Source organism: Gilliamella sp. App6-5, assembly GCF_001690525.1.
Classification (GTDB): Bacteria; Pseudomonadota; Gammaproteobacteria; order Enterobacterales; family Orbaceae; genus Gilliamella; species Gilliamella apicola_H.
Genome location: NZ_LZGT01000074.1, coordinates 1 through 100,661 on the forward strand (window position 1 = coordinate 1; position 100,661 = coordinate 100,661).

Below are 100,661 nucleotides of genomic sequence, written 5' to 3' on the forward strand. Positions count from 1 at the left end.
ATTTAATTTACTACTTAAAAATCATGTTAATAGTAACTATATATATGGCAGTGAATAAATAATTCAAGATACTGTGAAATATGTTTTAAATTAATTAATAAAATTTTAATACAATGTAAATCATTTATGTAGCATTGTAAAATCGGTAATACAAATTGTATCAATTTAATTAGGAGATACTATTTTATCAATCACCACAATATAAAATACGCCACTCAACTATCAGTCTAAATATATCAATAATGATTGCATATCTAATAATTACAACAAAGAGACGCAATGATTTTTACTCTATTTCTATTTTTTTACACTGATTTTTATTGAATCAAAAATTTTATACTGTATATTTATACATTCACCCGTATTTTATCACGAATCTTGTGATGTGGTGTAAATTTATACGTTGGTTTTTAGGAGAATTTTCTTGAGTAAATATTGTCTTGTAATTGGTACCGCTGATGCTACTATCAAAAATCACTTATCTTTGGTCGATATCCCAGTCAGAGCAGGATTCCCCTCACCAGCCGATGTTTATTTAGAAACGAAACTTGATTTAACAAAATATTCAGTAAAACACCCTAGCGCAACATATTATATTAAAGTAGCAGGCGACGCTATGATTGGCTATGGTATTTTTAATGGTGAATTGATGATATTGTGATCGCAGCTGTTGATGGTGAACTTACTTGTAAATGTTTGGGAACAATTGATGATCAACCTTATTTATTGTCGGGTAATGAGCTTTTTCAGCCTATATATTTGACTGGAAAAGAGGTACATATTTGGGGTATTGTAATACACACCATTCATTACGAAAACGAGCGCTGTATGATTGGGTTGATTGATTGTAATAATTTTTATGTTTCATGCGAACGCGTCTTTAATCCTAAATTAGAAGGAAAACCAATCGGTATCTTATCAACTAATAATAGCTGATTTACTTTACCGTAAATCCAGTTCAACAAAATTATCAGCTTGAGCAACGAATATTGCATATATTTAAAAGTACAATAAATAGTAACTGTGACTAAAAATATAATAGTACCAATTTTGCAATAAAATATGGGATATTATGATCCCATATTCACAATTGAGCTACGAAACCGCCTTAAAGCAATTAAAAAGAAAACGGTACCAATTGCCAATAACCATGCAAACGAAGTCCAAACCACACTTAAGCCAGCACCTCGATACAATATTGCCTGCCCTAATTCAACAAAATGCGTAGTCGGAGTAAACATCATAATATTTTGCACAATTTCTGGCATACTTTCTCGCGGAGTACTACCCCCTGATAGCATTTGTAGTGGTAACAAAATTAAAATAAGTAACATTGCAAATTGCGCAGTGGATTTGGCTACTGTTGCCATAAAGATACCAAGTGACGTTGTCACAAAAAGATGTAATGCTGCACCTATCAAAAATAAGGTTACCGAACCTGCAATTGGTACATTTAGCCAACTATGAACAACAAGTAACAACGCTACCCAGGTTGATATTAATACCACAAGCCCCATTGACCATACTTTGGATATCATAATTTCAAAGGGAGTAACAGGCATAGCAAGAAGATGGTCAATCGTACCATGTTCGCGTTCTTTCATTAAAGCGGCACCAGTTAAGATAATAGATAGTGTTGTCACAATATTGATAATTTCCATGACCGAACCAAACCAAGATCGCGTTAAATTAGGGTTAAAAGCGGTATGTACTTGTATATTAACGGGTAAATTTGTTACCTTATTGTAACGGTTGACATATTCAGTCACTTCACCAGTAATAATTTGTGTTATATAACCATTTCCGACAAACGCTTGCCCCATTCGGGTTGCATCAATATTGAGTTGAATTTCTGGACTTTGATTATTTAGCACATCACGCTGAAAATTAGGCGGAATATTTAAAGCAAACGTATAATTATCCGTATCCATACCACGATCGACATCATCCATTGAATATAATTTAACAGGAGTATTAAACATTGGCGGATAAAAGGCTGTAATAATTTGTCTTGATAAGGGGGAGTTATCTTCGTCCACAACGGCAATCGAGGCATGATGTAACGAGTCAGAAGTAGCTGTTGCGGCAATGTAAATATCAAAGGTAAAGCAATAGGCAATTAATAGCAACATGATAGGATCACGCAATAACCCCCATAACTCTTTAATTCCTAAGCGATAAATATTAATTAAACTCTGCATAATATCTATCCTTCTTGTTTTTTAAGAAGAAAAATACTGGCACCCAACACAATAGGGATTGTGACCAATAAAGCAAATATTGAATTATGTAGATCGATAAAACCAAGCGCTTTATTAAACACACCACGAGCAATAATTAGCATATGCGTTGTTGGATATACTTCTCCAATATAACGACCGCCACCTTCTAAGGATGCGACAGGGTTGAGCAATCCCGAAAATTGAATTGCTGGTAGCATTGTACCAACACAAGTTAAAAAGATAACGGCAATTTGGCTACGGGTGACCGTCGAAGCCAACAGACCAAAACCCGTTGAAATAATACAATAAGCAAATGCAGCTAAGCACAAAGTAAACAAGCTTCCTTTTACAGGCACACCAAAAATGGTGATTGCCATAAATAACAATAATAAAAAGCTAAACATAGAAATAATGATATAAGGTACTTGTTTGCCTAGCAAAAATTCAGCTTTAGATACTGGTGTTACATATAAATTGATAATCGATCCCATCTCTTTTTCACGCACCACCGATAAAGCCGCTAACATTGATGGAATCATTAATAATAAAATAGGTATTACCGCCGGCACCATGGAAGGTAAGCTTTTGATATCAGGATTATAGCGGTATCTTGTTTCTATATTTGCCAAGCTAGTTGAGGATTTTCCGGTTACTTCTTTTACTTTTTCACTTAACCAAGCAAGATGCATGCCTTGCACATAGCCTTTGATTGTTTCGGCACGTAGTGGCATTGCCCCATCAATCCAAATGGCAATATCAACGGGATCGCCTCGTTGTATGTCACGACCAAAATTTGGCGGGATTTCAATCGCTAAAGCAATGTCATTACTGCGTAACCGCGCATCCATATCGTTATAATCAGTGATAGGTATCCTTTCAATAAAATAACGTTTAGATCCTGACAAATTTAGAGTATAATTTTGGCTGATCACACTTTGATCGCGATCAAGCACAGCAAAACGCAGATCTTCAACATCCATCGTAATGCCATATCCCATAACCAACATTAAAATTGCTGAACCTAATAACGCTAATAATGCTCGCAAAGGATCGCGAGATAATTCAAGAGTCTCACGCCATAGACAACCTATCATACGGGTAAGGCTAAATCCTTGACGGTGATGATTTGGTATTGTTTTTGTTGCTTGATTGAGGATTTCTTTTGGTGATTCAACAGAGTGTTCTTCTGTATTGCTATCATCAGCCCCTGCATCAACAAGATAGTTAATAAAGGCTTCTTCTAGTGTTTTAGCATTTTTGGAGCTGATAATGTTATCTGGTGTATCGCTTGCTAATACTTTACCTGCATGCATTAATGAAATTCTATCGCATCTTGCGGCCTCATTCATAAAGTGAGTTGTGATGAACACCGTTACTTTATCTTTTCTAGAAAGTTCGATAATTAAACGCCAAAAATCATCGCGAGCAATGGGATCAACGCCTGATGTTGGTTCATCAAGGATAAGAATTTGCGGATTATGCACAACGGCAACTGACAATGAAAGCCGTTGCTTTACCCCTAAAGGTAAACTATCGGGCAGATTTTCTGCGTCTTGTTCTAAACCAAAACGTTTCAGTAATTCTTCAACGCGAGCAGGTATTTTACTTTCTTCAATACCAAACAGACGCGCATGTAGAACTAAATTTTGTTTGACTGTTAACTCACTATATAAAGAAAATGCTTGAGACATATATCCTAAATGACGCCTAACATTAATATCACTGGCATCAACAGGTTTACCAAATAGCCATGCCTCACCTGATGAAATCGGTAATAAACCGGTTAACATTTTCATGGTGGTTGATTTACCACAGCCATTTGAGCCTAAAAAGCCAAATATTTCACCTTGTTTAATTGAAAAATTAACATGATCAACGGCAATAAAATTACCAAATTGTTTTGTTAAATCTTTTGCTTCTATAGCTATTTGCAAATCTTTATTAAGATCTAAGGTTGGAATTTGGACAGTTTGATAACCTTGTCTGGCGCTTTCTGGCATGAGCTGAATAAATGCATCATCTAAATTATCTTTTCCTGTCTTAGCTAGTAAGGATTTTGGTGTACCAGTTTCAAGAATTTTACCGCCATACATCGCAACCAACCAATCAAAATTTTGGGCTTCATCCATATAGGCGGTTGCCACAATCACACTCATTTGCGGTCTTTGTTTACGAATTTTGTTAATTAACAGCCAAAATTGGGCTCTGGAAAGTGGATCGACTCCCGTTGTGGGTTCATCAAGAATTAACAAGTCCGGATCATGAATTAACGCAGAACATAAGCTAACCTTTTGCTTCATACCACCAGATAACCGCCCTGCTGGTCTTGATAAAAAGGGATATAATCCAGTACTACGCGTTAATTCATCAATACGGCGACGACGCTCAGCCGCATCATTACCAAACAAACGAGCAAAAAATTGCAAATTTTCTTCAACGGATAAAGTAGGATAAAGGTTTTTACCTAACCCTTGCGGCATATAAGCAATACGTGTGCAAACATTTTTACGGTGTGTTTTATCTTTCATATCACCGTCAAGTACATATACTAACCCATCTTGAATAACATGCGCACCAGCAATTAATGATAATAAACTTGATTTTCCAACACCGTCTGGTCCTATCAATCCAACCATACATCTTGGCGGTATAGCTAAAGTGATATTATCAAGAGCAAGGTTCTTTTTATAATGCAGTGATACATCACTAATTTTTACCACTGCATCATCGAACGATTTAGCTTCGGTTGATAAAGCTAAATCTTTATTGTCGGATTCTGACATATGCTATCCCCAATTATTTTGTTGGACATTTTGCAACATCAGCTAAGCCTGACGGCCAAGAAGCTTTTGGATCAAGTTTTACCCAAGCCACGCCTGGTAAACCTGTTTTAACTTGATTAATAAAGCATTTTAATAATTCAGGGCTTAATTGCGCTTTTACTCTAAACATCAATTTTTGACGCTCATCTTTAGTTTCAACTGTTTTAGGCGTAAACTGCGCAACGCTTGATACAAACGATATTTTTGCAGAAATTGCTTTATCTGGTAGTGCATCTAAAATCAATCTCACTTCATCACCAATACCCACCTTACCCGCAACAGTTTCAGGTAAAAAGAAAGTTAAATAAACATCATACAAATTAACTAAATTTAGTACTTTACCGCCCGACGGTAAAACTTCGCCTAACTGAGCAATGCGATATTGAATACGACCATCAACAGGAGCTATTAAAGTACTATCATCAATATCAGCTTGAATTCTTCTAATATTAGCGCTGGCAACATTAATTGCCGATGCGGCGCTATCAACACCCGCTTCAGCTACAGCAATCGCCGCATCAGCGGCAGTAACTTGTGATTTGGCAGAATCTAGTGCTGCTTTAGCATTGTTTACTTTAGCAGTATCATCATCAAATTGTTGAATAGATATTGCACCTTTTTGATATAGGGCAGTAGTTCGTTGTAGATGTTTTGAGGCGATATCTAAGTCACTTTCCTTTTGACTTACACCTGCTTGCGCTGCGACTTTATCACTCATTTTTAATGCCACTTGCGCTTTAGCACTTGCTTCATTACTAACCGCTTGGCGATATTGTGCTTGGGCTTCATTAAGTTGTGCTTGTAAGGTATCAGTTTGCATGACGACTAAAGCTTGACCTGCTTTAACAAAATCGCCCTCATCAACATTAATTTTTTCTATTCTACCAGCTAATTTAGCTGAAATATTGATTTCAGTCGCTTCAATACGTCCGTTGCCACTAATAAAATCTGAACCATACCCATCAGTTTTTAATTGCTGCCATAAAATAAAAATAATAGCAATAATAACAACTGCAATAACAATCCATTTCCTGCTTATATTTTTCATATAACACCTTATTTTTTAAAACGATTCATAATAAATTTTAACGAGATAACAAATCGTTATGGCCTAATTAATTGCATTGATTAAATAGTATCAAATGTTTATGTCAAATAAAATCTGTTCATAAAACAATCGCAATAAAAGCTAAAAATTCTAATTTAAGCAGTGTAGTTTTATTTATAGATTTGGAATTAATAACATCACTATATTACGCAATAAAGCTGATATGCCCATTGCAAATTGATAAACTCTTTATAATAACAGACTTATTATTTTATATTTTCAAATAATTTATTAACAATATAGGGATGCAAAATAGCAACAGGTAACATATATAATTTTCCCCAGATATTGTGATTTTTAACTGATGCAATTAAATATACTGTATTTTTATTTATGTCATTGCCGTTACCTATAATCCGAATACAAACACAAACATCTAAATGGCTATCTTTTACAACTAATGTGAGTTTATCGTTGGTTTTCTCTGTTATGGTAAAGAAATGTGCCATATTGCTTTCATCTCGTTGATGCTCATTTTCCGCATAACTATCGAATCCATTAATCGCTTTGACGCCGATTAATTTCACTAAACAATCCCTTATTTTAAAGAGTATTTTTAGCCATCTAGGTTGATAAGATGTCATCATTTTATAAGCTTCATAGGCTGTCAATTTTTTAGAAATATCTTTTTTTTGACAATCTAAATAATCGATTTTTTCTGCAATAAAGCTTACATTATTAGGTAATGTTTGCCGTACTTTTATGATATTGTTTTGTTTATTTTTCATATAATTATTCCCCTTCCTCCTATTATATAAAATGCTTATCTAAAACATGAATAAAAATCATAAAAAAACACCACATTCAACAAATTTAGCAGTCAATTTAAATCATAATCAGCTAACTATGCATTAGTTAATGTACATATTGAATACTATCAAAACATAAAACATTAATTGAAACAACATGGTTAGTTATATGCAAAAAATAATGTAAATGGTATGCTTATAACATTATTAAAAGTATATTTTCGATTTGTCATTTAAAGGTGAATTTATGACACTACCATCTTTTTTAACACTGTATAATGAATTAATTTCAACACCTACAATTAGTAACGTTACTAATGAGGAATTAGATTATTCTAACAAACCACTCATCGACAAGTTAGCCAGTTGGTTTGAAGATTTAGGTTTTGTTATTGATATCCAACCCGTTCCTAATACTCGCCATAAATATAATATGTTAGCTACTTATTCAAACAGCGAAAATAAAACACAAGGTGGGTTATTGTTAAGTGGACACAGTGACACTGTTCCGTTTGACGATGGGCAGTGGACTAAAGATCCCTTTAAATTAACAGAAGAAAATAATAAGTTATATGGACTTGGCACCGCTGATATGAAAGGCTTTTTTGCCTTTATTTTAGAGGCTCTGCGTGATATTGATCTTAAAAAGTTAACTAAACCCATTTATATCCTTGCCACTGCCGATGAAGAAACATCAATGGCTGGTGCGGCATTTTTTGCCAAGAATACCAAACTACAACCTGACTGCACTATCATTGGTGAACCAACATCGTTAATCCCAATTCGCGCACATAAAGGGTTTATCTCTAATTCCATTAAAGTGATTGGTAAATCAGGACATTCGAGCGATCCCGATAAAGGCATTAACGCTATCGAAGTGATGAATTTAGTCATTGAACGCTTGTTAGTGCTAAAACAAAAATTTAAAGAACAATATCATAATGACGGGTTCAGTGTACCTTACCCTACCCTAAATTTAGGTGTTATTCATGGTGGCGATGCGGCCAACCGTATTTGTGGTTGTTGTGAGCTTGTGATTGATATTCGTGCATTGCCCGATAACGATGTTAATTCACTTTATCATGCACTTTGCGATGCACTACAACCTGTTATGGATAAATACCCAAATCGAATCGAGATACAATACGAGGTTACGCCAATTCCGGGCTACGAATGTAAAAAAGATCATCCAGCATTACAACATATTGAAAAATTAGTCGGTCATAGTGCGCAAACTGTCAACTACAGCACAGAAGCACCCTACCTAAACCAAATTTCACCAACGATTGTATTAGGCCCTGGTTCAATTGAACAAGCACACCAGCCCGATGAGTTTATTTCAATGGACTTTTTAAAACCAACTAAAATAACAATAGAACAACTAATTAAGGATTTTTGTCTTTAATCTGTTTTTTTATTCGCCGATAAAATAACATCGGCGAAATTTTATAAAATAAATTTAACTAAATGAAAAAAGTTGCAAAATCGGTAGCGATTTCAGTATTTGCAAAAACACTTTTTGCTTCATTAACTAACTTTTTATTGTTATTCAAATTATATCTTGGGCTTATATGAGTCATAATAAGTCTTTTGACATTAGCTTTTTGGGCAATCATTGCCGCATGTATAGTGGTGGAATGACCACGTTCAATAGCCTTATCAACTAAAGCATGTTCTTGGGTTGCTTCATGAACAAGCAAATCAACATCATTAGCAAGATCAATTGAGGTTTGGCAAGGAATAGTATCACCTAAAATTGCTAACTTTCGGCCTTTTTTAATTTGACCTAAGTAATCTGTACCATTAATTATTCGCCCATCATCAAGTGTAATTGTTTTACCATTTTTAAGATCGTTATAAAAAGGACCAGCCTGAATATTATCTTGCTTTAATTTATCGATATTAAGCTGAGCTGGTAGATCTTTTTCGATAATACGATAACCAAAACACGGTACACGATGTTGTAATAATTTTGCTTCTACTTGAAACTGATTATCTTCAAAAACGGTACAATTTTCTTCAAGCTCAATGATGTTAAGAGGATAGGTTAACCAAGAATAACTAATTTCAATAACAGTTTCGATAAGAATTTTAATTCCTTTCGGAGCAATCAATGTTAAAGGCGATTGATTCTGCATCAAGGAACGGGAAGTTAAAACACCTGGTAGTCCAAACAGATGATCGCCATGCAGATGTGTTAAAAAAATGATCTCAAGTTTAGCAAGACTAAACTTGGCTTTTTGCATTTGCATCTGAGTTGCCTCACCACAATCAAAAAGCCAGAACTTACCCCGCTCTTGCCTAAGATCCAATAAAATACTGCTCACATTGCGTTGTAATGTTGGGGAACCAGCACTTGTCCCTAAAAAAGTCAAATTCATAAAGATTTAAACATTTTTACGTTCAATAGTCTGCTCACCCCAGAACAACTTATCGGCTTTGGTTTTAGAAAACGCAATTTTCAACACTTCATCACTACCTTCTGACCAAATTTGTTCGGCAAGTTTTTCATCATGGTTAGCTAGCTCAAAAATAGCCTCAGCAATTTCAATCGAGGTTTCACGAACAGAAGCCCAAGATTTAATATCATGTATTTCTTTTTTATCGATGTTCATTTTGCTACTCCTTTGAGTTGAATTAGAGGTAAAATAAACCTATTTAATGCAAAACACAATAGGCCAAATACGTATGATAACAATTATTTCTCCGGCGAAAACTTTGGATTACCAATCTCCATTATTAACCCAAAATTACACACTTCCTCAATTTATTGACTCAACTAAAAAACTTATTCAAGATTGCAAAAAACTAAGTGTTGAGAATTTAGCTAACTTAATGTCTATTAGCAAAAAATTAGCCGAACTTAATTATGAGCGATTTAAAGATTGGCATAGTGATTTTAATCTTGAAAATGCAAGACAAGCTATACTTGCTTTTAAAGGTGATGTTTATGAAGGATTACATGTTGAAGATTTTACTGATAAAAATCTAAAGTTTGCACAATCCCATTTAAGAATATTATCAGGTCTTTACGGTATTTTAAGACCACTTGACCTAATTCAACCTTATCGGTTAGAAATGGGGATCCGCTTAAAAAATGGTAGTAACACTAATCTTTATCAATTTTGGGGCGATAAATTAACAGAACACCTTAATAGTGAACTAGCCAAAACATCACATCGCACATTAATCAATTTAGCCTCAAACGAATATTTCAAAGCGATCAAACCAAAACAATTAAATGCAACTATAATTCAGCCTATTTTTTTAGATCAAAGCAAAGATACCTATAAAGTTATCAGTTTTTATGCAAAAAAAGCACGCGGACTAATGAGCCGATACATTATAAAAAATTGCATTGAAAAGAGTGACGATATTAAAAGTTTTAATCTAGAGGGCTATCAATTTGATTCAAAACGCTCAACTGACTTAGAATGGTACTTCATACGCAATCATCAATAAAATAATAACGATGGAATTTCTGACTACATTATGGGCGCAGTTTTTATCTACCCTGCCCCTTTTTATGCTAATTTTATTAGGTTTTTTAGCAGTTAAACTAGGCCGTTGGCAAAAAACAGTCACCGATAGCTTAACCAAATTTACCTTTTATATTGCATTTCCCATCATGCTATTTCAGATCATGAGCCATTTTTCTGAACATTCGCAAATCGATATAAAACTGTTATTCGTCTTTTTTGGAGGATCCTTTATTGTCTTTGCGATTGGTTGCCTAATTGCATCTAAATTATTTAAGTTAAATGGTTCAGAAAGTACAATGTTTGCTATGGGTAGTATTTACACCAATACCGTGTTTGTTGGTATTCCTATTATTAAAATGTTATTAGGCGATAATGCTATTCCCATTGTTGCCATTATCGTTATCTTTAATGCGTTAATTTTATGGACGCTTGCGACGGTTTCTATTGAATTTGTGCACATGGGAAAATGTTCAACTAAAGGGCTTGTTAAAGCCTTTAAAAATGTTTCAAAAAATCCCATTATTATTGGAATTTTTACAGGCATTGTAGTGAATTTTATTGGTTTACCATTACCTAACTTTATCGATAAATCAACCAAAATGGTGAGTGAGATGACCGCTCCTCTTTCATTAATTGTTTTAGGAATGGGACTGGCTGAATATAAAATTCGCGATAAACTTTTAATTACAACAGCTATCTGCACATTAAAATTGACTGTGTTACCTATTGTTACTTATATTTTAAGTAAACTCATTGGACTACCAACTTTAGAATTGCAAGTGGTGGTATTACTCAGTTCGGTTTCAATTGCGATAAATTGTTATATGATGGCAAGGCAGTTTGAAGTGTTGCAAGGCCCTATTGCTTCAAGCTTATTAATATCAACGACGCTATCTTCTATTACAACGCCGTTAATTTTATCAATTATGACACATTTACCTTAAACGCTTATTTGTATCAAAACAGCAGATTGCTTACACTTCATGATTCAAATAATCCACTAACAATGCATAAAGTGTTTTACTTAAAATCACCTTATGTGGTTTAACCATATTATAAAAGTGAATAAATTACTTTCTATCTTTTTAACCTAATAAATAAGATACTGCAGAGTCTTAATTAATCACCAAACGGTATAGAATCCTGAATATTTTTTACAAAACATATAACCTGAAAAATGAATATTTAACTTGCCATCTTAATTTGTCTTCAATCGATTCTTCATTTTTAATCAGATAATTAATTCCATAATTAATGGTTTTATAGCGTTTATTGCTACTGGTTAAGAAGACAAATAGCTTCAATCAGTTTTTTTAGCAGGTTACAAATGGTCGGGCGACTCACCAAAACGCTTAGCCAAATCAGTGACGGTTATTTTTCTTTATAATTAAGCCCATATTGCCAATCTTTGATTTGGCGTTAGTTCTGTTTTTTTATGTCTATTTATGACGGCCGTTTCTCAAATTACTGTCAATAACGCGAATAATTCCTACAGATTATTGTTCTTAACTTAATGAGCAATTTTAACTTTGTTGTGTAGCAATAGTGCCAACATAATGACTACACTACCTAATATAAAGCGTACCCAGTCTATTGATTGATGCCAAATCACCACATTCACCAAAATCCCTGTTGGAATAACCACATTATTCATAATAGCCAAAGTGCCCGAATTCACTTTTGTCGCACCAAAATTCCATAAAAAGTAACATATGCCAGAAGCCACTACGCCAAGCCAGATAATAATGCTCCATTGTAAAATAGTTGTAGGTAATTTTGATGCATCGCCAAAAAGCAACCAACCTACTGTTGCCACAATTACCGCCCCAAAGTAAACCCAAGCAAAAGCCTGATGTTGAGGCATTGGATATATCTCCATAATTCTTTTATAACCAACCTGCCCTAAGGCAAAAACAATATTAGCCCCTTGAATTAATAAAAAGCCAATAATAAAGTTTGCACTAATATGATCATAACGAATAATAGCGGCACCAATAACTGCTATTATTGCCGTAAAAAGGTAACTCAATCTTAATGGATGACGTTGCAGTAAATCATAAATAACCGTGACATAAATAGGTGTAAAAATGGTAAACAACAGTACTTCAGGTACTGAAATATATTGGAAGGAATTATAATAAAAAAAGTACATAATCCCTAATTGACAAGCCCCAACACCCATTAAAAGAAATAGGGTTTTAAGCTTAATATTTCTAAAGCATAAAAAAGGTAAAAAGGTAATAAATGCTAACAAAACACGCATAACTACAGCAAACCAAGTATCAACCTGTCCACTGATATAAACACCAATAAAACTAAACGAAAACGACCAAATAATTGTTACAAAAATAAGATAAGCCATAATTAATATAAAGAATGATAAATGGATTGCATCGTATCAATTCACTTAATATTTGTAAACTTTATGTTATAAAAATTGATTACAACAATAAGGTATATGTAAAAAAATGCCGAATTATTTACACTTCATGATTAAAATAACCCTATAAAAATGCATAAGGCGTTATATCTAAAATCGTTTCGCATTAAACATGCGTAATATGCTTTTTACTTTTTCATATGTTTGTGGGCTAGGATTGGTAAATTTTTGATTGATACAATGGTTGTCACACATATTACCTAAACAAAAAAACAGCCCAATTCTTATCAAAAAGTTTCAGGAAATCATAGTGTTTAAGTAAAAAACCAGCAAGCGCCTGAATAACTTCTATAACTTATTTTTTTAATTATTACTTCATTATTAATAAACAAGATAAACTGTATCGTTAAGTTGGTATTCTTGTTCAATTTGGGCTAGCTCTTCTTTGGAGCCGGCTTTCGAGGCTTTGTCTAATCCTTCAATTTGCTTTGAGGTGACTGTAATGCGTGGTTCAACATCCATAAAACTTTTGGCTTCGTCTCGGCTGTAATCTATATATCTTAAACCCGCTTTATTTAATGGCCTGTCCGTTCCATACTCCATAAAGTGGCTGATCCAGTTCCAAGCATAAGCAAATTGGTTGGTTTCACCAATATAGATATACTCAATCAGTTCATGACTGTTTGGCTTACAAGCTACACCTAGTAATATATGGTGTTCAATTGTACCACCACTAGCAAAGGCACCTGTTGAACTTTGTAATACCGCATGAAAGTCAGCCCAGTCATAAACTTTGATTTGGTATTTTTTTAAATCCTTGAATGCGTTAAGTGGTGTCCAGAGTTTAAACATCCATTTCATTGCCACTGCTTCGTAAAGATAGACTTTACCTGTTTTGCGATTAAAGCGAATAGGATTGCTAAAGGGGGCAAAATAGGCAAAAAGAAAATTGAATAGAGTGTGATAACAAATAATGCTAAGCACAATGATCATAAAAAAAGAAATAAAAGTAATCCACCATATAAATTCGACTCCTAACCAAAAATGAAAAAACAACATAAAAAAAGCTAAATTAAAATATAATATTAAGAAAAATGTAGCACTTGTCGCACCAATTTTTCTATAACGATAAATTTCCAGATAGTTATCATTAGCACAAGCTATATAGTTTGCTTCGCTGATAATGCCCAAACCACTAGTTTTACTTAGGTCTTTTTTCCAGCCTGATAGTTGCGGTTGATAGCGTGATGGCATATTTTTGTTCCTTTATAATCTATTTGTGGTTTAAAAGCATGATCCCATAACCGTCAAATTCATAAAATTGATGAAGCGGTTGTGACTCTTCTATTTGGTCGCCATTTATGATATCGGGTTTTTTATAGTTAAGTTCAACGGTATAGAGTAATGATGTAATGGCTTTATAATTTACCTCGGCCAGCTTAAAGCGAATAACCAGATTGGTTTTAGTGCCTTTTACTGGTTTTAATGTGTAATCACTATTATCGTTCTCAACCTCTTCTGATTGATATTTAAACATCCTACCTTTATCGTGGGTGAATATAATATAGGGACGACCATATAATAGGATATTCAAACTATCTTCAAGGAGTTTTGGCTCCAGCTTTTTACTTATATTATTATGGTTAAGTTGTATTTTCACCTTTAAGTCTGGGTTTCTTTTATCCATAATAGTGACGATAAATGCTAATTTATCGTTTTCCATATCGAAGTCATGAATGGTCATATCAAGATAAAGCGAGCGATATATAAATTCAGCTAGTAAAATTTCTTGATTTTTATCGGGCTGTGCAAAGCGCAATTGCGGTGATATGCCTGATATCAATACCGAAAAATCATTGAGCGCTTGTTTGCATCCAGCAATTGTCATTGGGTAACGCCCATTATCAATACCAAAACCGCAGCGGGCAAACCAGCGCTCTAGCAATGTGGAAATATAAATAATAATAACACCTGCAACAGTAACAATAACCCCCATTACTGGTACCATCGCTACTGGAAGTGTTAAAGTTACCAATTTTAATGCCATTGCTGAACCAACAATTATGGCTAAACCTCCCACAATTTTGGAAACACCCGCAATACCATCTTCCTCATTAAAAAATAAATTAGCCCCTTTTAAAACCTCTATCGCACCGTCAACTATTGCTAACATAGTAAGTCCCTTACCAACAAAATTGACAAATTTATCTGCAATATAAAAAACTTGCTTCATGCCATAAGCGAGTTTCAATTTTGGTGGTGTTAGTCGACTTTCGCCATAAGGATGACGTGTTAAAAAGTTAGTCATCTTAAGTGCGTTCATAGCTGTTGCCATTTTGATAATATGTCCGCCAACTTCGGCCGCCATGCCTGCAATAGCGATTAAACTCGAGGTTAAATCATAAAGTAGAAAAGCTTTTTGTATTGGATCGGTCTCGGTTTTGATTTCTTCCAGATTATTTTTAAATGCATTTAGCGTAAAGTGAATCATTACCACATTTAAAAAGCATTTTGCTAAACCGCTGACAACAATTTTTTGGTTTTCAGTTTGAACATGATATATTTTATACGATGCTAGATAGCAAAAAGTTACCAACAGACGACCCCATGACATCCAGATCCTAACTATTTAAACCAACTTAAAATTTATGAATGTTTGTTTTGTAATTAATAACGATAATCAATTTAAGCAGACAAATTACGTTGTTTTACTCATTTCTGCACCTATTTTTTTACTTTTTTTATCAAGAATTTCAATTTAAATTATAAGGATAAGTAATTATATCAACTGACTTGTAGGAATTATTCGCGATATTTACTGTAATCTAAAGAGAGGACACGGACCACCGTAATTTATCACGCCAAAATTATTACGTACTAATTCCTTTAGGCAATAAATTGGGATTATTTCCTGCTGATTGTTTAATAAACGAGGTTTGTACAGGAATATTAACAATCACCCAATGCCACCAACCAGAACCCGTTGGTGCATCAGGATCATACATAGTTAATACTAAACTTTTTGTCGCTTTGGGTAGATTTTGACATAAAATTTGCGGGGATATATTTTCACCTTAGCAACCAAATTGATTGGATATAAACCAAGCAGTAAACCCGTTATCGATAAGATCAGTGCTAGTTAATTGTAATTGTGTCGCATAACTGCAACTTGTGCTCAATAATAATGTACTATAAATAATGGCTTTCGCTTTGTACAAAATACGTATGTTAGCCTCTTTTGACTATTAAATAAAAGCCATCATAAGGAATTTTCAATCTATAATCGGCACAAATTAGCTTAAATCTGACACAAATTCGATTAATATTATCATTCTCTTGCTGCTAATACTCGTTCAACCGTATCAACAATGGCTTGAGTTTGTGAGTCAATTTCTATGTTGACTTTATCTCCGACTTTTTTAGCGTCTAATGTGGTAATTGCAAGTGTTTCAGGGATTAAATGGATATGGAAGTAATTATCGTTAACTTCACCAACGGTCAAACTAGCGCCGTCGATTCCAATAAAGCCTTTATATAATATATATTTGATAAACTGTGGTGGCAACTTTAACGCCATATGGCAGTTGGTTGCGGTTTTTTGAATATCAATAATGGTTGCGGTGCAAGAGATATGCCCAGACATCACATGTCCACCAATTTCGTCACCATATTTAGCGCTACGCTCGATATTGACATAATCATTGATTTTTTTATCACCTAATGTGGTCAATGCTAGGGTTTCTTCCATAATATCAAAAGACACGACATCTTTATCAAAACCTGTCACAGTTAAACAACAGCCATCATTGGCAATTGAAGCACCAATTTCAATTTTATCGGTTAATTGATGCGGTAATTTGACTTTATATGTTCTTAATTTATCTTGGTCTTTAATATCAATAATTTGACCCACGCCTTGTACAATTCCCGTAAACACAATATTCCCCTTTGCTATATCAATTTTTAATGGCTATTTTAGCCTAATCAAATCATAATTTCCTAATGATTAAATTAATTGTGTAGGCAAATAATATTAAGTTCTGCCTTTATTTATTATTATTCAATAAAAAAACAAAAATAAAACTTGGATAAAATGATATTCGTTTCTATCTTCTATCGTTATAATAATGACTAAATTTTTTGTTAATTAATGTGATGTTTACCTTAAAGTGTTAATTATTGTATGTAAAAAGTTGCATTTTATCTTAATGCGGTTAGATTTCGCTTTTGCTAATTAAGGATTATCTATGTTGAAACTTATTTTAGCCATTTCACTCGGATCTGTGGCGGGTGGTTTATTGCGTTGGTTTTTATCGCTTAAATTGAATATTATTGCTTTTGTAATTCCGCTAGGCACACTACTGTCTAATTTAGTTGCAGGTTATATTATTGGCTTTGCTATTGCTTTCTTTAATCACTCTAATCTTTCAGCCGAATGGCGATTACTTGTAATAACGGGTTTTTGTGGTGGTCTGTCAACCTTTTCAACCTTTTCAGCCGAAATTGTCAACTTTTTACAAGAAGGTCGAATATCTTGGGGATTGGCAACCCTATTTATACATGTAATTGGTTCTGTTTTAATGACTTTTTTAGGGATATTGTCATACCAATGGTTACGTTCTTAAAGTTGAATAGTTGTAAATAATATAAAAACCAATCAAAATAAAGTTTACAAGCGGGAAATACTGTACTAACATACACTGTATATAAAAACAGTATCGAGATTATTATGCTTATTGAACATTCAACACAACAACTTATAGCGATTAATTTTGAATCACCTTTTCAACAAGTATTACAACAACAACGTCCTTTATTAAAATCACTTAACAAAGCTAAAAAATGGCAATTGTGGCTTTCTAACCGACCAATGTTAAAGCGTTCATGGATTAATATCGCAGGTTTAGATAAAAACAAAGTTGTTCATCTAGCAAATTTAAATAACGCAAACTTAATATCAACTATTGAAAAAGCGTTACAAAACAAAACTTGCAGTTATGTGGTTGCTTGTATCAATAATCTTAATGAGCAAGACAAATCCCGCTTACAACAGGCGGTATCATCAAGCGACACCTGTCTACTTTTAGTACATGATGTACAAAGTGAATACCCTATTCAATATCACTAACTATAAGCATATTACTAGCCAAACAAATGTGCATTTTCAAATTTAGCAAGTAAAGTTAAAATGTTTAATAGCTATTAAAAATCAGAGCTGAGCACATTAAAAATGCTCAGCTTTTTATGATAGTCAAGTCATTAATAATAGTAATTTATAACAACAAGTTGGCTAATTTTTTTCGATCTACTTTTCCACTTCCAGTCATAGGCAGCAGATCAATTATTATCATTTTCGAGGCATGTTATGGCGAACTTTTTCTACACATAACTTTTAACAAGGCCCCATAATACAACTAATCATCATTAATGGAATAAAAACTGGCAATATAATTAAGCCTGCTACGTCACCTGTGATGTCCTCACTAGCTTTTATTTCATTTCTAGGTTTGACTAACACGGTAATGGGGGTTGGTAATAAATATTGATCAGATAGCGTATTTGCTTGCTTATAGGCATTTCCTTTTGTGCTAAATGACACTTGATAATAACCATCTTTTAACACCCATTCTGATTTATACTTCATTGATAAATTGTTATTGTTTAAAATTGTTTTTTCTGGGATAAGATTACTATACCTAGCAATAATTCCATCGTTTGCATTTTCTCGGAAAAAAGTGATAGATACTTTTTCAATATCATTTTTATATTCTGCTAAAAAATTACGGTAGCTTTTGAGCTTGTCTATCGCATCGGCACTTGTAAATTGATATGAGTATGTTTGTGATTCAGCAATAATACCTATTTTTTCATCACTCTTTAATTTGATAATGGTGTCACTACTGGATAAAATTTGCGTTTGCTTATGCACACAGCCACAAAGACAAAAAATCAGAATAAAAACAAGCTTTTTCATTATCGTTTTCCTACTTTAAACACGTGAATAAGGATTAATTTTCACAAAATCATTTATTTTTATAATAGCGTTAGCGATCAGCAAAATTAGGCTAACTAGCTATCATAGCACATCAATCAAATTTTCGACGCATCTTGTTTGGCTTGATTAATGATTGCTTTAGCTATCCATTGCGATAGTGATATTATAGACTGGTCATCAAGCTTCCAGATATCTTTGAGTACCATAAATATTTCAGAGCCATAAATGATTGAAATAGCATAAATTACTTTATCATAAAGTTCTTCAGGAAGTTCAGTTTTGAGTGGTAACAATATTGTTGAAAGGATTTCTTTGCGATTACCTCGCACCAATTTTTCGGTTTGTGGAGATAATGACGCTCGTTCCGTTGCCCATTGTTGTAATGAAACCCTTAGTGCTGCGCGTAATGCCCCTTCATGTTTTAACATTTGTGGAAAAGCAAAAGCTAAAAAATCATTAATACGTTCGTCTGCATTTTGTTTTTTTGATCGCCAACTAAAAATGGGTTCTAATGAACTTTCAACCACTGCTGTAATTAGAGCACTTTGTGTTGGAAAATAGCGGTATGCTGTTGCTCGGGATATACCAGATTTATCAGCTAGTTCAGTTATAGTGAGTTCACAGCCCTGTTCTAATGCTTCTAATGCAGTATTAATTAAACGTTCATAAGTTCGTTTTTTTACACCAGTATATATTGAGGAAGGTACTAAAGTCTTTTGGATCATTGAATATATATTTAATTTGTAGTAATCGTGAGCATGATACCGCATTTTATAAATTAGTTAAAATTTATCTTTTCACACAAAAAAATGAGACTTAAATCTCATTTTTGATATATAATGTATGACAATTTGTCATCCTTTTGTTACAAGTATTTACCTAATTAGCTTATTTGGGAGTAATAAATGGCATCATCTCGTACAATTTATTTAGTTACAACATTAGACACTAAAAGGGAAGAAATTGCTTATATCAAAAATCTTCTCGATCTGAAAAATCTTAACTGTAAAATTGTCGATATTTCTACACAACCTCATCAATTTAATCATTTAGCGGCTATTGCAGCAGAAACCGTTGCTAGTTACCATCCAAATGGTAAGCAAGCTGTTTTTTGCGGCGATAGAGGCAAAGCAATTGTTGCAATGGCTGATGCGTTCAAATTATTTTTGATGGCTCAAAATGATGTAGAAGCCATACTAGGTTTAGGTGGTTCTGGTGGTACAGCATTAATTACTCCTGCTATGCAATCACTTGCTGTTGGAATTCCTAAACTTATGGTATCAACAATGGCATCTGGCAATATTTCGGGTTATATCGGTGCAAGTGATATTGCAATGATGTATTCGGTTACCGATATTGCTGGAATTAATGTTATATCAAGAAAAGTTTTAACCAATGCGGCTAACTTTATTGCTGGCTCGGTTCTATTTAAAACCCAAGATACGATTGAAGATAAACCCGCAATTGGATTGACTATGTTTGGTGTCACAACGACATGTGTTCAATCCGTATCAGCTAAATTACACGATCAATATGATTGCTTGGTTTTCCATGCTACAGGTAGTGGTGGCAAAGCGATGGAAAAACTCGCTGATAGCCATTTATTGCATGGTGTGCTTGATATTACAACAACTGAAGTAGGTGATTATTTATTCGATGGTGTTTTAGCTTGTGATGAAGATCGCTTTGGCGCCATTGCCAGAAGCAAAATACCTTATATTGGATCGTGCGGGGCACTTGATATGGTAAATTTTGCTAGCCCAGATACTATCTCGCAAAAGTATCAAGATCGTTTGTTTTATTCACATAATCCACAAGTAACATTAATGCGAACAACGCCAGAAGAAAATAAAAAAATGGCCAATTGGATCGCAAATAAACTTAACCAATGCCAAGGTTATGTCACTTTTATTATTCCTGAAGGTGGATTTTCGGCTTTAGATATTGAAGGAGGTGCTTTTTGGTTACCAAAAGCTAATCAAGCATTTATTGATGAATTTGAAAAAATTTTTATCCAAACCGAAAAAAGAAAGTTAATAAAAACCCCCTATCATATAAATTCACCGCAGTTTTGTGATCTGATCATCAACGAATTTACAAAGGTAATGAAATAAATATTTGGAGAATATAATGAGTAGTCAACGAACTCAATTGTTAAAAAAATTCCACGATATGATTGCTAAAGGCCAACCAATTATCGGTGGTGGTGCGGGTACAGGATTATCAGCAAAATGTGAAGAAGCTGGCGGTATCGATCTTATTGTTATTTATAATTCTGGACGTTACCGTATGGCTGGTAGAGGTTCATTAGCTGGATTGCTTGCTTATGGCAATGCTAACGAAATTGTAATGGATATGGCTAAAGAAGTATTGCCAGTAGTCAAAAATACGCCAGTGCTAGCGGGCGTAAATGGCACGGATCCATTTTGTCAATTTGACCAATTCTTAGATCAATTAAAAGAAACGGGATTTGCTGGCGTACAAAACTTTCCAACTGTTGGGCTTATTGATGGTAATTTCAGAGCAAATCTAGAAGAAACAGGGATGGGATACGCTTTAGAAGTTGAAATGATTCGCAAAGCACATGCAAAAGATCTGCTTACAACACCTTATGTATTTAGCGAACAAAATGCTATCGATATGGCTAAAGCGGGCGCAGATATTTTAGTGCCTCATATGGGATTAACGACAGGAGGAAGCATTGGTGCAGAAACGGCATTGAAACTAACTGACTGTGTGCCGTTAATCAATCAATGGGCAAAAGCGGCTAAAGCAATTCGTCCAGACATTATTATTTTATGTCATGGTGGCCCTATTGCTACTCCAGAAGATGCTGAATATATCTTAAAAAATTGCCCTGATTGTAATGGATTTTATGGCGCAAGCTCGATGGAGCGTTTACCAACAGAAATTGCATTAAAACAAACGACAGAAAAATTTAAATCGATTCAACGACACTAACAATAATATAAGCAATAACGGTGCGACTTACACGTCGCACTGCTATTTTTTTAATAGTTGCGCGATTAATTAAATGCTAATTTGAGAAAATGTTATAATATCAATATCCACTCATATTTGTTATATAGTGACTTAGATTTAACAGAAACAAAAATCCTAACCATGGTAATCTATGCATAGATAGCGTTAACAAATTAGTAAATAGCAAAACTATCAATCAACTTTCAGTGCTATCTTCAATTTAAAATAATCGTTTAATAAAATTATTTAGATAATAAAAAATAAGATTAGCCTAACAATTCATCCCCAAAAAGATTAAAATTGATAAATATTATTGGCAAACTGGCGAATATTTTTACCGGTTCAGCCTTAAATTAATCACAAAGTAATAGTGCTAAGCAGGAACAGATGAATACTCCCCCAAAATGGTTAAGATTGTTAATTGATGAGAATTGCTCATTTGAACAGCTATTAGCCAAGCTTACGAAAGCCTTTAACTGTACATTCACTTATAAAAATGATAGTGGTATTGCTAAAGCTAAGTTAGGTGATTTTGCTATAATGATTCATGACAAAATTGATCGTATTTTTGACATCATTCTTAATCCATCTTATATTGTTACTTTTATGATTACAGAGGGTAAATATCCTAATTACCACGTTGAAAAGCATATTCAAACAACCTTAACCAATCATGGTATCACTTATCAACGCTCACAAGCCAAAGATCATGCCTATCCCATTGAACTTCCTTTTTGGCAAGCCCCCAACGATGATATTGTCATAAAATCCAAAGGCGATACATTAACCGCCTATTGCAAAATATGGTATAAACCTGCAAAGTATTCTAAATTTACGGGTATATTCGAGTTTTCTAATGTTTGGGCAATGCGTTTTGAACGAAACAAACAGTGCGCTTACTACAGTCATTGTGATAGCGATGATTTTAATTCTTGTTATTGGGTTATCCCTGAATCATCATGGCTTGAGCAATTAGTCAATGAACGACAATCTCATTTCCCTAATTGGCAACAATATGATCGCGGTGACTATTGGCATTATATTATTCAAAGCGATTCATTCTATGTAGAAGTCATTGCTAAACAGATCAAAATATCAAAAAAACAATTAAAAGGTATTTTTTAAGATAAAATGGCAATATATAAAGGTCAAATCATAACTTGATATTCAATATACTATGAATCATCTTAATTTTTTTATAAACAACTTTATAAAGAAAGATAAAAAACAACGATACCACTTTCTAATTAATGGAAAATGGCCGAAATTTGCCAATAACATCAAATATCTTGATAAACATTTGAATCACCATTGTGTAAGAATTGATAACAATGCTTTTGAAAAATTTACTCAAATTATAAAGCACTATACCATTAAATCAGGATATTATTATGATGCCTATACCAATGGGATGGAAATATCAACCCACTGTCTAAATAATATTCATGATGATAGTCTACTTATCTGCCCTGATAACAATATTGCATTCTATTTTCATCATGATAATTGGATATGGTTTTGCCAGATAAAACCTTGAGCAACATCATAGATAAAACAGGTAACCCAAAATATGCACTCATTTAATGATATAAATCAGTTTTTAACCGACTGCATTAATCTACAGGATAATTTATTAAATAAACTCTATTTATTAGCTAATCAGCCTAAAGCCGTTGAATTAATTAAAACACATTTAACCCAAAAGTTTGATCCCTTGTTATTACACTTGATCAAACAATTTCCAGAAGCAATCAAAATAAGCTTATTACCTGAAATTATCAACATTATGCAATATTTAGATGGCAATACAAAATTATGCCAAGAGATTATTTTAAGTATCAATACACAGTGGCTAGAAAAACATATTTGGAATTATATTACACCTATTTTAGGGCAACAGGATTATCAAACATTTGGTATATTGATGTATTTATTCAATTCATTTAGCCAGAAGTTATCAAAAAAATTGGCGATTTTAGCTTTACAAAGTGACGATAAAGATGTACAAGAAATCGGTGAGTTCTATTTATCAAATAATAGATGCCTTTTAGATGATGTTTGAAGTAGCTAATGATGCTAGTTGAGTGTGACAACATTTACATACGATAACTTTGATTATTTAGAGCAACTGCATGTCAGTATTCAAATATTTAAACGATAAGATAAGAAAACAAAACCCAATCACCGCCACGATTGGGAGCGCTGTACGTGGGGTTTGAGGCTTTGGCAGAAGCAGCCCATAGATGCTTAAACAAGTATAGGTGAAAAAATGGATGGCGTAAATGTTGATTTTAATATAAAAAACTTTCTTGATATGCTGATTACAACAGAATCGTTTTTTGAGTTAATTGTACAAAGTAAAAAAAGAGTTAATCATGCAGGGATTTTTTGATAGATTAATGCTTGGTGAACTAAAGGATGTAATGATCGCCGGCTATGTTGATTATGCTACTCTACCGATTTTTCACCCGCTTTATGATAGATTATATTTTATTATTGATGAAGTTATTTTTGAGTTATATCTCAGTGAAGCAGGTATTATACAATATAATGAATTAACAGAAATTAAAGCATGGTTTACTTTAGATGATGATGACCATTTTTCATTAATGTCAATTTATTCGCAATTATTCAAAACCGAGCAAACTGTAACTATCACCAAGATAACATACTCATCAATACCCTTTTCCTCAATGAGTATAAGTTACTTCAATGGCCAAGGCTGTGGTAATTTACTTTTTGACCCAAATCATTTTTTTGGTTTTACATTTTTATAAAGGTTATAAATGTTAGATATTATTGATTTTATTGAATCATCATATAAAGATAATCCAGAGTTAAAACACAAACTAGCATTAGTCAAAAAATTAATTACCTACTTGTCTGAACATGATATTGAAAGATCTGTTGGTGAGATTATACCTATCTTGGGCAGTAATACAGGTTATAGTGAATATCGAATCATTAATGACTGTGAATCGGATAACCCTTCCCTGTGGTCTGAGTACCAATATAATGGCGAAAAGGTAAGGCTGAATTCTGGCGATATTGTACTCACAATGAAAAAATAAATTTTTGATAATGGGTTAGCACTATCGATAAGTAAATTAAGCAATAAATTAAGTGATAAAATGAACATAAAAAATAAACACTCTATTGAAAAATAGACGTTTATTTTATTAGATTAATTTTGCTGGCAAGTTATGCAGTTGCATTATTGCTATTTATTTCAACCACCAAAACATGACCTTGATCTTTCAAAAAGTATTCATTATTTTCTGGAGCGCGTAATGACATCATTTTATTATCGCCTACCTCCATAGTATCACCTGGCATCATTGTTGCACCGCTATCACGTAGATACTCTAGGATATTACCAAACATTTCAAAATAATATTCCCCCTCATCATGGCTATTGGCTAATACAGCAAAATCAGGTAAGCCAAAAACATCCGCACCATAAGTACGCATCCATACCCCTTTAACACCTTCTACTTCATATTTCACAAATCCGCAAAAGAACGAAGGTAAGCAATGGCGTAAACTATCAATTCCACCTTTATCAGTAACCAATCCACGAATAGTACTTATTGGTAACGAAGAATGCCCATTTCCGTTAATCACGGCTAAAGCATTAAACTCCTCCAAACCAGCGGCTAAACGGGTTAAAGCTAGGTATTGCTCAAGTACATCTTGCTCATACCCAATATAATATAAAATTAAATGGCTATCATTATTTCGAATTTGCGCTTTGATATCCTGATTATAATGTGCAGGTGCAACACAAGTTTCTAAAGCCTCAGCAGGATATGGGGCATTGATTCCAAATAGCTTAATCACATGTTTTCCCCAACCAATTAAGAGATAACATCCATCATCTAACTGTCCAAATGGCTGTTGACATTGAATGTCTTTCATTGATGAATCTATATTGCGTAATTTATTTAATAAATTATCTTTCTCAAAACAAAATTGCCCTTTAAACACAACACCTAATGTTAATGGTTCCTTAATATCTGGATTTTCAACTAGTGCCCCATTAGTTTGTTGTGGCTGTGACTTTTTACCAAATAGACGTGAAAAAATATTCATTTATTCTTCCTTAATATTAAATTTTTCTAAAATCGATGATTATCAAGAGGATGTTAATCGTTATATCAATAAATCTGATTTATTACTGAAGATTACTCAACAAGGTATTCCATCACCAACACCATTCCACCATTTTGTAAAAAAGATTCTTGTGCTGATGGGCTACGTAATAACATTTTTTTGCCTTCGGTATCTTCTGTAGTGTGACCTGCTTGTATCGATGCCCCACTATCCCGCAAATAAAGCAATAAATTATTGAACATGTTCATATACTTTTCGCTATCTTCATGACTATTGGCTAATATAGCCAAATCGGGCAAACCAAAAGCATCTGCACCATAAGTACGCATCCATACGCCATCAAAATGGTCAACATTAAATTTCACAAATCCAATAAAAAATAGTGGTAAACAATTACGTAACAAATAGACTCCTTGTTGTTCATTTGCCAGTGCACTAGCAACATGTGTTGCTAAAATTTGATGAGCCTTTGCATTAATAAGCGCGCTCATATCGCAATGTTCAAATCCAACAGCAAACTGTGTTAAAGCAACATATTGCTCAACTAAATCATCTTCAAATCCAACATAGTATAAAATTACATGGCTTTGGTGATGAGAAACTTGTTGCTTAAATTCTTGCGTGTTTTGACTATTTTCAATACATGGCTGTAAAATTTCGGAAGGACAAGGGGCATTAAAACCAACAATTTTTATAATATGCTGCCCCCATGCCACAAGGGCATCAGCGCCATCAGTTATTTGTTCAATGGATGATGGTAAACGAATGTTTTTCATTGACGAATCGACTTTGCGTAATGTTTTTAATAATTTATGTCGATTAAAAGAGAGATTGTCATTGAATAGCACTACCAAAGATAGAGGATTTTCAATAGAAGAATTTGCAACTAAAATGTCATCCGATGGCCGACTTTTATTATCCCAACGACTAAATAGACGGGAAAATAGACTCATTTTATATTCCTTATTAAATTTATTTTTTTAAATTTATTGCCCCAATTTATTACCAAAATAATAAAAGGCTATTTAATGCATTTTTTGATATATTATATGTATATTACAAAGTATTTCAAACAATATGTAACCCATTTCTCAACAAACTAATCTTCGGTAATATTTAAGCTCACCGATTAAAAAATCGATTAAACAACGTGTTCGAAGTGGTAACAATTTACGGCTTGGGTAAATAGCATAAATATTCAAATCCTCGACATTATAATCTAGCAAAACACGAACCAACCTCTTCATTTTAATATCTTGACCAATAATAAAATCGGGTTGTAGTGAAATACCGCCATTTTGTAACATAATTTGGCGACAAGTATCGCCATTATTACAATAAATATTCGCTTTTAAATTAACTGAGTCATAAGTATTATCTTTGTAAAAATGCCATTGTTCTTTTTTAGCCCATTGGCTATACATAATAATTTTATGATTTAATAATTCATCAGGATGATTGGGCATGCCATATTTAGCAACATAATCTGGTGAAGCTGCTGCGATAATTTGTGTGGTTGCCAGTTTTCGACTAATTAGTGATGAGTTTTCTAATCGACTAATTCGAACAGCAAGATCATACCCCTCTTCAAGTAAGTCAACCACACGATCAGACAGTGTAATATCCAACTCTATATTGGGGTATTTATCGATAAATTTTTGCCATAAAGGCGCTAAATATAAAATACCAAAACTAACAGGTACATTAATGCGAAGCATACCTTGGGGACTTACTTTATTCATGCTTATTGCGTTTTCTGCCTCTATGGTTGCATTAATAATAGCTTTTGCTTGCAAGTAAAACGTTTGTCCTTCGTAAGTAATGACCATTTTCCGCGTAGTTCGTTGCAACAATCGCACTTGCAAACGATCTTCTAACGATTGAATACAACGCGACACAGCCTGCTTAGACATATTCAATTTATTTGCAGCCTCAACAAAGCTATTACAATCAACAACGGTTACAAATACTGTCATTTCTAATAATTTATTTGACCTATTCATCTAACTCCACCCTATTATTCCATTTTATGAGACAATAATTCACATATTACATTATTTATACATAAATAAATAACCATTAATATAAATACATAACTATCGAACAACGTTAATTTATTTACTTATAGGAACAATAATATGAAACCATATCAAACTGATATTGCATCACTTTTATTACGTATAGCGTTAGGCGCTATGTTTTTGGCGCATGGATTAACTAAACTCCTTGTTTTTACCCCTAATGGCACAGCTCAATATTTTGAATCACTGGGCTTGCCGGGATTTGTCGGTTATTTAACAATTGTTTTTGAAATTGGTGGTGGTGTGTTATTACTCTTAGGGGTTATAACTCGAATTATCAGTTCACTCGCTGTTATTCAAATGATTGTCATTAGTTTCATTCATTCAGTAAATGGCTGGTCATTTAGTAATGCCGGTGGCGGTTGGGAGTATCCTGCTTTTATGGCACTGAGTGCCTTTAGTTTGGCGTTGTTGGGGAGTGGTCGGTTTAGTTTATTATTTAAAGATACAAAGTATTAGTGGGATAAGATGAAAGTTATTTTTTGTTAGTACTATTTGTATTGGGATGTCGTGCAATTGTTTTTCTTTGTACTATGGTAGATACAAGTCAGTCGGTTGTCTTGGTGTGACTAAATCAAAAGCCATTCGCACCCAGTTAAAAACTAACAATCTAAAATGCGCATGTCACTGATTTAGCCATATTCCCTTAATTTCGTCCCTTTTGTTAGCAAGTTGGCATGACAATTTTAAATTGAAAACCTTAGGTGATGAAGTAAAAAGCAGTATTAACGTTTAATCTTACTATTTTGCATATTATGCCAAGCATTTAAACTGTAATAAATCAAATTAACACTGAAGTATTAAAGTGCACAGCAAACAGTTACAACATCGTTACACCAATTGCTTGGTTATTCTTATGAATAACTGTATAACATTTAGCTAAATCGGTGATGGTTATTTCTTCTTTATGATAGAGGCGCCATATCTCTTGTTTATGATAAGAAGTTAGTTTTGTTGTTTTATGTATCTTCATTACCGTAGTTTTTCTTAATTACTGTAAACAACGGGAATAATTCCTACACATAGTATATAAATTATTTTTCTAAACCGCCTATACGGCGGTGAACGGATCTAATAGATAACAGCATTACCGAACCATTTTCTAAACCGCCTATACGGCGGTGAACAAAATGCAAAATAATAGCTATGGCAGAACGCAATTTCTAAACCGCCTATACGGCGGTGAACATAAATAATGTCGAGGTGCTGATAGATGAATATTTCTAAACCGCCTATACGGCGGTGAACAACGAACTGATGAGTGGTTTAAGGCTAGATTATTTCTAAACCGCCTATACGGCGGTGAACTCATCAATGTATAAATCGAATGTCACAATCCATTTCTAAACCGCCTATACGGCGGTGAACTAGAAGCCAATATACTATAAAGCTTGTTTGGCAAAAGACAAATAAGATTTTTATTTTTAAAAACCCTTTTTTATCATCAACACTTAATTCTTTGTTTTTATTTACTTTTATTTATTGATAAAAAAAAGGGTTAGATGAATTTTTCATTTTTTGACAATGAGCAAATATTATTGTAAAAATAACAGTTAGGTAGAAAATTGATTTTATTTGTTTTTTATTTTCCCATAAACTATTGATACGTTGTATTTTCCTCACGATAAAAATATCCCTTATTGCCTACAATCAATAATAAAATTACAATAATTTTTCTTTAAACCACTTACAGCAAAAAAATATGATCACTTACCACGATGCTACATTAGAAGATTTACCATTTATTGTCGATGTTTATAATTCAACAATTGCTGGTCGCCAAGTGACTGCCGATACAGTGCCTGTTTCTGTTGAAAGTCGGTTGGAATGGTTTCACCAGCATAACCCTAAAAATCGTCCACTTTGGTTAATTAAATATCAAGATAGATCTTGTGGTTGGATTAGTTTATCTTCGTTTTATGGTCGCCCCGCTTTTTATAAAACCGTCGAGATTAGCTTATATCTTCATCAAGATTTTCGTGGTAAAAAAATTGGTCAATTTATGGTGAATAAAATCGAACAATTTGCCAAACAAGCTGGAATTGAGGCAATTTTTAGCTATGTGTTTCGACATAATTTACCTAGTGTTAATTTATTTAAAAAAATGCAATATCAACAATGGGGGCTTCTTCCAAAAATTGCAGAATTAGATAATGTTCAGCGTGATTTAATGATATGGGGTAAACGGTTAGATTAACCCACCTATTATCAATAAAATTCAACTATTCAAAAGGATTTTTAATGAGTACCTTAAATGATATTAAATATTACGCTAGTCAATCTAAAATCACCTCGACTTTAGTGCTGATAAATATCCTTTGCTTTTTTGTCTTCCGATTACTTGATAGTCGTGGTTTTTCGACGCTTTATGAAAATCACTTTCTGATTGATTGGGGTGCCGATGTTGCAATATTGACCTTTTCTGGCCAATATTGGCGTATGTTCACCAATTTATTTATGCATGTCGGTTTTACCCATTTAGCTATGAATATGCTGGCATTATGGAGCATTGGGCCAATTTTAGAAAAGCGTATCCCCCGCATAGCTTTTTTGGGTATTTATCTTTTTTCAGGTCTAGTGGGAAGCTTATCAAGTGATATAGCTACCATTAATCAAAATATAATCAGTTGTGGTGCTTCGGGTGCTATTTTAGGCATTATTACCGCCTTACTAGCTTATTGCTTAGTGTTTAAGGCTAATATACAAGAAATGCCAGTCAAAGCGATGCTGATCAGTTTAATTTTGACGGCAGGATTAGGCTTATTACCTTCGATCGACAATATGGCACATATCGGTGGCGCTTGCGCTGGGTTTGTGCTTGGTGGGCTGATTTCGTTATGCATTAAAACGTTCAAATATCCAAGCAAGTTAACCTTACTTATTATTAGTTTACTATTTATTGTTACGGCATTAGGGTTATATATAGTCTATATGCACTATGCTTTACCCAGTGATTATGATATTTACAATTAAAAACAAAAAGGCACTGATGATAAACAATCAAACAGTGCCTTTTTATGCAGCTCAATTCTAGAAACTATTTAAGATTCGAGCTGGTTCGACTTTACAAGCTCGCCTAGCGGGATAATAGCTGGCAATTAAGCTAAGTAACATGGAAGTTATAAACACTACCAACACATCAAATAGATGAATTTCCGAGGGTAAAAAATCGATAAAATAGATATTACTATTTAAAATTTTGTGCCCCATTAATGACTCAACAATTCCCATAATATTAGACAGTTGCCAAGACAATACCACGCCTAAAATTACCCCGATTAAGCTACCAATTAATCCAGAAATCACCCCATACCAAATAAAAATATATTTAATTAGTTGGTTGGTTGCACCTAGCGTTTTTAATATAGCAATATCGCGCTGTTTATCTTTTACGGCAATAACTAAAGTTGATACAATATTAAAACAAGCAACGCCAATAACCACAATCATGGCCAGATACATGATTTGCCTGATCATTTGAATATCACGATACATAAAGCCAAATGAGTTTTCCCAACTATTAAATGATAGGTTTTCTTCTAGATTCAACGAGGCTTGTCCAATAATCTGATTAGCTTGGTAAACATTATTTACATTAATCATGATCCCTGTGACACTGTCACTTATATCAAGTAACTTTTGTGCATCGGTTAAGGGTAGTAAGGCGACATTATTGCTTAAACTACCGCTTAACTCTAATATACCTACCACCTGCAAACGAACCCTTTTCGGTGGCTTAAGTTGGTTTGGAGTACTCGAAGCAGGAATTAATAAAGAAACCCATCCTCCTTCGCTCACCGACAAGCTTTTGGCAATTCCCGCACCAATAATGATGCGTTGGCTATCAGGTTTGAAATCTTGCCATTTATTATTCAGCACATAATTAGGCAGTGCACTGATTTGCTTTTCTTGTTCAGGATCAATCCCTTGTACTTCAACAGCACCGAGTTTACTACCATTTTCAATAAGCCCAGTAAAACTTACAAAGGGTACTGCCGATACAATATTGTTACTGTTTGTAAGCTCTTGTTGCACATGACGCCAATTATCTAAATTGCCATATTCTGGATATAATTGACCATGCGGTACGACCGATAAAACACGATTATGTAGCTCCCGCTCAAAGCCATTCATAGCACTTAACCCAATAATTAATGCAGCAATACCAATAGCAATACTGAGTGTTGAAATAATCGAAATTAACGACACCATACCACTTTTGCGACGTCCTTTCCGAAATTTGAGAGCGGTAATTAAAGATAAATTCATATTAATTATCCATTAATTGATTATCTGATAATGCGCTATCAGAAAGTTGCCCATCTCTCATTACCCATTGTTTATCAAGTTTATTGGCTAATTCAAGATCATGTGTAACAACCAAAAACGCGGTACCGTGTTCACGGTTTAATTTAATCAACAGTTCAAAAATAGAATCTGCCGTTGATTTGTCAAGGTTACCCGTTGGCTCATCAGCCATCACTAAGGCTGGGTTATTAATTAATGCACGCCCTATTGCCACGCGTTGACGTTCCCCTCCCGAAAGTTCAGAAGGTCGATGATGAGCTCGTTTGACTAAGTTAACTGACTCTAGCATTGCCATAGCCCGCTTTTTAGCTTCATTTGGCGACACACCGCCAATTAACAATGGCATCGTCACATTTTCAAGTGCCGTAAAATCAGGCAATAAATGGTGAAATTGATAAACGAAACCGATTTCTTGATTGCGTAGACGTGCCTTTTCTTGTTCAGATAATTGACTTAGCTGATGAGAATTAAAGATAATCTCGCCTGAGGTTGGTTTATCAAGTCCACCAAGTAAATGCAATAAGGTACTTTTACCTGAACCGGAACTCCCAATAATGGCGAGTAATGATTTTGGATAAATATCAAACGAGACATTTTTTAATACCTCGGTCACCATTTTGCCTTCTTTATAAGTTTTATAAAGATTTTTAGCTGAAAGCAATTTTTCTGTATTATTCATAACGTAAAGCCTCGGCAGGTTGGATATTGGCGGCGCGATATGCAGGATAAAGAGTTGAAATTAAAGATAACATAAGCAATCCGATAATAATAAAAATAATTTGCGTTGGTTCAACCAGTGACGGTAGCAAAATACCCGCTAAAGATAAACCTAACACTTGCATGATTTCATTTAAGTTAACAGCAAGTAGCAATCCTACGGCACTACCTAATAGTGTACCGATTACGCCCGAACTTGCGCCTTGAATAATAAAAATTAACATAATTTTAAATCGTGATAGCCCTTGAGTTTTTAAAATAGCCACTTCACCTTGCTTCTCCATCACCAGTAAGCTTAACGAGGTAATAATATTAAAAGCGGCTACAATTACAATCAGGCTAATGAGTAATCCCATGACGTTTTTTTCCATTTTAATGGCTTGGAATAATTCACCACGTTTTGCTCGCCAATCGTTAAACACTAAGCCTTCAGGTAATTGAGTATTTGTTACTGATGCAATATCAAGTGGTTTGTCTAGAAACAGACGCCAACTGCTAATCATATTGGCTGGATAACGTAATAGATTTTTAGCGTCAGATCGATTGACATAAATAAGCGCTTGATTGATGTCATGGTTAACAGAAAACAACCCTACAATGTTAAATAAACGTTGCGACGGAATACGACCAACTGGAGTGATTTGACTGGCATCTGTCACCATTAAGCGAATTTTATCACCAACGGTTACGCCTAATTGATTGGCTAATGTTTGTCCAATAATGACATTGTACTGCCCCGCTTGTAGATCAAATACCGATCCGCTATAGATATAATCATTGATAGGATCATTATCTTCTGATGTAATCCCCATCAACGTACTCACAGTAATACTTTGTTCACTTTGTAATACCACATCGCTAGTGACTAAAGGCGTGATACGATTAACGCCTTTAATCTTTTCAAATGATGAACTAGGATTAGCATTTGGATCAAGTCTACCTTTAATAGAAGTGATTTGCGCCTGTGGAAAGAATCTTAGAATACTGTTTTGCATCTGGTCTTCTAATCCATTCATCACAGATAACACAACAATTAGACCAATAGAACCCAGCATAATACCAATCATCGACAACCATGATACGAAGCGACCAAAGCCATCCGTTTTTTGGCCATAGACATAACGCAAACCAATATAAAATACTAATGGACGAAATATTTTTGACATAAACGTATATATTACCTGAAACTTTTTGACAAAGTTTTGCTAGTTAAATGCAAGGTGCTTATCATACAGGATTAAACAGTTATAGAAAACAACCACGTACTTACGTTATAATCTGGTGATAATTTTTCAACGATATCAACAAATTCATCATGCCTAAAACAGTTAATATTTCAAACATAATTCCCCAAAAGTCAGGTGAAGTAAAGCAAATTGGGCAGCTTGTTGGCTCATCCTTATCACAATTTTGTGCCCAAGCAATAGACGCGCATGAAGGTTTAGTTGTGATTGTGACCGATGATATGCAACAAACCTCGCGTATTCACGAAGAACTTAAACAATTTTCACCATTTCCTTCTATTATCTTTCCTGACTGGGAAACATTGCCTTATGATAGCTTCTCGCCCCATCAAGATATCGTATCAGAACGCCTGTCTTGCCTTTATCATCTTGGACATTTAACCAAAGGGGCATTAATTTTGCCCATTAATACCTTAATGCAAAAAGTTTGCCCACAAAGCTATTTGGGTGGACACGTGTTTATGATGAAAAAAGGCTTACAAATTAGTCGTGAACATTTACGTCTTCAACTTGAAAATGCTGGTTATCGCTCAGTCAGCCAAGTAATGGAGCATGGCGAATATGCCACTCGTGGTGCTTTGTTTGATATCTACCCTATGGGCAGTGATAAACCCTATCGTATCGATTTTTTTGATGATGAGATCGACAGCATTCGCACTTTTGATGTTGAAACGCAGCGCACCTTTGATGAAATCGCTGAAATACAATTGCTACCAGCGCACGAATTTCCTTTTGATAAAACGGCTATCGAACTGTTTCGTAGTCAATGGCGAGAACAATTTGAAGTCAGATTAGATGCAGAAAGTATCTATCAACAAGTGAGCAAAAATATTTTGCCAACGGGTATTGAATATTGGCAAGCACTGTTTTTTAACGAACCATTAACACCACTATTTTCTTATTTTTTAGCTAATACCTTAATTATCAATACTGTTAATATTGAGCAATATGCTAATAAGTATTGGCAAGACATTACTCAGCGTTATGAAAGTCGCAAAGTCGATCCTATGCGACCATTACTTGCACCAAGTGTTATTTGGTCTAAAACTGACGAAATTTTTGCCAATTTTAAAAACTATCCAAGAATGGTTGTATCGCATGTGGCAACAACTGAATCAAGTAAAAATATTAATTTACCTTATGCAACATTGCCTAACATTGCTATTGAGATCCAACAAAAAGATCCTTATTTGCAATTTCAAAAATTTGTTGATGATTTTTCAGGAAAAATCATCTTTTCGGTTGAATCAGAAGGACGCAAAGAAGCTTTACAAGAAATTCTTGGCAGAATTCGTATTCATCCAACTACCATCAAGCAGCTCGATGAACCCAACAATGCGAATAGCCGATTTTATTTAATTGTTGGTGCTAGCGAGCAAGGTTTTATTAATCAGCAAGATAATTTTGCGTTTATTACCGAAAATGAGTTACTAGGTCGACGTGTTATTCGTCGTAAAAAAGAAAGTAAACTAGCCATCAATACCGATTCACTTATTCGAAGTTTAGCTGAACTCACACCAGGTAAACCCGTTGTTCATTTAGAACATGGTGTCGGTCGCTATGCAGGGCTCACCACATTAGAAACAGGCGGAATTACGGCAGAATATCTCATTTTGTTATATGCTAATGAAACCAAACTTTATGTGCCAGTTTCGTCATTAAACTTAATAAGTCGTTACTCAGGTGGCGATGAAGAAAACGCCCCACTGAATAAATTAGGCACTGATGCTTGGAGTAAGGCTCGGCAAAAAGCGGCCGAAAAAGTGCGTGATGTCGCAGCGGAGTTACTCGATATCTATGCTGAACGTGAAAGCAAACCTGGATTTCAATTTCAACAAGACCGTGAGCAATATGAACTATTTTGCCAAGGATTCCCTTATCAAGAAACTGATGATCAACAAAATGCTATTGGTGCAGTCATTGGCGACATGTGCTCGCCTTATGCCATGGACCGATTAGTCTGCGGTGATGTGGGTTTTGGTAAAACCGAAGTTGCTATTCGTGCTGCGTTTTTAGCCGTGATTAATCATAAACAAACAGCTGTTTTAGTGCCAACAACCCTGCTTGCTGAACAACACTACGAAAGCTTTTGCGACCGTTTCGCCAATTGGCCTATCCGTATAGAGAGTCTGTCTCGCTTCAAAACAGCCAAACAACAAAAAGCCATTATAGAAGCTCTTGGCGAAGGCAAAATTGATATTGTGATTGGTACGCATAAATTGCTACAAGAAGATATCAAATGGAAAGATTTAGGTTTACTAATTGTTGATGAAGAACACCGCTTTGGCGTTCGTCAAAAAGAACGCATTAAAGCAATGCGAGCAAATATCGATATTTTAACGCTAACAGCAACCCCAATTCCACGAACGCTAAACATGGCAATGAGTGGTATGCGAGATCTTTCGATTATCGCAACGCCACCTGCTCGACGACTGGCGGTAAAAACCTTTGTTCGAGAATATGATGATCTTGTGATTAGAGAAGCCATTTTACGTGAAATTTTACGTGGTGGTCAGATTTATTATTTACACAATGACATCTCTGATATCGAAAAAGTCAGCGAAAAACTGGCAGAACTGGTGCCCGAAGCACGCATTACCATTGGACATGGGCAAATGCATGAACGCGACTTAGAACGTGTGATGAATGACTTTCATCATCAACGCTTTAACATACTTGTTTGTACTACCATTGTTGAAACCGGTATCGACATCCCTAACGCCAATACTATTATTATTGATCGTGCCGATAAATTCGGTTTAGCTCAGTTGCATCAACTCAGGGGGCGAGTTGGACGTTCTTACCATCAAGCCTATGCTTATTTATTAACGCCACACCCTAAATTACTCACTAAAGATGCTAAAAAGCGCTTAGATGCGATCGCCTCCCTAGAAGATTTAGGTGCAGGTTTTGCCTTAGCTACGCACGATCTTGAAATTCGGGGTGCAGGCGAGCTATTAGGTAGTGATCAAAGTGGACAAATTGAAACTATTGGCTTTAACCTTTATATTGAACTGCTTGATGATGCGGTCAAATCACTAAAAGAAGGCAAAGAACCCACACTGGAATCATTACTTAATAGCCAACAAACCGAAGTAGAATTAAGATTGCCAACATTAATCCCTGATGACTTTATTCCCGATGTCAATACACGCTTATCACTATATAAACGTATTGCAAGCATCACCGATCTTGCCGAACTCACTGACATTCAAGTCGAAATGCGTGATCGCTTTGGTCAATTACCCGATGCCGTGCTGTTTTTATTAGAAACCACCAAAATCCGTTATCATGCAAGCCAATTGGGCATTACCAAAATCGAATTTGGTGAAAAAGGCGGTTATATTGAATTTGGGAGTGACAACAAGGTATCGGTCGATTATTTAATTGAAATAATTCAAAAAGAACCAAAAAATTATCGCCTAGAAAATTCAAATCGATTAAAATTACAAAAATCAGAATTACAACGCATCGATCGCATTGAATATATTAAAAATTTATTGGTTGATTTTGCAAAACATCAAGAATAATATTTTGAAATATCATGAATAATTAAGAGAATCATAATGAAAAAAAGCACGCTTGCTATAGGAATCATTGCTGTATTGGGTATCGTTTATGTAGGTACATCATGGTACACTGGTAACATGATTGAAGATCATATCGACAACCAATTAGCCCAAGTCACAAACAAAGTTAATCAGATTCAAGACCTTTTCACATTTTCCGTTACGAAAAGTCATTATGAAAAGGGTACCTTTTCAACTAAAGTACACCTAACTGTGACAGTGTCACCAAATGAATCTACTATCCAAGATGCTACCCCAAAAACCTTATTTGATGACGATGTCACTATCCATCATGGCCCCTTCCCTATTGCTGCGCTTGCCAAAGGGACTTTTTCCCCACAAATGGCTTGGTTAGAATATGAAATGAGCCAACAAGCTAATCCAACGCTTTGGAAACTAGCCGGCAATCGGCCGTTTATTAGTGGGCATACAGGTATGAGTTATGGCGAATATATCACCGTTAAACTTGCAAGCAAAGCGATTAAAGCCTCGCAAAACGAAATCCCAACCATTCATGATAGTATCTTAGATATCAGTAACGGCAGTTATACATTTAGTAGCTATACCAATGGTTCTGATATCAAGGCGGAAATCAAACTGGATAAATTAGTTTTTCTTTCTGACGATACCCATTTTAACTTTGATGACTTTAATCTGTCATTAAAGCCACTCAGTACAACAGAAGACATCGATTATGAATTGAATATTGGCAATATTAAATACAGTTTTGATAGTTTTATCTCAAAAGGGAATTTTGATGTCAACAATTTCAAATCCAAAGGTCGCGTTAACTACAAAAATCAAAATATTGATGAGCAAAGCAGTATTGATAAAATTACATTAAATATGAAATCATCCACCCCAAAAATCGAGTCGGTAATTATTAATAAAATCGTGATGAGTCAAAAAAATGTCTTAAATGACACCAACAATACGATTGAGGGTTCGCTTGTAAGTAGTATTGGTTCGATTATTTATGGTCAACAAAATCTGGGCAATGGATCGCTTGATATTAACTTCAAGGGGGTTGATAAACAATTTTTCAATTATCAATTTAAAACACATGCTCCTGACATAAGTGAAAACGACAAACATAATATCGAATTTTCGTTAAATAAATTCAATTGGCACAATGCTGGTGGCGATATCAATGTTAACTTTTTGTTTAATATATCAGATATTAATAACGCAGGTATTAATGAAAAAGATTACGACAAAATCAACACATTTAAATTCAAGCTTGAAGCACCATTTGACGTGTTAGCTCGTTTGTCAGCACAAATCGAAAACCCTAACGCTAGCCATGTTACAGCAGAACAAATTGCAAAAGAAAACTTTGTAATCAAAACCAAATCAAAAAAGCTTTTTAGTCAATCCCCATTTTTTACCTTTAATAAAGATCAAACAGAAGGTTTCTATTCTGATGTGCAGTACACAAAAGGCAGTCAAAACGTAAATGTAAATGGGCAATTACTAGATAAAAAGGATTTTTTTAAAAATTTATAATTTGTTTTTGTAACACTCATATAGTTGTTATTTTGGTTAACTTGGCGATTACTTTAAACTCAAGCTTAATGGTTAATAATGTATTCACTATAATACAGTAAGGTATCAATTTAAACTTGTGTTAAATGCGTTTTACAAAAAGTCAAAAAACTATCGCCTAAAAAGCTCAAATCGATTAGAATTATAAAAATCAGAATTACTATAAATCTATCGTATTGAATATATTAAAAATTTGTTGGCTGATTTTACAACTTATCAAAAATGATAATTTAAAATATAATGAATAACTAAGAGAACTATAATGAAAAAAAACACACTTGCTATAGGAATAATTGCTGTATTAGGGATTGCTTACGTAGGCACTGCATGGTACACCGGTAACATGCTCGAAAATCATATCGACAATCAATTGGCACAAATCACAAACAAATTTAACCATAGTCAAGACGATTTTGTGGTGTCCGTGATAAAAAGTAATTATGAAAAGCATATCTTTTCAACTAAATTACATTTAACCGTTACAGCATCATTGCAAAATGCTACAGGAGAAAATGCTCAACCGGAAACCCTATTTGATGATGATGTCACTATCCATCACGGTCCCTTCCCTGTTGCAGCTCTAGCCAAAGGAACCTTTGCCCCTCAGATGGCTTGGTTAGAATACGAAATGACCGAACAAGCCAATCCAACACTTTGGAAACTATCGGGTAATCAGCCGTTTATTACTGGGCATGCAGGTATGAGTTATGGTGAATATATCACCGTTAAATTAGCAAGCAAAGCGATTAAGGTCACTCAAAACGAAATCCCATTCATTGATGGTGCATTTGAAATTGGAAAAGGTAATTACACCATTAGTAGCTATACCTCGGGCTCTGACATTTCAACTAAAGTTGAAATCGATAAAATTTCATTAACCTATCCTATATCATTAAGATCAAATCCTGTCTCGATTGTTATCAATAAATTTGTTATGGACCAAAAAAATGTCTTAAATAACGCCACCAACACCGTTGATGGTTCGTTTTTTAGTCGTGTTGATTCAATTATTTTTGGTCAACAAAATCTGGGTAATGGTTCATTAGATTTTGACTTTAAAGGTCTTGATAAACAACTTTTTAGCAATCAATTAGGAATGGATTATCCTGACTCCGGCAATACTAACAAAAAACACAATATCCAATTTTCGTTGAATAAATTCAATTGGCATAATGCTGCCGGCGATCTTAATGCTAACCTAAAGTTTGATATTTCTGAAGTTGATAGCTCAGCCATTGATAAAGCTGATTACGAAAAAATCAATTCTCTTAAATTAAAGCTGGAAGCGCCATTTGATGTGTTAGCTCATTTGTCAGCGCAAATTGAAAACGCTAATGCTAACGAAGTAACACCAGCACAAGTTGCTAAAGCAAAACAAAATCTACAATTTATGTCGGCATTTTTAGTCAGTAACGCTAAATTTTTAACTTTAAGCAATGACAAAACTCAAGGTATCTATTCTGATGTTAGCCTAACCAAAGATAGTAACGAAGTTAGCGTAAATGGAAAAACAATGACAAAAGAAGAATTCTTTGATCACTTATAGCTCGCCAATTGCTTTATCAAACTAACCTATTCCGCCTATTATTCAGGCGGATTTTTATTTTTATAACTAAAACAAAAAGTATACTTATGAATATAAGTTCATCATCTATAACCGAAAACCAATTCAAACGCACCATGAAAACTCGACATCTTATTATGCTATCACTTGGTGGCGTTATTGGTACGGGTCTTTTTTTAACACTGGCTACATTATTGCTACCGCAGATGCAATTGGCACAATTATCGCATATTTAATTGGTGCATTAGTGGTCTACCTAGTCATGTTATGCCTTGATCATTTTTTCTAGTACGATGCCCTTCGCGGCTAAGAAAATAGCTAATGGAAATTGGATTGTTTTATTGGTGGTTTTATATACCACCAATAATAGGTTTTATATGTCTTTTTATGGCGTAACACAGACAGCGCGATAAGTTGAGAAAGAAAAATCCCCGAAAACACGGGGTGCGCCAACATTCGATATTACCCACAATGCTTTTCCGTTATAACCACCACTTGATGACACATTTGCGCTCCAATACATATAGCTATCCCAATCGGTGCCAGTATAACCATTGCATTTGGATGCGCCACCAAAGCCTGCAGCATTCCAATCATTGACTATACATCCCCATTCATTCAATATTCCCCCTATCCATCTTCCTCCAGTTTGGTAACTCAATTGACGAAGAGCAGCCCATTTCTCCCGTCCAGGTATCCCACCTAACCAACCAATGTCACTCCTATTAGTGTTCGTATAATCATTCATATCAGGTATTCGGTAACCACTACCTAAACTACGACAATAATTCCTGACAGCCGTTTGAGCATCTGTACCATTTCCTGTTCCATTATATACAATCTTAGGCTGTGCTATATACCAGCGCATTAGCCTGAATTCATATAATAATTTGCTTTTACTGCTATCTGCATACAGTCTAAAGGTTACAGGGTTAAAGCTTTTATCATTTGAGTTATAACGTGGTCCTTTTAACGTTATCTTCAAACCTGGTTCGCTATACCCATATGGTTTAGGTCCATAATACGAATGCCCCCATCTTGGCGTATTTTCGGTGCTTAGTATTAAACTGACATTCCCCCCTTCTTCTGCACTTACTATACTGCCATTGGCTGCTAATACTTCTGCTGGGGTTACACCTTCAAATAACAAATAAAAATACAACCCATGCGATCCTGTACTTGGAAAGTTATTTCTTTTTATGCTTGAATAATTTTCATAATTTCCACTATTTGATATGCTCAATACTTTGTATCCCTTCCAAGCAACCCATGTCTCACCATTTGCATCTTCATCATGAGGACCGCCATAAGCAGTGTTATCATGAGCCAAATTTGGCTGTGCATATAATACTGAACAAGGGGTCATATTATTTCTATGCGGTTTAATATAATAAGTGTGCTCTATTGCATCAAAAGTACTTTTATTAGGTGAACCATACCGTGTTAATAATTCACCGGAGGTTGCTTTTATCGTTAATTGATAATTTGCAGCACATGACGTACTTAATAATTTGGTTGGATTTGCTTTTACGTTTGCTGTTATATCGTTACCCATATTATCTTGCCACTTTACAGTTATACTTCCTGTAGCACTTATATCACCATCGCCATCATCATCGCCCCAATAATTGTATGAAGTACCAATTAAACTATTTAAATCAATACTTGGGTAATAGCTATTTCCTGATGTTGGTAGTGGCACCACTGTTTTTATATCACTAAACTTTTTTATACTTTGTGGTAGCTCTATCGGTTTTATAAGGCTTGATAAATCTTCATTTGCTTTTATCTCCATTTCATCTGCTAAGGTTATTGCAAGTAATGCTTCGGTGTTTTCTGCCTTAGTTAATCCACCATCAAAGGTTAGATATGGTGCATTACCATTGATTACATTACTGGTTGTCGCACTTAAGGCATTTGCTATGTTGATATTGGCAGTTAAAAATAGGCTTATAACAATAAATAATAGTGTGATAGGAAAATAAGATAATAAAAACCTTGCAGGTTTTATAAGTAAATTTAAATTCGAATTTAATACTAAATGAAAAGATATTAGCGAATTAATAATGCTCACCACCAATAAATTACGTCTCATTTTCAATCCGAAAAATAAACCCAAATGATGGCTAGCTATTAAACAACATTTTAACATGCTTCCGATTCCTTTTTCATGATATATATTTGTTTTAATTTTAATTTTAATTTTAATTTTATATATTCAATATAAAGTATAAATAGATTAAACGGGTTTTGCAAATTTGAAATTAGGGAATTTGTTAAGGAGTGTAAAAAGATAATTATTGATTCACTAGGGCGCTTTTTGTCTGTGATGAAAATCCTGAGAATTTTGTCAAAAAGTTTCAGGTAACTATGTGTTTAAGTATAAAAAGTGATTGAGTATAAAATTTAAATTTTGTCAGGATTGCATTGTCGATACTTTTCAACAACAAATCAATAATCTTCAGATGTTGTAAAAGATTAGTGCATGTTACAATAAAAATTATTTATGTAGCGCATTGATTTTATTTAAATAATCTTAATCGCAATCAATGGGTTATACGGTATATCAAGTGATTATATTTTTCCCCAATAAACCTGCAATCAAAGGTAAAATATATTTTAGGAATGCTTCACGTTTTTGACAGTAATTTGAGAAACGACTAACGTCTTGTAAATTTTAGGGAATTATTTTAATCATAAAATGTAAACATCACGAAATTTTATTATATTTTACAATATGTTAAGAATTAAATTAAATATACCCTTTCTAAATGCCGTTATCTAAAACAAAGATCCTCAAAAATGATTAATTATGGCATAATGTGCGCCAATTTATATTTTCGCGACGTCATGCAAAGGCTAATTATTGCTTTTGAGCAAAACGCATTTTAAAGAGAGTCAATTTTCGTGTTAAGTACAAATAACATCACAATGCAATTTGGCAGTAAGCCATTATTTGAAAACATCTCGGTTAAATTTGGCAACGGTAATCGTTATGGTCTAATCGGCGCTAATGGCAGTGGTAAATCTACCTTTATGAAAATTATTGGTGGCGATCTCGTGCCTACATCAGGTAATGTGGCTTTAGATCCACATGAAAGACTCGGTAAATTACGCCAAGATCAGTTTGCTTTTGAAGAATTTACTGTCCTTGATACCGTAATTATGGGACATACCGAATTATGGCAGATCAAACAAGAACGGGATCGCATCTATGCACTCCCTGAAATGAGTGAAGAAGATGGCTTTAAAGTTGCTGATTTAGAAACCCAATATGCTGAAATGGATGGTTACAGTGCCGAATCTCGGGCTGGCGAATTATTATTAGGTGTTGGTATTCCAATTGAGCAACATTACGGATTAATGAGCGAAATCGCACCAGGTTGGAAGTTACGGGTATTATTAGCCCAAGCCCTATTTTCAAATCCAGATATCTTATTACTCGATGAACCAACCAATAACTTAGATATTGATACAATCCGCTGGCTTGAAGATACCTTAAATCAACGCGAAAGTACTATGATTATTATTTCGCATGACCGCCATTTTTTGAATATGGTCTGTACCCATATGGCAGATTTAGATTATGGTGAATTGCGCATCTATCCGGGTAACTACGACGATTACATGACCGCATCAACGCAAGCGAGAGAGCGTTTGTTAGCCGAAAATGCCAAAAAGAAAGCACAAATTAGTGAACTGCAATCGTTTGTTAGTCGCTTTAGTGCCAATGCATCAAAATCAAAACAAGCAACATCACGCGCAAGGCAAATTGAAAAAATCAAACTTGAAGAAGTCAAAGCTTCTAGTCGACAAAATCCATTTATTCGTTTTGAGCAAGATAAAAAGCTATTTCGTAATGCGCTTGTTGTTGAAGACCTTACCAAAGGATTTGACAATGGCCCTCTTTTTAAAAATCTTAAGCTCATGGTTGAAGTGGGCGAAAAAGTTGCTATTTTAGGGACTAATGGTATTGGTAAAACCACATTATTAAAAACGCTAATGGGCGAACTAACTCCTGAGCAAGGCGATATAAAATGGTCTGAAAACGCAAATATTGGTTATTATGCGCAGGATCATGAATACGAATTTGAAGGCGATTTAACGGTATTTGACTGGATGAGCCAATGGAAACAACCAAACGACGATGAACAAGCCGTGCGTAGTATTCTAGGTCGATTATTATTTTCACAAGACGATATTAAAAAACAAGTTAAGGTCTTATCTGGTGGTGAAAAAGGACGTATGTTATTTGGTAAATTGATGATGCAACGTCCTAATATTATTGTTATGGACGAACCAACTAACCATTTAGATATGGAATCTATCGAATCACTCAATATGGCATTAGAGCTTTATCAAGGTACGCTATTTTTTGTTTCGCACGACCGTGAATTTGTTAGCTCACTGGCAACACGCATTGTTGAAATCACCCCAGAAAAAGTAATTGATTATACGGGTAATTATGAAGATTACTTGCGTAGTCAAGGAATTGAATAATCATTCATTAATAAAAATAGCCACAAATACCAATGTGGCTATTTTTTTGGTTACCAATAATTTTTATTGTTTCACTCTACGATAAAATATTATTTATCATTACTATTTTCGACAAACTGGAGTGCAACCATCATATTTAAGCAAATTATAACCTACATAACCGCTTTCCCTATCAATACCAAATATAAGCGCATTTGTATATACCTGACTACTCCACGTACATCCAACAGATGCTCCAAAACCACTATTAGGGTATCCTTTATATAAATTTCCCCATTCTCCGTAAAATGTACCGTCAATATCTCGCGATAATCTTGCTTCTCGATTATGATACCATTCAGGAAATAGACCTATGCCATGCCCGGTTACGGCAGTTGCTGCGCTAGGTGCATTGGTTAATTCACTTGGCGAATAAAAATAACTTGCCGCTTCTTCTGCACTAATCATCCCTAAATCACGTCCAGCACAAGCATTAGCTGCAGGGAAAATACCATTTCCAGTATCTAAATACTGCTCTGTTTTATATGGTGTTGGAGGAAGTGCGCGTATCCATTTATTAATGGTAAAAGAATAAATAGACGTTTTTGAAGGCGTTATTATATTGGGTTTTGTCCTTGCTGTTAAGATTACATTAAAAGGTAAATTGGGATGAACAGATGAATTAAAGGTAACAACACCTTCACTTCCTGCTACATTACTTATCGAAACTAAATTCGGATTACTTGATGTATAAATATAATCACTCTGTTCGTTACTCATTCTTAAAGTAAATTTTGCTTGATCAAAAGCCGTTGTCGGAAACTTAGTAGAAGCCAAAGCAGAAAACCCTTCATTAGGGAAGAAAACTTTAGGGTTATAACCGCCAATAAATTTGCAATTTGTCGTATTGGTACAAGTATTTTTGTCAATGCCAGAAGCATCATAAATTTGTAAACTAGCAGGCTTTATATAACAAATTTTGAAATCATCAACTTTTATTGTATATGTTTTGCTAAGACTGCCATAAGCATGTTCAAATGGTATGCCATATTGAGATTGCGCTTTAATATTATCAGCGCTAATCGTCAATTGATATGGGCTTTTACATGAATCTAAATTGTTTTTTAATTCATCAGCAGATAACGTTCTTATCGTACCATCTGGCTGTCGATAACGCCAAGTAGCAGTTAATGTACCAGTTATTCCCATAGTTAAATGAGCGAAATCACCATCATCATCACCATAACTTACCCCCACAACATTTGATAAGTGATTTGGTTGTCCATCAGCAACAACTTTCGTAATAAATTGATTAAATTTGTCCCCATCATGCGCATAAATTACTTTGTTCATCGAGGGATCAATGACTACGGAACCAGAGGAACTATCGGATTTTTGAAAACTTAATAAATCAGCTAACTCATTAATAGCAGAACCATTTAATTTGATATAAGGAGCAGAACCTTCAATTGTTTTTATTGTCTTTGTAGATAAAGCAGCATGACTATTAGTAATAGCTAATAATGTCATAAAAACTAAAAAGATGAAATTTATCACCTCAATTTTTTGTACTTTTATCAATTTAAGATCATAAATAATGTATTTATGGTGATTTTTATAAACAAATAATAAATTTTCGAGGGACTTGCTTGGTAATATTCTTTTACAAAAAGAATAAATTAATGTTGTGTTGTGTTGTGTTGTGTTGTGTTGTGTTGTGTTGTGTTGTGTTGTGTTGTGTTGTGTTGTGTTGTGTTGTGTTGTGTTGCTCTACTCTGTTCATTCTACCATAACCTATTTAATTTATCAAGTCCTTGTTTAATATAATTTTTTATATGATGTATCGATTAATTTTTATAGAACGGTTTTGTTTTAGATAAAAAAGAAACATAATAACTCACTAAAACAAGCTTATATTGTAAATAAAAAATGATATCATTCAAATATAAAACACTGACCTTTTTGTTAAGTTTTGTAAGGACTGGCTCGCATATCTTTTTTATATTAACGACTTGCATAAATGGAAATAACATCGCCAGAATCAATATCTATATCAACATTTATATCATCTATGACTATTCCGCCAGCCCCAACGTCCATCCAATTATCTTGTGTTATCTCTCTCGAATAAAACCTTATTGTATAACAACTAACCCCATTATTTATGCTTATATAATTATCAAATGATATATAAAAATGATCAATATCGTATTTATATTTGGTCACAAATTCGCTTTTCTTTGCTGCTTCTATCGCTTTGAATAAAAAAGGCGTATATTTTTTATCAAGCTCAAAAATAGTGTCTTCGCTCAATATGTAAGCCCCCTTACCGAAATAGTGGACTGTAATTGTTTAGATAATAGAATTAGGCTAATTGATTTACACCAACTTATATTAGCATATTTGATCATTTTAAGAAAACATAAGTACAATAGATTATAAATAATAAAAGCAAATTACTCCCGTCTTAATCGGTAGCACCACCGTTAATAAAGAAAAGATAAATGCAACTGTATTGATATCAGCTTTAAAACATTGTGCAATCGGTTTTATTAACATACCAAATTGGCTGGCAAAACCAGCCATAATAAAATTAGCCAGAAAACTAATTAATGTGAGTGATCGCTTATTTTTCATAATATTATCCTGAAAAATGATTTAGCATGATAATTTAAGATTGAATGGCAACCTGTAAGGCTAGTTTAATCATATTGTTAAATGTTAGTTATCTCTCTTCAGCAGAGGTTTCTTCACCAGTTAGGCAGTGGTCAGAAACCGTTAAAATGACTAAAGACTCAATATTAAATTGTTGAGCAATACCATATAAACCAGCCACCTCCATATCGAAGCCTAAAACACCTGATTTTTCTAAAGAACTAATTAACGATTCATCAGGATCATAATAAAGATCATCACTAAAGACATTGCCAGCTTTAATAGGAATATTCATAATTTTAGCAGTTTCATAAGCATTGTGTAATAAAGAAAAAGTAGCAGGAGTAGCAATATTATAACCACTTGCTCTTTTTTGATTAGTCATTGAATCAGTACCAACAGCAACCGCTAAAATAACATCACGCATTTTTCCGCTATGCTGTGTTACACCTAAACTACCGATACGAATAATACGCTTTACATGAAAGTCATTGATTAATTCATGCACATAAAGCGTAATTGACCAAATCCCCATTCCGTGTTCCATGACTGAAACTGGAATACCGTTATATATTCCAGTATAACCTAACATGTTACGTACATTACAAATTTGCTTTGCATCTATTTCTGCAACGTTAAAATCTAAAATATGGAGGTACATGTTATAAGGAAAAAAGAGGTTTCTTCAGTATTCGTATATAAACTATGACGGACACAGTTTCCAACTATCTTTGATACCTCTAAATCAATTAATGATGATCGATATTTATACGGAAATACTAACCATTTATTATTCAGATAAGGTTCTAAAAGTTCAAATTCATTTTCGGTTAATTTTCTTATTGATATGCGATCATTAATGACATCCATTAAATTTTTCTTATTTATATGTCTTTTTTAGCTATAACTAACCCAAGAAAATATAGCAAGGCCTATCAAAAAAATCTTAATTAACCAATAAAACTCCATTTTACTATTTTCCTTATATTATTTTTTTCTAATATTTTAAATAACATTAAGGCGCTTTATGCGCCTTAATGTTATTTAAAATGCTAATAATGGATATCACTATTTAACTGTTTTTTCACTACGTGATAAACCAATAATCCCTGAGCGTACAGTTTCGACAATATTACAAGTTTCGCGAATTGAAGCTAAAAATGAGTCTAGTTTTTCACTCGTACCTGATAATTGTACGATGTAATGTGTTGCGGTCACATCGACAATCGATCCCCTAAAAATATCGGCACAACGTTTTACTTCGTCACGCGCATCAGAACCTTTTGCTGCAACTTTTACTAGCATGATTTCACGCTCTACATGTGGCCCTTCGGTTAAATCATGCACACGATAAACATTAACCAATTTATGCAACTGTTTTTGGATCTGTTCAAGCACATGCTCATCACCCGTTGTTTGTATTGTCATACGATGCATAGTTGGGTCTTCAGTTTGCGCGGTGGTAATTGTTTCAATATTAAAACCACGTTGTGAAAATAAGCCAATTATTCTTGATAATGCGCCGGGTTCGTTCTCAGTTAAAATTGATAATATATAACGCATTAGGTTCTCTCCGTTTTACTAAGCCACATTTCGTTCATTGCGCCACCTCGCACTTGCATTGGGTACACATGTTCAGTTGCATCGGTCATGACATCAACAAAAACCAAACGATTTTTAATGGCTAATGCTTGTTTTAGTTTTGGTTCAAGTTCTTCACGCTTGGTTATAACCATTCCAACATGGCCATAAGCTTCTGCAATTTTGGCAAAATCAGGTAAAGATTCCATATAAGAACTGGAGTGCCGACCAGCATAAATCATATCTTGCCACTGCTTAACCATGCCTAAAAAACGGTTGTTTAAATTTAACACCAGTACGGGCAAACCATATTGCAATGCGGTTGATAGCTCTTGAATATTCATCTGAATACTACCATCACCTGTTATGCACACAACGGTTTTTTTAGGGAATGCTAATTTAACCCCAAGCGCTGCTGGCAAACCGAATCCCATAGTGCCAAGTCCACCCGAGGTAATAAAGTGACGCGGTTTGTCAAATGGGTAATAAAGTGCCGTGAACATTTGATGTTGCCCCACATCAGTTGCCACAAAGGCATCCCCTTTGGTCAATTTGTATAATACTTCGATTGCTTCTTGCGGTTTGATGCTTTCACCGTCATGACGATAAGCCAAACAGTGACGAGCTCGCCAATGTTCGATCTTCTTCCACCAATCGATCAACGCATCAAGATCACGTTCGGCAGAGGACTCATCTAACATTGATAACATGGTTTCAAGAACAACCCTGGCATCACCCACCACCGGAATTGAAACCAAAATAGTTTTAGAAATTGAAGTTGGATCAATATCAACATGAATAATTTTGGCTTTTGGGCAATATTTTTCAACATTGTTGGTGGTTCGATCATCAAAGCGCGCACCGATTGCAAAAATCACATCAGCATTATGCATAGCCATATTGGCTTCATAAACCCCATGCATACCAATCATGCCAAGGTAATGTTTGTCGGTCCCCGGAAAGGCGCTAATGCCCATCAACGTTGAAGCAACTGGTAGATTGAGTTTTTCTGCAAGTGTTTTAATTTCGCTACTTGCGTCGGCAGCAATTACACCACCACCAATAAACAATACTGGCTTTTTAGCAGATAATAATGTGGTTAGGGCTTTTTTGATCTGTTTTTTATGGCCTTGAATAGTTGGATTATAAGATCGCATGAAAACAGAATTTGGGTAGTGATAATTATATTTGTTCGCAGGATTAACAATATCTTTTGGCAAATCAATCACCACTGGCCCTGGCCTACCAGTCGAGGCGATATAAAACGCTTTTTTGATGGTTTCTGGAATATCTTTACTGTTTTTAACTAAAAAACTGTGTTTAACAATTGGGCGAGAAATGCCTATCATGTCACATTCTTGGAATGCATCGTTACCAATGAGATTACTGGCAACTTGTCCAGACAATATAACCAGCGGTACCGAATCCATATAAGCTGTTGCAATGCCGGTAATCGTGTTGGTCGCCCCAGGGCCTGATGTTACTAAAACTACACCAACATCGCCTGTTGCTCTGGCGTAACCATCGGCCATATGTACGGCAGCCTGTTCATGACGAACTAAAATATGCTCAATACCACCTAATGTGTGAATGGCATCATAAATATCAAGAACACTACCACCGGGATAACCAAATATCTGTTTTACTCCTTGGTCAATCAAAGATTGAATAACCATCTCTGCGCCTGACAGTTTTGCCATGGTTGTTGCCTCCAATGAAACTAATTAGTCATTTAGTGATTCATTTTGCATCAACTTGTAAGCAAAATCAATAAAGTCAATTAGCTAAGTTCATTACAAATAAAATTGAGCACTCACAATATTAATTTTTGATAGATTATGAATAATATCCATAATCTATCAATTTTATTTAAATATTTCTGATTGATTTTATTGTTATTTTTTTATTTTTTATATACACTCAGCACCTAAGTACTTCTAGTCATAACAGTACTAGAATTCTTCATTACCCAAAGGTACCAATATGAGCAATATTTCATCTAAACCAACCTCACTTGCGGACTGGCAATTAGTTAAAGTTACTGGCGAGGATAACCGTATTTTTCTGCAAGGGCAAATAACCAACGACATTAACCGACTTTCCGAACAATCCACGCTCTATGCCGCTCATTGCGACAATAAAGGCAGAGTGTTGAGTACTTTATTATTATTTCAACGCGGTAACGATATTTACTATATTGAGCGTAAAAGCGTTGTAAAAAAACAGATTGCCGAACTTGCAAAATACGCCGTTTTTTCTAAAGTGGCTATCGAACCAGTCCAAGATTTAAATATTATCGGTTTGGTCGGTGATGCAATTCCTCCAGCAATTACTGCAAAATTAAGTGATACAAGCTGTTTTACTGAAAATAACATCACCTATATCAAAGTACCTTTACCAGAAATGCGCGTTATTATGGTCACGCCAGAACCTATTGCGGATGATTTAAATCCATGCTGTGAGTGGTTAAAACTTGATTTGCAAGCGGGTTATCCTATTATTGATGATAGCAATATGGCAATTTTATTACCACAAGCCTGTAACTTACAATCTTATGACGCAATTAGCTTTGAAAAAGGCTGCTACTGTGGTCAAGAAATGGTCGCTAGAGCACAGTTTCGCGGTGCTAACACTCGTGGAATGTATGTAATAAAAGGCACTAGTGACGTTCTTCCTAAAATTGGCAGTACACTCGAATATAAACTTGCTGGTGGTTGGCGAGAAGGTGGACTAGTATTAGCCGCGGCAAAACTTGATGACAAAGACGGCGTTTGTGTCCAAGTCGTACTTAATAATGGAATTGATTTAAATACGCCATTTAGAGTTTGTGGAAACGATAATAGCCGAATGACGTTTTAATTATTTTTTGACCAACCGGCTGGACTAACATCACGTTTATTCCAGCCGTCCTTGTGCCTACCGTTTTAGCTTAGTTCGCAAGTTCTTGGTTAACAATTTCAATAAAATAGCTTACGCCAGTTGTTAGCACTTCATCATTGAAGTTAAAGGCTGGATTATGTAAGTTGGCACCTTTACCTGCGCCTAGCCAAACGTACACACCCGGTATTTTTTGCAGCATAAAAGCAAAATCTTCTGATCCCATTGAAGGAAGAGGATCAATAATTACGTTATCTTGCCCAACGATTTTTTTAGCCGCAGTGATAGCGATATCGGCTTGTTTAGCGTAATTAATCGTCGCTGGGTAACGGCGTTGATAATCAACTTCAGCCTTGGCTTCAAATGTTGTAGCAATACCTGTTGCTATTTGTTTAATGCGACTTTCAGCCATATCTTGCACTTGGGCGCTAAATGTTCTAACCGTGCCTCGAATCACCGCTTCTTGCGGTAACACATTCCAAGTATCACCGCTGTGAATTTGCGTTACGCTAACGACCAACGAACTTAAAGGATCGGCATTACGACTAACAATGCTTTGTAAACCATTAACGATTTGTGTGGCAGTTAGTATCGTATCTTTGCCCAAATGAGGAGCTGCTGCATGAGCACCAACACCCGTTATTTTAATTTCAAAAACATCATACGAAGCCATCATAGGTCCATGGTTAATATAAAAGTGATTTAATTCCATATTAGGCTGATTATGAATGCCATACACCGCTTCAATTGGAAATCGTTCAAATAAACCATTTTCAACCATAACACGTGCCCCGCCCTCGTTTTCTTCAGCAGGTTGAAAAACGACCACAACAGTGCCCGCAAAATCACGGTTTTCACTCAAATACTTAGCCGTGCCGAGCAACATAGCAGTATGTCCATCATGACCACACGCATGCATTTTGCCATGCGTGGTTGAGCAATAATCGATAGTATTTTCTTCAATAATATCTAATGCATCAATATCAGCTCGAAGTGCAATCCACCGCCCTTCTTGATTACCTTTAATAATGCCAACAACGCCCGTTGGTGCAAAATCAGTATATAACTCAGTAATACCAAACGATTGCAGTTTGTCGATAATAAATTTGGTGGTGTTAACTTCTTCGAAAGCGGTTTCGGGATGAGCATGAATATGATGGCGCCACGCGATCATTTCGCTTTTTAGTTGATTAATACTATTTGATATCATGAATGATTCCTTAATTAGTGACTAAATTACAGCATAACACGCTGATTTAGCTAGCACTATAACGCGATTTTCACTTTTATAAAAATAACTAATTTTACTATGGATATCAATTTTGGTTATATGTTGCATATTTTGAACAAAATAATAACTTTATGCACTTTTAACACAATATTGATTAACAAAGATTGACTGAAACGTAAGGTTTTCTGAAACTTTTTAACAACAATTTCAAGTAACAATCATATGCTGGAATTACTCGTGTTATTTACAGTAATTCAAGAAACGGCTGTAATAAATAGGCATCACACCGCTTCTCAGACAAGGAATATAGTCTTTATATCCATAAAGTAAAATCACCGTCACCAATTGGGCTAACGGTTTTATGTTGGTCGTCCATTTATAACGCTGAAAGATCTCATAGACATTAAATAGCCTGACGCCATTGCATATCAAACACGAAAGCAGACTACGTAATTTTCTACATCAGTAGTGTGCTCGCTATAGGATATTTACACAACTATTTACATTTTAGGCTCTATTTTTTGTAAAAAATATTCAGGATTCTATACCGTTTGGTGATTAATTGAGACTCCACTATATTTATTTGTTGAATAACGTATGATGACTATTGTATCAATCAAACATTCACGAAAACTGCCAGCTCTCAAATGAATGGGTAAGCTGAAAGCGTGATATGTGCTTTAAATGGCGATATAGCATAATCAGCACATAGTTAGCGATTCAAAAGACAAAAGGTTAAGCGATTTTCGACAAAGCGCCTTATAAGTTTTTAGTAGGTTATTGTAATCATAAAATGTAAACCAGCCGATGTTTCCCTACAAATAATAATAGTTCACATAACCCGATATTAATAAAAAAGGACCAAATGGAATAATCTTTGTAAGATTTTGATTGAGTGCATATCGCAAAAAAAGATAATACACAACCCCCAATAATGAAGCAAAAAATAACAGCAGGGGTAATAAAGTATAAGGTAACCAAGCTCCCAATGCGGCAAGTAGTTTGATATCCCCACCACCTAATCCCTCTTTTTTAGAGATTAAATAAAATAATGTAGCAGGTATTTTTAATAATAAATACCCCCAAAAAATGCCCAGTAAAGCATCGGCTAACTCAAGGTTTGTGATGTTAAAATAGGCAAGCATAACACCTACCCACATCAACGGTTGTGTAAACATATCAGGTAATAAATAATATTTAAAATCAATCAACGCCAACAGTAAAAAATAGCAGCCAAGAAGCATTAAGATGTAACTTTGAAAATGCATACCTTTATCGACATAGATTATAGTAAATAAACCAGCGACAAATAATTCGACACTAACATAGCGTAACGAAATCTTGGCATTGCAGTTATAACAACGACTTCTTAAGATAAACCAAGAAACAACTGGCAACAATTGCCAAAACTCGAGTTTATTATGACAATGTGGACAAGCGGATCGCTGAACGCTAATACAACATAAATACTGAAATGTGGACATTGATGGCAAATAACGACAATAAGCAACATAAACAAAACTACCCATGCAAAGCCCCAAACAGATGATCATAAACATTAGCATTAGTGAATCACCTCGCCCATTTGAAAAATAGGCAAATACATCGCCACAATTAAACTGCCAATAATCAAGGCTAACACTAGCATTAATAATGGTTCAAAAGCTTGCGATAAGTTATCAGTTAAGGTCTGATTTTGCTCTTGATAATAGGTTGCTAGCTTATCAAGCATTAAATCTAACGTGCCCGACTGTTCACCCACATGAATTAATTGTGAGCATAAATTAGGAAAGTGTAATTGTTGATGCAGTACATGACTAAATGAATGGCCTTGCTCAATACCAGCAATAATTTGTGAAATACTATCACGATAAAGACTATAATAAGTAGTATTACCGGCTGCGACTAAACCTGTTAATAACGGTATTCCTGCTTTTTGGGTAATTGCAATGGTTTGAAAAATTTGGGTTAAGCAACTGGTTTGAATCACTTTACCCATAAAGGGGCATTTGATTACTATCGCTTCAATTTCACGACGATAGCGCACTTTAAAATAGTGTTGATAGCCAAAATAACCGATAAAAAATACCGTGCACCAAATTAACCAATTTTGTTGTAAATAATTAGAAAAATCGATAACCAATTGTGTGAAAGCTGGCAACTTGGCATCGAAATCCTGATAAATATCCGAAAATTTTGGCAAAACAAATAACAACATCACCAAACTAACGATCATCGCTACAGATAATAAAAACAGTGGGTAACGCATCGCCTTTTTTAGACTTTTTTGTAAGTTAATTGATTTTTCAAGTAATAACGCTAACTGGGCAAAACTTTCATCAAGTTGTCCTGTTAGCTCTCCAGTTGCAATAATCTCGCAATACAGCGCAGAAAATACCGAGTGATGTTGCTGTAATACTTGAGATAAAAACTCACCTTTAGCAATTTGCTGTTTAATATCAAGTAACAGATATTGCCAGTGCGGTTTAGTTTGTTCTTGGGCAAGCAACTGTAATGTATCAATGATGGATAACCCCGCCTTTAACATGGTCGCTAATTGTTTAGTAATAATCAGCAGATCGGCACGATTAAAACTGTGTGCGGTAATAATATTGCCTGCTTTAATTTTAATGGCAATTTTACCTTGCAACAATAACTGCCGTTTAACAGCTTGTGACGATTTAGCGATGATTTTGTGCTGGTTAAAATCTAAATCATACCAATAATAAAGCCTTTTCATTATGTATCACCTAATACACGGTTTAATTCAGCTAGTGTTGTCATTCCCTGTTTAACTAATTTTTGCCCAGCCGTTTTTAACGAAGTCATATTCGCCGGCAAAACAACTTGATTAGCTAATATTTGCTTTTGCATGTCAGGCGTAATGACTAAAAGTTCGTATAATCCAACCCGTCCTTTATATCCACCAATACACCTTAGACAGCCCGAAGCTACATAATGTGGCACTTGTTCGTTGTCTAACTTAATTAGTTCTCTTGCCACCACCTTGCAGTGAGGACACAATTTCCGTACTAGCCGCTGGGCGATGACTAATTTTAAACTTGATGAAAGTAGATAATTTTCAATACCCATTTGATTTAAGCGAGTTATTGCCTCGACACTTGAATTAGTATGCAAAGTTGATAGAACTAAATGCCCTGTCTGCGCAGCTTGAATAGCAATTTCGGCAGTTTCACGATCGCGAATTTCACCTATCATCATCACATCGGGATCTTGTCGTAATAAGGCTCGTAATACAATAGCAAACGTCAAACCGGCCTTAAGGTTGATAGCGGTTTGATTAATGCCCTCAAGGGGAATTTCAATAGGGTCTTCAACACTACAAATATTACGTTCGGTTTTATTTAACCGTTTTAATCCGCTATATAATGTGACTGTCTTACCACTACCAGTGGGTCCGGTAACTAAAATCAATCCTTGAGGATAGTGCAAAATTTGCTTGAATGTTAAAAGGTCAGCGTCAGTTAAACCCAAATCATTTATTGTTAGTTCTGATTCATGATTATCCATTACTCTTAAGACAATTTTTTCACCATTCATTACGGGTAAAGTTGCCATACGCATTGTGTAACGGTCAATAACCAATTGCCCATCTTGTGGCAATCGATGCTCAGCAATATTTAACTTGGACATAATTTTTAATCGGGCTGTTATCTGTTTGGCCAGTGCAAGCGGTGGCGATAACATATCATGCAAAACTCCATCAATGCGCATGCGAATACGGTAACTGTGTTGATAAGGTTCAAAATGAATATCTGAAGCGCGCTTATCTAATGCTTCAAGCAGCAATTTATCAATACTTTCAATTAACTGTTCTTCTTGCATAATAACGCTTCCTTATCCATTAACGATTAAATGATGAATTTTAAAATTTGAAAATATCTTCACAAGCACTGGTTAAACTGGCATCGACTGGCGATGTGGTGCAAACGCGATTCCAATCTAAATTACCATGCGTAGCATTAATTGTTGGTGTCAGTGTGGTGGTTAACCCTGCTAAAGCACTGGTTCCAACTAAGGTAATCACGCCGTTATTGACCGTAATTGATGTTACATAGTTAGATGTTCGGCTTGCTGGTACCCCATTATTACCATTGCTACAATTGGCTAAACTACCTTGCTCAACAGCACAAATTTCGACAGCTGTTTTATACGTTGTCATGGTTTGCAGCATATCAGTCAGTGCGGCTTTTTTAACATATCCTTGATATGCAGGCACACCAATAGCCGTTAAGATAGCAATCACAATAATGGCAATCATAAGTTCAAATAATGTAAAACCCGATTGATTAGACATAAATACCTCGATAGTTTCTGTCAATGATTTAACACAAGAGCTTTATAGCAAAACAAAAAAATGGAATAATAGCGAAATAGTAAATTTGGAAATAAAAATCCATTACGCAATTCATTATTACGTTGTATGCTCAATTTTCGCGAAGCAGATCGCAAAACAAACAAATCCATACATCGGTTTATTAGATAAGTTGGAGTCAATATGTCCCTAAAAATTGTTAACGGTTGGTTACAAGGTATAAAACAAGTCGTTTCACCGTTTTATAATGAACGGCCAGCCAATAAACCGATTTCGTTACTTGTTATCCATAATATAAGCTTACCGCCCAATCAATATGGAGGACCTTATGTTGAACAATTATTTACTGGTCAACTCAATCCTAACAAGCATCCGTACTTTGCTTCAATTTATCAACTTGAAGTCTCAAGCCATCTGTTTATTCGGCGTGATGGCGAGATCATTCAATTTGTGCCATTTGATAAACGCGCTTGGCATGCGGGAAAATCCGTATTTGCAGGACAAGAAAATTGTAACGATTTTTCAATTGGTATTGAAATGGAAGGATGCGATAGTGACAACTTTACCGAACAACAATATCAGCAATTAGCGAACGTGACGTTATTATTACAACAAACTTATGCGATCCAAAACATCACTGGCCACAGCGATATTGCCCCAGATCGTAAAACTGACCCAGGCCCTTGTTTTGATTGGCAATATTATCGAAGTTTGTTAGCGCAAAAATCACAAGAACAAAAGCTACTCAATCAAATTGAGCAAATTATTGTAGAGTTACAAAAAATCAATTTATGGCAAATCACACCGCCAAAACCTGATGCCTTTTTAAGTCAACAACCCTTTGCGCTTGACACCATGCAAGCACACGAATGGTTGCAATGGATTTTTATTCCTCGAATGCAAGCTATCATTGATGCTAAAGGAAATCTCCCCAAATTTGCTCTGCATCCTTATTTTGAGGAAGCGCTAAAAGCGCAAGAGCAAGATGTTAATCATCTACTACATCTTATTAAGCAACTTGATGAATTAGCGTAATTTAATCACAAACAATTACCACATAACTATGCGGTAATTGTTGATTTTACTTTATTTTTAAGCCTAATTTCCATTGCTGGTTATTCGGCGATACTCACTTACTGCTTGCTGATGGTTGCCATAAGTGCTTGAGAATGTGTGTCCACCTGTGCCATTCGCGACAAAAAACAGATAATTGGTTTTAGCTGGGTGCGCTGCCGCCTCTAATGAAGCAAGACTAGGCATTGCAATTGGTGTTGGCGGTAATCCATCAATAACATAGGTATTATAGGGATTTTCAGTATCGGTTAAATCAACGCGTCTAATCGTGCCTTTATAGTTATCACCTAAACCATAAATAATTGTTGGATCAGTTTGCAACTTCATTTTGGCATTTAAGCGATTAACAAATACCGAAGCGACATTAGCACGCTCAGAACTAACTCCAGTTTCTTTTTCAATGATTGATGCAATAATTAGTAATTCATAAGGTGATTGATAAGGGAGATTACTATCGCGATTATCCCAAATTTTTTGTAGATTACTTTTCATCGTCATATGTGCACGCTTTAAGATATTAATATCTAAAGTGTCTGCGGTATAAAGGTAAGTATCTGGCGATAACCACCCTTCAAGCGATCCTTCAATACCTAATAACTTAGCAATCTCTTCATCTGTTTTGCCTGATAAAGTTTGCTGAATATAGGGTGTATTTTGAATTACTTTCAACCAATCTTTAGCTCGCTTACCTTCAACAAATTGAATTGAAAAATTGCTCTCTTTACCTGACACCAACAATTGCAAAAATTCTTCAACTGTCATATGCGGATGTAATTGGTAAGTTCCTGCTTTAATGGATCTTAATGATGGATTTAGCTTACACAAATAAGGCAGTAAATAAGCACTTTGCATTAATTGACTTTCTTTAATTTGCGCAACTAACTGGTACATGGATGTCCCTTTTTTCAAAACAAACATCTGGTTTTCGGTGGTGACTTGCATTTGCTGTTTCGAAAACTGTTGTAAAAAATAATAACCAATACTGATCGAACCACCCACAATGAATATCAGGGTAAGTAAAGTGTATAAAAATATTTTTTTAATCATAATTTATTTATCTACTATAGTGGATTTTTGCGCGTGAAGTTAAGCGCGTGATTAACTCGTAAGCACTAATGCCCGTGTGCTTAGCGATTTCTTCAACGGGGAGTTCTGGTCCCCAAAATATGACTTCGTCTCCAGGTTTTTCAAAGCTGTTGATGCCCAAATCAACCACAATCATATCCATTGAAACTCGGCCAACAATGGGCACTTTACGGCCATTAATCAAAACGGGGGTATTTTGCGGAATGTTGCGTGGATAGCCGTCACCATAACCCATCGCAACAACACCTAGTTTAGTTTCTTGCAAACTACACCAAGTCTGACCATAACCAACCGATTCGCCTTGTTTATGCTTTCGCACTGCGATTAATTCAGATTTAAATGTCATGGCTGGCTGTAGCCCGGCAATTGGTGAATCAAAAGGCGAAACGCCATATAAAGCAATGCCCTGACGCACAACATCACGCTGAGTATTTGGCCACGCCAATGTACCACCCGATGCGGCAATTGAACATTTGCCAATGAGTGACTTGTCATCAATTGACGCAATAAACTGATCAAACAGTTCAAGTTGCTTTAACGTTTGAGCAGAAGTAAGATCATCAGCCGAACTAAAATGGCTCATAATATTGATGGGCTTTCGAACCACAGAGCAACTGGCTAAGCGATAAAATTCATCTTTGGCTTCATCAAGACAAAAGCCGAGCCGATGCATACCGGTATCAAGTTTAAACCATGTAGTAATTTGATTTTCAAGGGGAAATGATAGCAATGTATCAATTTGCCATTTGCTGTGAATGGCGGGCTGAATATTAAAATCAATCAAATTATCTATATTATCATGCGGAAAAAATCCTTCCAAAGCTATAATTGGGGTATTAATACCCTTATTCCGTACTAATATTGCCTCAGATAGTCGCGATACACCAAAATAATCTACTTTATCACTTAACAACTGCGCAATCCCCTCGATACCATGCGAATAAGCGTTGGCTTTAATAATTGCAACTAGCTGACTATCAGGGGCTATTGTTTTGAGGTATTCAAGATTATGAATAACTGCTTGACGATTGACTTCAACAACTGCGATAGACATTTCTTGGATCCAAACTCTTATCAAATGATTATTGTAAATTTTGTTTTCAATAATAACAAATTTTTCTTAGTATACAAATCGGTTGAAATTCGATGCAATTTTAAGCATGAATATTGTTAATTAAATAACTTGACTAAATTCTAATATCAACTTTATGATAATTGACCATACATTTTGTGTTTTGCCACATAAAAATCGTTAACAATAAGTTATTTGTTCACCAAATTCTTATAAATATGCCTAAAGGCCATAATGGGGTGGTAAATCATCATTCTAGGACCAGCATAACGCATAACTTGTTTGATTTTTTGTTTATAATCTTTGCGATAACAATGTTTAGGACAACGCTCACACGTTGTTTTGGCTTCACCAAAACGACACATTGTTAAACGTTGCATAGCATATTGCAATAGATCATTGCATTCATTACATAACTGGTGGCGTGAAGTATGATGCTTTTGATGACAATATAAAAAAATCATTGCGCTCACTGTCGATTTTTCTTGCTGAATTTTAGGACCGGTATTGTTTGTAACCATAATGACATACACATTAATGAAGAAAGTGGTAAAATAAAATCATCAAACTATGATTACAAGGATTTATTGTAATGGCAAGAATTATCAATAAAGATACGATTGTTTGCATGTCCCTTTCAGCCAGACCAAGCAATTTCGGTACTCGCTTTCATAATTATTTGTATGAAAAACTCGATCTTAATTACTTATATAAAGCCTTTACTACCAATAATTTAAAAGATGCAATTTATGGCATTAAAGCCTTAGCGATTCGGGGTTGCGCCATTTCAATGCCTTATAAAGAAGCTTGCATTGAGTTTATTGATGAATTAGATGGTTCAGTAAAATCTATTCAATCAGTCAATACCATTGTTAACACCAATCATCATTTAAAAGCCTATAATACTGATTATATTGCGGTTGCCAAGCTCATTACAGAAAATAAAATCGATAATACAACGCCATTTGTGTTAAAAGGCAGTGGCGGTATGGCTAATGCAGTGATTGGTGCTTTTTATGATGCAGGATTTAAAAATGGCATGATTGCCGCACGTAATCAAACAAAAGGCGAAGCGTTAGCCAAACGCTACGGTTATAAATGGGTCAAAGATGAACAAGACATATTGCCAAAGCAAGCCAAACTAATTATTAATGTGACCCCAATTGGTATGCTTGGAGGCATTGAAGCAGAAGAGCTCGCATTCCCCTCAACCATGATAGAAAATGCTGATATTGTGTTTGATGTGGTTGCGTTACCCGTTGAAACACCAATGATAAAATATGCCCAAAAACTAAACAAAACGATTATTTCAGGTGCCGATGTCGCGGTGATTCAGGCGCTTGAACAATTTGTGTTATATACTGGCGTAACCCCCAGCAAAGAATTGGTAAAACAAGCAGGTGAATTTGCAAGGCAAGGTTAAATAGTGTTATTCATTCCACCGAGTATATCGGTGGAATTTAAACAAATAGGTTCACATCACCTGATGTAATTTGTTATACACAGCTAATAATTTCTGATGCATAGCAAATTGTTCTAAATTATCATTAGTTGTTTTATCGGCTGTAGCAGAATCTGCCAAGCCAAAAAATGTTTTTTCGCCATTAGCATATTGCCACATATCGTCAACACAAGCTTGACCATACATTTTATTAAATGCTGTTTGATAATTGTTAAACTGTTTTTTGTCACGTTGCAAAATAAAGTTAATCAGCGTTTGCAAGCAACGATAAGCGTGATTACGTGCTGGAGTAAATATAGACTCATTCATTTCAACCGTCCAATCAATCCATTGTTGTGCTTGCACTAAGTCTTTACCTGCCAATGCCAACATTGCTTTTAATTCACCAACACGCAATGTAAACCAAGCATTATCGTTACCGGTTGCAATGCCAAGCAGTTCACGAACGCGTGCATAATCATCAAGACCTTCGTCATCAAGTTGTTCAATAATGGCTAGGTACTGTTTAGCAGTGCGTTTTTGATAAGGTAACGACAAAATAAGATCACGCAGGCCAATTGCCATATTACTATTGGCAATTAAAAGATCTTCAGGGGGATAAATTTCAGACATGCCAACAGCCAAAATTCGGCAAGCATAAACACCAAGATGCTCATAGTCCATAATTAACACTTCAGTATTGTGACGAGTAAAAATAGCCATTAAATTAGCAAATTCTTGCTCAGTTGTCCCCGAAAAGTCCCAATCGACAAATTCATAATCAGCTTGCTCATTAAATAGATCCCATGAAATCAAACCGCTTGAATCAATAAAGTGCGTTTCTAAATTGCTAAGATCAGCAATCTCATCATTATCAAAACTTGGCGGTGAAAACACATCCAGATCTTTTAAACTGCGCCCTTGTAATAGCTCAGTCACAGTTCGTTCAAGTGCAACGCCAAAATTTGGATGTGCACCAAACGAGGCATAACATGTTACATTTTGCGGATTAAACAACACCACACAAATAACCGGAAACTCACCACCTAATGAAGCATCAAAACAATAAAGTGGAAAGCCTTCACTTTCAAGCGCATCAATGGCTGCCAAAACCGCTGGATAACGGTGAATAACTTCGGTTGGAATAATCGGTAAGCTAATGGCCTCGGCAATAATTTTGTTTTTTGTATAACGTTCAAAAATTTCCGATAACCCTTGCACTCGCGCTTCATTACGCGTATTACCGGCTGACATACCATTAGATGCATATAAATTAGCAATTAAATTAACAGGCACATAGACCGTTTGCTTGTCAGACTGTTGCTCAAACGGTAATGCACAAATGCCACGCTTGCCATTACTTGATTGTAAATCAATTAAATCTGTTGCCCTTAACTCATGATCGGGATCATAAAACTTAAGGAGTTTTTGAGATAGTAATCCTTTAGGGAGGGAATTATCTTCAGGAATAGAAAACCATTTTTCGGACGGATAATGCACAAAATCAGCATTTGCAGCCTTTTTACCTAAATAAAAATCTGAAAAAAAGTAATTGGTTGATAATCGCTCAAAATACTCTCCCAAGGCCGATGCTAACGCCGCTTTTTTGCTTGCACCTTTACCATTAGCAAAACAGAGTGGGCACTTTGTATTTTGAATATGTACTGACCACACATTGGGCACAGGATTGAGCCAAGAAGCTTCTTTCACTTCTAAATCATATTTTGCTAATTGTTGCTGAAAATAGTTAATGGAATCTTCAAGGGCAGCATCTTTGCCCGGAATATAAGTTTTCATAAGTTAATCTCAAAATAATTTTATGTTATAATTGTTGCGCTTTACCGCTTTCAAGAATTTATCACTTTATACGCAAATATAAAAAAATAGAAGTAATAAAATTAATCCACCTAAATAAGGAAATAAAATGAACAAAAAAATAGATTTTAAAGATCTTACCATTAAAGATTTTTTCTTCTTTAATAAAATGTTAACACCTTCTTTTATCACTATCGTGTATTGGATCGCATTAGTTCTTATTGGCATTAGTGCGCTCACTATGATATTAGGTAGTTTTGCTGCGTTTGCTTATAGTTTCACTATGGGTTTAGTTGCTTTTTTTACTGGCATTATTACCTTGATTGTAGGCTTTATTTCAACTCGTATTGGTTTTGAATTGATTTGTGTACTATTTAATATTAATCACAATATTCAAAAATTAGCTAACGAAAACACGGATTCCGAAAAACAAGAAGAATCGTCTAGCTCCAATACTGTTAATTAATATCATTGATTTAACTATATAGGCAAAAAAAGCGGGAACTGATCCCCGCTTTTTTTGCTTTTGTTTTAATCAACATGTTTTTAAATCAAAATAATCGGTTAACCAGCATTAAGCTCGCTAAGTGGCCATCTTGGTCTAACATTGATCGCTAAATCTGAATACTGCCTCGCTTTTAAATGAATCATACCCGCATAGGCAATCATGGCCCCATTATCGGTACAAAATTCGAGTCGTGGATAATAAACTTGTCCTTTACGCTGACGCATCAGCTCAGTTAACCTATTACGCAGTGTTTGATTGGCGCTTACTCCACCAGCTATCACTAAATTTTTAAATCCAGTTTGATCAAGAGCTCGCCGCGATTTAATCACTAACGTATCAACCAAAGCATCTTCAAAGGCTCTAGCAATATCGGCTTGAGTTTGCGTATCAATCATATGATTATCACTATGTTGATGAATGATATTGGCAGCGGCAGTTTTAAGACCTGAAAAACTAAAATCCAGCCCAGGTCGATCGGTCATTGGCCGAGGAAAATGGAACCGATTCCCATTACCCTGCTCAGCTAATTTCGACAATTTGGCTCCTCCGGGATAATCTAAACCAAGCAATTTTGCTGTTTTATCAAAAGCTTCCCCTGCTGCATCGTCAATGGATTCACCAATAAGTTCATATTGACCAATACCCGTTACATTAATAAGCTGTGTATGTCCGCCCGAAACTAATAATGCCACAAAGGGAAATTCTGGTGGATTATCTTCAAGCATAGGAGCTAACAAATGCCCCTCCATATGATGGACTGCAACTGCGGGAACATCCCAAGCATAAGCCAGCGAACGCCCAATCGATGCACCAACCATTAAAGCACCAATTAAGCCTGGGCCTGCTGTATAAGCCACTCCATCAATATCTGCTGGCAGCAAATTTGCTTCTTTTAATGCTGCTTGAATTAAGGGTACGGTTTTACGAATATGATCGCGTGATGCAAGCTCAGGCACTACACCACCATAATCAGCATGTAACTTAATTTGCGAATAAAGCTGGTTTGCAAGCAAACCATTGGCATCATCATAAATGGCAATACCAGTTTCATCGCACGAGGTTTCAATACCTAAAATCTTCATCAATGTTTACCTGCAAAATCGGTAAGATCTTCTTCACTCCAAAGATCTTGTTCGGTGATGTCTTTATCGGCAATACGATGTTCTTCGGTTGCCCAATCGCCTAAATCAATAAGCTGGCAACGTTTGCTGCAAAATGGACGATAAGGACTCTCTTTGCTCCATTCAACTTTTTTTTGACAAGTTGGACAATTAACAAATGTGACTGTATTTTTATTCATTTCAACTCTTTTTTTCAATAATCAGCATTTAACGTTATTAGCAACAAGCTAACTCAAATTCAATGCCATCGCTATTAACGTTATCACTAGCATCAAGCGGTAAAAACCGAATACTATAGCGCGACATATGACCAGACACTTGGGGATAGACATTTTTATCTAACGAAACCCGAATACGAATCAAATTAACATCACCACTCGTTTCTTGAAAAAAGTTATTAGAACAAATAAATGGCTTAAACTCACCCATTTGTCTAATTAACTGCATATAACATGTTAGGGATTGTTCAAGAATTGACAGGTGTTGTAACCAATTTCTAACTTGAATATCGCGTCTTTCTTGCGGGATTTTCAGCCATAAATGGAACAAAGGCAAATCAAAACTACAACACCCTCCAGGGATCGTTAAACGTTGACGAATAGCAGTGATAAAACGGTCTTCTTTCAATGGCTGCCCTAAGCGCGTTGTCACATAAAATTGAGCTAAAAACTCATCAAACTGGTGAATCAAACTGTTAAGCAAATCATAGTCAACTCCATTAAACGTTAGCCACAAGGTTAACTTTTGTTTTTGTGATTCAAGCTCTTTCATCAGATCGCTTTTAACATCGTTACGTTCAATAATTTCTAACAACTCGGACAGTGCATGAAAAAAAATCAACGCATTATTTTGATCTAAATGGCAATGCGTATTTAATTGATTTAATAAAAATTCAATACGAAGCCAAGTGCGCATTTTTTCGTTTAATGGATGTTCAAAAATAATATTACTCATCTATCTAAATCTTACCATTAAAGTTATCTAAATATTGTTGATGCAATAAATTAACTTGTGCAGTTAGCGACACCAAATTGTCATCATTGACAATAATATCATCCGCATAAGATAAACGTTTTTTTAAAGACACTTGCGACAATATCATCTTTTTCGCTAATGACTCACTAATATTATCTCTTTTTACTAATCGCGCCAATTGTAACGACTCTGGAGCATCGATGATCAGCACCCGATCGGCCAAAGTATGCAAATTGTTTTCAATCAATAGCGGCACAACCCAAATCACATAGATTGAGCTTTGCATTGCAATTTGTTTTTGAGTTTCTTGTTGAATAATAGGATGCAACAAATGATTAAGCCAAAGTCGTTCATGGTCATTATTAAATATAATTTCACGTAGCTGACTGCGATCAAGTTCGCCATTAGCAAGCAAAATTTCTTGACTAAAATGCTTAACAATTTGATTAAACGCATCACTACCAACTTGCACAACTTGCCTTGCTATAAGGTCGGCATCAATAACTGGCACACCTAATTGGGCAAATAAATCGGCAATGGTGCTTTTACCGCTGGCAATCCCGCCACTGAGCGCAACAACATAAGGCATAAGGCAAATTCCAATCCAATAAAAAATTAGATTATTATAGCATATAAGTATATTGATTAAATAATGCAAAATACTGGCAGTAGTTTAGTTATTAATTCGCATCAAATGGGGGAAATTACTCACCTGATTACCCCACAATAATCACAATGCAAAAAATTTATCGCCAAATCAAAAATAAATTAAATAAAATAGTTGTTTTATATCATTAGCTGTATATAATTACATATATCTGTATATAAAAACAGGAATAAGTAATGAGACCGTTAACCGAACGTCAACAACAAATTTATAATTTAATAAAAGACAACATCCAAACCACCGGCATGCCACCCACTCGAGCCGAAATTGCTCAGAAATTAGGATTTCGCTCCGCTAACGCAGCTGAAGAACATCTTAAAGCGCTTGCCAAAAAAGGCGCGATCGAAATGATCGCAGGCTCATCACGCGGAATTCGCCTTTTGCTTGAAAGCCCAGTTGAGCAAAATGAACTAGCGGGATTACCGCTTATTGGGCAAGTCGCAGCGGGTTCGCCAATATTAGCGCAAGAACATATCGAAAGTCATTACCAAGTCGATCCATCACTGTTTAAACCCCATGCTGACTTTTTATTAAGAGTGCACGGTATGTCAATGAAAGACATCGGCATATTAGATGGTGACTTATTGGCTGTACATAAAACCCAAGATGTTAAAAACGGTCAAGTTGTGGTTGCTCGCATTGATGACGAAGTTACCGTTAAACGACTGTCACGCAAAGGCAAGCATGTTCACCTAATTGCCGAAAACAAAGAGTTCTCACCTATCGAAGTTGATTTAGAACAACAAAATTTTGCCATTGAAGGACTCGCTGTTGGTGTTATTCGTAACGGTTCTTGGATATAAATTTATGGTGTAAATATACACAATTGCAAGCATATAGAAGTATAGGTAAAGTTAGTATAAAATATCAGTTAACTAACGTGTGGGAGATGACTATGTGGCTATTTTGGTTATACGAATGTTTAGGACTTATTGCAGTTATAGTGCTCATTTGTGGATACTGCCGTTTTAGAGGGATAGGATTTTGGTCCTTTATTTGGAAGTATTTAAAATGGGTCACTTTAGCCGTACTCATTGTTTGGTTAGCTATTGCATTGCTTTGCCGAGGGGATTTATACAATGCGGCTCATTGCTATTTTAGAGGTGAAAGTATGCATGCAAACACCAAATATTCTATCTTTTTAGGCGAATGCCAAGTTGAAACACCTAGTGGCAGTTATGTTCCTATTGAACGAGCTAGAGCGTTACCCGGCTCAAATCACCATGATAGCGATAACAACAGCGACTCAACAAGCGAGTTTTATCCTGTTAATTAACACATTAGGAAATCAATAGAACAACTAAAAATCCAGCAAATGTTATCGCAACTGCTGGATTTTTTATTTTGATCGATTGAACAATACCATGATGAATGAATAGATAGAAGAATGTGTAAATCATCAGATAAATTAATTGCTTTGCCCATTAACCTGCCGAAAAAACAACGCTGTTTTAACTTTTTAAAACCAAAAATCAACGTAAAGCTCACACATTTATTGATAACATTGCCGGAAAACCGCCATACACAATGATTTGGTCAAGTTTTTTAACGTGCTTGATTATGGGCTTTAAATTAAATCCTAATCATTAATGCATAACATAAATGATTATAGGCTTTTAAAAAATCTCTCTTAAAATATAATCGGATTTTCACTTAATGCTAATTTTTGTTCTATTTCCATTACATGACTCCTCTTTATTTATTTGATTGTCCTTGTACCACCTCCAGCCACGCTTTCTGCATCAGGGGCAGGGGCGGCGCGATTGTGGCTTTGCCACAACTGCGCAACCCTAAGGGAAAATGCCCCAACTTGCGCCGAGGCTTTATTCTTGTCTATATTATCCTTTCAGGCACCCACCATAACCACCTTCCGCGCCCTAAGGATTAAGAACTAAACGCTAAAAACTAAGGTCTGGTGATGCTGCAAAGACCCTCGTTACTGCCGAAGTTATCACCGTGCAACTGATTGACGCCGCCGGTTGCCGAGTCGACAGAGGGCATCCAAATTTCACCTGATCGGCTGCCACCAATCCAGTAGCTGCTGCCGTCGAAGCCCGCACCAGCGTAGGATCTCACGTTGCCCCACTCCGTGAAAAATCCAGCGCCTATTTGACGTTGTAATGCCCCATGTTCTGACAATGGGGCGGCACCATTATTAATTATGACACGCTCTCTACCCAATTTCGCTCTTATACATATGAAATAATTATCTCCTCTTACACCACACCTCGCATTGGTTAAATCTTTTATTCCCGGCATACTCCCCCCCAAATGAGAACACCATCCAGACTGTTCATTATAATGTCTTCTTACGGCCCCACTACTGACGAACCACTTCTTCAACACAAATCCATATTTTACTAACTCATAACCATTTTTATCTCTACCCACTAACTCAAACCTCTGCGGTAACCTTGGTGCAGTAATTCGATTAGGATTGAACCTTTGATTTCTTACTTCTGGACCTGTTAGCTTAACACGTGCTACAACTTGTCCCCTATCTTCATAAGGAATCCAGTGATCATTGGGTACAACATTTGTCACTGTTGCAGTAATTCCCTCATGCGTGACCGCTCTCCATGTCAATTCTCTTACATCTATTCCTGTAATGAGTAAATCAAAATATAAATTATCCGCACCTGTAGTCGGGAAATTGAGGTTGTATGATTCAGGATTGGTTGATCGAACTAAGAAGCCCTTCTTAGGATTCCATATGTCAGCTGGGCCTGCGTATTTGCCGTTACCAACATATAGATTCGGCCTTGCATATTCAATAACTGGCGGCGGCGGCGGCGGCGGCGGCGGTGGCGGTGGTGGCGGCGGTGGTGGCGGCGGTGGTGGCGGCGGTGGATCTGGAAGTGGTGTTGAAGATAAAATTATTGCATCACTACGATTACCCGCTCGAACCTTTTTATCATTCGCCTGTACATTCCATGAAGATGACAATAATAACAGCCCCAATACCAATAAGCTTTTTCGGGATAATTTCGATAATATAAATGAGTTTCGTGTAAAAACTCGGCGAATAAGGTTATTTGATAAATTTAAGACATAGGTTTGCCAGTGCTGGTGTCTGGTGTCTGGTGTCTGAAATGATAATGCATTATGGTTCACCTGTCAAGTAAAATCATGTTTAATTTCGATTTTTTATAATTGCTCGCTTATTTAATAAGCTTTTTTCTATAGCGATTAAAGTATAACCATTTAAAAAAGAGTTAGCTAGTTTTTTTGGGGAATTTTTGGTAAAAATTATTTAGGTGTGACTTCGATTAAGTTTTATGAAAACCTTTAAATGATTGAAATATTTGGTTTTTTAGAAAAAACAATAAAATAAAAAATTAAATAAAATCAATGTTTTCCCTAACAATTTTTTGCCTGATATTGAGTTCTTGTTTTGGTGGATGGAGTTGATTGGGGCAGTATTTTCGGACATCTTATTCATTTGGTGTAAAAAATTGCTACTGTGATAGCGTCTGAATAAGGGGATTTTGTGCAAAATCCCCCAATATTATTTGTATCATCCATAATACTTACCTTTTCAAGACCATCTTCGCTTTACTCAGATGTTCAAATGTGTTCCTAACAAAGCATAGCCTCGCTAAACTTTTCTGTTTGGCATGCTGACCTCACTCTGTTGTCGGTGCATTCTGACACAGGAATAAGACAAATAAAATAATCTCTTATTATTATGTTTTTATAATTATCGAGTTAATTTTATATGAATTAACGACCTATACGGCATTAAAGAAGTTTGTGTCACTCTTAATCAATTGGTCGCGTTTCTAAACCGCCTGTACGGCGTTAAAGTTAAAACGCTGGCTATAGTTAAAAACTCATTCTTTCTAAACCGCCTGTACGGCGTTAAAGCTTTACACCATGAAATAAATTGACCGGGTGATTTTCTAAACCGCCTGTACGGCGTTAAAGCTTGCATTAGCCGGTAACTCGTCTTCCCATCGTTTCTAAACCGCCTGTACGGCGTTAAAGTAGAAATTAAGATTCTATAAATCTTACTGTATAAAGATAAACAACAATTTCAGTTTTGAAAACCCTTTTTTTTGAGATTTTTTCAACCTGTTGATTTTATTTTATTTTATTTTAAATTAACGGTGAAAAAAGGGTTCTAAGGGTTTTGAAGTCAAAACAAACCCGTTAAAATAAAATCAATATCTTTACTAACCTATTTTTGAGTAGCGCTTAGGTTGTTTTTTAATGAAAAAAGTGCTTAAAATAAAAAACACAGGCTCCCCCCAAAGTAATTTTTTAATTAATTGATTTTATTTGTTTTTTAAAACTCTTTTATACTCAAAAAATAAACAATGCTTTCCCAAAGCTCTACAATATAGTATCCTACTGGCTATCATTTCAACTCAATCAAAACCCAATACACCGTGCAAACATTCATTTTGACTTTACGTAAAGTCTTTTACAGCAGTAATCTTCTTTTTAGTCTACGAATGTTAATTAGTTTAACTGGTTCGACTTTGGTTCCGTGGTATTTTGGGCAAACTTCACTCGTTATTCCCCTTACGCTTGGTGTGGTGGCAGCGGGTTTGACTGAGATCGATACGCGTTTATTAAGTCGCTGTATTAATTTAATTCTTACGTTGATCTGTTTTGCTATTGCGACCTTTTCGGTCGAGTTGCTATTTAATTATCCTGTGTTGTTTATTATTGGTTTAGTATCTTCGACTTTTATTTTTATTATGCTTGGTTCGCTTGGGCAACGTTACGGTGTGATTGCGTTTGGATCACTTTTGATTGCTGCCTATACCATGCTTGGGCATAATTTATTTACCGATAATTACACCTTGCCCTGTTTTTTGCTGTTAGGTGCGCTTTGGTATAATGTTGTTTCGTTAATTGAATCGATCATCCAACCCATCCGCACAACTCAACAATCGTTATCGATATGTTTTATTCAATTAGCTCAATATCTTGATGCCAAGGCGGCTATGTTTGATCCAGATGAATCTGACGGTTTTAAAAAACAAACTTTGCAGTTAAACAATAGCAATAATCAACTCATTAGTGCTTTTAATAATACCAAACGTTCGCTATTTAATCGTTTAAAAAGCTATCGTGGACAAGCTTATATTAGAAAGTTACTAAGCTATTATTTTGTCGCGCAAGATATTCATGAGCGAGCAAGTTCAGCGCATGGACATTATCAAGCGCTTAGTGTGCATTTTAAACATAGTGATATTTTATTTAGATTTGCTCGTATTTTAAATTTGCAAGCAAAAGCTTGCGCGCAATTGGCAATGACCATTAAATTAAATCAAACTTATCAGCATGATCCGCTGTTTTCACGTTATTTTTCGTATCTTGAAGAAGCTATTAATCAATATCATGCTAGTCATAAAAGCGATAGGCTGATGATTAAAGCGCTTAAGAGTTTACATCAAAATTTGCTTTCTATCGATTTGTTACTTGCTAATATTGACACTGAGCAACATTTGCCAAAAGCAGAAGAAGATAATCAGTTAATCGATGAAGAACTAACCAGTTTTTATGCTATTTTTACCAAGATTAGAAACAATTTAACCGTAAAATCAGCACTATTTCGTCATGCAATTCGCATGTGTGTGGTATTTTTTGTTGGTTATATGGTGATTCATTTTTCTGATTTGCAACATGGATATTGGATTATTTTAACCAGTTTGTTTGTGTGCCAACCTAACTATTCAACCACAAAATATCGATTAAAATTACGCGTAATCGGTACCATTCTAGGGATTATTGTGGGTATTCCGTTGACGTTTTTATTTCCAAGTGTTCCTGAGCAGTTGGTGTTGATTATTATCACTGGTTGGCTGTTTTTTCTATTTAAAAATTCACAATATGCTTATGCTACTGCGTTTATTACGTTACTGGTGTTTTTTAGTTTCAGTCTAATTGGCGAAAGTAGTATTGAAGTTGCGGTCGCACGTATTATTGCAACGTTAATTGGTTGTTTTATTGCATGGTTTGCTGTGAGCTTTATTTGGCCTGATTGGCAGTTTAGAAATCTACCTAAACTCGTTGATCGTGTTTGCCATGACGATAGCCATTACTTGGCGTTAATTGGTCGTCAATATTTGACTGGTAAAACTAATGATGTTATGTATCGTTTAGCTAGACGTGCGGCGCACGATAGTAATGCAGATTTGTCGTCATTAATTAGTTTGATGACTAAAGAGCCGCATATGAATCCAGTTGTTATCGATCAGGGATTTCGTTTGTTAACACTTAATCATACGTTGATTAGCTATCTTTCGACTTTAGGTGCGCATCGCGATAAACCGCTTTCAAAACAGACTTTCGAGCTATTTGATGATTTGTCGGTCTATATTATTAATCTATTAAGCATTAAAAAGATCGACGGTGAATATCAAGCTATTAAAAAATCCGTTACCGATTATATCGAAACAATTTCGGCTGTTTCAATTGATGATGATAAAACGAATAATGATCTGTTAGTTATGCAACAATTGGCTTTGATTTTGGATATTTTGCCAGAAATTATTGAGATTGCAACTCGGCTAGAATGATAAGTGTTTTAACAAACTCCCTGAAAGCTGACTGTAAATCAATCAATAAATTGGAGAAAAATAAATGAAAATTATTACTAAACCAGCTTATATTGATAATAAATTAGTTGAATTAATGGGGAAATATACCAATTATTATATAGCCACAGCTTGGGCATCAATGAATTCAAACGCTGCATCTAAATTATTAGACAATAAAAGACACATAACTAAAATGGTAGTTGGAACCCATTTTTATCAAACTCACCCAGATTTCATTAAAATCTTTGCGAGCCATAGGAATGTAAAATTCATATTGAAAACTGATAAAATTTTCCACCCTAAAGTGTATTTATTTTCAGATGAAAATGGCAATTGGGAATGTCTAATTGGTAGTGCTAATTTTACACAGGCAGCATTAACAAAAAATGATGAAATAATGATTCATATCACAAGTAATGATCAAGGCTCTGAAAAGATATTTACTGACATATTGGAAACCATTGATAGTTATTGGGAATATGCAGAAGAAATGACTGAAATAGAAATAACTAAATACACAAACATATGGAAGAAAAATAAAACTAAACTAGATAGTCTAAAGAATGTTTATGGTGGATATAAAAGTAAAAAAAGTATGATAAAGTCAAATATTCTTTCACTACAATGGGATGAATATTATAAAAAAATACGTGGCACAATAAATGAAAAAGATTATTCATTTTCTGAGCGGATTGAAGTTCTGCAAAAGATTAATAATTACTTCACAGAAAAACAAATCTTCTCTAGTTTTACTAAATTACAACGAAAGCAAGTGGCAGGCTTAATAGATGATGGTTCAGAAATTGAGTGGAAATGGTTTGGTAGCATGGTTGGTGCAGGAGTATTTCATAGCAAAATAAATAATAATGATCCTAACATATCAAATGCCCTTAATTGTATACCATTGACAGGTCCCGTAAATGAAGCTAACTACAATCAATTTATTAAAATATTTAAGCAGGCATTTCCTGCTGGTAAATGTGGGATTGGCATTGCAAGTAGATTATTAGCAATGAAGCGCCCTGATTACTTTGTGTGTTTAGATGGGCAAAATCGTCCAGCATTATGCAAAGATTTTGGTATACCTCAAAAGATCGACCTTGAAACATATTGGGAACAAATTATAGCACGAATTATTGATTCGGTGTGGTGGTCATCTAGCTGCCCTGATGATTCAAGAAAAAAAGAAGAAAAACAAGCTTGGAATGGTCGCGTTGCCATGATTGATGCTATCTTCTATCAGCTCAAGGAGTAATTTTTTTTTACTGAAATTAAAAAAGAAAAGCTGTAATAAATATACAGAAACAACAAAATTAATGCCTTATCACTGACAAGTGATATGGCGTCTATATCATAAAGAAATAAGACCCCATTCTAAATTTTGTGTATTTGTAAGTTAATGGTGATGGTTGATTTCTATTTAATATTGCAACTGGTAAACCTTGTCCTGCATTTACAGTTGCCATTGGATTTTTTTTTAATTCACTGATACTTGCAGTAGTATCGCTCAAAATAATATTAGGCATGATCATATACCCTTGTTTTGTTATGCATATTAAATATAACCCTTAAAAACCTGTTAACAAATCTTATTAGTACTTGTTATCCTTTAAAATAATTCTAATTTTGTATTATTTATAGTATCAAACGATTTAACATTACGATCACACTGGAATATTAGTCTTATAACATTTAAAAACCCTATTTAGCATAAAAAAATAACGCTATACTGAATATTAAACGCAAAAATACGCAATATTATTTTCTACCAGAGTTATGTAATAACGATAAGGAATTTATATCATAAATCCTTCAGTTGTATTGGTAATTGGTAGTTTGTCTTTTTTAAAAGATAACATAAGTAAACTGCTTGTAAGATATGTGTTACCGCTATTTGTTGTTGACTGAGAATTTTATTTAAAACGGTACTTAATGTGTTTAATCCTAAAGTATCACAATCATATTGGATCGCAATTAATTGCTGTTTTTGATCAGCGAATAATTCGAGTCTTCCTGAACACACCATACTCTCAAGTATTGTTAAAAGTGGTTGAATAATTAAGGTTGAAAGTGAATCTTTCATATAATGATTTTCACCTAGCTGCTGTTTATGTGCTAAATAAGTCTTTGTGATAGATTTTTGTTTAGAGATAGATTTTTTGTTTTTATACCAGAAATCTTCAAAGTCAAGGCTTAATGTTTTGATTTCTTCTGTTAGTTGATCCTTGTAAAGTAATGCAAAAGGCTCTAAATCCAAAAAGTTGTAATTTTTTAAACAGTTAGCAAACACGGTTAAGGGTTGATTGTTAGTTTCTAAAAAACTTGTTAGAACATCAATACGTAATTTTTCATATTCATTCCAAAAGATGCATAAAAACAGGCTATTTCCATCATTATCAAGCACTTTCCAAACTAAATTTTGTCGAATTTCATCTAAATAAGGTTTATTTGAGCTGGCTATATGAAGAATTAACATCTCATTAAGAGGTGAATCATCTAAATGATTATCTTGTAAATAGTCGCTCAGTATTGACCAATTTTCAAAGCCTGCTTTTGATCTAAAATCATAGTAATTTTCATCACTCCATGCTGTTTCTTGTAAAGTAACCGTTGAACCATGAATTGCCAATTCGCCAGTATCAGATACACGAGGTTGATGAAGTTTTATTGCTTTTTGCATCAACATATAAGGAAATGTTTGCCATATTGACATACTGTTCCAAATCATTGTGCGATTAAAATTGATATCGTTTTTATAGGCTCTGGCTAATGTGGTTTCTTGGTATTGTTGTTTTTCACTATCCCAAAAGTAGAAAGTTGCACCAATGGCACCTGTTTTACTTTGCCACCAACGCCCACCTAATGGTAATAGCTCAAGGGGGTGTGATTCTGTTTTATATTGGCGTTTTATTCGACCTCGCAATTTGAAAAGTTGTTCACCCTGATGATGTAATAGCATTTCGGTATAGGCTTGTATCTGCCCTAAAAAAAGAAGTATATCTTGTTCTTCAACCGCAAAGTGCCGCTTGGCAAGTAACTCAACCAATTGACAAAGATGCCGAAGCATTGCAGCCAAACGAGGTAACCCTTGCGATCTTGCTGACATATTGAGTAATTGTAGCTGTTCAGCTTGATTATTACTCACATGAGATAAACCTTGATTGATAAGTTTACAAATATGCTGTTGAATCTGTTTAATGAGCGTAATTTCATCAGCAGAAAGCTGATCACTTTCATGTGTTATGCTTTGTTGACATTCTATTGGCCACGGCCATGTTTTGTTATTTTTTTCAAATAGATAAGCAATAGCAGCTAAATGTATTGCCATTTTTTGGTTTGTACAGAAAGTTGAAATCATTCCATCAAAGCCAGTACCTGCCATATAAATAATAGGTGTATCGCTTTCTGGTACAATGATTCGTATTTGTGAATCTTGGTATTCTATCGTAACTAAATGATTTTTTTGCCATCTATACGCAAATTGATAAGCTTTAAAAATATTGGTTTTGCCGGCTTTTTTTAAAAGTTTGAAGGCATCTAATGACAATAATTCCGTTAACACGTTAGCTAAAGGTCTTATTGTTTCAAGCTGTTTTATACTTATTTTATTATCAGATTTATACGCATCATTGGATTGATCTAACGGCTTAATTTGATTTTCATCATCGATGTTATTGCTATCGGTAATAGGATGTTCTAACAATGAAGCATTTGATTGTAGCCATAAAACAGCCGATATAATGTGCTTACAATGCCCGTGAGCGGGACAATTGCAACTTGCGGCCTGAATGCCTTGAGCTGATAACCTGACTTGCTGACCATCCGCTTCGAATTCTAAATAATCTTCATTGTTTTTTTCAACTAATGTAACTTTATTAGCCTCGATATCTTTACGCGCACGGCGAACTAAACCAATATTGGCATAAAGTGCCAATGCCTCTTGATCATAATTTAAATAAATATGTTGCCAACTCATTGCATAACCTCCGCTAACCAAGCAGCAAAATGTTCTGGTGTTAATGCCGCAATTTGCATACCACGGTTAGCTAATTGCTGTGATATTTGCAAATCATAAACAGGATCAGCATTATCATCTAGCGCCGCTAAACCTAACATTTTGACTCGATTGCTGTTCATTCTTGAAACAGTTGTATAAAGGTGAATTAATGCTCCTCCCTCACAAAAATCACTGATTAATACCACAATAGTTCGTTGCGGATTTTTAATTTTTTGTTCAGCATAATTAAGCGCTTTGGCAATATCAGTTCCACCACCTAACTGGACAGTCATTAAAACTTCCACAGGATCATGGGCTAAGTGAGAAAGATCAACAATTTGAGTGTCAAAAACAAATAGATGTAAGTTAACAGATGGTAATTTGACCATAATGCTAGCACAAACAGCAGAATAGATAATTGAACTATCCATTGAGGCGCTTTGATCAACACATAAAATAATATCCCAAGGTAATTGTTTGTTTGCACGAGAGTTAAAAATCGCATTTTCAATAATCATTTGCCGTTTTTGTTGATCAAAATGTTTCAAATTAGCCTTAATTGTTGCACGCCAGTCAAAATTTTGGTTACAACGTATTTTGGAACGACGAAATCGATTCTTTTTACCTATCAAGGCATTAACAAAATTGGATTTGATTTGTTGTAAAATCTCATCAACAACGCTTTGAATCAGCTCTTTAACTGCCAAATAGACTTCACTTTTTAATTGCCCTCTTAAATTCATTAATAAACGCACAGAATTCAAATTCGGCTCTAACGCTTTAATAACATTAGGATCGTTTAAAATTCCTTGCAGTTGATAACGGGCAATCGCCTGCTGTTGCATGCGTTCAAACGTACTTTTAGGAAACAGTTTTCGCGTTTTATTGAGCCAATTTACTGTGTTAAATACAGAATTTTCATTGCCACCCGGTGAAATCTTTTTTCTAACGCTATCCCTATTATCTTCATCACCTATTTTTAAACCTCGCTTACGGTATTCATTCTGATAAAGATAATTTAATGATTGTTCTAAGTTATGATCATGTTGGTTAAATGTTGCCTGATTAAGATGTTCATCAGCATATTTTCCTAATATTAATCGCCAGCGCTTAACATGATTAACATTTTTGATATCAATGATTTTTTTATTGTCGCTCATGCTAAATCCTTACTGTTTAAACCAATTTTGTAGCTGTTGTTGCTCAATATGTTGGGTGACAGATAATTCCAAAGAAAGTGATTTTTGTAAGTCTTCGTCACTAAATTTATATTGCTCAATACTCATATCTTCTTGTTCAGCATGATATTTTTTAGAAATTTTTTCGGCAATTATTGCATTTTGTTTCGGTGTGAGTTGCGTAAATGCAAGTCGTAAATCAGGAAGTATTTCGATAAATTGCTCTTGTTTCCAATGCGCTAATAATTCATCAAGGCTTGTTAATAATTGTGAAGAGTGGATAATTAATTCGGGTGCACATTGCATTATCCCCATAAAATAGCTACTTGCCTGTTCATATTGAGATCCTAACTCAAAAGCCATTTTTATTTTATGATCAAGTTCTGATTGGCTAATTTGACAGTCCAAATAAGCAATACTATCAATAGCGCCCCGAATCAATGACGCCTCGCTTAATCGCGGTTGTAAACGATGTAAATTAAGGTAAAAATCCTGTTTCAACTTTTTCACATCTAGCTGATCTGGCAGATTATTGATTAGATTTCTAAATAATAATAATGTTTTTAAATTTTCTTGCTGTTGCTCTGTATCGGATTGTTTTAATGTATCAAGTAAGAAAAAGGCTTGCTGTGGCACTTTAGCTAGCAATGCTAGCAAGGTTGAGCTAGCATTAAGCGCTAAAAAGTCCCGACCTTGCCACAAATAGAGTAAACGATGCCCACAAACCACTAATGACAATAAATTATTGTCAACGTCTAAGAATGATGATAATTTCACTAATAATTGAGAGAAATAGGTTTGTAATCCCATTAACGCCGCTTGTATCACCCCTTTTACTGCACACAAACAAGATTGTGCCATTCCATCTTCGGTTAATTGCTCTATTGACTGTTGTAGTTTTTGTATAGCAATCTGTTCAAGTTGCGTGCCTTGCTCTGACAGCTCAATTAACCTAGCTTCAACCATCGGTGTCCATAAATATTGCCAATCTTCGAACATAATAGTTAATCGCGTACCATATTGATAATTGGGTCCGTCAAGACGATTAGCAAATCCAACGTCCAAAAAGGCAAGTAGGTGTAAAAATCGACTTCGTTGCCGATGTTCTGGGTTACGGTAAATATCAATATGGGTAGTTTTAGGCAATGTGTCGTCGAGCTTAAAACGGTATTTTTTAAGTGTTAAATAAACTTCATTAACAAGTGGTGGTGAGGCTATATCATTAGGAATTTGTCCTAATTGATTTCCTGATAAGCTACGATAAACTATTTGCCAAAAATCACTGCGTACATCGTGAATACTTCCTTTGATAAAAGCAGATTGAATACCATCAAGCAGATCATAACGACCTGGACCATAATGACCTCGAAGTTCAGCTAATAAACAGGCTTGTTCAATCGCCGACTTTAAAGGGATAAAACCAATTGCATCACTACAATTTTGCTTTTTTCTTAGTTTATCAGCAATAATCGATAAAAAATTAATTACTTGTGTTTTTCGATAACATTGGGTTGTTTGTGACTGGTTAGGGGTTTGTTCATAAGCCAACATCGATTGCCAAGATTCTTGATAATAAGCAGGAGAGTTCATCCCTGCTGTATAACCATTTAATGCATCAAGACGATCAAAACTATAACGAATAAGCCAAGCTCGATCCCGGTCGCCACTTTTTTGCTGTCGATTAAATCGGGTAATATCGGATTTTTTCGGTAAAACAAGCTTGTTTTGCCATAATCCTTCAAATAATGCTAGCGTATGAAATCCACCTGTCACAACCACAATTTTCGCATCGGGTGTCAATTTTTTTAATCGCCCAATTGCGGTTAACATATGCTGTTCTCGTTGGCTTGATCCTTCTGCTTCAAGTGATGATGAATCGTAATCAAGCCTCGCCATTGCACACCAAATAAAAGTATCTTCAAAAAATGTTTGCCAATCAGCAAGATCGGTAAAATTTCTTAATTCGAATAAATGTTCCCACACTTCGTCATGATCACGACAATGTAATTTCTTAGCCAACTGAGTAATGTATTGACTATGCTTTAGATAGGTTTCAGAAAGTAATGATTTGCTCTGCGATGGTATAAATTCTTGAGTCACTTGTTCTGCCCAAGGCAGATCAATAAATTGAATCTTTGCATTGTATTGTTTTGCCAATTGCATTGCTTGCCACTCTGGGGAGTAACTACAAAATGGATAAAATGCGGAGCGAGTAATTTGATGCGATAGCATGTTCGCCGTATCATTTTCTTCATATTCATCATTCGTCTCAAGAACGACTTGGTCTATTTGAAGATCTGTTTGACAAAGTATAGCAATGGGTGGCTCTGTCTTATGATTTAGTAATTCCTCAAGTATTGCTGAAAAGCTAGTAGGTGCTTCAATCAACACATGAGTCGGCTTAATTTGCGTGATCAACTGCCGCAAAGCATAACTACAAGCAGGACTATGATGGCGCACTGGAGCAAAATAGATCTGCACTTGTTGTAATGCATCTCGACATCTCAAAGCATTTTGTAGACGTTGTGGTAATGGTGAGCTTCCCATAATGATTATCTATTTATTATTTCCAGAATTTTTTAGAAACCTGATAAAATGAATGCCATACAGATGAGTTTTTGGCTCGTTCACGCACCACATTATCCATATAGAATTGAATGCGTTTAATATCATCAGCATTATCTTTTAAAACAACGCCAATAAGCTGTTTAGCAATATGCTTACCCTCTAAGGTACCCTCATCAAAATAATAAGCATCTAATGCTGAGGCATAAACAATATTGACAGCTTCTGCTGTCGACATCACCGCATCTGGTGTTTTTAGCTTGGTGCCTGCTTGCGTTTGTCCTTGTCTTAACTCTTGAAAGGTTGTTACTAATAGTTCAATGACATCGACTGGAATGATTATTTGCGATTTTAGTTCGCCTAATTCCTGATTGAGTTGCATTTGAATTAATTCTATTTCAAAATTTTTATCGGTAATTGGATTAACGGTTTCAAAATTGAAACGACGTTTTAATGCGGCTGACATCTCATGTACACCGCGATCTTTTAAATTTGCCGTACCAATAAGATTAAAACCTGGTCGAGCGCTAATTTTAGCATGCTGCCCCATTTCGGGAATCATCATTTGCTTTTCTGACATCAAGGACACAAGCACGTCTTGAATTTCGGGTGGACAACGTGTGATCTCTTCAAAACGCACAATTTTACCTTGCTGCATACCGTGGTAAATTGGCGAACCAACCAATGCTCGTTCGGTTGGCCCTTCGGCTAATAATAAAGCATAATTCCAAGAATATCTGAGATGATCTTCACTTGTCCCTGCCGTGCCTTGAATAGTTAGGTTTGAATCACCACTGATTGCAGCAGCTAGCAGTTCAGATAACATCGATTTAGCCGTACCTGGTTCGCCAACTAACATTAATCCTTGTTTACCAAGCAAAGAGACTATCGCTCGATCAACAAGGGGATCGTCGCCAAAAAATTTACGGCTGATGCCGATCTCCTCATTGCCCAAAATAAACGTTCGTACCGATTTTGGTGATAACTGCCAACCGTGGGGTTTATTGTTATGACTATCCAATTTCAGTAACTTATTTAACTCGTTAGCATAACGTTGTTCTGCGCTTAAGCGAATGGTTTGTGTGTGTTTTACCATAATCCTTTCTTCTCCCACTCTGGGTCAAAACCGCTTGAGGCATTAGCAACAGCCATATAATCCGCATAAGCTTCTGCTAGTAATACTGGCGGCACATCGTTGATATCAATTGCATTGCAGCTTCCACCCTGCTTTTTACTAAAATATAGATTGTAAAGTACAGCAGGAATATTCTCTTCTGGCACATAGCTACCACTAAATTCAATATTGATATAAAGCTCAAGCTCACTAAAATATTTATAATAGCCGTAAAAGCAAGCACCGTCTTCTATGTCGTCTCGTTTATACCCTTGTTTAATCAATATATTTCGTATAGTAAAACTGTCTGTTAACCACCCTTTACGATCATCAATAATATTTTCTTCAATATGGCTAACATCAGGCAAAGAATGGTTAAACTGTGTAAGTATTGGCGGAACTTTGTAATCTGTAAGATGTTTTTGCCATGTTTTCACTACTTCGTCAGTTAACAATGCACTATGTGCAACAGTAATATCGTTTTCTTTACTAAGCGTAATCTCATCATCATTTAAATCAATTAAACTGCCATCTTCGGTTGGGCGAAAACTCTTTATAATGCCCCCTGCTTCATTCACCTCAAGCCACACTAAACGTTGAATTAATAGACGCATAATAGGATGGCTATAGAGATATTCTTGCCATGCTAAAACAGACCAACGACGTTGTAAACACATGGCTTCGTATAGGCGAGCTGTTTGTAATTCAAGCAATTGTTTCAGTGCTTTTTTGCTATTACTAAATTGTTTTTTTGCTTCTTTGACTAATGTTTCATCTTCAGATTTTCTTGCTTCGGGTAGTGTTTTAATTTCTTTACCTTCGGCGTTTTTTAATACAAATTTAAATTTATCATCTAATGTGGCTGTAAAAATTCGCTCACCATAATCTAGGCTCAATACGCCTGATTCATCTAAACCTGCGGTTGGAATGGTGCGATCAGCCAGTTCATCAGCCGTCCACTGTTTTTGCTCAGCAATTTGGTTAATCAATAATTTTGCCTTTTTTTGCACGGACGGCGTTCGATAACGACGTGCAATTGATAATAAAAATTGAATAATCAGCGGATCGTCACTAACAGCTATTGATTCCAGCATAGCTTCAATTTGACCACGCCTGATTTGGTAATTTTTAATATAGTTTTTTATTATCGATACAGCAGTATTACCTTGTATGCCACCAATTAGTGATAATACACCTTTTGATTTAATGGCTGAACCCACTAAGCGGGCAAGCACCTCTTGCTTTATCATTTCGAAAGCTTCGTTTAAAGTCATATTTTCATATTGACCATAATATTCGGGATAACGCTTTGCATAATCTAAATAATCTTTCCAACGCTGTTTTGCTTTTAATTTTGCTTCTATTTCGGCTTCTTCAAGTGTTGGCGTTAGTGTGTCTTGCTTAATAAAAGCGTGTAAAATAAATACCCCTAATTCGTGTTGACTTTTGAGGCTTAAAAGGCGGGTATAAATAATTAATAAGGGATTAGCAGGCTCTTTTAATTTTACCGCAAGCCAAATCCACCAAGTAATAATTTGAGGGTCAACCACCTTACCACTTTGCCAAGTTAAAGCTGGAATTAAGCTTTCATCAAGCCATTTAGCATCTGCTGGTTTTTTGCCCGCTAAGCCTTTTTGTGCATCATCAAGTAATTTCGTTGGCGTTAAATACTGGTTTATATTTTCACCTAAACTTTCAAGCGCAGCTAATAACGTTGCTTGTACAGATTCAGATTTCTCTTTGTTTAGCGCATTATTTAGTGCTTTAATTGATGATTTCTGTCCTAATTTTACTAACCACTTGGCAGCTAAAATACGCTGAGCTTGTTTGGTTGACATCAATGCCTCTTCCACTCGACAATGAATATCAAGCAACACACTTAATGCTTTTTGCGATAATAAACGTAATGATTGAGTTTCACCTAATGCCAGTTCAAGCAGATAAGTCACATATTTAGCGGGTAACTTCGGGAAAAAGGTTAATATTTTTATCCCTCGTTCTTTCTCAAAAAAATAACCACTGTTTTGCACTTCTTGACTTGGCAATAGTCCTAATGCTTCATCAAGATAAACGGAATTTTCGGCAAAAAATGGCCAAATTAAATTAGGATCGACTTCAGTTGTGGCTTCATAATAATAATTCATTAAAAATGCGGCAGCGATGGTACGCTTCGCATCTGGCACATAATCTATTTTATTCATTACTTCAACTAACTGGCGTAAGTCAGTACGTAACAAGATTTCATGATGAGAAAAACTTAAACCTAAATGAAAGGAATTAGGCTCATGATGACAAATTTTTTCCGCACGTAATAAGTGGTAAAGATTAAATTCGGGCAACGATGGCAAACGGCCTTTATTCAAAATAACTTCATAAATTAATTTGTTTTTTGTATCCGCCTGATCGATATCACCTTTACCATTTAAACAATCAAAAATCGCATCTAAATCACTAACAGTAATTGTTTTTAATTGCGCATAACGCTGTTGTTCAGATGTAATTTTGTAACCATATTCTTGGTTATATTGAATTTCCTGTTCTGCTTTCTTTTGCTGTTGAACTAATATTTCTTGGTAGTTTTGTTGCAAAATATCTCGCGCTTTAGAAGGTAAATCAACTTCAACGATCGATTCAAAAGGAGGAATAATTAATTCGATTTCTTGCTGTTTAGCATCCTCATTGCCACTTAATCGTGATAAAGCCCCTTCAATGGTTTTTATTACGGTTTTATTGGTCTGACGAGTTAATGCTTCTTCTAAAATCTTGCGATTAACAGATACTCTAACTAATAAGTTTATCGCATGGCAACGTTGCTTAGGCGTTCCTTGATCTAATAAAACTTGTAATTCAGCTTGTATTATGTCAATAGGTAAACTCAGTAATAAGGTTGTTGCCAATTCACTGATTGCTTTTATATTACTTGTTGATTGTTTTACAAGCAAATCAATCACATCTTGTTTAAGTTTGTCTTGATTAGCAATATATTGTAATTGGTGTAATTGTCCTAATCTAGAAAGACCTTGTTCAGGCAAGGCTTTAAACCATTCAAGATGTTCATAGATATAGGGCAATAAACCATTAATCATAAACACATAATGAAAATACTCTAAATAAGATTCTGGTGTTTGTTGACGATCAAAAATAGCAAATAATAACTGTTTCCCTAGCCCTTTTTGTTCTATTTCAAGCAATTGATGTAATTGTTGAACAGACCAATTTTGACGTTCAAGAATAATTTGTTCAGCACTTTGATTATAACTAAACAAAGTTGAAACCAATCCATCTAAAAATAGATATAAAAACCATAATGGTAAATTTGGCGTGATCACATCAATATTTTTTTGTTCTGAATAAACGCGACTTTGCCGCATATTTTCAATATAGGTTGCTGCCAATACCTTACCAAAACGAATGATCTGTTCTGGCGTATAGTTATCCGTCCATTGTTGATAAAATAGCGCTCTTGCTTTTATTGGCTGTTTTTTCTCAGTGAAATAATAAATGATATTAGTCGCACCAGGAAAGCCTAGACGTCCATAAACTCGCTTCTCACCATTATACGTTTGCGATAATTGATTTAAATCCTCTAAAACTAGAGGATCTTGACCTTGTAAAATATATTTACAAATGCGCTCAGGAATCAATTTATCTAATCCCCGCAAAATCTCAAAACACGCTAATAAATTGCGCTCATTACTCTCAACGTTATCCTTTACCATATTAACTTATCCTCCCAATCAGGATCAAAGCCACTACACGCATTTGCAACCGCCATATAGTTAGCATAACCTTCAGCGAGTAACACTGGCGGCAATTTATTGAGTGCTATTGCTCTATCTTTTAAGCCCGGCTTTTTACTAAAATAGAGGTCAAAAAGCGCAACTGGGATATTTTCTTCTGGTACCATGCTGCCACTAAACTCAATATTAATATACAGGTTAAGACTAGCAAAATACTTATAATAACCATAAAAACAACCCGCATCTTCAACATTATCACGCTTATAATCCAATTTGGTTAAAATACCACGTATCGTGAAACTATCAGTTACCCAACCTAGACGTTCATCAATAATGTCATCTTTAACTTTACTCATATCTGGTAATGAATGAGTCAATTGATCAAATAGCTCGGAGACTTTGTAATCTTTAAGGTGATCTTGCCATTTTACTGTGATATCACTTGGCAACACAGCAGAATGGGCAAGAGTAATGCGATTACCTTCATTGAGTTCTATTTCTTCATCTTCAGTTGTAATTAAGCTACCATCCTCAGTTGGTCTAAAGCTATTTACTATCTGTCCATTTTCATCTAATTCAAGCCAGATTAAACGTTGAATAAGCCGTCCTACGATAGGATGTGGCTGTAGGTATTTTTGCCAATCCTCTACCCGCCATTGACGCTGTGTACACATAGCTTCATAAAAGCGGGTAATTTGCATATTGAGCAATTGAGTTAGTTCTTTTTTACTATTGGAAAACTGTTTTTTCGCCTCTTTCACTAAAGCTTGATCTTCGCTTTTTCGGGCTTCTGGTAAGGATTTAATTTCGTCACCATCTGCATTTTTTAAATGCCATTTAAACTTATCATCAAAAGTAGCCGTAAAGGTGCGTTCACCATAATCAAGGGTTAACACACCATTATCATCTAGCCCTGCGGTAGATATGGTGCGATCAGCTAGTTCATCAGTAGTCCAGCCATTGCGTTCTGCAATACTTTCTACCAATAAGCGGGCTTTTTCTTGTACAGATGCAGCACGATAACGGCGGGCAAGCGATAGCAAGAGTTGCGTGATCAACGGATCATCACTTTGAGCAAGCGGTTCAAGCATCGCTTCAATTTGCGCTCGTCGTTGTTGATGATCTTTCATAAAACTACGTAATAACGAAACTGCAATGTGACCTTTAATACCACTGGTTAATGCTAATAATCCTTTCGCTTTAATGGCTGAACCAAGATAGACTGCCAAAGCCTCTTTTTTTATCTCTTCAAATACTTGTTCAAAAGTAATATTGGCATAACTAGGGTAGTATTGAGGGTATTGCTGGTAGTAGCCAATATATCGCTGCAATCGCTTATCGGCTAATGAATTTGCTTTTGCTTCGGCATCTTCCACCGTTGGCATTCGCGTATCTTGCTTAATAAAGCTTTGTAAAATAAATTCGCCTAATTGCTGTTGGCTTTGCTGACTTAATAAGCGACTATAAATAATTAACAATGGATTAGCTGGATCTTTTAATTTGACCGCTAACCACGCCCACCATTCAATAATTTGAGGATCAACTGCATCACCATTTTTCCATGTTAATGGTGGAATTAGATTTTTATCAAACCAGTCAAAATCAGCAGGTTTTTTACCTTTTAAGCCTTTTTGTGCATCGGTTAATAGTTTTTTAACGGTTAGATGTTGACTAATATCTTCGCCTAATTTTTCTAAAGCAACTAATAAAACAGCTTGTACAGTTTCGCGTTTTTCTTTTTTTAAGGCATTATTTAATGCTTTAATTGAAGATTTTTGTCCTAACTCTGCTAACCAATTAGCGGCGGCAATTCGCACCTCTTGCTTTGCTGATGTTAAAGCTTGTTCAACTTGGCAATGAATATTAGTAATCACACTTAAAGCGTTTTGTGCGGCATAGCGTACTTGTTTACTTTCGCCCAAAGCTAATTCAAATAGATAAGCAACATATTTAGTTGGAATATTTGGGAAAGTTTGTAATATTTTAATGGTACTTTCTACATCAACATTAAGATAAGACCAGGCTTCTTGTTTGGGAGCAAAACCTAAGGCCTCATCAAGCAAAAATTCGTTTTCAGCAAAAAATGGCCATAATTTGTGTGGTTCATTTTCATAGACATCGTGATAGGTATCTTTGGTTAAAAATGGCACAGCAACGACATAGGGCACATACTGAGAATAATTGATTTTTACTAATACATCAGCAATTTGTCTAAGATCTAATTTTTTTATAAATTCATTTTTTTCATATAATCTTTCGAAATAATAAACGCCTGTATCTTTATCAGCTAATTGAGTCGCTCGTAATAGATGAAAAAGCGTAAATTCAGGTAGATTCTGTAACCTTTTTTTGGCTAATAAAAATGTAATATCGATATTTTTATTGATTTTTTTGAGTAACGCCGAATATTCAATCTTACCATTTAAATAGTGATAGACATCATCTAAATCCTGTGAGGTAATCGTTTTTAACGTTTTATAGTATTTTCTTGCCCAATTGTATGGAAGGTTATATTTTTTGTTATCTTCAACTTCTTTTTGTGCCGCTTTTTCACTTTCTATTAAATGTTCTTCATAATTTTGCTGCAAAATATCACGAGCAATAATGGGTAAATCAGCATCATCGATTGGCTCAAAATCAGGAATTATCAAAGTTGCTTGTTGTTCGGCTGTATTTGCACTTTCAAGTCGTGATAAAGCACTCTCGATCGCAGCTATGACCGTTTTGTTGGTTTCGTTAGTCAATGCTTGTTGTAAGATTGTCGGATCAGAGGATATTCTAGCCTGTAATGCGGCAGCATGACTACGCTGCTTAACTGTGCCAGCAGTTAGCAAACGTTGTAAATGGGGCTTTACTATTTCGACAGGGGAACTAAGTAACATTTCAGTTGCTAGCTGATTGACTTGTTTGGAGCTATTTAATGACTGCACAGCAATAAAATCAATCAGTGGCATTTGTAGTTCAGGATGCTTTCGAATATATTTTAATTGTTCGACTTGCCCTAATATCGCAATATCTTGATTCGGTAATTGTTTGAATAATTCGATATGCTCAATAACATAAGGTAATAGACCATTAATCATAAAGAAATATTGAAAACAGCTGCGATATGTAATATTTTGGCGGTCAAAAATAGCAAATAATAACTTTTTACCTAATCCTGATTCCTCAATCTCTAACAACTCATGTAATTGTTTAATTGACCAATTTTTTCGCTCATCAATCCGATCTTCATTGTCACAACAAATCGGTAACGTAGTAATCAATCCATCATATAACAGATATAAAAACCAAGAGGGTAACTCTGGTGTAATTAGTTTAATAAAACGTAAATTACCACATAACGCCGTTAAAACTCGTGCAAAACGGATTATCTGTTCAAAAGTATAATCATCAGTCCAACGCTGATAAAAGGCCATTCTTGCCTTTTCGGATGAATTGGGTTTGTCACAAATATCTGTATGACGAAGGTCACAAGGTCTTCGAAGTAACTCATAAAGTTTAGTAGCCGTGTTTGAAGACTGACACAATTGATTTAAATCAACTAATACATTTAGTTCATCACCCTGTAAGATATATTGAGTAATGCGCGTTGGCATGGTTTTATCCAGTTCTTTTACTGGGTCAAATATAGTGGTAATTAATTGTTGTGATGATAATTCATTTATTTTTTTCATATTCCTTTCTTCTCTCATTCTGGATCAAATCCGCTACATGCTTTAGCAACAGCCATATAATCAGCATAACCTTCAGCAAGTAACACACAAGGAACTTTGCTAAGTTCTATAGTATGATAGTGCCAATCCTGCTTTTGTCTGAAACTAACATGGTAAAGCACCACAGGAATGTTTTTTTCGGGTACATAGCTGCCGCTAAACTCAATGTTAATATAAAATTGATTATCGCAAAAGTGTTTATAATAACCATAAAAGCATGCCCCATCTTCGATATTGTTTGGTTGGTAACCGAATTTGGTCAAAATACTACGTAGAGTAAAGCTATCAGTTAACCAACCTTTACGGTCATCAATTGTGTTATTTTTAATTGTATCCACATCACCGATAACAAAAGGTGTTACGATTAAATACACTAAAAGTGTTGCAATATATTATTTTAGCTATAGTTTAACTATTTGTTTATTATTGTAAAATAATCTTTCTTATATATCCTTGTAAAGCTTTAATAGCTATTGACATTGCTCCTTTAACCATACAATTTCTTGCGCCCAGATATCGGGATCAATGGTTTCTAAAATAAGGGGAATTTCATCAATTCTTGGATCTTGCATAATATATTTAAAGGCAGCTTCGCCAATATTGCCTTTGCCTAGGCTATGATGACGATCGACATGGCTGGCAAATTCGCTTTTGGCGTCGTTTAAATGCATGCCTCGCAAGTATTGAAAACCTACAATTTTTTCAAATTCGGCAAAGGTTTCTTGGCAGGCTTTTTCAGTACGCAAGTCATAGCCAGCAGCGAAGGCGTGGCAAGTGTCAATACAAACGCCAACTCGGCTTTTGTCTTCAACTTGGTCAATGATCTGGGCAAGATGTTCAAATTTATAGCCTAAGTTAGATCCTTGCCCCGCAGTATTTTCAATAACAGCAACCACATTTTGTGTTTTATCAAGCGTGATATTAATCGATTCGGCAATGCGCGATAAACATTCATCAACCGAAATCTGTTTTAAGTCACTACCTGGGTGAAAATTAAGTAATGTCAGTCCTAGCTGTTCGCACCGTTGCATTTCGTCTAAAAAGGCAGTGCGAGATTTTTCGAGCTGTTCTCGATCTGGATGGCCTAAATTAATTAAGTAACTATCGTGCGGTAAGATCTGTTTGCTAGTAAAGCCATACCTTTCGCAACGTTTTTTGAAGCTGTCGATGATTGTGGGCTCAAGCGGTTTGGCGTGCCATTGTCGTTGATTTTTGGTAAATAGCGCAAATGCGGTTGCGCCAATTTGATAGGCGTTAATTGGGGCATTGTCTACCCCACCTGCTGCACTTACATGTGCACCAATGTATTTCATGTTGTGTCCTAATAACGTTGTTGGTTGATAATTAGTTGGAACCGCTATTGCGTTGTAGCTGATCACGTAAATTAGGTGGAACCCCTTTAATCACTAGAGAGTCAGTTTGCGGATCCCACTTAATGCGCTCCCCTAATAAATTCGAATCGAAGCTTAATGTTAATCCCCCACCACTACCTGAGAATTTTTTAAGCTGACGCAGTGCACTGCGATCAACGGGAAAGGTTTCTTCTAAATCATATTCACTATTTTTAATAAATTCAATAAAGTTATTGTCAACACTGGCTGGTAGTTCGTTGGCCAAATTTTTCAGTTCAATTTCTTCGCCTGCTTGTAATTGGGCTTGACAGTAGTTATAAACGTTTTCGCGCGCGCTGGTTTTGTCTTGTTTGTCAAATTGCATTTCTTGACAGTAATCATCAACCGCTTTGACCAGCGTTTTATTTTGCGCTTTTGCATCTAATCCCTCACTTGCACCTAAATAGTCCATAAAAAAGTCAGATACTTTTCGCCCTACTCGTCCTTTTAAAAAGGTCAAATATCGCTTTGAGTCGGCTTGGGTTTCCCATTCGGTGATGTCTATACGGGCAATAATATCGGCGTGATCAATGTCTAGGTATTGCGTTTCGCTGATATCTAAGTCTTCATTAACTAGCATACTTAAACAACTATTTAAAACCGCAATAATCAAGTATTCAACTGCCAAATAACGGTACTGGCAAAATACTACCGTTCCACCTTCCGCAAAAGGGTATTTAGCCAATTCGTTACGCAGTTGTTTGGTGGATTCTTGGCTAAAATGTAAGAAGTCTTGATTGCCAAGGCGTAGTTCTTTTAGTGATTGTTCAAATAAGCTGTCACGATTAAACAGTCCATAGGCTTTGCTTTTGTTGTTGTAGATCCGATTGATATCTTCGATTAAATTAATAACCGCTTGCTCGTTGCCTAACATTGATTCACGAAGTTGTAATTCGATTTCGGTGTCGCTTTTTCGAATTAATTTATGCAGTATGATCTTTTCTATTTGTACGCTCATTGTGAGGTTCCTATTGGATCGCAGTAATCTAAGAGCGTTATTTTATCAAAGCGCTAAAAAAGTGCTATTAACAATTTGCCAGTCTGCTAAACTAGCGCAGTTAAATTGCCTTAAATTTATACTGAAACGTATAGCTATCTGAAACTTTTTGACAAAATTTGCATACCATTTGGATCGTCGCTATAAACTATAATCATAAAAATTTAAGCATAAATAAAAGTAGCAAACCCGTTTATTATTTTGGCTATATTCTCAACAGATAAAGACAAGTGTATTATAGCGGGTGTAAATAATAACGATCTTTTATACTGAAACGTATAGTTACCTGAAACTTTTTGACAAGATTTAATATCTCGTAATGACGATAGACAAGTTTGAGTAACCGCTATAAGTTATCATTATTCAAAATTAAGAAATAAGTAAAAATCGCAAACTGCGGTTATTATTTTGATAATATACCAAACAGCAGACATGAACATATCATGGCTAATTTGAATAGCGATTATGCTCTTTTTATACTAAAACGTGTAGTTACCTGAAACTTCTTTACAATATTTAACAGCGGAAAAATAAAAGCAATGGCTCACTCTCTTGATGTTTATAACGATTTTAAAAATAAAAAAATCAGTTCATTATTTTGGCAATATGCGCTACCAGCCGTGATTGGCACAATTGTAAATACATTATATAACATTATTGATGGTATATTTATTGGCCATTGGATTGGTCGTGAAGCATTGAGCGGTGCTGGTATTATTTTGCCAGTTATGAATCTAACCGCAGGCATTGGTATGCTGGTAGGCATTGGCTCTGCTAGTCGAATTTCGATTTTTTTAGGGCGAGGTGAAAACGACAAAGCCGAAAAAATCGCTGGCACATCGTTTATGTTAACTGCCGTTTTAAGTGGCTTAACTTTGGCGTTATTGCTCTATTTTGTCGATCCCGTTTTACATTTTGTCGGATCGAGCGCGACTAATCATGTATATGCCCGCGAATTTTTAGAGGTTTTTTTACCTGGTAGTATTTTTATTACATTAACGTTTAATTATAACAATATGATGCGCGCCAGCGGTTATCCATTTAAAGCAATGGTTACCATGTTTATTAGTGTCATTGCCAATATTATTTTGGCACCTATATTTATTATTGGTTTAGGCTGGGGAATGCGTGGAGCGGCTTTTGCAACCACGTTATCTATGTTTATTAGCTTCTTATTTGTTATGCAACACTTTATCAGCAAAAACAGTAATATTAAGCTATATCGACGCAATTTTACCCTTAACTTGACCTATATTAAATCGATTATATCAATCGGTATGTCGCCATTCGCCATGCAAGTTGCGGCCTCTATTGTGGTTGTTTTTATCAACTGGCAATTAGTACATTATGCACCACTATCTAACGTGTCGAGTGATGATGCTATTGCGGGCTATTCCAATGCCAACCGATTAATCACATTAGTGATTATGATTGTGATTGGCATCAATCAAGGTATGCAACCAATTATTGGTTATAATTATGGGGCAAAAAACTATTCGCGTGTCAAAACCACTTTTTTCTATGCCGTTAAGGTAGCCACCGTGATCACAAGTATTGGCTTTATTCTTGGATTTTTTATTCCGGATATTTTAGTCCGCGCATTTAGTGCTGACGAGGATTTAATTTCAATATCAGCCATTGCACTACGCTATACCACGCTTTCTTTTGCTTTTATTGGTTTTCAAATGGTGACAACCAGCTTTTTCCAATGCATTGGTATGGCAAAAGTATCAATTTTACTCAGCCTTTCAAGGCAGATCCTCATCTTATTGCCAACACTCTATATTTTGCCATTATTCTTTGGGCTTAATGGCGTTTGGGCTTCATCACCCATCGCGGATTTATTATCTGCTGGTATCGCTTTGACTGTACTTGTTTGGTATTTTAAATCAATCAGAACAAGAATCCACACAGCAGCTAATTAGAATTATTTTAATATAACATTAACAAAAGAGGGGGTAGTTCATTTCCCCCTTTTTGCGTTTAATCGAGTTTTATTGGTATTGCAGGTTAAAAGTACACTTTAGTTACAAAATGGATGATTAACTCCGTTTTTACACGCTTTTTCAATCCATTCCATGGCTTTTTTATGATCTTTTTTTACAACTTGACCATTTTCATACATGACACCCAAATTAAATTGTGCTTGTGGCACACCTTGTATAGCGGCTTTTTCGAGCCATTCTTTTGCTGTAACTATATCTTTTTTTACACCCTCGCCTTGTAAGTACATAATAGCTAAATTATATTGCGCATTGGCAAGACCTTGTTTCGCAGATTTTTCAAATAGTTCTCTGGCTTTAGACACATCTTTTTCTACTCCTCGCCCTTCACTGTATAAGATACCTAAATTATATTGAGCGTAATCATCATTTTGAGCGGCTGCTTTTTCGTACCACTCTTTTGCTTTCACATAATCTTGCTCAACACCCGTACCATAATCGTAATAAACACCTAAATTAGATTGAGCACTCGCATAACCTTGAGCAGCTGATTTTTCATACCATTCTCTTGCTTTAGCATAGTCTTGTTCAACTCCTTCGCCGCGATCATATCGAACACCCAAATCATACTGCGCTTTTGCATCATTTTTTTCGGTTGCCATTTTCATCACTTCATCAAATGGTAAGTCTTTTAGCGAAGTTTTATCAGTATCAGCATTAGCAAAACCAGCTAAAAGTATAAATAGTAAGCCTGTAGTTAATAGTTTTTTCATTATTCTTTCCTCTTATTGTAATATCTATTATATTGTTGGGGTTGATGTTTTAATTCATCAAAATAATTATAATTTAACAAATATCAATAATATATGTTTTTATTGATGCGTAAACCAAAATTAAGACTTCATAAGCTTTATTGCATTTAACCTAATTTTATTGGGCTTTTGCATTATTGGCGTCAGTAGCCAATTTAATGGCATCATCAATCGGTAAGTTTTTTAGTGAGGTATTATTGGTGTCAGCATTGACAAAACCGGCTAAAAATAGAATTAGTAACCCTTTGATTAATAATTTTTTCAAACTTTTATCTTTCATCATAATATTGGCATATTTATATTACCATTGTGTTTTTTTAGTTTAAATTTTATCAATACCCGTTTAACTTAAAAATAAGTAGAGAATATTTTTTAACGATAAGTAATAAAAAATGAGAAGTGTAATGCCTTGCTTGCATATCCTTGTTTTTTGATAACTTACTTGTTTATATCAATCGTTATTAAAGCAAGACAAATAAGAATAAAGAAAATACCGATACACCCCATTAAAGGCAATGTTTCGCCTACTACCAAAATTGCTAAAACTGCCGCTATTACAGGCTCAAGCAGAGTGATAGTTGTTGCGGTACTAGCGGATATTTTTGATAAGCCAAATCCATAACAAAGATATCCTACAAACATAGGGACTAATGCTATATAGACACAAACTGTCATATTCGTTAATGAATCACATACACCAAAACCAGTTAGCACCATGATGGGTATTAATAATACGCCTCCACATCCAAAAGTTGCCCCCATGGCTGACTTAGTTGATATTCCTTTCAACATTAACTGACGCGCTGACCAGGAGTATAAAGCATAAGTAAATCCAGCAATTAAACCAAGTAAAACACCAATGATGATGTGATTATTTTGAACGGTTGTTAAATTATTTTCTGAAAATGACAGTAGTATCATCCCTAAAATGCCAAACGTTGCGCCAATTAACCAGCGTTTAGTTAAGCGAAAGTCACCGTTCACATATTCAATTATAGCTGAGAGAATCGGCGCCGAGCCAATAGATACAACCGTACCAATTGTCACACCCGATAATCGCATTGAGGAATAAAAAGCTAAAGGATAAATCATTACGGCAATGGCACCGACAATAAGAAAATAGCTATACTGGGTTAACAAATCACGCTCGTTAATGATTTTAGGGACAGCTAAAACACACTGCAAAATCCCACCAATCCCCATTGCAACGGCGCCAATAAACAATGAAGAAAGTGAGGGAGCAAACGTGGCTACAGTGCCGGTTGTCCCCCACAAAATAGAAGCTAATACAACCGCTAGACTACCAAGATATCGACTCATTAATCAAGTCATTATTCAATGTTTTGTACTTGCTCTCTAATTTGTTCAATGAGTACTTTAAGTTCGATTGCACTTGCTGTTACATCCGAATTAATTGATTTAGAGGCTATAGTATTCGATTCCCGATTAAATTCTTGCATCATAAAATCCAACCTACGACCTATTGCTTCGTTTTTCTTTAAGATTGAGTAAGTTTCTTTAACATGCGTCATTAAACGATCAAGCTCTTCGGCAACATCAATTCGCTGTGCAACCATCACTATTTCTTGCTCTAAACGCGAATGATCAAGTTCAATATTAGCTTCAGCTAATTTACTTTTTAAGCGTTCTTTTTGCCACTCAAGTATTTGAGGCATGTAATTGCGAATCTTATTAACTTCGACAGTAATAGCTTCTAAGCGTTTAACAATCAAATCGCTAAGCGCTTTACCCTCACGCTCACGCACGGTAATAAAATCATCAATCGCACTATCTAATAAGGCTATAATTTCTTGGGAAATCGCATCCAGATTTTGCTCTTTAGCCAATAAAACCCCCGGCCAACGTAACACATCAATAGGGTTGGTTTGCCCTGATTGATGCTCGGATTGTACCCAACTTGCTGCATTAAGTATTTGTTTAGCCAAATCTTTATTTAACAAGAGTTCTTGATGTTGCCCAGCAGGATCTAGCTCAAAACGTAAATTACACTCAATTTTGCCTCGAGTTAATCGATTGCGCAATCTTTCGCGGATTATCGGTTCAAGTGAGCGAAACTGCTCTGGCAGGCGAATATAGGTTTCTAAATAACGTTGGTTAACAGAACGCAGTTCCCACGAGGCAGTTCCCCACGGTTGATTTAACTCTTTTCGTGAATAGGCAGTCATGCTGGAAATCATAATAGCTTCCTAAATTTGTAAAAAACTTACTGGGCATTGTACCACATATTCTGTATAATATGCTCTTAGCTTAGGCTAAACATCAACCATATCTTGTTGATGTCCTCCTAAATAATTAGTTCAAAAAGATATTTTTAATTGTAACAGTTGGAGAATTGCATGCGCCCGTCTGGTCGATCTGCGGAACAAGTCCGCCCAATCAAAATAACCCGTCATTATACTAAGCATGCAGAAGGTTCTGTATTAGTTGAGTTTGGTGAAACTAAAGTACTGTGTAATGCCACTGTTGATGAAAGTGTGCCACGTTTTTTAAAAGGCCAAAATCAAGGTTGGGTAACAGCTGAATATGGCATGCTACCGCGTGCAACTCATTCACGCACCCAGCGCGAAGCGGCTAAAGGCAAACAAACCGGTCGTACTATGGAAATTCAACGCCTTATTGCTCGTTCATTACGCGCCATGATTGACCTTAAATTATTAGGCGAATACACCATCACATTAGATTGCGATGTCATTCAAGCCGATGGTGGCACTCGAACGGCATCAATTACTGGTGCTTGTGTGGCGCTTAATGATGCAATCAACAAAATGGTTGCAGAGGGTAAAATAAAGCAAAATCCAATTAAATCATTGGTTGCTGCTGTTTCTGTCGGCATTGTCGATGGTCAAGCGGTCTGTGATTTAGAATACATAGAAGATTCAAACGCACAAACCGATATGAATGTTGTGATGACTGACGATGGACGTATGATTGAAGTGCAAGGCACTGCCGAAGGCGAACCATTTAGTCATGACGAATTATTAAAACTGTTAGCGCTAGCAAAAAATGGCATCGCAACAATTATTGAAGCTCAAAAACAGGCCTTAAACGATTAATTGGAGAAAATCGATGAAATCATATAAAAGTGAATTTATTGAATTTGCTTTAAATAGGCAAGCATTAAAATTTGGTGAATTCACCTTAAAATCAGGACGCAAAAGCCCCTATTTTTTTAATGCAGGATTGTTTAATACCGGTAAAGATCTAGCTTTATTAGGTCGTTTTTACGCAGCTGCTCTCATGGATGCCAACTTAGAATACGATGTCATTTTTGGCCCAGCTTATAAAGGTATTCCTATTGTTTCATCAACCGTTGTTGCACTCTCTGAACATCATAATATCGATGTGCCTTATTGCTTTAACCGCAAAGAAGCCAAAGACCACGGTGAAGGTGGTAACTTAGTAGGTAGTTCGATCTATCAGCAACGCGTTATGCTGGTTGATGATGTTATTACCGCCGGTACCGCAATTCGGGAATCGATGAGAATATTAGAAGATAACCAATCTAAACTCGCTGGCGTACTGATTTGTCTAGACCGTCAAGAAAAAGGTCGTGGTGAACTTTCCGCAATTCAAGAAATTAAACAAACTTATCATTGTAATGTTATTTCAATTATTACGCTTGATGATTTAATCCAATACCTTTACCAAGATCCGTCACGAAAAGATCAAGTCACACAAGTTGAAGCTTATCGGGCTGAGTATGGGATAAAATAAGCTATTAGTATTTGAATATACAATAGCAATATATAATTATTAGAAAACCTCGAATAATATCGAGGTTTCAGATTGATGACAAACCTCGATATAATTCGGGGTTTATTTTTTTATTTAAACCATAAATAGGATTTTTAATTTGGATTTTATTAAATAAATTAAAAAATAGCCTAAAAAAACGTAACAAAAATAGCTTTATCGCTATTTTCTTGATATTTTGAGCTGTTGCGGCCAATAAACACTGCATTTGAACCTGTGCTCTTCCTCTAAATCTTGCATAGCGATGTCCGTGGTGTTGTTTAGCATCAGCAAAGCTGCGCTCTATGGTTTCTTTTCGCCGAGCATAGACTTTTTTACCCCACTGACTTAAACGAATTTCGTTGGCTATCTCTTTATCTGCTTCCCAGATATGCCGTGTGATGACTTTCTGTGTATTTTTACTCTGTGTACACTGTGACAATAACGGACAGATTTTGCAGGTTGTTGCATCAGAATGATAATGACGATAACCTTCCCTGCTGGTAGTTTTATATATTAATGTTTGCCCGTTTGGGCAAGTATAAGTATCGTTTTGACTGTTATAGATAAACTGCTTTTTTCTGATGGGATTCGCACCATGGGTGGGGCGGCGATAACCCAACACCGGATATATCTGCTCTGCCAGCAGTAAATGGCAAATGGGAGCCGTAAAATAACCCGCATCAAGACCGACACCAACCGGATTAAAGCCAAACCGCTCTAACTGGCGTTTTAATCGAGCCATGTAAGGCTGGGAATCATGGATATTTCCAGCTGTGACATAGGTATCGGTAATTAAATTATGTTTGCCATCAACCGTTCGGTGATCTAAGTAGAAGAATCCTTTAGGCTTGCCTTCCCGATGCATAAAGCCACTGTCTGGATCTGTTGTACTGACTTTAACCTCCTTGTATTTCTCTACCGTCGATGGCTTTAAGACTTTTTTCCGTTTAATTCTCTTTCTGCGTTGATGGCTTGATTAAGCGCATCAATATATTGACTGGGCTCAACAATACGCTGCTCATTACGTGCTTTGCCTTTATTGGCATTTGCTTTTAGGTGAGTACTGTCCGTATATAATACCCGACCACTTATCAACCCT

82 protein-coding genes, 8 pseudogenes and 1 CRISPR repeat array are annotated in these 100,661 nt (G+C 35.3%); of the genes and pseudogenes, 34 read left to right on the forward strand and 56 right to left on the reverse strand.

The features are described from left to right. Window positions 1–484 precede the first annotated feature (484 nt). A pseudogene (locus tag A9G24_RS13240) lies at window positions 485–738 on the forward strand (S24 family peptidase); the annotation flags it as partial. Between the two features lie 90 nt (window positions 739–828). Further along, window positions 829–930, forward strand: a pseudogene (locus A9G24_RS13245) (Y-family DNA polymerase); the annotation flags it as partial. A gap of 140 nt (window positions 931–1,070) precedes the next feature. On the opposite strand, the gene A9G24_RS08625 reads toward A9G24_RS13245, so the two are convergent. The 4 genes from A9G24_RS08625 to A9G24_RS08640 form a co-directional block, all read right to left on the reverse strand. Next, window positions 1,071–2,201 carry an ABC transporter permease gene (locus tag A9G24_RS08625; RefSeq protein WP_065638648.1) on the reverse strand — a complete coding sequence of 377 codons (1,131 nt, stop codon included), beginning with the start codon at window positions 2,199–2,201 and terminating at the stop codon, window positions 1,071–1,073. A gap of 5 nt (window positions 2,202–2,206) precedes the next feature. Then, on the reverse strand, window positions 2,207–5,005 hold the full coding sequence (rbbA, locus tag A9G24_RS08630; protein WP_065638649.1) for a ribosome-associated ATPase/putative transporter RbbA: 2,799 nt from the start codon (window positions 5,003–5,005) through the stop codon (window positions 2,207–2,209). Window positions 5,006–5,018: 13 nt separating this feature from the next. Beyond that, on the reverse strand, window positions 5,019–6,092 hold the full coding sequence (locus A9G24_RS08635) for an HlyD family secretion protein (protein WP_065638650.1): 1,074 nt from the start codon (window positions 6,090–6,092) through the stop codon (window positions 5,019–5,021). A gap of 266 nt (window positions 6,093–6,358) precedes the next feature. Then, window positions 6,359–6,880, reverse strand: coding sequence for a DUF2867 domain-containing protein (locus A9G24_RS08640; protein ID WP_065638651.1), 522 nt, complete (start codon window positions 6,878–6,880; stop codon window positions 6,359–6,361). 268 nt (window positions 6,881–7,148) lie between these two features. Between A9G24_RS08640 and argE the strand changes: the two genes are divergently transcribed. After that, window positions 7,149–8,306 carry an acetylornithine deacetylase gene (gene argE / locus A9G24_RS08645; RefSeq protein WP_065638652.1) on the forward strand — a complete coding sequence of 386 codons (1,158 nt, stop codon included), beginning with the start codon at window positions 7,149–7,151 and terminating at the stop codon, window positions 8,304–8,306. Window positions 8,307–8,364: 58 nt separating this feature from the next. Here the strand turns inward: argE and rnz are convergent, their stop codons facing one another. Then, entirely contained in the window at window positions 8,365–9,282 is a 918-nt protein-coding gene (gene rnz / locus A9G24_RS08650; protein WP_065638653.1) for a ribonuclease Z, read from the reverse strand. A gap of 6 nt (window positions 9,283–9,288) precedes the next feature. After that, complete coding sequence (locus A9G24_RS08655) at window positions 9,289–9,516, reverse strand: YccJ family protein (protein WP_034910542.1); 228 nt, start codon at window positions 9,514–9,516, stop codon at window positions 9,289–9,291. A 73-nt stretch (window positions 9,517–9,589) separates the two neighbouring features. On the opposite strand from A9G24_RS08655, the gene yaaA reads away from it, so the two are divergent. Both yaaA and A9G24_RS08665 read left to right on the forward strand, forming a co-directional pair. Beyond that, window positions 9,590–10,363: a peroxide stress protein YaaA gene (gene yaaA, locus A9G24_RS08660; protein ID WP_065638722.1), complete on the forward strand. Its 774-nt coding sequence runs from the start codon at window positions 9,590–9,592 to the stop codon at window positions 10,361–10,363. A gap of 10 nt (window positions 10,364–10,373) precedes the next feature. Beyond that, the gene (locus tag A9G24_RS08665; RefSeq protein WP_065638654.1) at window positions 10,374–11,327 is read left to right on the forward strand and encodes an AEC family transporter; all 954 of its coding nucleotides are present in this window, start codon (window positions 10,374–10,376) and stop codon (window positions 11,325–11,327) included. A 566-nt stretch (window positions 11,328–11,893) separates the two neighbouring features. Here A9G24_RS08665 and A9G24_RS08670 read toward each other — a convergent pair. From A9G24_RS08670 to A9G24_RS08685, 5 genes are all read right to left on the reverse strand, one after another. Then, window positions 11,894–12,745: a carboxylate/amino acid/amine transporter gene (locus A9G24_RS08670; RefSeq protein ID WP_065638655.1), complete on the reverse strand. Its 852-nt coding sequence runs from the start codon at window positions 12,743–12,745 to the stop codon at window positions 11,894–11,896. 399 nt (window positions 12,746–13,144) lie between these two features. Next, the gene (locus A9G24_RS08675) at window positions 13,145–14,017 is read right to left on the reverse strand and encodes a DUF6708 domain-containing protein (RefSeq protein WP_065638656.1); all 873 of its coding nucleotides are present in this window, start codon (window positions 14,015–14,017) and stop codon (window positions 13,145–13,147) included. Between the two features lie 19 nt (window positions 14,018–14,036). Next, window positions 14,037–15,377, reverse strand: a complete 1,341-nt coding sequence (locus A9G24_RS08680; RefSeq protein ID WP_065638657.1) for a hypothetical protein — start codon at window positions 15,375–15,377, stop codon at window positions 14,037–14,039. A 256-nt stretch (window positions 15,378–15,633) separates the two neighbouring features. After that, window positions 15,634–15,828, reverse strand: a complete 195-nt coding sequence (locus tag A9G24_RS12725) for a YbhB/YbcL family Raf kinase inhibitor-like protein (protein ID WP_141673127.1) — start codon at window positions 15,826–15,828, stop codon at window positions 15,634–15,636. A 263-nt stretch (window positions 15,829–16,091) separates the two neighbouring features. Then, window positions 16,092–16,700 carry a riboflavin synthase gene (locus A9G24_RS08685; RefSeq protein WP_065638658.1) on the reverse strand — a complete coding sequence of 203 codons (609 nt, stop codon included), beginning with the start codon at window positions 16,698–16,700 and terminating at the stop codon, window positions 16,092–16,094. Window positions 16,701–17,010: 310 nt separating this feature from the next. On the opposite strand from A9G24_RS08685, the gene crcB reads away from it, so the two are divergent. Next, window positions 17,011–17,388, forward strand: a complete 378-nt coding sequence (crcB, locus tag A9G24_RS08690; protein WP_065638659.1) for a fluoride efflux transporter CrcB — start codon at window positions 17,011–17,013, stop codon at window positions 17,386–17,388. Between the two features lie 104 nt (window positions 17,389–17,492). After that, complete coding sequence (locus A9G24_RS08695; protein WP_065638660.1) at window positions 17,493–17,891, forward strand: cell division inhibitor SulA; 399 nt, start codon at window positions 17,493–17,495, stop codon at window positions 17,889–17,891. A gap of 264 nt (window positions 17,892–18,155) precedes the next feature. On the opposite strand, the gene A9G24_RS08700 is transcribed toward A9G24_RS08695, so the two are convergent. Further along, window positions 18,156–18,737 (reverse strand): hypothetical protein, encoded by a 582-nt coding sequence (locus tag A9G24_RS08700; protein ID WP_065638661.1) that lies wholly within the window; start codon window positions 18,735–18,737, stop codon window positions 18,156–18,158. Between the two features lie 116 nt (window positions 18,738–18,853). Continuing rightward, window positions 18,854–19,483, reverse strand: coding sequence for a TetR/AcrR family transcriptional regulator (locus A9G24_RS08705; RefSeq protein ID WP_065638723.1), 630 nt, complete (start codon window positions 19,481–19,483; stop codon window positions 18,854–18,856). Between the two features lie 180 nt (window positions 19,484–19,663). Here A9G24_RS08705 and A9G24_RS08710 point away from each other — a divergent pair, with 180 nt between their 5' ends. The 6 genes from A9G24_RS08710 to A9G24_RS08740 all read left to right on the forward strand — a co-directional run bounded on the left by A9G24_RS08710 (window position 19,664) and on the right by A9G24_RS08740 (window position 24,811). Beyond that, entirely contained in the window at window positions 19,664–20,872 is a 1,209-nt protein-coding gene (locus A9G24_RS08710) for a Tm-1-like ATP-binding domain-containing protein (protein ID WP_065638662.1), read from the forward strand. A 16-nt stretch (window positions 20,873–20,888) separates the two neighbouring features. Further along, window positions 20,889–21,719 carry a phosphoenolpyruvate hydrolase family protein gene (locus A9G24_RS08715; RefSeq protein ID WP_065638663.1) on the forward strand — a complete coding sequence of 277 codons (831 nt, stop codon included), beginning with the start codon at window positions 20,889–20,891 and terminating at the stop codon, window positions 21,717–21,719. Between the two features lie 408 nt (window positions 21,720–22,127). After that, window positions 22,128–22,865 (forward strand): hypothetical protein, encoded by a 738-nt coding sequence (locus A9G24_RS13070; protein ID WP_218056273.1) that lies wholly within the window; start codon window positions 22,128–22,130, stop codon window positions 22,863–22,865. Window positions 22,866–23,310: 445 nt separating this feature from the next. Further along, entirely contained in the window at window positions 23,311–23,802 is a 492-nt protein-coding gene (locus A9G24_RS08730) for a hypothetical protein (protein WP_065581793.1), read from the forward strand. Window positions 23,803–24,115: 313 nt separating this feature from the next. Further along, window positions 24,116–24,517, forward strand: a complete 402-nt coding sequence (locus tag A9G24_RS08735) for a hypothetical protein (RefSeq protein ID WP_065581792.1) — start codon at window positions 24,116–24,118, stop codon at window positions 24,515–24,517. Between the two features lie 9 nt (window positions 24,518–24,526). Next, on the forward strand, window positions 24,527–24,811 hold the full coding sequence (locus A9G24_RS08740; protein ID WP_065638665.1) for a hypothetical protein: 285 nt from the start codon (window positions 24,527–24,529) through the stop codon (window positions 24,809–24,811). 130 nt (window positions 24,812–24,941) lie between these two features. On the opposite strand, the gene A9G24_RS08745 is transcribed toward A9G24_RS08740, so the two are convergent. The 3 genes from A9G24_RS08745 to A9G24_RS08755 all read right to left on the reverse strand — a co-directional run bounded on the left by A9G24_RS08745 (window position 24,942) and on the right by A9G24_RS08755 (window position 27,856). Further along, entirely contained in the window at window positions 24,942–25,832 is an 891-nt protein-coding gene (locus A9G24_RS08745) for a DUF4261 domain-containing protein (protein WP_065638666.1), read from the reverse strand. 92 nt (window positions 25,833–25,924) lie between these two features. After that, entirely contained in the window at window positions 25,925–26,806 is an 882-nt protein-coding gene (locus tag A9G24_RS08750; protein WP_065638667.1) for a DUF4261 domain-containing protein, read from the reverse strand. 138 nt (window positions 26,807–26,944) lie between these two features. Then, a complete protein-coding gene (locus tag A9G24_RS08755) occupies window positions 26,945–27,856 on the reverse strand; it encodes a LysR family transcriptional regulator (protein WP_065638668.1) in 912 nt (303 codons plus the stop codon). A gap of 135 nt (window positions 27,857–27,991) precedes the next feature. Between A9G24_RS08755 and A9G24_RS08760 the strand changes: the two genes are divergently transcribed. Further along, a complete protein-coding gene (locus A9G24_RS08760) occupies window positions 27,992–28,393 on the forward strand; it encodes a DoxX family protein (RefSeq protein ID WP_065638669.1) in 402 nt (133 codons plus the stop codon). Window positions 28,394–28,754: 361 nt separating this feature from the next. Here A9G24_RS08760 and A9G24_RS12865 read toward each other — a convergent pair whose 3' ends face one another. Next, the gene (locus A9G24_RS12865; RefSeq protein WP_176701184.1) at window positions 28,755–28,907 is read right to left on the reverse strand and encodes a hypothetical protein; all 153 of its coding nucleotides are present in this window, start codon (window positions 28,905–28,907) and stop codon (window positions 28,755–28,757) included. A 66-nt stretch (window positions 28,908–28,973) separates the two neighbouring features. Then, window positions 28,974–29,303: a CRISPR direct-repeat array (repeat unit 29 nt; unit sequence TTTCTAAACCGCCTATACGGCGGTGAACA). A 333-nt stretch (window positions 29,304–29,636) separates the two neighbouring features. Here A9G24_RS12865 and A9G24_RS08765 point away from each other — a divergent pair. Together A9G24_RS08765 and A9G24_RS08770 are read left to right on the forward strand one after the other, a co-directional pair. Continuing rightward, window positions 29,637–30,131, forward strand: coding sequence for a GNAT family N-acetyltransferase (locus A9G24_RS08765; protein WP_065638670.1), 495 nt, complete (start codon window positions 29,637–29,639; stop codon window positions 30,129–30,131). Window positions 30,132–30,175: 44 nt separating this feature from the next. Then, window positions 30,176–30,907 carry a rhomboid family intramembrane serine protease gene (locus A9G24_RS08770; RefSeq protein WP_065638671.1) on the forward strand — a complete coding sequence of 244 codons (732 nt, stop codon included), beginning with the start codon at window positions 30,176–30,178 and terminating at the stop codon, window positions 30,905–30,907. Window positions 30,908–30,964: 57 nt separating this feature from the next. On the opposite strand, the gene lolE is transcribed toward A9G24_RS08770, so the two are convergent. Genes lolE through lolC form a run of 3 tightly spaced genes read right to left on the reverse strand, consistent with a single transcriptional unit; the run spans window position 30,965 to window position 34,116 of the window. Next, the gene (lolE, locus tag A9G24_RS08775; protein ID WP_065638672.1) at window positions 30,965–32,203 is read right to left on the reverse strand and encodes a lipoprotein-releasing ABC transporter permease subunit LolE; all 1,239 of its coding nucleotides are present in this window, start codon (window positions 32,201–32,203) and stop codon (window positions 30,965–30,967) included. Window position 32,204: 1 nt separating this feature from the next. Beyond that, window positions 32,205–32,921: a lipoprotein-releasing ABC transporter ATP-binding protein LolD gene (lolD, locus tag A9G24_RS08780; RefSeq protein ID WP_065638673.1), complete on the reverse strand. Its 717-nt coding sequence runs from the start codon at window positions 32,919–32,921 to the stop codon at window positions 32,205–32,207. After that, window positions 32,914–34,116: a lipoprotein-releasing ABC transporter permease subunit LolC gene (gene lolC, locus A9G24_RS08785; RefSeq protein WP_065638725.1), complete on the reverse strand. Its 1,203-nt coding sequence runs from the start codon at window positions 34,114–34,116 to the stop codon at window positions 32,914–32,916. The genes lolD and lolC overlap by 8 nt, the downstream gene beginning before the upstream one ends. Before the next feature lie 158 nt (window positions 34,117–34,274). Between lolC and mfd the strand changes: the two genes are divergently transcribed. The 4 genes and pseudogenes from mfd to A9G24_RS12530 all read left to right on the forward strand — a co-directional run. Next, a complete protein-coding gene (mfd, locus tag A9G24_RS08790; RefSeq protein WP_065638674.1) occupies window positions 34,275–37,733 on the forward strand; it encodes a transcription-repair coupling factor in 3,459 nt (1,152 codons plus the stop codon). Between the two features lie 36 nt (window positions 37,734–37,769). Beyond that, window positions 37,770–39,278, forward strand: a complete 1,509-nt coding sequence (locus A9G24_RS08795; RefSeq protein WP_065638675.1) for a YdgA family protein — start codon at window positions 37,770–37,772, stop codon at window positions 39,276–39,278. Window positions 39,279–39,579: 301 nt separating this feature from the next. Beyond that, window positions 39,580–40,863 carry a YdgA family protein gene (locus A9G24_RS08800; protein WP_065638676.1) on the forward strand — a complete coding sequence of 428 codons (1,284 nt, stop codon included), beginning with the start codon at window positions 39,580–39,582 and terminating at the stop codon, window positions 40,861–40,863. 86 nt (window positions 40,864–40,949) lie between these two features. Continuing rightward, window positions 40,950–41,155 (forward strand): annotated as a pseudogene (locus A9G24_RS12530) (S-methylmethionine permease); the annotation flags it as partial. A gap of 111 nt (window positions 41,156–41,266) precedes the next feature. On the opposite strand, the gene A9G24_RS08805 reads toward A9G24_RS12530, so the two are convergent. Continuing rightward, window positions 41,267–42,976: a hypothetical protein gene (locus tag A9G24_RS08805; protein WP_141673129.1), complete on the reverse strand. Its 1,710-nt coding sequence runs from the start codon at window positions 42,974–42,976 to the stop codon at window positions 41,267–41,269. Between the two features lie 812 nt (window positions 42,977–43,788). On the opposite strand from A9G24_RS08805, the gene A9G24_RS08810 reads away from it, so the two are divergent. Continuing rightward, entirely contained in the window at window positions 43,789–45,381 is a 1,593-nt protein-coding gene (locus A9G24_RS08810; RefSeq protein WP_065638678.1) for an ABC-F family ATPase, read from the forward strand. 102 nt (window positions 45,382–45,483) lie between these two features. Here A9G24_RS08810 and A9G24_RS08815 read toward each other — a convergent pair whose 3' ends face one another. From A9G24_RS08815 to ilvI, 6 genes and pseudogenes are all read right to left on the reverse strand, one after another. Further along, on the reverse strand, window positions 45,484–46,941 hold the full coding sequence (locus A9G24_RS08815) for a hypothetical protein (RefSeq protein ID WP_141673130.1): 1,458 nt from the start codon (window positions 46,939–46,941) through the stop codon (window positions 45,484–45,486). A 423-nt stretch (window positions 46,942–47,364) separates the two neighbouring features. After that, window positions 47,365–47,673: a hypothetical protein gene (locus A9G24_RS08820; RefSeq protein WP_218056276.1), complete on the reverse strand. Its 309-nt coding sequence runs from the start codon at window positions 47,671–47,673 to the stop codon at window positions 47,365–47,367. A gap of 174 nt (window positions 47,674–47,847) precedes the next feature. Further along, window positions 47,848–47,997: pseudogene (locus tag A9G24_RS08825) on the reverse strand (MFS transporter TsgA); the annotation flags it as partial. Between the two features lie 88 nt (window positions 47,998–48,085). Then, a pseudogene (locus tag A9G24_RS08830) lies at window positions 48,086–48,637 on the reverse strand (phosphorylase family protein); the annotation flags it as partial. A 446-nt stretch (window positions 48,638–49,083) separates the two neighbouring features. Next, window positions 49,084–49,578, reverse strand: coding sequence for an acetolactate synthase small subunit (ilvN, locus tag A9G24_RS08835; RefSeq protein WP_065586122.1), 495 nt, complete (start codon window positions 49,576–49,578; stop codon window positions 49,084–49,086). Beyond that, on the reverse strand, window positions 49,578–51,296 hold the full coding sequence (gene ilvI / locus A9G24_RS08840) for an acetolactate synthase 3 large subunit (protein ID WP_065638683.1): 1,719 nt from the start codon (window positions 51,294–51,296) through the stop codon (window positions 49,578–49,580). Before ilvI ends, ilvN begins: the two co-directional genes overlap by 1 nt. Window positions 51,297–51,579: 283 nt before the next feature. Between ilvI and ygfZ the strand changes: the two genes are divergently transcribed. After that, a complete protein-coding gene (gene ygfZ / locus A9G24_RS08845) occupies window positions 51,580–52,455 on the forward strand; it encodes a tRNA-modifying protein YgfZ (protein ID WP_065638684.1) in 876 nt (291 codons plus the stop codon). 70 nt (window positions 52,456–52,525) lie between these two features. Here the strand turns inward: ygfZ and A9G24_RS08850 are convergent, their stop codons facing one another. The 5 genes from A9G24_RS08850 to ppdD all read right to left on the reverse strand — a co-directional run bounded on the left by A9G24_RS08850 (window position 52,526) and on the right by ppdD (window position 58,022). Further along, window positions 52,526–53,683, reverse strand: coding sequence for a M20 aminoacylase family protein (locus A9G24_RS08850; RefSeq protein ID WP_065638685.1), 1,158 nt, complete (start codon window positions 53,681–53,683; stop codon window positions 52,526–52,528). An 836-nt stretch (window positions 53,684–54,519) separates the two neighbouring features. Beyond that, window positions 54,520–55,269 carry a prepilin peptidase gene (locus A9G24_RS08855; RefSeq protein ID WP_065638686.1) on the reverse strand — a complete coding sequence of 250 codons (750 nt, stop codon included), beginning with the start codon at window positions 55,267–55,269 and terminating at the stop codon, window positions 54,520–54,522. Beyond that, window positions 55,269–56,444, reverse strand: a complete 1,176-nt coding sequence (gene hofC, locus A9G24_RS08860; RefSeq protein WP_065638687.1) for a protein transport protein HofC — start codon at window positions 56,442–56,444, stop codon at window positions 55,269–55,271. Before hofC ends, A9G24_RS08855 begins: the two co-directional genes overlap by 1 nt. After that, the gene (locus A9G24_RS08865) at window positions 56,444–57,550 is read right to left on the reverse strand and encodes an ATPase, T2SS/T4P/T4SS family (RefSeq protein WP_065638688.1); all 1,107 of its coding nucleotides are present in this window, start codon (window positions 57,548–57,550) and stop codon (window positions 56,444–56,446) included. The genes hofC and A9G24_RS08865 overlap by 1 nt, the downstream gene beginning before the upstream one ends. Before the next feature lie 40 nt (window positions 57,551–57,590). After that, window positions 57,591–58,022, reverse strand: a complete 432-nt coding sequence (gene ppdD / locus A9G24_RS08870) for a prepilin peptidase-dependent pilin (protein WP_065638689.1) — start codon at window positions 58,020–58,022, stop codon at window positions 57,591–57,593. Between the two features lie 201 nt (window positions 58,023–58,223). Between ppdD and ampD the strand changes: the two are divergent. Together ampD and A9G24_RS13365 are read left to right on the forward strand one after the other, a co-directional pair. Next, window positions 58,224–58,769: pseudogene (gene ampD, locus A9G24_RS13360) on the forward strand (1,6-anhydro-N-acetylmuramyl-L-alanine amidase AmpD); the annotation flags it as partial. Next, window positions 58,752–59,075, forward strand: coding sequence for a YqcC family protein (locus A9G24_RS13365; protein ID WP_442902761.1), 324 nt, complete (start codon window positions 58,752–58,754; stop codon window positions 59,073–59,075). The pseudogene ampD and the gene A9G24_RS13365, both read left to right, overlap by 18 nt. A gap of 63 nt (window positions 59,076–59,138) precedes the next feature. Here the strand turns inward: A9G24_RS13365 and mltG are convergent, their stop codons facing one another. The 3 genes from mltG to A9G24_RS08890 all read right to left on the reverse strand — a co-directional run bounded on the left by mltG (window position 59,139) and on the right by A9G24_RS08890 (window position 61,793). Then, entirely contained in the window at window positions 59,139–60,161 is a 1,023-nt protein-coding gene (mltG, locus tag A9G24_RS08880) for an endolytic transglycosylase MltG (protein ID WP_065638691.1), read from the reverse strand. A 7-nt stretch (window positions 60,162–60,168) separates the two neighbouring features. After that, the gene (gene alr, locus A9G24_RS08885) at window positions 60,169–61,254 is read right to left on the reverse strand and encodes an alanine racemase (protein ID WP_065638692.1); all 1,086 of its coding nucleotides are present in this window, start codon (window positions 61,252–61,254) and stop codon (window positions 60,169–60,171) included. Between the two features lie 209 nt (window positions 61,255–61,463). Beyond that, window positions 61,464–61,793: a nitrous oxide-stimulated promoter family protein gene (locus A9G24_RS08890; protein WP_065638693.1), complete on the reverse strand. Its 330-nt coding sequence runs from the start codon at window positions 61,791–61,793 to the stop codon at window positions 61,464–61,466. Between the two features lie 71 nt (window positions 61,794–61,864). On the opposite strand from A9G24_RS08890, the gene A9G24_RS08895 reads away from it, so the two are divergent. Next, window positions 61,865–62,695: a shikimate 5-dehydrogenase gene (locus A9G24_RS08895; RefSeq protein ID WP_065638694.1), complete on the forward strand. Its 831-nt coding sequence runs from the start codon at window positions 61,865–61,867 to the stop codon at window positions 62,693–62,695. Between the two features lie 51 nt (window positions 62,696–62,746). Here A9G24_RS08895 and ycaO read toward each other — a convergent pair whose 3' ends face one another. After that, a complete protein-coding gene (gene ycaO / locus A9G24_RS08900) occupies window positions 62,747–64,510 on the reverse strand; it encodes a 30S ribosomal protein S12 methylthiotransferase accessory factor YcaO (RefSeq protein ID WP_065638695.1) in 1,764 nt (587 codons plus the stop codon). Window positions 64,511–64,637: 127 nt separating this feature from the next. On the opposite strand from ycaO, the gene A9G24_RS08905 reads away from it, so the two are divergent. Then, complete coding sequence (locus tag A9G24_RS08905; RefSeq protein WP_194240620.1) at window positions 64,638–64,994, forward strand: DUF4282 domain-containing protein; 357 nt, start codon at window positions 64,638–64,640, stop codon at window positions 64,992–64,994. Between the two features lie 98 nt (window positions 64,995–65,092). Here A9G24_RS08905 and tsaD read toward each other — a convergent pair whose 3' ends face one another. From tsaD to coaE, 4 genes are read right to left on the reverse strand one after another with little or no spacing between them, the layout of a single operon-like run. Continuing rightward, window positions 65,093–66,118 (reverse strand): tRNA (adenosine(37)-N6)-threonylcarbamoyltransferase complex transferase subunit TsaD, encoded by a 1,026-nt coding sequence (gene tsaD, locus A9G24_RS08910; RefSeq protein WP_065638696.1) that lies wholly within the window; start codon window positions 66,116–66,118, stop codon window positions 65,093–65,095. Continuing rightward, window positions 66,118–66,336: a DNA gyrase inhibitor YacG gene (gene yacG / locus A9G24_RS08915; RefSeq protein ID WP_065638697.1), complete on the reverse strand. Its 219-nt coding sequence runs from the start codon at window positions 66,334–66,336 to the stop codon at window positions 66,118–66,120. The genes tsaD and yacG overlap by 1 nt, the downstream gene beginning before the upstream one ends. Window positions 66,337–66,373: 37 nt before the next feature. Next, entirely contained in the window at window positions 66,374–67,111 is a 738-nt protein-coding gene (zapD, locus tag A9G24_RS08920) for a cell division protein ZapD (RefSeq protein ID WP_065638698.1), read from the reverse strand. A 4-nt stretch (window positions 67,112–67,115) separates the two neighbouring features. After that, a complete protein-coding gene (gene coaE / locus A9G24_RS08925) occupies window positions 67,116–67,721 on the reverse strand; it encodes a dephospho-CoA kinase (RefSeq protein ID WP_065638699.1) in 606 nt (201 codons plus the stop codon). Window positions 67,722–67,975: 254 nt separating this feature from the next. Between coaE and lexA the strand changes: the two genes are divergently transcribed. Next, on the forward strand, window positions 67,976–68,602 hold the full coding sequence (lexA, locus tag A9G24_RS08930; protein WP_065638700.1) for a transcriptional repressor LexA: 627 nt from the start codon (window positions 67,976–67,978) through the stop codon (window positions 68,600–68,602). A gap of 92 nt (window positions 68,603–68,694) precedes the next feature. Beyond that, window positions 68,695–69,075, forward strand: coding sequence for a hypothetical protein (locus A9G24_RS08935; RefSeq protein WP_065638701.1), 381 nt, complete (start codon window positions 68,695–68,697; stop codon window positions 69,073–69,075). A gap of 629 nt (window positions 69,076–69,704) precedes the next feature. Here the strand turns inward: A9G24_RS08935 and A9G24_RS12875 are convergent. Continuing rightward, window positions 69,705–70,343 (reverse strand): hypothetical protein, encoded by a 639-nt coding sequence (locus tag A9G24_RS12875; protein WP_176701185.1) that lies wholly within the window; start codon window positions 70,341–70,343, stop codon window positions 69,705–69,707. A gap of 169 nt (window positions 70,344–70,512) precedes the next feature. Here A9G24_RS12875 and A9G24_RS12880 point away from each other — a divergent pair, with 169 nt between their 5' ends. From A9G24_RS12880 to A9G24_RS08955, 3 genes are all read left to right on the forward strand, one after another. Beyond that, complete coding sequence (locus tag A9G24_RS12880; protein ID WP_065638703.1) at window positions 70,513–70,854, forward strand: hypothetical protein; 342 nt, start codon at window positions 70,513–70,515, stop codon at window positions 70,852–70,854. 1,351 nt (window positions 70,855–72,205) lie between these two features. Continuing rightward, window positions 72,206–74,332 carry a YccS family putative transporter gene (gene yccS / locus A9G24_RS08950; RefSeq protein WP_218056278.1) on the forward strand — a complete coding sequence of 709 codons (2,127 nt, stop codon included), beginning with the start codon at window positions 72,206–72,208 and terminating at the stop codon, window positions 74,330–74,332. Between the two features lie 64 nt (window positions 74,333–74,396). Beyond that, entirely contained in the window at window positions 74,397–75,608 is a 1,212-nt protein-coding gene (locus A9G24_RS08955) for a phospholipase D family protein (protein WP_065638705.1), read from the forward strand. 148 nt (window positions 75,609–75,756) lie between these two features. On the opposite strand, the pseudogene A9G24_RS08960 reads toward A9G24_RS08955, so the two are convergent. The 10 genes and pseudogenes from A9G24_RS08960 to yejK form a co-directional block, all read right to left on the reverse strand. Continuing rightward, window positions 75,757–75,879: pseudogene (locus A9G24_RS08960) on the reverse strand (type II toxin-antitoxin system Phd/YefM family antitoxin); the annotation flags it as partial. A 275-nt stretch (window positions 75,880–76,154) separates the two neighbouring features. Next, complete coding sequence (locus A9G24_RS08965; RefSeq protein ID WP_065638706.1) at window positions 76,155–78,329, reverse strand: hypothetical protein; 2,175 nt, start codon at window positions 78,327–78,329, stop codon at window positions 76,155–76,157. Continuing rightward, complete coding sequence (locus A9G24_RS08970; protein ID WP_065638707.1) at window positions 78,326–79,510, reverse strand: VWA domain-containing protein; 1,185 nt, start codon at window positions 79,508–79,510, stop codon at window positions 78,326–78,328. The genes A9G24_RS08965 and A9G24_RS08970 overlap by 4 nt, the downstream gene beginning before the upstream one ends. Before the next feature lie 9 nt (window positions 79,511–79,519). Beyond that, window positions 79,520–82,075: a DUF5682 family protein gene (locus A9G24_RS08975; protein WP_081303144.1), complete on the reverse strand. Its 2,556-nt coding sequence runs from the start codon at window positions 82,073–82,075 to the stop codon at window positions 79,520–79,522. A gap of 16 nt (window positions 82,076–82,091) precedes the next feature. Continuing rightward, the gene (locus A9G24_RS08980; RefSeq protein ID WP_065638709.1) at window positions 82,092–83,189 is read right to left on the reverse strand and encodes an ATP-binding protein; all 1,098 of its coding nucleotides are present in this window, start codon (window positions 83,187–83,189) and stop codon (window positions 82,092–82,094) included. After that, a complete protein-coding gene (locus tag A9G24_RS08985; RefSeq protein ID WP_065638710.1) occupies window positions 83,183–86,926 on the reverse strand; it encodes a DUF4132 domain-containing protein in 3,744 nt (1,247 codons plus the stop codon). Before A9G24_RS08985 ends, A9G24_RS08980 begins: the two co-directional genes overlap by 7 nt. Then, a complete protein-coding gene (locus tag A9G24_RS08990) occupies window positions 86,920–90,624 on the reverse strand; it encodes a DUF4132 domain-containing protein (protein WP_176701186.1) in 3,705 nt (1,234 codons plus the stop codon). Before A9G24_RS08990 ends, A9G24_RS08985 begins: the two co-directional genes overlap by 7 nt. Before the next feature lie 14 nt (window positions 90,625–90,638). Next, window positions 90,639–91,037 carry a hypothetical protein gene (locus A9G24_RS08995; protein WP_065638712.1) on the reverse strand — a complete coding sequence of 133 codons (399 nt, stop codon included), beginning with the start codon at window positions 91,035–91,037 and terminating at the stop codon, window positions 90,639–90,641. Between the two features lie 96 nt (window positions 91,038–91,133). Then, complete coding sequence (gene nfo, locus A9G24_RS09000; protein WP_065638713.1) at window positions 91,134–91,976, reverse strand: deoxyribonuclease IV; 843 nt, start codon at window positions 91,974–91,976, stop codon at window positions 91,134–91,136. A gap of 31 nt (window positions 91,977–92,007) precedes the next feature. After that, a complete protein-coding gene (yejK, locus tag A9G24_RS09005; RefSeq protein WP_065638714.1) occupies window positions 92,008–93,012 on the reverse strand; it encodes a nucleoid-associated protein YejK in 1,005 nt (334 codons plus the stop codon). Window positions 93,013–93,590: 578 nt separating this feature from the next. Between yejK and A9G24_RS09010 the strand changes: the two genes are divergently transcribed. Next, complete coding sequence (locus A9G24_RS09010; protein ID WP_065638715.1) at window positions 93,591–94,976, forward strand: MATE family efflux transporter; 1,386 nt, start codon at window positions 93,591–93,593, stop codon at window positions 94,974–94,976. Window positions 94,977–95,074: 98 nt separating this feature from the next. On the opposite strand, the gene A9G24_RS09015 is transcribed toward A9G24_RS09010, so the two are convergent. The 4 genes from A9G24_RS09015 to A9G24_RS09025 form a co-directional block, all read right to left on the reverse strand. Then, on the reverse strand, window positions 95,075–95,767 hold the full coding sequence (locus A9G24_RS09015; protein ID WP_065638716.1) for a tetratricopeptide repeat protein: 693 nt from the start codon (window positions 95,765–95,767) through the stop codon (window positions 95,075–95,077). Window positions 95,768–95,924: 157 nt separating this feature from the next. After that, window positions 95,925–96,071 carry a hypothetical protein gene (locus tag A9G24_RS12885; RefSeq protein ID WP_176700874.1) on the reverse strand — a complete coding sequence of 49 codons (147 nt, stop codon included), beginning with the start codon at window positions 96,069–96,071 and terminating at the stop codon, window positions 95,925–95,927. A gap of 173 nt (window positions 96,072–96,244) precedes the next feature. Then, the gene (locus A9G24_RS09020) at window positions 96,245–97,126 is read right to left on the reverse strand and encodes a DMT family transporter (protein WP_065638717.1); all 882 of its coding nucleotides are present in this window, start codon (window positions 97,124–97,126) and stop codon (window positions 96,245–96,247) included. Between the two features lie 11 nt (window positions 97,127–97,137). Then, window positions 97,138–98,004, reverse strand: coding sequence for a YicC/YloC family endoribonuclease (locus tag A9G24_RS09025; protein WP_065638718.1), 867 nt, complete (start codon window positions 98,002–98,004; stop codon window positions 97,138–97,140). A 159-nt stretch (window positions 98,005–98,163) separates the two neighbouring features. On the opposite strand from A9G24_RS09025, the gene rph reads away from it, so the two are divergent. Both rph and pyrE read left to right on the forward strand, forming a co-directional pair. Continuing rightward, window positions 98,164–98,880 carry a ribonuclease PH gene (gene rph / locus A9G24_RS09030; protein WP_065638719.1) on the forward strand — a complete coding sequence of 239 codons (717 nt, stop codon included), beginning with the start codon at window positions 98,164–98,166 and terminating at the stop codon, window positions 98,878–98,880. 13 nt (window positions 98,881–98,893) lie between these two features. Beyond that, window positions 98,894–99,541, forward strand: a complete 648-nt coding sequence (gene pyrE, locus A9G24_RS09035; protein ID WP_065638720.1) for an orotate phosphoribosyltransferase — start codon at window positions 98,894–98,896, stop codon at window positions 99,539–99,541. Between the two features lie 67 nt (window positions 99,542–99,608). Here pyrE and A9G24_RS09040 read toward each other — a convergent pair. Beyond that, window positions 99,609–100,661, reverse strand: a pseudogene (locus A9G24_RS09040) (IS1182 family transposase); the annotation flags it as partial.

What these genes read in the sequence shown, in the direction of transcription:
- zapD (WP_065638698.1), bottom strand. Translation starts at nt 67,111, where the DNA reads ATGAGTAATATTATTTTTGAACATCCATTAAACGAAAAAATGCGCACT.
- A9G24_RS08655 (WP_034910542.1), bottom strand. Translation starts at nt 9,516, where the DNA reads ATGAACATCGATAAAAAAGAAATACATGATATTAAATCTTGGGCTTCT.
- argE (WP_065638652.1), top strand. Translation starts at nt 7,149, where the DNA reads ATGACACTACCATCTTTTTTAACACTGTATAATGAATTAATTTCAACA.
- A9G24_RS08965 (WP_065638706.1), bottom strand. Translation starts at nt 78,329, where the DNA reads ATGAGTTGGCAACATATTTATTTAAATTATGATCAAGAGGCATTGGCA.
- yaaA (WP_065638722.1), top strand. Translation starts at nt 9,590, where the DNA reads ATGATAACAATTATTTCTCCGGCGAAAACTTTGGATTACCAATCTCCA.
- rbbA (WP_065638649.1), bottom strand. Translation starts at nt 5,005, where the DNA reads ATGTCAGAATCCGACAATAAAGATTTAGCTTTATCAACCGAAGCTAAA.
- A9G24_RS08935 (WP_065638701.1), top strand. Translation starts at nt 68,695, where the DNA reads ATGTGGCTATTTTGGTTATACGAATGTTTAGGACTTATTGCAGTTATA.
- A9G24_RS08765 (WP_065638670.1), top strand. Translation starts at nt 29,637, where the DNA reads ATGATCACTTACCACGATGCTACATTAGAAGATTTACCATTTATTGTC.
- ilvN (WP_065586122.1), bottom strand. Translation starts at nt 49,578, where the DNA reads ATGCGTTATATATTATCAATTTTAACTGAGAACGAACCCGGCGCATTA.
- nfo (WP_065638713.1), bottom strand. Translation starts at nt 91,976, where the DNA reads ATGAAATACATTGGTGCACATGTAAGTGCAGCAGGTGGGGTAGACAAT.
- A9G24_RS08895 (WP_065638694.1), top strand. Translation starts at nt 61,865, where the DNA reads ATGGCAAGAATTATCAATAAAGATACGATTGTTTGCATGTCCCTTTCA.
- A9G24_RS08730 (WP_065581793.1), top strand. Translation starts at nt 23,311, where the DNA reads ATGCACTCATTTAATGATATAAATCAGTTTTTAACCGACTGCATTAAT.
- lolE (WP_065638672.1), bottom strand. Translation starts at nt 32,203, where the DNA reads ATGAATTTATCTTTAATTACCGCTCTCAAATTTCGGAAAGGACGTCGC.
- yacG (WP_065638697.1), bottom strand. Translation starts at nt 66,336, where the DNA reads ATGAATAAAAATACAGTCACATTTGTTAATTGTCCAACTTGTCAAAAA.
- A9G24_RS08750 (WP_065638667.1), bottom strand. Translation starts at nt 26,806, where the DNA reads ATGAGTCTATTTTCCCGTCTATTTAGTCGTTGGGATAATAAAAGTCGG.
- A9G24_RS09015 (WP_065638716.1), bottom strand. Translation starts at nt 95,767, where the DNA reads ATGAAAAAACTATTAACTACAGGCTTACTATTTATACTTTTAGCTGGT.
- pyrE (WP_065638720.1), top strand. Translation starts at nt 98,894, where the DNA reads ATGAAATCATATAAAAGTGAATTTATTGAATTTGCTTTAAATAGGCAA.
- A9G24_RS13070 (WP_218056273.1), top strand. Translation starts at nt 22,128, where the DNA reads ATGAATACTCCCCCAAAATGGTTAAGATTGTTAATTGATGAGAATTGC.
- A9G24_RS08800 (WP_065638676.1), top strand. Translation starts at nt 39,580, where the DNA reads ATGAAAAAAAACACACTTGCTATAGGAATAATTGCTGTATTAGGGATT.
- A9G24_RS08755 (WP_065638668.1), bottom strand. Translation starts at nt 27,856, where the DNA reads ATGAATAGGTCAAATAAATTATTAGAAATGACAGTATTTGTAACCGTT.
- ygfZ (WP_065638684.1), top strand. Translation starts at nt 51,580, where the DNA reads ATGAGCAATATTTCATCTAAACCAACCTCACTTGCGGACTGGCAATTA.
- A9G24_RS08635 (WP_065638650.1), bottom strand. Translation starts at nt 6,092, where the DNA reads ATGAAAAATATAAGCAGGAAATGGATTGTTATTGCAGTTGTTATTATT.
- A9G24_RS08980 (WP_065638709.1), bottom strand. Translation starts at nt 83,189, where the DNA reads ATGGTAAAACACACACAAACCATTCGCTTAAGCGCAGAACAACGTTAT.
- A9G24_RS08890 (WP_065638693.1), bottom strand. Translation starts at nt 61,793, where the DNA reads ATGGTTACAAACAATACCGGTCCTAAAATTCAGCAAGAAAAATCGACA.
- A9G24_RS08695 (WP_065638660.1), top strand. Translation starts at nt 17,493, where the DNA reads ATGCTTATTGAACATTCAACACAACAACTTATAGCGATTAATTTTGAA.
- A9G24_RS08680 (WP_065638657.1), bottom strand. Translation starts at nt 15,377, where the DNA reads ATGTCATGGGGTCGTCTGTTGGTAACTTTTTGCTATCTAGCATCGTAT.
- A9G24_RS08735 (WP_065581792.1), top strand. Translation starts at nt 24,116, where the DNA reads ATGCAGGGATTTTTTGATAGATTAATGCTTGGTGAACTAAAGGATGTA.
- A9G24_RS12865 (WP_176701184.1), bottom strand. Translation starts at nt 28,907, where the DNA reads ATGAAGATACATAAAACAACAAAACTAACTTCTTATCATAAACAAGAG.
- alr (WP_065638692.1), bottom strand. Translation starts at nt 61,254, where the DNA reads ATGTCTATCGCAGTTGTTGAAGTCAATCGTCAAGCAGTTATTCATAAT.
- yejK (WP_065638714.1), bottom strand. Translation starts at nt 93,012, where the DNA reads ATGAGCGTACAAATAGAAAAGATCATACTGCATAAATTAATTCGAAAA.
- A9G24_RS08700 (WP_065638661.1), bottom strand. Translation starts at nt 18,737, where the DNA reads ATGAAAAAGCTTGTTTTTATTCTGATTTTTTGTCTTTGTGGCTGTGTG.
- lolD (WP_065638673.1), bottom strand. Translation starts at nt 32,921, where the DNA reads ATGAATAATACAGAAAAATTGCTTTCAGCTAAAAATCTTTATAAAACT.
- rph (WP_065638719.1), top strand. Translation starts at nt 98,164, where the DNA reads ATGCGCCCGTCTGGTCGATCTGCGGAACAAGTCCGCCCAATCAAAATA.
- A9G24_RS08625 (WP_065638648.1), bottom strand. Translation starts at nt 2,201, where the DNA reads ATGCAGAGTTTAATTAATATTTATCGCTTAGGAATTAAAGAGTTATGG.
- A9G24_RS08705 (WP_065638723.1), bottom strand. Translation starts at nt 19,483, where the DNA reads ATGATCCAAAAGACTTTAGTACCTTCCTCAATATATACTGGTGTAAAA.
- A9G24_RS08770 (WP_065638671.1), top strand. Translation starts at nt 30,176, where the DNA reads ATGAGTACCTTAAATGATATTAAATATTACGCTAGTCAATCTAAAATC.
- ppdD (WP_065638689.1), bottom strand. Translation starts at nt 58,022, where the DNA reads ATGTCTAATCAATCGGGTTTTACATTATTTGAACTTATGATTGCCATT.
- mltG (WP_065638691.1), bottom strand. Translation starts at nt 60,161, where the DNA reads ATGATTAAAAAAATATTTTTATACACTTTACTTACCCTGATATTCATT.
- A9G24_RS08975 (WP_081303144.1), bottom strand. Translation starts at nt 82,075, where the DNA reads ATGGGAAGCTCACCATTACCACAACGTCTACAAAATGCTTTGAGATGT.
- ycaO (WP_065638695.1), bottom strand. Translation starts at nt 64,510, where the DNA reads ATGAAAACTTATATTCCGGGCAAAGATGCTGCCCTTGAAGATTCCATT.
- ilvI (WP_065638683.1), bottom strand. Translation starts at nt 51,296, where the DNA reads ATGGCAAAACTGTCAGGCGCAGAGATGGTTATTCAATCTTTGATTGAC.
- crcB (WP_065638659.1), top strand. Translation starts at nt 17,011, where the DNA reads ATGTTGAAACTTATTTTAGCCATTTCACTCGGATCTGTGGCGGGTGGT.
- A9G24_RS08970 (WP_065638707.1), bottom strand. Translation starts at nt 79,510, where the DNA reads ATGAGCGACAATAAAAAAATCATTGATATCAAAAATGTTAATCATGTT.
- A9G24_RS08795 (WP_065638675.1), top strand. Translation starts at nt 37,770, where the DNA reads ATGAAAAAAAGCACGCTTGCTATAGGAATCATTGCTGTATTGGGTATC.
- A9G24_RS09020 (WP_065638717.1), bottom strand. Translation starts at nt 97,126, where the DNA reads ATGAGTCGATATCTTGGTAGTCTAGCGGTTGTATTAGCTTCTATTTTG.
- mfd (WP_065638674.1), top strand. Translation starts at nt 34,275, where the DNA reads ATGCCTAAAACAGTTAATATTTCAAACATAATTCCCCAAAAGTCAGGT.
- A9G24_RS08640 (WP_065638651.1), bottom strand. Translation starts at nt 6,880, where the DNA reads ATGAAAAATAAACAAAACAATATCATAAAAGTACGGCAAACATTACCT.
- hofC (WP_065638687.1), bottom strand. Translation starts at nt 56,444, where the DNA reads ATGAAAAGGCTTTATTATTGGTATGATTTAGATTTTAACCAGCACAAA.
- A9G24_RS08670 (WP_065638655.1), bottom strand. Translation starts at nt 12,745, where the DNA reads ATGGCTTATCTTATTTTTGTAACAATTATTTGGTCGTTTTCGTTTAGT.
- rnz (WP_065638653.1), bottom strand. Translation starts at nt 9,282, where the DNA reads ATGAATTTGACTTTTTTAGGGACAAGTGCTGGTTCCCCAACATTACAA.
- A9G24_RS12880 (WP_065638703.1), top strand. Translation starts at nt 70,513, where the DNA reads ATGTCAGCTGGGCCTGCGTATTTGCCGTTACCAACATATAGATTCGGC.
- A9G24_RS08745 (WP_065638666.1), bottom strand. Translation starts at nt 25,832, where the DNA reads ATGAATATTTTTTCACGTCTATTTGGTAAAAAGTCACAGCCACAACAA.
- A9G24_RS08710 (WP_065638662.1), top strand. Translation starts at nt 19,664, where the DNA reads ATGGCATCATCTCGTACAATTTATTTAGTTACAACATTAGACACTAAA.
- A9G24_RS08905 (WP_194240620.1), top strand. Translation starts at nt 64,638, where the DNA reads ATGAACAAAAAAATAGATTTTAAAGATCTTACCATTAAAGATTTTTTC.
- A9G24_RS08985 (WP_065638710.1), bottom strand. Translation starts at nt 86,926, where the DNA reads ATGGTAAAGGATAACGTTGAGAGTAATGAGCGCAATTTATTAGCGTGT.
- A9G24_RS08990 (WP_176701186.1), bottom strand. Translation starts at nt 90,624, where the DNA reads ATGAAAAAAATAAATGAATTATCATCACAACAATTAATTACCACTATA.
- coaE (WP_065638699.1), bottom strand. Translation starts at nt 67,721, where the DNA reads ATGCCTTATGTTGTTGCGCTCAGTGGCGGGATTGCCAGCGGTAAAAGC.
- A9G24_RS08850 (WP_065638685.1), bottom strand. Translation starts at nt 53,683, where the DNA reads ATGATATCAAATAGTATTAATCAACTAAAAAGCGAAATGATCGCGTGG.
- tsaD (WP_065638696.1), bottom strand. Translation starts at nt 66,118, where the DNA reads ATGAAGATTTTAGGTATTGAAACCTCGTGCGATGAAACTGGTATTGCC.
- A9G24_RS08665 (WP_065638654.1), top strand. Translation starts at nt 10,374, where the DNA reads ATGGAATTTCTGACTACATTATGGGCGCAGTTTTTATCTACCCTGCCC.
- A9G24_RS08955 (WP_065638705.1), top strand. Translation starts at nt 74,397, where the DNA reads ATGAAAATTATTACTAAACCAGCTTATATTGATAATAAATTAGTTGAA.
- A9G24_RS08740 (WP_065638665.1), top strand. Translation starts at nt 24,527, where the DNA reads ATGTTAGATATTATTGATTTTATTGAATCATCATATAAAGATAATCCA.
- A9G24_RS09025 (WP_065638718.1), bottom strand. Translation starts at nt 98,004, where the DNA reads ATGATTTCCAGCATGACTGCCTATTCACGAAAAGAGTTAAATCAACCG.
- A9G24_RS08760 (WP_065638669.1), top strand. Translation starts at nt 27,992, where the DNA reads ATGAAACCATATCAAACTGATATTGCATCACTTTTATTACGTATAGCG.
- A9G24_RS08675 (WP_065638656.1), bottom strand. Translation starts at nt 14,017, where the DNA reads ATGCCATCACGCTATCAACCGCAACTATCAGGCTGGAAAAAAGACCTA.
- A9G24_RS08865 (WP_065638688.1), bottom strand. Translation starts at nt 57,550, where the DNA reads ATGCAAGAAGAACAGTTAATTGAAAGTATTGATAAATTGCTGCTTGAA.
- lexA (WP_065638700.1), top strand. Translation starts at nt 67,976, where the DNA reads ATGAGACCGTTAACCGAACGTCAACAACAAATTTATAATTTAATAAAA.
- A9G24_RS08805 (WP_141673129.1), bottom strand. Translation starts at nt 42,976, where the DNA reads ATGAGACGTAATTTATTGGTGGTGAGCATTATTAATTCGCTAATATCT.
- A9G24_RS08715 (WP_065638663.1), top strand. Translation starts at nt 20,889, where the DNA reads ATGAGTAGTCAACGAACTCAATTGTTAAAAAAATTCCACGATATGATT.
- A9G24_RS09010 (WP_065638715.1), top strand. Translation starts at nt 93,591, where the DNA reads ATGGCTCACTCTCTTGATGTTTATAACGATTTTAAAAATAAAAAAATC.
- A9G24_RS08855 (WP_065638686.1), bottom strand. Translation starts at nt 55,269, where the DNA reads ATGCTAATGTTTATGATCATCTGTTTGGGGCTTTGCATGGGTAGTTTT.